The sequence below is a fragment of the Shewanella violacea DSS12 genome, from assembly GCF_000091325.1.
Classification (GTDB): Bacteria; Pseudomonadota; Gammaproteobacteria; order Enterobacterales; family Shewanellaceae; genus Shewanella; species Shewanella violacea.
In genome coordinates this window covers 1-115,343 of sequence record NC_014012.1, presented here as the reverse complement: position 1 = coordinate 115,343, position 115,343 = coordinate 1, and the positions used below count along the sequence as shown (strand labels likewise).

Here is a 115,343-nt window from a genome sequence, read left to right as displayed (position 1 = left end):
CCCTGAGTTCGAGAAAACCCTCACTTGGGACGATGACACTCTTGCCATAGACTGGCCCCTTCGGGGACAATTACCCATATTATCAAGCAAAGATAAAATAGGGCTTTCCTTCGATGACATAACCCAGGGCTTGTGATTATGGATCACATAGTAATAAAATAATTTTAGTCACTGGCTTTATCGGTTCGGCATTAATACGCTTCCTGATAAATGAGACGTCTGATGCAGTCATCAACTTAAATAAGCTAACATATACAGGTAACATTGAGTCAATGACTAGTATCGAGGCCGACTGGCGCTACCAGTTTATCCATGGGGATCTCTGCAATAGTGAGCTTGTCGATAGCGTATTGACCCGATATAGTCCAGCTATCGTCATGTATCTGGCAGCCTGAGAAAATGTCAAATCTAGCTTAGACTGCGACCTTAAACTCTATATCAATAACCCAGAATGGGGCCAACATATTATAAATTTAGAAAAGCCTGATGGTCAGTCACTATGACGTCGATAGCGCGCACCCTAATCATAGGTAAGCATGGTCAACTAGCCCAAGCCTTAATCGCCAGTAAGCCAAGATATATAAATGCTACGGCCATTGGCCGAGATGATGTAGATATCGGCTCATTAGACTCAATTTTAGCTGCGATTGAACAGACCCACGCTGACCTCATTATCAATACAGCCGCCTATACCCAAGTGGACATGGCAGAATCACGGCGAGACCTGGCATTTTCAGTCAATCGAGATGGCGCAGGCAATATCGCATTGGCGGCAAAACTGACCCAAACTCGCTTGATTCACCTTTCAACTGATTACGTATTTAACGGCCAGAAAAATAAGGCCTATTGCGTCGATGATGAATCTAGTGCGATCAATGTATATGGCACCTCTAAACAAGCCGGAGAACAAGCCGTCATAGCCGCTAACTATGAGAAGGCCTGTATAGTACGCAGTTCTTGGCTCTACTCCCAATTTGGCTCTAATTTCGTCAAGACTATGCTAAAGCTCATAACAGAACAGCCAGAACTATCGGTTATTAATGACCAGATATCTTGCCCTACCTCAGCATCTGAACTAGGCCTGTTTATCTGGAATCTGAGTCAAGAAGAAAACTTAGCTCCTATCTATCACTGGAGTGATGCCGGTACCGCTAGTTGGTATGAATTCGCCCTAGAAATTCAAGGTATAGCACTAAGCTTAGGTAAACTTGATACTCGTATTCCAATTAAGCCCATCTCATCAAGTCAATTTCCTAGTGCCGCCTCACGCCCTAAATTTAGCTTGCTCGATATAACGGCATCCAGGCAAATAATGACGGCTAAACCTTGGCAAGAGAATCTGGCTGCAGTGCTGAAACAGCTATAATTTCTTCGAATCATACAACTTGATGTAGAATGAGCTGAGCCCTAAGGCTTCACTTTATTTTTAACCACTTAAGCCAGACTTTATGCCAGCTAACGTTCAAGCAGACCAACCCAAGATGACCATGCAGATAAAACAGACCAGCCAAGGCGCCATTGCATATTGCGTCACCGCCGCACAAGCAATCACCACAGAATGGTTCGATGTTAGTTTTTGGCAACAGCTAGGTGCCGTCACAGGCTCATCTAAGGGGCGCTATACTACCTGGTTTGTGAAACCGGCTCTAAATAAAGCGGATACAGAAAGTGAATGGGTGTTACGCCATTACTATCGCGGTGGACTGATAGAGAAACTAAGCAAGGACAAATACCTGTTTACAGGATTACACCGGACGCGAGCGGTGGCAGAGCTAGCTCTGCTTACTCAGCTATTTAATGAAGGTTTCTCGGTACCCAGACCCATAGCCGCCAATGTTGAACGCAGCGGTCTGCACTACCGCGCCGATATCATTATCGAACGGGTTGAAGGGGCACAAGATCTTGTAGCCAGGCTGAGCAAAGAAGTCATGACTGACCAGCAGTGGCGACAATTAGGAAGCTGCATAGCTAAGTTCCACCAGCGCGGTGTATATCACGCCGATCTCAACGCCAAAAATATCCTAATCACAGATGATGAATTCTATCTTATCGACTTCGATAGAGGCGAGATCCGAGCGCCGAAGACTAAGTGGCAAACTGCCAACCTTAGCCGCTTGTTACGCTCATTCAACAAGGAAAAGGGCAAACTGCCAGCCTTGGCATTCACCGAATCTAACTGGCAAGAGTTACTAAAAGGTTACTCGAAACCTTAGGTCGAAATATTCATTAGTATTAGCTCATTAATTCTTTGGCAGAGCCAAGCGCTGCCAAAGCTGCACTTGGATCAACCAAATCACTAATGAGTTTTTGACCCTTATTTTAAGTCGTTCAATTGTTTCGCGAGCTCAAACTGTTGCTTCAGCGCGCCTCTATTAGCGCTGACAACCTTAAGTCCAGCCTCACTGGCCGCTTCATAGGCCGCTTGGTCATTGAACTTACTTATCAATTCACCTGCAAGCTCACTCTCCGAAGCAATCACCTTCAATGCGCCGGCATCTTCTAGCAAACCTGTTATCTCAGCAAAATCCCAATGCTGGGGGCCGACGAATACCGGTAATCCCAATGCGGCTGGCTCCAGTGGATTATGGCCACCGTTGTCTATCAGGGTGCCACCGACAAAGGCTTGATCTGCGGCGCCATAGAAGGTGAGTAGCTCCCCCATGGTATCGCCTAATAATACTTGAGTATTTGGCTGCAGCGATTCATTTAAGCTGCGGCGAGATAAGTTAAATCCCGCACCATCAATCTTATTGGCGGCGGCATTAAACTGCTCAGGATGACGGGGAACCATGATAAGCAAGGCATCAGGCTTATCCGCTAATAGCTGGCGATGTGCATTCAAGATGGCCTCAAACTCTCCCGGATGCACACTACCGGCCACCCAAATAGGACAGTCGCTCTTATGCCACTCCAGGCGTAACGTCTTGGCTTGCTCTATTTTTTCTGCCGATATGCTGAGATCGAACTTGAGACTGCCACAGACACTGATATTTTCAGGCTTTACCCCAAGATCGATAAAACGTTCCGCCGCTTGCTCAGATTGCGCCGCTATCAGATCTAAGCTCTGTAACATGGGCAAGGTTAGTTTGGCTTGTTTTCGATATTTTTCCGCCGACTTTTCGGATAAGCGAGCATTCGCCAGCATTAGTTTGATCCCAGATTTCGATGCCTGATGAACCAAGTTAGGCCAGAGCTCTGTCTCCATGATAATGCAAGATTTAGGCGCGACCTGCTTGAGGAAACGTCTAACACAGATTGAGATATCGAAGGGTAAGTAACAATGCTGCACACTAGAACCAAAGGCTTTTACCACCTCGGCGGAACCGGTAGGACTTGTGGTAGTCACAGTAATTGTCAGCTGGGGAAATGCTGCTTGAATCGCTTTAATTAAAGGGATTGCCGCCAACGTCTCCCCCATGGACACACAATGAATGAGCAGATCGCTTTGCTTGAGTGATGTCAGGCCAAACCTCTCCCCCCAACGTCCACGATAGTCAGCGCTCTTAATTGCACGTATGGCTAAATATAACACCAATAACGGCAGTAAAAGGTAGAGCAAGACAGAGTAGAAAAAACGATTCATATGTTCCGGTACTTAAAATATTTGGCAGGCGAATGTGTAATGCTATCACAGCACCATAGTCAGAGATAATGTCTCACCTCGAGTTTCGGGTGCTTATTCAGGCACAGTCAGGCCGTCAGCCTAACTAACAGGATTCTGCAAAGATGAAATCATTACTGGTCGGTTCAGCATTTCTGACCATCTCACCTAATATCCCTCACTCGTTACAAGCAATATTAAAGTATCTGACAAATGAGTTTTGCCTGATGAATTCCGTCGGTGCTAGTATGTTTGTCAACCAAGTGAATAAGCTCGCTACCCTTTCTAGGGAAGCAAGCCAAATTATTTAGTAAAATGCCATTAGGACGAAGATGAAAACCCGCGATAAAATTATACATGCCAGCCTGGAGCTGTTTAACGAGCATGGTGAAAGGACCATCACCACCAATCATATCGCCGCACACTTGGGCATTAGCCCAGGTAACCTCTATTATCATTTTCGTAATAAAGAGGACATAATTCGCTCTATTTTCTCTCTTTACGAGAGTCACCTTGAGAAGAGCTTTCACCCCTATGAAGGCGAACCCGTCAATGTCGAACTCTTGATAGGTTACTTCGATGCCATCTTCTATGCCATGTGGGAATTTAGGTTTATGTATGCCAATCTCACCGATATATTGAGTCGAGATGATGAGCTTAAGAAGCAATATTTGCAGGTGCAGCAGCAAGTACTCACTCGCAGCTGCCATGTTCTGATTAAACTAGAACAAGATGGTGTGATAGCTATCGAACCAGATGAGATCCCCCCACTGGCGGAAACCATCAGAATGATCGTCTGCTTCTGGATAAGCTATAAGCAAACCCACTCCCCAGATATTAAGATCACCAAATCATCCCTCTATGAAGGACTGCTACGGATCTTAATGTTATCTAAGGCCTATGCAACGCCAAATTCGCGTTCGACATTTGTCCGACTCGAGCAGTATTATCAAGAATTAGCCGAAGAACCAAGCGAAGAGCTAGCCTAATATACATATCGCCAACTAGATGTTGGCGATATTCCCCCTCCTGGGTACTCACCCCATTACAAGCATCTGCGCCTTTAATTCCTTCTGCAATCAAGGCTTATCTCAACAATATTCGTGGCAGGTAGCCTTTGTTACAGATTAGTTTTTTTGATGTGAAAACCCCAATAGCCCTAAACTAATTCATCTTGCAATCACAGATGAAAAAAAGGCTGTAGAGCAAGCTAATTTAGGGTTAAAATGCCGCCACTCCAATACTCAAAATAAAGCTAATTAAGGAGAATTCAGGTGGCAACGACCTCATTCTATAACCAGATCAATCAACAACTTGCTGAAGTGAAAGCCGAAGGCTTATATAAGAGCGAGCGCATAATCGTTTCTCCTCAGCAGACCGAAATCCGAGTTAATAACGCCGAAGTAATCAATTTTTGTGCGAATAACTACCTTGGTTTAGCGAATCACCCTGAACTCATCAAGGCGGCACAAGACGGTTTAAACGCTCATGGTTTCGGTATGGCCTCGGTCAGATTCATCTGTGGAACTCAAGACATACACAAGCAATTGGAATCTAGTCTCAGCGAATTCCTTGGCATGGAAGACACGATTCTTTACTCATCTTGTTTCGATGCCAACGCAGGTCTATTCGAAACCTTGCTTAGCGCAGAAGATGCCATCATCTCCGACGCCCTCAACCATGCATCTATTATTGATGGTGTCCGCCTTTGTAAGGCGAAGCGTTTCCGTTACGCCAACAATGACATGGCCGCTCTCGAAGAGCAGCTTAAGGCTGCCAAAGAAGCTGGGGCACGTAACATATTGATTGCCACCGATGGCGTATTCTCTATGGACGGTGTTATCGCCAACCTCAAGGGTGTGTGTGACCTTGCCGACCAATATGGCGCCCTAGTCATGGTCGACGATTCTCATGCAGTAGGCTTTATCGGTCAAGATGGCCGAGGTACTCACGAATATTGTGAAGTGATGGGTCGCGTCGACATCATCACAGGAACTTTAGGTAAGGCACTAGGTGGAGCTTCCGGTGGATTCACCGCGGCGAAGAAAGAGGTAGTTGACTGGTTACGTCAGCGTTCACGCCCTTATCTTTTCTCTAATTCTTTAGCACCTTCGATTGTCACGGCCTCTATCCATGTGCTCGAGATGCTAAAAACAGGCCAGGCACTGCGTCAAGCCGTCTGGGACAACAGCCGCTACTTCCGTGAAAAAATGACAGCGGCCGGCTTTACTTTAGGTGGAGCAGATCACGCCATCATTCCTGTGATGATTGGCGATGCAAAACTGGCTGGGGACTTCTCTAACCGTCTACTCGAAGAGAACATCTATGTAGTTGGTTTCTCTTTCCCTGTCGTTCCTAAGGGGCAAGCGCGTATTCGTACTCAGATGTCAGCCGCTCATACTAAAGAGCAGCTAGATAAGGCTATCGAGTCATTTACTCGCATCGCCAAAGAGATGGGTATTATTTAACGACTTAGCCCCATGTTCAGCCGATATACGGTTGAACTAAAGCTGATACCAGCCTGTTTATGAATATCTAGGCTGGTATGCCGTTAACATCTATAGTTACAAGATGAAGCGCTGGATCAGAAATGCATATCCTCATAGGGACATATCAGAGGACATCAGCATAGTCGGCGCCTCTAAGACTCTTGAAAGGTCACAAAATGAAAGCATTAAGCAAATTAAAGCCTGAACAAGGTATCTGGATGGTCGATGCACCTAAGCCAGAGCTAGGCCATAACGATCTATTGATCAAGATCCGCAAGACAGCCATCTGCGGTACCGATGTACATATATATAACTGGGATACCTGGGCACAAAATACGATTCCGGTACCTATGGTTGTCGGCCATGAATATGTAGGCGAAGTGGTCGAAATAGGCCAGGAAGTCCGTGGCTTTAGCATTGGCGACCGAGTATCAGGCGAAGGACACATCACCTGTGGCCACTGCCGTAACTGCCGTGCAGGCCGTACTCATCTATGCCGTAACACCTCAGGTGTCGGCGTTAATCGTGACGGTGCTTTCGCAGAATATCTAGTTATTCCAGCGTTTAACGCTTTTAAAATTCCAGATGATATCTCAGACGATCTTGCCTCTATCTTCGATCCTTTCGGTAATGCCGTACATACCGCACTCTCTTTCGACTTAGTCGGTGAAGATGTATTGATCACCGGAGCCGGTCCTATCGGTATTATGGCGGCAGCAGTATGTCGTCATGTTGGTGCTCGTCACGTAGTGATCACCGACGTCAACGAATACAGGCTCGAACTGGCAAAGAAAATGGGCGCGACTCGTACGGTCAATGTTGCTAAAGAGAAGTTGGAAGATGTCATGACTGAAATTGGCATGACAGAAGGCTTCGATGTCGGATTGGAGATGTCTGGAGTACCCAGTGCATTCCACTCTATGCTAGATACCATTAATCACGGCGGTAAAATTGCCATGCTAGGTATTCCTGGCGATGACATGGCCATCGACTGGAGCAAGGTTATCTTTAAAGGATTGATCATTAAGGGTATCTATGGCCGTGAGATGTTCGAAACCTGGTACAAGATGGCCAGCCTGATCCAATCGGGTTTAGATATCTCACCAATTATCACTCATCACTACAAGATCGATGACTTCCAGCAAGGCTTCGATGCCATGCGTTCGGGTCAATCGGGTAAAGTTATCCTTAGCTGGGATTAACTTTTATCACTGTGCTAAGGGGCTGTACTATTGCGGCCCCTTATCGCACAATTAATCTAAGCCCTCATTTTTGCAGTAAGGTTCTATGTCTAACTTCCAACATTTTAGTGTCAATCAATTGATTCAGCTCGCACAGACTAACTCAGATATTCAGATCGTAGATATTCGCGATGCTACCAGCTTTGCATCGGGTCATGTGCAAGGTGCGGTTAATCTCAATAACGAAAACCTTGCTAATTACGTAGCAGAAGCCGATATGGATAAGCCTATTATTGTTATCTGTTATCATGGCATCAGCAGCCAAGGCGCGGCACAATACTTAGTCGAGCAGGGATTCGATGATGTCTATAGCCTTGACGGTGGCTACCAGGCTTGGCACGAAGCAAACGCATAAATTAATAAATCCCATAAAGGATATCCTATGGTAGAGATAGGCAGGCTCCCCAATGAGCGAGCGGCTCAAGCGCTAATCGATTACCTTAAAGGCGAAAAAATTGAGTGTAAAATCTTACCTGCCGAACAGGGGGTCAGTATTTGTGTACTCAATGACCATCATAGTATTCGTGCCAGACAAGAATTTGACCTGTTTATCCACAACCCTCATGATCCTAAGTATCTGCAGGCTTCTTGGGATAATGGTGATAGTAAGCTTAAGCTAGACTACGGCTCCCCCTCCCTGCAATTGGTCACACAATTTATTACCGGAGCAGGCCCGCTGACCTTAGGTGTTATCTTCATCTGCATCTTAGTGTATGCAGGATTTAATCTGGGTTTTGCCGAGCCTATATACCAGCAGCTATCATTTTTTAATGCCGTTCCCGGATCTAGCCTGAGTGAATTTTGGCGACTGTTCACCCCAAGCCTACTGCACTTCTCCGCCCTGCATATTATTTTTAACTTGCTCTGGTGGTGGTATCTGGGAGGAAAAATAGAGAATAAATTAGGCCTAACTCCACTGCTCACCTTACTGCTAGTAGCTGGAACCTTACCTAATATAGTCCAGTACTTTGTCGGCGGGCCACATTTTGGCGGTCTATCCGGTGTTGTCTATGCCGTCGTTGGTTATACCTGGATCATGGGTAACAAGCGCCCCGAATTAGGCATAGGCCTGCCACCAGCCTACATGGGCTTTATGCTAATCTGGTTAATATTTGGCTTCACAGATATGTTTGGACTATCTATCGCCAATGGCGCCCACATAGGTGGATTACTCGTCGGCCTAGGACAAGGCCTGATTGATAGTAAAAGAATTAAGAGATAGTCCGCAGCAGAGCTGCTTCGAAGAAGTGACTTTGTCACTTTAAGGACGACTAAAGAACGCCTTCGAGAGCCTCGCTACACGAAAACGAGAACACGAGTTCAAGCTTTGCTCTCTCCTCGTAGCCAACTTGTTGGCGTTCTCCAAGCGCAGCGTTCTCGAAGGCACGCAGTGCCGTACTAGAAGCGCTCATCTCTCACCCTATCATCTCAACCACTTTCTTCACTAGCTTCTCGATACCCACACTCGCTTCAGCGATATTAGCCGCCAACATATATGCCGGGGTACTCACTACCTTGTTTATCTCATCTACTATTATGTCCTGAACCACAGCCGCCTGGTGCTTGCCTCCCATCAAGTTAAAGGCTTGAGCAGTCTCGCTGTCATTACCTATAGTGCCTATAACCCCCTCACCATACAGAAGGGGGATCATTACCGGCGCGATACAGATAAATCCAACTGGCTTGCAACTATCGGCAAACTGGCCGATAAAACTTGCGACTTCTGGTGCAATTACGCAATCACTACCATTAGTGGCAAAGTTACATAAGTTTTTCGCGGCCCCGAAACCACCAGGAATGATCAAGGCATCAAATTCATCGAGTTCAAGCTCTTCGGTCGCCTTTATTTCGCCTCTGGCAATACGAGCCGATTCAACTAAAACATTTCTACTTTGCAGCGATTCCACCTCACCAGTTAGGTGATTAACTACATGCATCTGTAAAATATTGGGTGCAAAACATTGGTAATCCACGCCCAGCTTTGAAAGCGCTAACATAGATAAAACAGATTCATGTATCTCACTACCATCGAATACACCGGAGCCACTCAATAAGACTGCTATTTTTTTCATTAAAACTAATCTCCATATATCTTTTAAATTAACAATATGACAACAAAAGCCTTGATCCGATTATTTTTCGTGCTAAGTTAGTGCATCAACTTTACCAAGCGCTGAATATTTAGCCAGCACTAGAGTCTAGAAAGCCAGTAGAATAATTAAGTCCACAAATTAAGATGATTTTCAAGAAACTAATGTCTAGCTCACGCTTTTTTCAGTTACCACTTTAAATCAATGACTTACAAGTAAACCCTTTCTGTCATATAACTCACTTCCCCAACGAATTACAAGTTTAACTCACAGACTTATCCACAGGCAGTGTGTTATTTGACGTGGCTGAAATTTCCCTTCTGTGGCATGCTAGCGTCAATATCAAAAATGCACTCAAAATCAGAGTTATTCACAGCTCTTGAAACCTAAATCGAAACCTAAATTATGCCTAAAATTGCCGAAAATCCATTAGTTCTAGTAGATGGCTCCTCCTACCTTTATCGTGCCTATTATTCACCACCACATCTAACCAATTCTAAGGGTGAAGCCACCGGCGCAGTTTATGGCGTAATTAACATGTTACGCAGTCTTCTCAAGCAGTATGAACCGACTCAGATGGCGGTAGTTTTCGATGCGAAAGGTAAAACCTTCCGTAACGACATGTATGAAGATTACAAGGCCCAAAGGCCGCCTATGCCCGATGACCTTCGCACTCAGATAGAACCACTTCATAGAATTATACGCGCTATGGGACTGCCTCTAGTATGTATCTCTGGAGTCGAAGCCGATGATGTCATAGGCACTATCTCAACCCAAGCGAGTAAAAGCGGCAGAGCCGTGCTTATCAGTACTGGCGATAAGGATATGGCTCAGCTCGTCGATGAGAATGTCACACTGATCAACACCATGACCAATACCATCATGGGTCCGGCTGAGGTCACCGAGAAATTTGGTGTTGGACCCGAACTTATTATCGACTTATTGGCTCTTCAGGGAGACAAGTCCGATAATATTCCAGGACTTCCTGGTGTAGGCGAGAAAACTGCCGTGGCAATGTTAACCGGTGCCGGCGGCATAGATAAGATCCTTGCAGCTCCAGAGAAAATGCCGGAGCTAGGCTTTAGAGGCTCTAAAACCATGCCGGCCAAGCTTGCCGAGCACAGTGAGATACTCAAGCTATCCTATGCGTTGGCGACTATTAAGTTAGATGTTGAACTGGAACAAGACTGGCAAGATCTCACTATCAAGCCGGCTGACCGGGATGAATTGATTGAGTGTTTCGGCGAAATGGAATTTAAACGTTGGTTAGCCGATGTACTCGATAATAAGACGGACTCGGGTAAAAGCGAAAAAAATACCGATGAAGAGGTGATCAAACAAGATATTCAAACCGAATACACCACTATATACACCCATGAGGAGTTAGATCTCTGGATAGATAAGCTAGCTAATGCAGACCTTATCGCCATAGATACAGAGACTACCAGTCTCAACTATATGGATGCTAAGCTAGTCGGTATCTCCTTCGCTATAGAAGCGGGTAAGGCAGCCTACCTTCCATTAGGCCACGACTATCTTGATGCACCAGAGCAACTGGATCAGGCTGAAGCCCTAGCAAAACTCAAACCTCTACTGGAAAATCCCGAGCTGAAGAAGGTAGGCCAAAACCTTAAATACGACATCAGTATTTTTGCCAATGTAGGCATTAAACTACAAGGCATAGCCTTCGATACTATGCTCGAGTCTTATGTCTTCAATTCAGTCGCGACTAAGCACAACATGGATGATCTGGCACTTAAATATCTAGGTCACAAGAATATCAGCTTCGAAGAGATCGCTGGTAAAGGTGTCAAACAACTCACCTTCAATCAGATTGACCTAGAAACTGCAGCTCCTTACGCCGCAGAAGATGCAGACATCACCCTTAGGTTGCACCAGCACTTATGGCCAAGGCTAGAGAAAGAACCTGAACTGGCTTCGGTATTTACCGATATTGAACTGCCACTCATCCAAGTACTATCTGATATTGAGCGTGGCGGCGTTTTAATTGATAGCATGATGTTAGGCCAGCAAAGTGGAGAGCTAGCCAGAACCATAGATGAACTAGAGCAAAAAGCCTTCGAGATTGCCGGTGAGAAATTCAACTTAAGTTCACCTAAGCAGCTTCAGGTGCTATTTTTTGAGAAATTGGGCTATCCCATTATCAAGAAGACGCCTAAAGGTGCACCTTCGACCGCCGAAGAAGTATTAGTCGAGTTAGCCTTAGATTACCCACTGCCTAAGATCATACTGCAACACAGAAGCTTAGCTAAGCTAAAGAGTACCTACACCGACAAGTTACCCCTCATGGTCAACGCGAAAAGTGGCCGGGTACACACGAGTTATCACCAGGCCAATGCGGCAACCGGACGCCTGTCTTCCAGCGAGCCAAACCTGCAAAATATCCCTATTCGTACCGAAGAGGGTCGCAGAATACGTCACGCCTTCATTGCACGTGAAGGCAAGAAGGTACTCGCGGCGGATTACTCACAAATAGAGTTACGCATCATGGCTCACCTCTCTCAAGACGAGGGACTACTCACGGCTTTCGCCGCTGGAAAAGACATTCATAGGGCAACCGCAGCCGAAGTGTTCGATGTAGACTTCGGTGAAGTCACCACTGAACAACGCCGCCGCGCTAAAGCGGTAAACTTCGGACTCATTTATGGCATGTCAGCTTTTGGGCTTGCTAAGCAGTTAGACATTCCTCGCCCTGAGGCGCAAAAGTATATCGACACCTATTTCAAACGTTACCCAGGTGTACTCAAATATATGGAAGAGACTCGTGCCGAAGCCGCAGATCTTGGTTATGTCTCTACGCTCTACGGTCGTCGACTTTACCTTCCAGCCATTAAAGATAGAAATGCCATGAGACGCCAAGCTGCAGAACGAGCTGCGATTAACGCGCCTATGCAGGGCACTGCTGCGGATATCATCAAGAAGGCCATGATCAACATAGCCCATTGGATAGCTACCGAAACTCATGGTGAGATAGACATGATCATGCAAGTTCACGATGAACTCGTGTTCGAGGTCGACAGCGATAGGGCTGAAGAGATGCAGGCGAAGGTTTGCCAGCTGATGGCGGATGCGGTCAGCCTGGATGTGGAGCTTCTTGCGGAAGCAGGCATAGGTGACAACTGGGAACAAGCTCATTAAGCACCAATAGACTCATTAGGAGCCAGCCGAAGAGCCTCTGATACTTATCAGGGGCTTTTATATTTTATCTTTAATTCATTAGTTTCATAATATCTATTAGCTACATCTGAATACGAGACAGGTGTTCTCCTGCTGAAACAGTAAAAGCCAAAAACTTATTAGAATAAAAACACTAAATAGCAAAAAAGAACAGTAAGCGATGATTTTTCAAGCTTAACAAGCTAAGCGATTCAAATTCCACCAGTATAATGGTAATTACCCATCAAAAAACAACATTTACCCTACCAAAACGTTAGATACATCTCACAATGTTGACGCATTTAATGAAAAACAGTTTTCCAAATAACGTCCAATGGGGTATTATTCTCGGCGTAGGGTACAGAGGTTAAGATGTTCTATCTTTCAAACCTTTTTATTTCACTTAGTATATAAGTGAACAGCCAAATTATGGCGCCTCAGCAATTTATTTTGCTGGGGCTTTTTTTCGCCCTAAATAAATTTTAGAGTAATTACTTTAAATGTGATTTGATTCGCGCTATGCTGTCTTCATTGAGGGTCATTTAGTCAATCTTGATGACGCTTGAGTCTTGTTGAATTTAGCTTCTCCCCAAAAGAGCTAATTGGGCCGATGGTTATTCCGTCGGCTATTTTTTTGCCTGTAATTCCTCTCTTCCAAAGTTAATTTCCACCAAGATCAAAATATAAGCCAAAAAAAACGCCTTCCAAAAAATGGAAAGCGCTATTTTATTTATAGTTTGTTACTAAATTAAGTAACCATTATCCCTTAGCTTCAGAATGACTAGCAGAGTTTTTTTCCTCTGCAGCTTCCTCTGCCTCAGCTTCCGCTAATGCGTCGATCAACCATTGCGGATGGCACCAGGTATTTAAAATATCTAAAACTTTAGCCTTACCTATACCTTTAAGTGAAGAGAAAGGCTCTACTTTAACCCGGTCATCAAAATCAGCCAGATGCTTTCTGACTTCATTGACCATCTTCATGCGTTCGCTCTGCTTCATTTTGTCAGCTTTTGTTAACAAAGCTAGCACAGGAATATCGCTCTCAACCGCCCATTCGATCATCTGCATATCGAGATCTTTCAATGGATGTCTTATGTCCATCAAGACCACCATGCCACCTAGACACTTACGTTCCTGTAGGTATTCACCCAGAGCTTTCTGCCATTTTTTCTTCAATGCCAGTGGTACTTGAGCGAAACCATAACCAGGAAGATCCACCAATCTACGATGCTCATCCAGTTCGAACACATTGATTAATTGGGTTCTTCCTGGAGTCTTACTGGTTCGTGCCAGACTTTTTTGATCTGTAATAAGGTTCAAGGCGCTAGACTTACCAGCATTCGAACGGCCAGCGAAAGCAATTTCGATTCCGGCGTCTCCAGGCAGGTACTCATCTAAATGTGCTATATCGGGGGCACTGATTAAAAACTTGGCTTTACGAAAATCAATACGAGATTCAGTCACTGCTGACTCCAAAAATGTTATGTTTGTACTATAAATATCGAAGAGTTGCTTACATTTTCACAATTTCGTGTAAAATATTACCCCGATCACATAAGTAGCATTTTATCACGCTTGCGGGCTCAGCTAGTAAGCTCAGGACAAAAAATTTAACAAATAAGTTGGAACGCCATGAAAAAGTTAGCTCTTGCACTATCAGTGTTAGCCTGTATCTCTTCGCCTGCAATGGCTGAAGGCAATGCAGAAGTGGGAAAAACTAAAGCAATTGTTTGTTCTGCCTGTCACGGTGTAGATGGTAACAGCGTAATAGACATGTATCCAAAGCTTGCCGGACAACAAGCTAGCTACCTGATGAAGCAGCTACATGATTTCCGTAGTGCTGCTAAAACAGGCGGTAAAGAGGGCCGTAACGATCCAATAATGGGTGGTATGGCTATGATGCTTAGCGATCAAGATATCGAAGATGTCGCTGCATACTATTCTTCACAAACTAAATCTGCGGTTGAAGTAAAAGATATACCAGCTTTAGGTGAGCAGCTATACAAGGGTGGCGACATGACTCGCGGCATTACCGCTTGTATCGCTTGTCACGGTCCTGAAGGGGCGGGAGTTGAGTTAGCAGGCTTTCCGGCTATCGGTGGTCAACATGCCAATTACCTAAAAATACAGCTTAATAAGTTTAGCGATACAAATCGTAACAACGACTTAAATGGCATGATGCAAGATATTGCCAAGAAGCTTACCAGCGACGATATCGAAGCATTATCTAAATATATATCAAGCCTTAAGTAAGTTTACGGCATGTTAAAAAAGGTGGTTTGACCACCTTTTTTAACAACACGGAGCTTACCTTTACGTAAACTACCCAAGAAAACTTACTTGACAGAGATCACAGTTTTAGGTTTAATTGACACGTACCGGGATGAACCCATCTGTTTGTATAAAATATCAAATAATAACTTACAGTTTTCGGTATCGATTACATTTAAGATATAAGAATAAATAAATTCAATAACAATAATATAATTAAGACCACTCAATAAAAATAATAAGAGTCGTGATTTCAGTTGAAATCCAGGTCAGAAGAATTTTTGTAAGGAATATGGTTAAAAGCCATTTAGCTTTAATAGCACTGCCTTACATGTTCAGAGAAAAGCGTTTAGCGGATACTCAGTTATCAGTTTAGAACCTTAACTCGCTGAACGAACGAAAACCTAACAAGGATGGTTATATTAGGCGTCATAGATGACGATAGGATTGTGATGTGTCATGAAGACCATCTACGGAAGCTGTGGTCAGGATGACTCAGGACTATTAAGAAAGCGTCTGGAAGACCGAAAACTAAAAATGCATGCATGGAAAGCAGACTAAAATAAGATGGAAATTGACCGGGAAAGTCGCATAGCAAGTACGGATACTTGAAATAAGAATTGGTGTCTCTGACACTTTTTGAAGGCGACAGTCGTACTGTCGCCTTTTTTTATGGCAAAATATTACGATTCCTATCGATAGTGAGCAAAACTGTACCTATATGCTTAGATGTCCTCTTTGTCACAACGAAAACACCTCACTATTTAATCAAGATAGAAAACGCAGTTGCTACATCTGCCATCACTGTCAGCTGGTATTCTCCGATGCCAACTCACATCTCCCCCCCCAGGTAGAAAAAAAGCGATATCAACTGAGTGCCAGCAAATACCAAAAGCCCCTTAAACAGTTTTTACTCAGCCTGATACAGCAGATCGCACAGGAAACGGAGCATCCTTTAACTGGGCTTAATTTCGGCCGCTTAGCCGATACTCAGACGCTGGATACAATAAGCGCACAAGGGCATGAATTACGTCAATACGATCCTTATTTTTGTCCTGACCGTAGTCTACTGAAGCAAGAATATGATTTTATTTGCTGTTATCGGGTATTCGAGCATTTCCGCTTCCCATTCAAAGAATGGTCACTGCTATGTAAGCTCCTGAAACCCGGTGCCTGGCTAGCAATAAACACTAAGTTACTCACCGAGATCCACGCTTTCGAAAGGTGGCATCACAAGAACAACCTTACTCATGTCAGCTTTTATCAGACAGATACCTTCGAGTTCCTAGCCGAACAGGCAGGTTTTAAGCTATTATTCGCAGCAAATGATCTCATCTTGGTGCAAAAACCATCAGGATCTGATATAAAACGCGGCCAAAGTTCGCTTATTGATCTGTAATCAGCGCATTTATATCTAAATTTGTATTACCAGTTATTGAGAAAAACCATGTCACACTCTAAGAAAACCCGTAAAGCCAATGAAAATGCGCCTAAGCTAGCCCCAAGAACCAAGAAGAGTGATCGTGGTCTTGAAGGCAAGAAGAAAAAATCAGGAAACAAGGCAGGAAGCCGTCACAATGCCAATATGGTCGGTGGAAGTGATGGTTCGACTTCCAGCAGAAAAGATCCACGACATGGTAGCAAGAAGGCAATAAAACTTGATCTTCCAAGCCAAGTCCAAGTGATCGCCCCTAAGAAAGACCAAGGTCCAAAACTGACCGATGAGCAGAAACTATTTAAGCTCGAAGAAGATCCAAGACTAAACCAACTACTCGATATGCTCGAAGAGGGTAAAGAACTAGGCCAAGACGATCAGAAGTGGCTCAACAAGACACTTAATCAGATCGAAGCACTCATGGATCGCTTAGGCATCACTGAGGAAGAGGATCTAGGCCAGATTGTTCAGTCTACACCTACGGTTAGCGACGACGACTTATTGGATAAGTTTGAATCAGGTGCCGATCTGCTGAAAGACTACCAGAATAAAGATTAACTCTTAGTTCTATATTGAAACGGCATCTTATCGATGCCATTTTTTTAGCTCTCTATTTTCAGCAGGACAGAGCATGACAACAACGCTTATCGTCATAGGTTTTATCATCATTGCCGCCCTTACGGGCTATGCCATAGCCTTGTTACTTAAACTGCGTAAGCAAAGCAGTCAAAAAAAGAAACATCAACAAGAGTTGGCTGACATCAATCAGGCACGCCAAGACGAACACTTAAATAGCATCCGCTATATTGCCACCGCTATGTTAGAAGATCGCTGTGAGCTTTCAGAAGGCGTCATGAGAATAGCCAAACTGTTCAGTATTTTATCTATGTCTGAGCAAGTAGAAGCTCGATATCCGGCTATTTTCAAACATTTTGCGATTATCCAAGATCATCCCATAATGGATAAACGTAAAACATTAGAGAAGCAACAGCGCATGAAGTTGGATTTTTCCCGTATGCGCTCCGAAGCAGAACTCGAAACAGAGATCCTTGAAGAAGCTAAACAACTCATCAGTTTTACACCGAGTCAGCTCCATTAACTTGATTAAGCCCTTCTATTCAGTAAGCTCTAGATAAGCCCTAATTTTCCCACCCCATAAGCCTGCTTATAAAGTCTGCATAAGAGCCCAAGTGAGTGCTCTTGTTTGCCAGGTATTCCCCCAGCTGAAACCGTCGAATTAATGATTCAGCTTCAATTTATACAACTTAGATCAAGGTTATTGAACCCATAAGCATGCATACTTTATATATTGCTAAACTATCATTCCAGAGGACACGCCTTGAAACAGCCCACCCAAATTAGTTGGGATCAGTCAATGGTCGAAAAATACAATTACAGCGGTCCCCGTTATACCTCTTATCCTACGGCGCTTGAGTTCGATGACTCCTTCACCGAAGAGAAATTGCTGACTTCAATTAAAAATAGCAAGAGTGATAAGCTTTCTTTATATATCCATATTCCATACTGCGCCAAGATTTGTTATTACTGCGGCTGTAATAAGGTCATCACTCGCCACCAACATAAAGCCGACCAATATCTAGAGTATCTGGCGACGGAAATTATCAAACGTGCACCTCTGTTTAAGGACTATCTCGTCACCCAGATCCATTGGGGCGGTGGAACACCCACCTTCCTGCGTCCTGATCAGATCCTTAACCTATCTGAGCTAATCAAGGCCAACTTTAATGTAGCCGAAGTCGGCGAGTACTCCATTGAAGTGGATCCCCGTGAAATCGAACTAACCATGTTAGATACGCTTAAAGAAGCTGGCTTTAATCGCATATCTATCGGCGTTCAAGACTTCAACAAGAAGGTTCAGATTGCGGTTAACCGCGAGCAAGATGAACAGTTCATCTTCGATCTTATGGCTAAGGCTAAAGAACTAGGTTTCGTCTCAACCAACATAGACCTCATCTATGGTCTGCCTCACCAGACACCAGCAACCTTTGCAGAAACCATGCAGCGAGTCTTAGACCTGGACCCTGATCGTCTTTCAGTCTTTAACTATGCCCATCTGCCTTCACGCTTCGCGGCCCAACGTAAGATTAAAGATGAAGATCTGGCTTCACCACAACAGAAACTTGAGATGTTGCACCAGACAATCGAAACCTTAACCGGTGCAGGTTATCAGTATATTGGCATGGATCACTTCGCCAAGCCCGATGATGAGCTAGCTATCTTGCAAAATGAAGGACGACTACACAGAAACTTCCAGGGCTATACCACCCAGGAAGAATGTGATCTATTAGGCCTGGGCGTCTCTTCAATCAGCCAGATTGGCGATTGTTATGCCCAGAACCAGAAAGATATCCGTCCTTACTTCGAGTCTATCGATGCTAATGGACATGCGTTATGGAAAGGTTGTGATCTAAACCGTGACGATGAAATTCGTCGTGTGGTCATTAAACAGCTTATCTGCCACTTCGAATTAGATATGGCACAAATTGACGACAAGCTAGACATACAATTCGAAGACTACTTCCATGAAGATCTAAAGCTGCTACAAACCTTTATCGATGACAAGCTAGTCAATATTGCAGATAGGAAGATCACCATCAGCCCAACGGGTAGACTATTAATCCGTAATATCTGTATATGCTTCGATATCTACTACCGTGAAAAAGCACGTCAACAGCAGTTCTCTAGAGTGATCTAATTAATATCTTTTAGCTGACGCCTAGTTAATCTTAAGCCGACAATATGTCGGCTTTTTTGCGTCTAATTAACTATTTTGTATCAAGTTACTAACTAACACTGACAAAGACCTTAACCCTAGGGCATAATCGGGGACAAAATAACCAATAACAATAATAAAGGCCGCCGTTATGCGTAAGATTTTTGCCCCCAGCCTATTAGTAATAGCCCTGAGCGCCTGCCAAATAAATCCAGCCTCAACCGAATCGGCTCTAGTTTTCGCAAGCACCGAGAATAGCATCACCTACAATCCAGTGACTGTAGGAGTTAGCGATCCAAGACTCAAGGCGATAATTGAGACAGATTGGCAGATTAAACTCGATAGCGACCCATCACAGGCTTTCTCTGAGGGTGATGCCAGTGCAGCCGGTAAATTGCCCGATCTATCTCCGGAAAACTTGGCTAACCTCAATCAAAGAAAGCAAACACTAGTCACCACGCTCAAGGCTTTAGACAAGGATAGCCTCTCAAAAGAGGACAAGATAAATGCTCAAATTCTACAGGGACAACTGCAAAACAGTGTCGACCTCTATCGATACAAGGATCATTATCTTCCTATCACAGCCGAGAGCGGCTTTCATGCTTATATAGCCTCTATTGCCAAGGCAAGATTCGCTACAGTGCAAGATTATGACAACTATATTGCCAAGCTATCAAACCTGGCTAGTTACTTCGCTCAGCAAACCTACTGGTTGAAACAGGGCTTAAAGTCTGGGATAACTCCGCCAAGAGTCACCCTCAATGGCTTCGAAGACAGCATTAGCGCCTTTATGGTTCCAGTAAAAGACAGTGGCTACTTCGAACCTTTCACCCAGTATCCCAAACATTTTACTCAGGTTCAGAAAGATGCCCTGACGGCTCAAGGGAAAATAATCATAGAGCAGAAGGTACTGCCACTCTATCAGGCATTTTATGACTTCATGACCAAGGAATATATTCCCGGCGCCCGCACAGATATCGCTTGTGCCAGCCTACCCGATGGTGCCGCCTTCTACGAGAACCGAGTCCGCTATTACACTACCTTAGACATGACTTCAGATGAGGTCCATCAACTGGGATTGAAAGAGGTTAAACGCATCAGGGGAGAGATGCAGGCCATAATAGATTCCCTTGGCTTCAAAGGTTCCTTCGCCGAGTTCCTGCATTTTTTAAGAACAGACCCTAGATTCTATCCCAAAACAGCCGAAGAACTATTGAAAGAAGCAGCATTTATAGCCAAGAAGGCCGATGCCATGCTACCTAAATACTTTGGCAAGTTACCCAGAACCCCATATGGCATTCAAGCCGTACCAGCCGAGATAGCACCTAAGTACACCACAGGGCGTTACTCAGGCTCTAACAGAGACGATGAGGCAGGTTATTACTGGGTTAACACCTATGCCTTAGATAAACGGCCTCTGTATGAACTGGAGGCTCTGACGTTGCACGAGGCCGTACCAGGCCATCATCTACAGATCTCACTCAATAAGGAACTCACCAAGCTGCCAAACTTCCGCCGTTATAGTTATATCTCGGCCTTTGGCGAAGGCTGGGGGCTCTACTCCGAGTATCTAGGCTTAGAAGCCGGCTTCTATCAAGACCCCTACAGTAACTTTGGCCGTCTAACCTATGAGATGTGGCGCGCGGCTCGCCTAGTCGTCGACACAGGCATGCACGCTAAGAGCTGGAGTCGACAGCGGGCGCTGGACTTTATGGCCGGTAACACGGCTCTATCCATGCACAATGTCACCACAGAGATAGATAGGTATATCTCATGGCCGGGCCAAGCCTTGTCATACAAGATAGGTGAGCTCACCATTAAGCGTCTGCGAAATCAGACTGAAGCGGAACTCGGTGACAAGTTTGATATCAGAGCCTTCCATGATGCCATCTTAGAAAATGGTTCGGTACCTATGTCTGTGTTAGAGCAACAGATAACAGACTTTATCTCCTATCAGAAACAACAAAAATAGATGCTAAGCCCCAGAGATACTCGTTACTCGCTGGGGCTTTTTACTCTGTGTTACACTGGCAAACAGCATACATCACCCCAGTAGAGATCATGTCTATAGCCGTCGAATCACAAATGAATGATCGAGTTAATATCCAAACTAAACCACTATCTTCTGAGCTAATGCTCAATACCCAAGAGCAGCAGGCATTCTGGGACAGAGTGACTGAGTCAGAAATAAAAACATCTGACAATATCTCTCTCGCTTACATGTATATTGAACACCCAGGCAGTGAAAGAGCCATAGTCATCAGCAACGGTCGCATCGAGTCTTACCTTAAATATAAAGAGCTTATCTTCGATCTCTATAATCAGGGCTACAGTGTCTTCGCTGTAGATCATCGTGGTCAAGGGCTGTCGACTCGCACCACAAGCAATCCCCATCATGGTTATATTGATAAATTTAGTAGCTATATTGATGATTTAGCTTTCTTTATCGACGCAGTGGTTACACCAAAACAGTATCGTTCACTTTTTCTAGTAGGCCATTCTATGGGTGGTGCCATCGGCACTCTCTACATGGACAAGTACCCGAACACCTTCACCGCAGCCGTTTTCTCTGCACCTATGTACGGAATCAAGCTGCCGCTCTGTAGCCGATTCATCCGCTGGCTAGCAAATCTACTCGACACAAAAGATAATGCTGAGCCTAACTACGTATTGGGCGGTAAGGATTATCACGCTGATGACTTCCCTAAGAATGATCTAACTAGCAGCCAGGCTCGTTATGAGGATTACAGACACCTTTACCAGCTACGCCCGGAATTACAGCTAGGCTCTCCCACCAACCATTGGCTGGTCGAGTCTATAGATGTCGGCCCTAAGCTAGTAGAAGCTGCTAGGCATAGCACCACTTCAATACTTATTCTTCAGGCTGAGATGGACACTGTGGTCGATAACTTGGCTCAAAATCATGCCGTCGGCGGTCAATGCCAACTAGTCAAAATTCCTAATGCCCGTCATGAGATCTTTATGGAGAAAGATGATATTCGCAACTTCGCCGTCGAGGCGCTGCTGAAGTTTCTGGCGATTCATCAAGCTTAATATCAGCAAGGTCTCATCCACGACTGAGGTGCTGAACGTTTAATTCTTATGAAAAAGTCCGGCACCTCATCTAATCCTCTATAAAAAATGGAAACGACACCCGCATTCAGGCATTTCCCCAAGTTTTACCCCCCCCTCTTTCCTACACCATCTTTCCTACACCATCTTTGACACTCAAGGATAAGTACTTTCAGTACAAAGAAATCATCCCCTAGCAATGACCAACTAGATCCACGCAGTGGAGACATAGGGCGGTCGACATCTGAAGTACGCGCTTAAGTAGCTAAGCCACCTACCTACATTGCCGTTGGATATGGGTACTGGTAAGTTCGAGCTAAACAGCCAACACTTTATTAAATCCCAGACGTAAAAAAGCCCGCTACATCGTAGCGGACTTAAATACTAATTAGGTGCCTGGAAATGAGCAACTCTCGTAGTCCACGAAGTGGACACATGGGGGTGAAATTACGGCGCTTTGAATACGCAGTATTCAGCCATAATTGAACGCGGAGAAACTTGGTTTCGTAGCGGGAGAGCCCGCTCAGCGGCGGATCGACATCGGGGGTAGGCATTCATGCCTTCCTAAGTGGATAAGTCACCTGCCTACATTGACGTGGATATGGGTACCGATAAGTTCGAGCTAAACAGCCAAAATATTATTAAATCCCAGACGCAAAAAAGCCACCTTAATAAGGTGGCTTAGTCACTGTAAAATCAGGAGTGCGCCTGGGAAACAACAAATTCCAGACGTAAAAAAGCCCGCTACATCGTAGCGGGCTTAAATACTAATTAGGCGCCTGGAAATGACCTACTCTCACATGGGGAGACCCCACACTACCATCGGCGCGATTGCGTTTCACTTCTGAGTTCGAGATGGGTTCAGGTGGTGCCACAATGCTATGGTTTCCAGACTAATTTGGTAAATTTGAAAAGCTGCCTATTCAGAATCTTTTAAAATATTCTAAATAGCTTTAAATAAAGTAATAATTGGTTCGACTTAAATCAAGTTCGTATTCTTTTGTGCTTGTAAAGTAATCATCATTAACGCTACAAACCCATCTGGGTTGTATGGTTAAGCCTCACGAGTCATTAGTACAGGTTAGCTCAACGCCTCACAACGCTTACACACCCTGCCTATCAACGTCCTAGTCTCGAACGGCTCTTTAGAGGAATTAAATTCCTAGGGATGACTCATCTTAGGACTCGCTTCCCGCTTAGATGCTTTCAGCGGTTATCGATTCCGAACGTAGCTACCGGGCAATGCTATTGGCATAACAACCCGAACACCAGCGGTTCGTCCACTCCGGTCCTCTCGTACTAGGAGCAGCTTCCTTCAATCATCCAACGCCCACGGCAGATAGGGACCGAACTGTCTCACGACGTTCTGAACCCAGCTCGCGTACCACTTTAAATGGCGAACAGCCATACCCTTGGGACCGACTTCAGCCCCAGGATGTGATGAGCCGACATCGAGGTGCCAAACACCGCCGTCGATATGAACTCTTGGGCGGTATCAGCCTGTTATCCCCGGCGTACCTTTTATCCGTTGAGCGATGGCCCTTCCATACAGAACCACCGGATCACTATGACCTACTTTCGTACCTGCTCGACGTGTATGTCTCGCAGTTAAGCTGGCTTATGCCATTGCACTAACCGTACGATGTCCGACCGTACTTAGCCAACCTTCGTGCTCCTCCGTTACTCTTTGGGAGGAGACCGCCCCAGTCAAACTACCCACCAGACACTGTCCTCAACCCCGATTCAGGGGCCTAAGTTAGAACATCAAAACTACAAGGGTGGTATTTCAAGGTTGACTCCACAAAAACTAGCGTCTCTGCTTCAAAGTCTCCCACCTATCCTACACATGTAGGTTCAATGTTCAGTGCCAAGCTATAGTAAAGGTGCACGGGGTCTTTCCGTCTAGCCGCGGGTATACGGCATCTTCACCGCAATTTCAACTTCACTGAGTCTCGGCTGGAGACAGCGTGGCCATCATTACGCCATTCGTGCAGGTCGGAACTTACCCGACAAGGAATTTCGCTACCTTAGGACCGTTATAGTTACGGCCGCCGTTTACCGGGGCTTCGATCATGAGCTTCTCCGAAGATAACCCAATCAATTAACCTTCCGGCACCGGGCAGGCGTCATACCGTATACTTCCTCTTGCGAGTTTGCACAGTACTGTGTTTTTGATAAACAGTTGCAGCCACCTGGTATCTGCGACTCCCGGCAGCTTAGAGAGCAAGTCTCATCACCGCTGGGAGCGTACCTTCTCCCGAAGTTACGGTACCATTTTGCCTAGTTCCTTCAGCCGAGTTCTCTCAAGCGCCTTGGTATTCTCTACCCAACCACCTGTGTCGGTTTGGGGTACGATTCCTACTAACCTGAAGCTTAGAAGATTTTCCTGGAAGCATGGCATCAACTACTTCATCACCTTAGTGACTCGTCATCAGTCCTCAGTCTTGCAATTTAATGCGTATTCCCGGATTTGCCTAAGAATACAACCTACAACCTTAAACGCGGACAACCAACGCCGCGCTAGCCTAGCCTTCTCCGTCTCTCCATCGCAGTTAGTAGAAGTACAGGAATATTAACCTGTTTCCCATCGATTACGCCTTTCGGCCTCACCTTAGGGGTCGACTTACCCTGCCCTGATTAACATTGGACAGGAAACCTTGGTCTTTCGGCGAGGGAGTTTTTCACTCCCTTTATCGTTACTCATGTCAGCATTCGCACTTCTGATACCTCCAGGATGGGTTACCCCTTTCCCTTCAACGGCTTACAGAACGCTCCTCTACCGCTTGCTAGTAAACTAGCAAACCCATAGCTTCGGTGTATTGCTTAGCCCCGTTAAATCTTCCGCGCAGGCCGACTCGACTAGTGAGCTATTACGCTTTCTTTAAAAGATGGCTGCTTCTAAGCCAACTTCCTAGCTGTCTAAGCCTTCCCACATCGTTTCCCACTTAGCAATAACTTTGGGACCTTAGCTGATGGTCTGGGTTGTTTCCCTTTTCACGACGGACGTTAGCACCCGCCGTGTGTCTCCCGAGTAGTACTCATTGGTATTCGGAGTTTGCAAAGGGTTGGTAAGTCGGGATGACCCCCTAGCCTTAACAGTGCTCTACCCCCAATGGTATTCGCTCGAGGCGCTACCTAAATAGCTTTCGAGGAGAACCAGATATCTCCCGGTTTGATTGGCCTTTCACCCCCATCCACAAGTCATCCGCTCATTTTTCAACATAAGTCGGTTCGGTCCTCCAGTTGATGTTACTCAACCTTCAACCTGCCCATGGATAGATCACCGGGTTTCGGGTCTACACCTTGCAACTAAACGCGCAGTTAACACTCGGTTTCCCTACGGCTCCGCTATTCGCTTAACCTCGCTACAAAATGTAAGTCGCTGACCCATTATACAAAAGGTACGCAGTCACGGTCTCAAGAACCGCTCCCACTGCTTGTACGTATACGGTTTCAGGTTCTATTTCACTCCCCTCACAGGGGTTCTTTTCGCCTTTCCCTCACGGTACTGGTTCACTATCGGTCAGTCAGGAGTATTTAGCCTTGGAGGATGGTCCCCCCATGTTCAGACAAGATGTCACGTGTCCCGTCCTACTCGTTTTCATCTATGGTTAGTTTTCATGTACGGGGCTATCACCCTGTGCCGCTGAGCTTTCCAACTCATTCCACTAACACCCCATAGACTTAAGGGCTAATCCCCGTTCGCTCGCCGCTACTAGGGGAATCTCGGTTGATTTCTTTTCCTCCGGGTACTTAGATGTTTCAGTTCCCCGGGTTTGCCTCACATACCTATGTATTCAGTATGTGATACTCACTTATGTGAGTGGGTTTCCCCATTCGGATATCGTTAGCTCAAATGCTTGTTACTAGCTCGCCAACGCTTTTCGCAAGTTACTACGTCCTTCATCGCCTCTGACTGCCAAGGCATCCACCGTATACGCTTAGTCACTTAACCATACAACCCACATAAGTTTGTTGTATCGCAACTAATGGTGTTTACTTTCGCCAAAAGAATACTCTTGAAGCATATTGCTATGCTTCGGCACTTGATTTAAGTGTTTGAGAACTCAATTATTTATTTATTTTTCGCGCTAATGCTATTAATAACAACTTACAAGTAAGTCATTATCCCTTTCGCATTAACACTATCAGTTTTCCAAATTTTTAAAGAACAAACAACACCGTAAAGGTGCGTTTCTCGCTCTAACAAGAACAAGTTATCTGTGTGAACACTCAGCAAATATTGAGTTAGTCGTATAGGTAAGGAGGTGATCCAGCCCCAGGTTCCCCTAGGGCTACCTTGTTACGACTTCACCCCAGTCATGAACCACACCGTGGTAAACGCCCTCCCCGAAGGGTTAAGCTATCTACTTCTGGTGCAGCCCACTCCCATGGTGTGACGGGCGGTGTGTACAAGGCCCGGGAACGTATTCACCGTGACATTCTGATTCACGATTACTAGCGATTCCGACTTCACGGAGTCGAGTTGCAGACTCCGATCCGGACTACGACCGGCTTTGTGGGATTAGCTTGACCTCGCGGCGTTGCGACCCTCTGTACCGACCATTGTAGCACGTGTGTAGCCCTACTCGTAAGGGCCATGATGACTTGACGTCGTCCCCACCTTCCTCCGGTTTATCACCGGCAGTCTCCCTAAAGTTCCCACCATTACGTGCTGGCAAATAAGGATAAGGGTTGCGCTCGTTGCGGGACTTAACCCAACATTTCACAACACGAGCTGACGACAGCCATGCAGCACCTGTCTCATAGTTCCCGAAGGCACCAAGCTATCTCTAGCGAGTTCTATGGATGTCAAGAGTAGGTAAGGTTCTTCGCGTTGCATCGAATTAAACCACATGCTCCACCGCTTGTGCGGGCCCCCGTCAATTCATTTGAGTTTTAACCTTGCGGCCGTACTCCCCAGGCGGTCTACTTAATGCGTTAGCTTGGGAACCCAGTGTTCAAGACACCAAATTCCGAGTAGACATCGTTTACGGCGTGGACTACCAGGGTATCTAATCCTGTTTGCTCCCCACGCTTTCGTACCTGAGCGTCAGTCTTTGTCCAGGGGGCCGCCTTCGCCACCGGTATTCCTTCAGATCTCTACGCATTTCACCGCTACACCTGAAATTCTACCCCCCTCTACAAGACTCTAGTTTGCCAGTTCAAAATGCAATTCCCAGGTTGAGCCCGGGGCTTTCACATCTTGCTTAACAAACCGCCTGCGTACGCTTTACGCCCAGTAATTCCGATTAACGCTTGCACCCCTCGTATTACCGCGGCTGCTGGCACGAAGTTAGCCGGTGCTTCTTCTGCGAGTAACGTCACAGTAAGCAGTTATTAACTACCTACCTTTCCTCCTCGCTGAAAGTGCTTTACAACCCGAAGGCCTTCTTCACACACGCGGCATGGCTGCATCAGGCTTTCGCCCATTGTGCAATATTCCCCACTGCTGCCTCCCGTAGGAGTCTGGACCGTGTCTCAGTTCCAGTGTGGCTGATCATCCTCTCAGACCAGCTAGGGATCGTCGCCTTGGTAAGCCATTACCTTACCAACTAGCTAATCCCACCTAGGTACATCCAATCGCGAAAGGCCCGAAGGTCCCCTCCTTTCCCCCGTAGGGCGTATGCGGTATTAGCAGTCGTTTCCAACTGTTATCCCCCTCGACTGGGCAGTTCCCTAGGCATTACTCACCCGTCCGCCGCTCGACAGCAAAGTAGCAAGCTACTTTCTGTTTCCGCTCGACTTGCATGTGTTAGGCCTGCCGCCAGCGTTCAATCTGAGCCATGATCAAACTCTTCAATTAAAGTTCTTTTGATGCATCCTCTTTCGAAGATGACATCGGCTCAATGAATTATACTGTTTTTCAAAAGCCCGAAGGCTTTCGAAGTTTACATATTGCTATGGTCACTCAGTGGTTCATCGAGTTAAATTTTGATTGCTCATCCTTTACTAGAAAGAGTGAAGCAATTTCGAATAACTCAACACCTGTGAGTGTCCACACAGATTTCTTGTTTTGTATTGTTAAAGAGCGTGGTGCTAAGTAGCACCGCCGTTGACGCTAGGTCGTTGGCTTGAGGAGGCGTATTCTACACTCTCCGTGGTTGGCGTCAAGGGCTTTTAAAAAATTAATTTTAACCGCTTACTTATTGCCCTGACTGGGTTTCAGCTTCGTTTAAGAAGACTGGTTTGCCGTGTCAGTGGATGCGCATTATAGGGGATTTCGATGTGAGCGCAAGAGGGAGAAACCATTAAATCCGTCATACCTGCTTGAGCGCATAATTATCAAGCTAAACGTTTATTTATACAGCGCTAGCATTTGATATTTAGCTAATATTTCAAGCTAGAAGCCATAATGCCCCCTAGTAACGTCTACTTTGGTTTACCTCCTGGATAAGATCCATCATACCTAGGCCGTTAGAGTAATACTTGTACCTTCTATATATCTATATGAATAACCGAGACGATTATCATATATAAGTATATAAAGCACAGACGCATGACTGGATGCGCCACTAAATACTCTCTATTTGGGGTAACGTGTCGGAACTAGCGTGCAGGGTTACTAAGCTGTATGTATTTTATTGCTCACCTTACTCGAATCGTTTAGGAGTCTTTATTCGTTCAAGCACTTTTGATGGTACTTAGCCTATAGGAAAGTGTAAGGCTAAAACCTACACTCGCTTTACAGAGCTCTGGTTAATAAATATCTCATACTCGCCCTACCCATACTGCTTTAGGCCCTAGAATTGATGACTAGGTATAGTGGAGCCATGCAAACTTTCGATGCAAAGCAGGACTATGTTGACCCATACTTGTCAGTCAAGCCTTCGAAATGTGATTAGCTTCACTTTTCACAATGGACATCTTGAATTAAGCTCTCATAAACCCATAGAGTTATGACGTTCTGTGCTCTATAGATAGAGTATTTATATAAAAGACCACAGACTTTACTAGATAGACACGCCTAGTGAGATTTACACCTCCAAGATAAACCTAATATTAACTCTGTGTTATTGGTGAGCCATCTAATGTCGAGGCACTTTTGATAGTAAATGAAAACAAAGCACATCAGTCTCTTTCCTTGCACAAAGGCTGGAATACACTCCTTGAAGCTGCATCTATATCACTAGGGCTGAATGATTCCTTGGAGACTAGTAATAAACCCGCAGCACATCAAGATCGCTACCACTTGTTTGATATACGAAAAAAACTGTATCGATTATTCGAACACAGTCAAGATCGTTATTTGCCCATCAAAATTGCAGAAAGAGTTAATCCACTCACATTTGGAAGTTATTCGCTAACACTTTGGACGGCTCCCGATCTTGAAACCTTATTGAAACTTGCGGCCAAGTATTCTGCCGTCATCAGCGCCCCAATCCGTCTCCGTTATCATACGACCCCGCAAGGAGATGCCGAACTTTGGGTAGTCAACAATGAGCCTCTATATAAAGAGACCCATATTAGCTACATGGGCGCCACCTTATTTATAGTGACCTTTTCGAAGATTCTTAAGGAAATCACTGCCAACGACAAACTTAAAATACAGATACAAATGGTGCTAAATTACTTCGATGACTCGGCTCAAAAGGAGTATGAGCTACGCACGAAAATAAAAATAACCACAGGACACCCCATTCGTAAAATTTGTATTCCCAAGCGCCATTTGTACCAAAGTTTGCCGTCCTCCGAGCCTGATATCCATTTTACAGCTTTATCCTTACTACGAAAAGAAGCTGAAAAAATAGAAAAAGATGATCTAATTCTGAAAATATACAATGTATTGGGTGAAACCGATTGTCTATTCAATTTAACGGGTAAAGGATTAGCAGCCAAGTTGAATATGAACATCAGAACTCTCAACCGCCACCTTTCTAACTACCACACAAGTTACCGCGGCGTGGTCGAGAAATACAAGATGGAACGTGCACTCTACCTGCTAGAAAACACCGATGAAAATATGACTGAAATCACTTATCAGTTAGGTTTTACCGATCTAAGTACTTTTTCACGAGCCTTCAAGCGCTGGACAGGACAAAGCCCTACCAACATAAGAACAAATAAGACATTCAAGCTGGAAATTTAATCTAAACTCTAACGAGGTAAGATGTACTCCTTATCAGTAAATGCTGGTCGGTTTCAAAAATACTGTCCTTGTTGAGTCCAACCCCAGTTACTTGTTACCTCTTAGCCTTGGAGATTGAGAGGTAACAAGGTTAGTACCTGCTCTAACAAATCATTATAGAAGCAACAATCACAAACATTCCTGCCATTGTGTTTAGACACATGAAAATTCAAATAAATGATACCTGTACGCTTCAATTAAAATCGAAGATAATTAAGTAAAGAGCAATAATCATACGAAATTTGGTTTTCTTTTCTCAAAAAATGCTGTGATTGCTTCTTTCGCTTCAGACTTTGTAACCAGATCCAGTAAAGCTTTATTTTCAATTTCAATGGCGTCTACGAATAACGGGCATTGTGAAGTTAGCAATTCTTTGGTCTTTTGCATTGCATTAGGCGCCATTAGCGCTAGCTCTGCTGCTTTATCAAATGCCACTTCATCAGGATTTTCTACCATCTTTGTTGAAAACCCTAAGGCTACTGACTCCTCGGCAGCCATGGTTTCTCCACTCAGCAACATTGCTCGTGCTTTGCGCATACCAATAATTTGCTCCAGTCTAATACTGGATGCAAATTCAGGACATAATCCTAAAGGTACAAAAGGAGTTTGAAACATGGCTGTCGGCGATACATAAAGAAAATCTACAAACTGCAGCATTGTTGTACCAATACCAATGGCAAAACCAGACACTGATGCAACTACTGGTTTATAACAAGTTATCAAGGATTTCATGAAGCCCCCAGCGTACTTATCTGGCTCTCCCCTTGCCATGGCAACAAAATCTTTCATGTCATTCCCAGCGCAAAATATCTCCGGCAATCCCTTTATTAAGATAGAACGAACTGATGCATTGGTCATCGCACTTCTTAAAGCATCATTTAGATCTCGATACATTTCCTGATTAATAGCATTCTTTGCTTCAGACCTATGAATAGAAATAATTAAAACATTCTCTTTAATACTGGTAATGATCTTAGACATCTTAGACTCATCCTTATTGACAACTAAACTATTAATAATCGCGGCAGGTATTTTGAATACGCCAGCATGTAGCTCTAAAGGCATGTTAACGAATACAGAAAAAATAGTATTACACTACAGGTCAAACACTTAACGAAAACGGACACTAGACACGCCGGATAGTTACCATATTCTAGCCATAGACACATTAGCAACGGCCGAACACATGGGCGTGAAAAAGTAGCCCTTTGTATGAGTAGTATTCAGCTATTTTGTTGCGCGTAATTACCTAGTCATGAAGCAGGTCCCCGCTCAGCGGCTGGACGACGTCGACTATTTATAAACCAAAGTGGCATTGTACCCACGTGCTTAAGGGGATAAGCCAGCTGATATCTGTGCTAATAAGTTCGAGCAAACAGCCAACACTTTATTAAATCCCAGACCCAAACCCTTTCCTACGCCATCCTAGGCATTCAAGGATAACTACTTCGGTACAAAAAGAGGAGTCGCCTGGAAAGGCGCCTAGGCTCACATGGGGGCGAAAAAGTAGCGCTTTGAATACACAGTATTCTGCTGCTTTGTAGCGCGTAATGACGTAGTAATGAAGCTGGGGACCCCGCTCAGCGGCGGGACGACATCGGGGGTAGGCATTGCACGTACGTGCTTAAGTGGATAAGCCACCTGACTACATTGACGTTGGATATGGGTAATAAAATCTATATTTTAAAAACATCCAGACGCAAAAAAGCCACCTTAATAAGGTGGCTTAGTTACTGTTAAATCAGGAGTGCGCCTGTGCGGAGGCGCCTTCCAATGGCCCAGCTTCGGATAAATCCTCCGCGCTCTACCGCAGCATCAAACTTCGTTTGCTGAACGCAGCGATATCACCCTACTATCACATGGAATGAACCTCACTGCGTGAGGGCTCTTAACATTCCCCATGTTCGTTCGGTCATTTCTAGGCTAAAAACGAAAAAAGCCCGTTGCGTTAGCAACGGGCTTTATCGTTTATTAGGCGCCTGGAAATGACCTACTCTCACATGGGGAGACCCCACACTACCATCGGCGCGATTGCGTTTCACTTCTGAGTTCGAGATGGGTTCAGGTGGTGCCACAATGCTATGGTTTCCAGACTAATTTGGTAAATTTGAAAAGCTGCCTATTCAGAATCTTTTAAAATATTCTAAATAGCTTTAAATAAAGTAATAATTGGTTCGACTTAAATCAAGTTCGTATTCTTTTGTGCTTGTAAAGTAATCATCATTAACGCTACAAACCCATCTGGGTTGTATGGTTAAGCCTCACGAGTCATTAGTACAGGTTAGCTCAACGCCTCACAACGCTTACACACCCTGCCTATCAACGTCCTAGTCTCGAACGGCTCTTTAGAGGAATTAAATTCCTAGGGATGACTCATCTTAGGACTCGCTTCCCGCTTAGATGCTTTCAGCGGTTATCGATTCCGAACGTAGCTACCGGGCAATGCTATTGGCATAACAACCCGAACACCAGCGGTTCGTCCACTCCGGTCCTCTCGTACTAGGAGCAGCTTCCTTCAATCATCCAACGCCCACGGCAGATAGGGACCGAACTGTCTCACGACGTTCTGAACCCAGCTCGCGTACCACTTTAAATGGCGAACAGCCATACCCTTGGGACCGACTTCAGCCCCAGGATGTGATGAGCCGACATCGAGGTGCCAAACACCGCCGTCGATATGAACTCTTGGGCGGTATCAGCCTGTTATCCCCGGCGTACCTTTTATCCGTTGAGCGATGGCCCTTCCATACAGAACCACCGGATCACTATGACCTACTTTCGTACCTGCTCGACGTGTATGTCTCGCAGTTAAGCTGGCTTATGCCATTGCACTAACCGTACGATGTCCGACCGTACTTAGCCAACCTTCGTGCTCCTCCGTTACTCTTTGGGAGGAGACCGCCCCAGTCAAACTACCCACCAGACACTGTCCTCAACCCCGATTCAGGGGCCTAAGTTAGAACATCAAAACTACAAGGGTGGTATTTCAAGGTTGACTCCACAAAAACTAGCGTCTCTGCTTCAAAGTCTCCCACCTATCCTACACATGTAGGTTCAATGTTCAGTGCCAAGCTATAGTAAAGGTGCACGGGGTCTTTCCGTCTAGCCGCGGGTATACGGCATCTTCACCGCAATTTCAACTTCACTGAGTCTCGGCTGGAGACAGCGTGGCCATCATTACGCCATTCGTGCAGGTCGGAACTTACCCGACAAGGAATTTCGCTACCTTAGGACCGTTATAGTTACGGCCGCCGTTTACCGGGGCTTCGATCATGAGCTTCTCCGAAGATAACCCAATCAATTAACCTTCCGGCACCGGGCAGGCGTCATACCGTATACTTCCTCTTGCGAGTTTGCACAGTACTGTGTTTTTGATAAACAGTTGCAGCCACCTGGTATCTGCGACTCCCGGCAGCTTAGAGAGCAAGTCTCATCACCGCTGGGAGCGTACCTTCTCCCGAAGTTACGGTACCATTTTGCCTAGTTCCTTCAGCCGAGTTCTCTCAAGCGCCTTGGTATTCTCTACCCAACCACCTGTGTCGGTTTGGGGTACGATTCCTACTAACCTGAAGCTTAGAAGATTTTCCTGGAAGCATGGCATCAACTACTTCATCACCTTAGTGACTCGTCATCAGTCCTCAGTCTTGCAATTTAATGCGTATTCCCGGATTTGCCTAAGAATACAACCTACAACCTTAAACGCGGACAACCAACGCCGCGCTAGCCTAGCCTTCTCCGTCTCTCCATCGCAGTTAGCAGAAGTACAGGAATATTAACCTGTTTCCCATCGATTACGCCTTTCGGCCTCACCTTAGGGGTCGACTTACCCTGCCCTGATTAACATTGGACAGGAAACCTTGGTCTTTCGGCGAGGGAGTTTTTCACTCCCTTTATCGTTACTCATGTCAGCATTCGCACTTCTGATACCTCCAGGATGGGTTACCCCTTTCCCTTCAACGGCTTACAGAACGCTCCTCTACCGCTTGCTAGTAAACTAGCAAACCCATAGCTTCGGTGTATTGCTTAGCCCCGTTAAATCTTCCGCGCAGGCCGACTCGACTAGTGAGCTATTACGCTTTCTTTAAAAGATGGCTGCTTCTAAGCCAACTTCCTAGCTGTCTAAGCCTTCCCACATCGTTTCCCACTTAGCAATAACTTTGGGACCTTAGCTGATGGTCTGGGTTGTTTCCCTTTTCACGACGGACGTTAGCACCCGCCGTGTGTCTCCCGAGTAGTACTCATTGGTATTCGGAGTTTGCAAAGGGTTGGTAAGTCGGGATGACCCCCTAGCCTTAACAGTGCTCTACCCCCAATGGTATTCGCTCGAGGCGCTACCTAAATAGCTTTCGAGGAGAACCAGATATCTCCCGGTTTGATTGGCCTTTCACCCCCATCCACAAGTCATCCGCTCATTTTTCAACATAAGTCGGTTCGGTCCTCCAGTTGATGTTACTCAACCTTCAACCTGCCCATGGATAGATCACCGGGTTTCGGGTCTACACCTTGCAACTAAACGCGCAGTTAACACTCGGTTTCCCTACGGCTCCGCTATTCGCTTAACCTCGCTACAAAATGTAAGTCGCTGACCCATTATACAAAAGGTACGCAGTCACGGTCTCAAGAACCGCTCCCACTGCTTGTACGTATACGGTTTCAGGTTCTATTTCACTCCCCTCACAGGGGTTCTTTTCGCCTTTCCCTCACGGTACTGGTTCACTATCGGTCAGTCAGGAGTATTTAGCCTTGGAGGATGGTCCCCCCATGTTCAGACAAGATGTCACGTGTCCCGTCCTACTCGTTTTCATCTATGGTTAGTTTTCATGTACGGGGCTATCACCCTGTGCCGCTGAGCTTTCCAACTCATTCCACTAACACCCCATAGACTTAAGGGCTAATCCCCGTTCGCTCGCCGCTACTAGGGGAATCTCGGTTGATTTCTTTTCCTCCGGGTACTTAGATGTTTCAGTTCCCCGGGTTTGCCTCACATACCTATGTATTCAGTATGTGATACTCACTTATGTGAGTGGGTTTCCCCATTCGGATATCGTTAGCTCAAATGCTTGTTACTAGCTCGCCAACGCTTTTCGCAAGTTACTACGTCCTTCATCGCCTCTGACTGCCAAGGCATCCACCGTATACGCTTAGTCACTTAACCATACAACCCACATAAGTTTGTTGTATCGCAACTAATGGTGTTTACTTTCGCCAAAAGAATACTCTTGAAGCATATTGCTATGCTTCGGCACTTGATTTAAGTGTTTGAGAACTCAATTATTTATTTATTTTTCGCGCTAATGCTATTAACCACTGTAATCGCTATTTCTTACGAAACATCTTTCACAATAGTCCCTTTCGCATTAACACTATCAGCTTTCCAAATTTTTAAAGAACAAACAACACCGTAAAGGTGCGTTTCTCGCTCTAACAAGAACAAGTTATCTGTGTGAACACTCAGCAAATATTAAGTTAGTCGTATAGGTAAGGAGGTGATCCAGCCCCAGGTTCCCCTAGGGCTACCTTGTTACGACTTCACCCCAGTCATGAACCACACCGTGGTAAACGCCCTCCCCGAAGGGTTAAGCTATCTACTTCTGGTGCAGCCCACTCCCATGGTGTGACGGGCGGTGTGTACAAGGCCCGGGAACGTATTCACCGTGACATTCTGATTCACGATTACTAGCGATTCCGACTTCACGGAGTCGAGTTGCAGACTCCGATCCGGACTACGACCGGCTTTGTGGGATTAGCTTGACCTCGCGGCGTTGCGACCCTCTGTACCGACCATTGTAGCACGTGTGTAGCCCTACTCGTAAGGGCCATGATGACTTGACGTCGTCCCCACCTTCCTCCGGTTTATCACCGGCAGTCTCCCTAAAGTTCCCACCATTACGTGCTGGCAAATAAGGATAAGGGTTGCGCTCGTTGCGGGACTTAACCCAACATTTCACAACACGAGCTGACGACAGCCATGCAGCACCTGTCTCATAGTTCCCGAAGGCACCAAGCTATCTCTAGCGAGTTCTATGGATGTCAAGAGTAGGTAAGGTTCTTCGCGTTGCATCGAATTAAACCACATGCTCCACCGCTTGTGCGGGCCCCCGTCAATTCATTTGAGTTTTAACCTTGCGGCCGTACTCCCCAGGCGGTCTACTTAATGCGTTAGCTTGGGAACCCAGTGTTCAAGACACCAAATTCCGAGTAGACATCGTTTACGGCGTGGACTACCAGGGTATCTAATCCTGTTTGCTCCCCACGCTTTCGTACCTGAGCGTCAGTCTTTGTCCAGGGGGCCGCCTTCGCCACCGGTATTCCTTCAGATCTCTACGCATTTCACCGCTACACCTGAAATTCTACCCCCCTCTACAAGACTCTAGTTTGCCAGTTCAAAATGCAATTCCCAGGTTGAGCCCGGGGCTTTCACATCTTGCTTAACAAACCGCCTGCGTACGCTTTACGCCCAGTAATTCCGATTAACGCTTGCACCCCTCGTATTACCGCGGCTGCTGGCACGAAGTTAGCCGGTGCTTCTTCTGCGAGTAACGTCACAGTAAGCAGTTATTAACTACCTACCTTTCCTCCTCGCTGAAAGTGCTTTACAACCCGAAGGCCTTCTTCACACACGCGGCATGGCTGCATCAGGCTTTCGCCCATTGTGCAATATTCCCCACTGCTGCCTCCCGTAGGAGTCTGGACCGTGTCTCAGTTCCAGTGTGGCTGATCATCCTCTCAGACCAGCTAGGGATCGTCGCCTTGGTAAGCCATTACCTTACCAACTAGCTAATCCCACCTAGGTACATCCAATCGCGAAAGGCCCGAAGGTCCCCTCCTTTCCCCCGTAGGGCGTATGCGGTATTAGCAGTCGTTTCCAACTGTTATCCCCCTCGACTGGGCAGTTCCCTAGGCATTACTCACCCGTCCGCCGCTCGACAGCAAAGTAGCAAGCTACTTTCTGTTTCCGCTCGACTTGCATGTGTTAGGCCTGCCGCCAGCGTTCAATCTGAGCCATGATCAAACTCTTCAATTAAAGTTCTTTTGTTTTACTCGGTTAAGAGCAAAACGGCTCAACGAATTATACTGTTTTTCAAAAGTCCGAAGACTCTCGAAGTTTACATATTGCTATGGTCACTCAGCTTCTCTTCTAAAAGAGATTCGTCGAGTTAAATTTTTGATTGCTTCCTAAGAAGCAATTTCGAATAACTCAACACCTGTGAGTGTCCACACAGATTTCTTGTTTTGTATTGTTAAAGAGCGTGGTGCTAAGTAGCACCGCCGTTGACGCTAGGTCGTTGGCTTGAGGAGGCGTATTCTACACTCTCCGTGGTTGGCGTCAAGGGCTTTTAAAAAATTAATTTCAACCGCTTACTTATTGCCCTGACTGGGTTTCAGCTTCGTTTAAGAAGACTGGTTTGCCGTGTCAGTGGATGCGCATTATAGGGGGTTTCGATGTGGGCACAAGAGCTAATATGGAGTTAATTGCCTTTTCATGTTCGTTTGAATACAAATTAGTCTGACCTCCTACTTTTTAAGCATTATAATGCCCAGATTACGCTTAAAACCTATATTTAAGGAGTTTCCGTGCCTGTTTCATTAAGAGCCTATAAAGGGGTAAGCCCTCAATTCGATGATTCTGTATATCTAGACGATGCCTGTGTACTCGTTGGTGACATATTTTTAGATACTGATTCTAGTATTTGGCCTTTAGTCGCCGCACGCGGTGATGTGAATCATATGAGAATTGGTAAGAGGACCAATGTGCAAGACGGTGCAATTCTTCATGTCACACGTAAGTCTCCCTCTAACCCAGATGGTAACCCTCTATTAATAGGAGATGATGTCACCATAGGGCATAAAGCTATGCTTCATGGTTGCACAGTAGGTAATCGAATCTTAGTCGGTATGGGAGCCATCATACTGGACGGTGCTATATTGGAGGATGATGTGATCTTAGGAGCTGGCTCCTTAGTTCCTCCGGGGAAGGTACTTAAGAGTGGTCACTTATATGTAGGTAGTCCGGCAAAACAGGTCCGAACCTTGACCGAGGCAGAACTTAGGTTTCTACCACAGTCAGCCGATAATTATGTTCGACTCAAAAATGAATATTTAAATGAAGAGATTGTCACCCCAGTTTAGTTAAAGACCAGTCTTCAGTGATAAAAATATTAGGCCTTTAGCAAGCCCGGGAAAAGTGAGGCGAGTTAACACCAGCTCACTCCCCCATCCTCATCGAACATCTCCTGTTCGATGAGCTCTTCAAAATAATCTTCTATATCGAAACGGCATACTTCGAAAGCTGCAAGCACCTCGACTTCCCCAGTCAGCTCCTCACCATGCAACTTAGTTAATCTTGGCAGGCTTATTCGACACTGTATATTAGCTCCCTGAACCTGAGCCGGAAAAACAACCTCTTGCTTAGTATCATTCCAATCTTGTAAGTCCGGAAATAAAACACTCTGATTCATTCTGCATCCAACTTTATTCTTAATGCATCTAAAGCAGTTAACACCTCAGGCTTAACACCACGCCACAATTCAAAACTCTTAGCAGCCTGACCTACTAACATGCCTAATCCATCGACTACACTAGTTGCTCCCAAGGATGAGGCCCACGTATTAAACGCAGTTTTTTGCTTGCTATACATCATGTCATAACAATTCGTGTCTCTATCTATGACGGACTCGGGGATCTGTGGTACATCACCAGATAAGCTTGATGAAGTAGAGTTGATGATTATATCGAATGAAGCAGTAAGCTCATTGGTCGCTATGTGGCTAATGTTTCCGTATTCGGCGAATAGCTCCGCCAGTACTTCGGCCTTCTTGTGAGTTCTATTGTGGATACATAGTTCTGCTACCTCAGCATTTAACAAAGGTAGAATACATCCCCTTGCCGCACCACCAGCCCCCAAGAGCAGCACTCGCTTACCAGCAAGACTGCCAAAGTTGCGCTCTAGATCCGCAACCAGACCTAAACCATCGGTATTGTCACCACGAACACGACCGTTCTCCAATAAGGTTAAGGTATTTACCGCTCCTGCCAACTGAGCCAATTCACTCAACTCATCACATAAATTAAATGCCTGCTCTTTAAAGGGTACGGTAACATTGGCTCCCTTACCCTTATTAAGCCAAAACTCCGACAAGCTTTTTTCGAAACCATCGATTGGAGCCAGTAAGGCCTCATACTTGAGTACTTGATCTGTCTCTTCGGCAAATAAACCATGGATGAATGGAGATTTACTGTGTGCTATCGGGTTTCCAAAAACGGCATATCTGTCAGTCATAATTTATCTCAAGAATAGAATGCTAGCTGATTAAGCCTTAGTCTCGCCCAGTGTGTAACCTGGTGCAATTGATAATTCATATCTTGTTATACTCTGGCTCTCCAATATCGACTAGATATTGAGATTTAAGATCCACAGTATAGGGAAGCTATTTATCAGGCTATAAGTGTATTAGCCGACAATATTAGTAACCAATAATCTTAAAAAATGCTAATTGGTTACGCCTAATTAACTACTTATTCAAACCCAGCCAGTCTCTCGGCTTAAGGAAATCTGTATAAAGCAAAGCTTCCGGTGATCCAGCTTCTAGTGTGTACATATATTCCCAACGGACCTGATTGCGGGGCAAAGTGGCATAAGCATATGTTTCAGTTAATGCCTGCGCCACCTGCTATTCAATCAAGACTAACGCTACTTATTTAAACCCAGCCAGTCTCTTGGCTTAAGAAAATCTGTATAAAGCAAAGCTTCCGGTGATCCAGCTTCTGGTGTGTACATATATTCCCAACGGACCTGATTGCGGGGCGAAGTGGCATAAGCATATGTTTCAGTTAATGCCTGCGCCACTATCAATACACCTGAGTGCTACTAATTCAAACCCAACCAATCTCTCGGCTTAAGAAAATCTGTATAAAGCAAAGCTTCAGGTGATCCAGCTTCTGGTGTGTACATATATTCCCACCGGACTAAGGGTGGCATAGACATCAGAATAGACTCGGTTCTACCACCAGTTTGTAATCCGAATAAGGTACCTCTGTCATACACTAGATTAAATTCGACATAGCGCCCACGGCGGTAAAGTTGGAAATCACGTTCCTTCTCACCATATTCAGTATCTTTACGGCGCTTAACGATTGGGGCATATGCGGTTAAGAAGCCAGTACCTACCGCTTGCATAAATTCGAAGCTAGTATCGAAACCTTCTTGGTTAAGATCATCGAAAAAGAGCCCACCGACACCGCGAGTCTCATCTCTATGGGGCAAATAGAAGTATTCATCACACCACTTCTTATATTTTGGGTAAACCTCATCACCGAATGGGTCACAGAAAGACTTCGAATGTTGGTGCCATTCAATGACATCTTGCTCGAATGGGTAATAAGGAGTCAGATCGAATCCCCCGCCAAACCACCAAACCGGATCAGCTCCCTCTTTAGATGCAATAAAGAAACGCACGTTTGCATGTGTCGTAGGGATATAGGGATTATTAGGATGAATTACCAATGACACTCCCATAGCCTCGAAGCTGCGGCCTGCAAGCTCCGGACGATGGGCAGTTGCTGAAGCAGGCATAGCTGCACCTGTCACATGGGAAAAATTAACACCGGCTTGCTCGAATACGGCACCTTTGGTTAATACCCGACTCGTACCACCGCCACCTTCTTCGCGCTCCCAGGAGTCAGCCTTAAACACTCCCTTACCATCGAGCTGTTCCAGGCCTTCACAGATTTGCTGCTGCAGAGCGAGTAAAAATGATTTTACTGCACTGATGTCAGGTACAGGCATATTGATTCCTTTTCTTTTATATTTATAAGCAGGCACATTTATCGCGTCTTCTAGCTAAGAGGATTTATCGAACTGCTTTTATTTAAGTGCTTTTATTTAAGTGCTTAACGTAAGACCTTGCCACTGAGGGCGTCGATAATTGTCGAAGGGTTAGCCTCACAGCCTAACTTCCCGGTGACAACCCCAGCGATCACACCTTCAAATTGCATGGTCACTTCATCCACACTCATCGCAGGTTGTTGGCCAGTAATATTAGCACTGGTAGACACCAGTGGTTTACCCAGCTTGTTACAGATAGCTTGTATTCCAGGATGAGCCGAGACCCTAACCGCCAATGAATTAAAGTTGCCACAGAGCAACTTAGAAATATCGGATCTTATAGGCATGATGAATGTGAAGGGGCCGGGCCATTTGGAAAAAGCAAATGCTAACTGCTTTTCAGTCAACTGAGTGTCATCAAGGTAGGGCGCAATTTGAGAGTAATCACTGGCGACTAAGATCAAACCCTTCTGCCAAGGGCGCTGTTTTAACGCGAGTAACTTCTCTATCGCCACATCATTATCAGGATCGCAGCCCAGGCCATACACGGCTTCGGTTGGATAGGCGATCACACCTCCGTTTTCAATCACCTCAGAAGTTTCTGATGGATCTAACTGCAACATGTATAGCTACCTTCAATAATATTTAATAAGGTTTAAATTTAGCCATGAAAGAACTTACCCCACCACTAAGTAGAGTTCACTGGCGGGATTATACAGAGAGCTTAGATTGCTCTTTTATATTTACATGTCTTCTTCGGACACTCCAAGCGAGATCCTGCCGCCCCTTTCCTCTCGACTAGAATACCAAAATCACACTCGGGACAGGCTTCGGCTACAGGTGGGTAGTTAACTAAAAACTTACATTTAGGATAACCACTACATGCATAAAAGCCTTTACCAAATCTATTGGTTCTATGCTCTATTTTTCCGGTATTACAACTTGGACAAGCAATCTGATCTTCCGGCTCTTCCTGATCATGCTTTTCGATATGCTTACAATCGGGGTAATTTGTACAGCCAATGAATATACCAAACCGTCCAGATTTTACCGCCAGTTCATGGCCACACTCGGGGCACTCTGAACCTGGAATAACTTGAGTCTCAATTGACTCATGTTGCACTAGCGGCCGGGTGTAATCACATACTGGATAGCTATTACACCCAATGAACCCACCATGTTTACTATGCCGAACCGATAGCTCGCTGCCACACTTAGGGCAGAGTTCATACTCTTTCTCTAATGCGTGTTCATGGGAACTAAACAGTTGATCATCTATTTTAGACATGGGGTTCTCAGTTAAATCGGGTATTAGTCATTTTACCAAGCAAAGCCAGTACAGGGAAATAATTAACACTAGGTTTATATAAACAATGTAAGTATATTGTATGCAAAAATACAATAGGATGAATCTTATGTTGCGCAAGTCAGTTTTGGCTCTTGCGATAGCCCTCCCAGCTCTTGTAGGACTATCGGCCTGTAGTACCTCACCTCAAATCATCACAGACACGAGTCTATTACAGAAAATTACTCAAGCATCAGACGAAAGTCTATTCGACGCCAGTAGCCCGCTACTCACTCAAAGTGCCTTCGAACAAGTTGCAGCCAGATTAAATACCACAGCCAGTTTGTCTGAAGCCAATAGCCTACTCTACTATTTAAGAGCTTTTAGCTACTTCGGCCCAGTAGATGAATTAGATGACAATAGCTTTACCTTGCTAACATCTGGATTAAGCAATTTAGCATCTAGTGAGATTTTTGTTTCATCTGCCCGACTTCAAGAGCAGTTTGCCGTCACTCTATATCGCTACTACGCCAATAACGAGCAAGCGAGTGCACTAGCAAGATTAATTCCTCTTCTCGATAATCAATTCATCCAACTCGCTAAGAGTCCCAGTGATCAAGAAAATGATTATGCCCTATGGGAAACACTAAGGGCTTACGGATTACTGCTCAATGTCGCGAGAAAAGATAGTGAGGGTGAGCTTAACAAGCTACTACTAGGTCTAGAGTTGGATAAGACCTTATTGGCTTTTTCTGGCTCAGATAACAGCATACGTAATGATAAAGACTGGCCTAAGCGTAATGCTTACTGGGCACTAGGCCTATATCGCTTAGCGCTACCTGCCAGTGAAGATGCTAACGCCACTGAAGATGAAGCAACTTTAGATAAGGCCGTAGCCGATATAGCGAGGCAAGATATAAGCGTCAGAGGCGATGCTGCAAAGGACGCCTATACCTTAGGTTATCACGTGAACTCATTTGCAGGATTAGAAGAGTGTGAGAAAAATAGTGATATCTGCCGCATCCCTGAGCTAAGCGAAGTACTGCCTATCGAGCATCATTGTACTGATGGCCTATTTATTCTGGCACAGGATTTAAACGAGCAGGAACTGGCCATCAGCTGTACTAAGCTCACCTCTCAGGAATCTAATTTTCATACTTTATTAGAAACCAATAATCAGCCAACGGCTAACGATTTTAATGATGCACTCAGAGTTATAGCCTTCAAAAATTGGAGTCAATATAACGCTTACGGCCAGTTGTTATTCGATATCAGCACTGACAACGGTGGCATGTATATAGAAGGCACACCATCTAAGCCTGGCAACCAGGCGACTTTCTTTGCCTACCGCCAGTTCTGGATACAACCTGAATTCGCCATCTGGAACCTCAATCACGAGTACGTGCACTATCTAGACGGACACTTCATCAAGTATGGCGGCTTCGGTCACTTCCCGGAAAAGATGGTGTGGTGGTCAGAAGGATTAGCCGAATACATCTCTAAGGGTGATGACAACGCCAAAACCTTGAGCATTGTGAAAAAGAAACTCGATGAGGCGCCAAGCCTGGAAGAGATCTTCGCCACTGAATATAAAGACGGCCTGGAGCGAACTTATAGCTGGAGCTATATGGCAATTCGATTCTTGGCCGAGAACTACCACAAAGACTTCGTTCAGCTGAGTCAGTATCTTAAAACTGACTACTTCGAGGGCTATGAAGAGTTACTTGCAGAATTGACTCAACATCAAGATGAATTTAGCAGCTGGCTAGGGGCTCGAGCAGAGCAATTTGATGATAGCGAAGATCAAGCTAAGCCTAGACTGCACAAACAGAACCGCTACAGCTATCGTGATTACTTAGCTCCGCTTCACCTGATAAAAGATGGTGCTCACAAGCATTATTAATAAGTCAGGGATCTAAGCTCATTTATGGGCTTAGGTCCGAGTTACACCAGCGGGAAATGCCAAGAACATTTACGGCCGGACACAACGAACATTTATATCCATCCATGGTAAATTTTCATAAGTGTTCCGGACACAAATCCCCTCTAACGCTATCCCTGCGCTCGGGGATAACTCTTATGAATCAAAGAGGTCCATGTACAAAGTCTATTTATTTCCATCCATGGCAAATAGACATAAGTGTTCCGGACACAAAAAAGGAGGCCTAGCCTCCTTTCTTTTTGTCACATGAAGTGAAGAGATAATTATGAATGTAATCGACCATCTGGCTGCTCAAAGATAAGATCTTCCATCTTTTCATAGGCAGACTCATTACCTGGTACATTAAATAGCACCATAAGCACTACCCACTTGAGGTCTTCCAATATTAACATTGGCTCATCAAGCTCCATAACACGATCGATAACCATCTCACGAGTTATAACGCTTAGCACTTTTATCTGCTCTAGAAACAGAAGAAAACCTCTACACTCGACATCAAGCTTATCCATCTCATTCTGAGTATAAATTCTGAAAGAGTGTTGAGCATGATCACACAGGTAAGGCGTATCCCCTTCCTGTAGCTCGGCTAGATGTTCAAGCCAAGAGATAGCTTTAATTATCTCGGACTGATGAAAACCAGCGCGGGTGAGCTCTTGTGTAAGCTCATCTTCATCCACTAGAAACTCTACTTCACTGTGAACATAGTTTTCAAATAGATACATGAGGATATCAAACATGGCTAGCTCCTCTTTAGTCTTATATAACCACCGGGTACTACAGCGACCCAACCTTGTAATTCAAGTTCAAGCATTTGCTCTAATACTAAATCTATGGCCTTTCCACTATGCTCAACCACATCATCTATTGTTGTGGTCTCATATCCTACACTAGCTAACAGTGAGGCAAATGGCAAATCAATGGCCTTAACCTCCTCTATATGGTGACGCTTTCTCAGTTCTTCAAGGTGAAATTCAGATAAAGCTGTAACTTCTTCTATTATATCGGCCGCATTCTCTACAAGCTTTGCCCCATCTTTAAGAAGATCATGGCAACCTTGACTCTGACCAGCCAAAATATTGCCCGGAACCGCGAATACCTCACGCCCTTGGTCCAGAGCCAATTTAGCGGTAATAAGTGAACCGCTTTTTCTGCAAGCCTCTACCACTAAGGTTCCTAAAGATAGACCGCTGATTATCCTGTTTCGTTTCGGAAAATTACCGGCAAAAGCTTGAGTACCGGGCCAAAACTCACTGACTATAGCCCCATGGTGCTGAATTTCTTCATAGATTGTCCTGTGCCTGCGAGGATAGATAACATCGACTCCCGAGCCTAAAACTGCCAAGCTTCTGCCATCATTATCGATACAGCCTTGGTGAGCCGAGCCATCGATACCCACGGCCATACCACTCACTACCGCAAAGCCCAGACTCGTTATCTCTGAAGCAAGCCGATAGGCTACCTGCAGCCCAGTCTGTGACGCAGCCCTGCTTCCCACTATCGCAATGCCTGGAAATTTCAACCCATGGAGATCTCCTTTGACGAATATGATAGTTGGCGGATCGATTATCTGCTTGAGCAGATGAGGATAGTCGGGATCGTCTAGAGTCAGTATATAATGGTTATCGGCAGCTTGTTGCCACAACAGGGCTGACTCTACGCGAGCAAAGTCGGGAGTGAGTGAACGCTTAAGCAGACTCTCAGGTAGAGGAAGAGCATCGGGTTCATGCTCTAGCATCTGCCTGAGTTCTTCTACATCCATGTAGTTAAGCAGTTGTCGAATACGGGCGGGTCCTAGCCCAGGTACAGCATTAACAACTAGCCAATCGACCAGTTTATCGGTAATTCCTTCACCTCAAATTTATCATTAGTAAAATTAGAACCAGAATCAACAGATAATCCTTCACCTGCCAAGCCGTTAATTAGTCCAAAGATAGTGCTTTATTCACTTACTCTTTATTCACTGATTAGGAGTGAATCCGGTGTTACTAACTTATCTGCAACTCTCACGGGTCTCTCATTGATCATGATGAGCCCCATGCTGGTCTTGTCGAACACCTTAAATACCATCAACTTGCCTCGATAGATATCCGGCATTTTGATCGAGTTAGTCGAAGATACGCTCGAAAACATAGCCTCATATGAACTACGCTCTTGGGGCAGTACAGGCTGGCCATCCCCATTAATAACTATATCTTCTCCATCTCTGAAGATAGAGAAGACATGACCGGTTTCGACGCCATCTTCACGGCCTTTATCCAAATACAAAACATCGAGTTTGCCCATCTCACGATAATGTTTCTCTGAGGCTAACACAGATGCTGGAGATGAAATTTTGGCTGCTCTAGGCACAAAGTAAGCAGACATTAATGAGTCTTCTTCGATCAGCAGCACTCGGCTGCCAGCGACCGTTTCACGGAAATTACTCAGTAACTTAACTTTGGAGATAGGACCGGATTCTATAACGCGACCACTGGCGGTTAATATTACCTCGACGCCAAGAGAGTCCCCCTCCTCGCTGTTAAATTCACGACCTTGTTTATAGACACCAAATTTATCCCCCATGGTAAGTTCAGCTTGAATATAGATCACATCACCAACCACATGGAGTCTGGAGTCACTCTCACCACCTAACACCATAGGCTGGGTTTCGAACCAGTCGCTGTCCACGACCCTATTCTGAACCAGATATGGTCTGATTAACGCGAGATCAATGGCTGGGATGGCAGAATCTTTAGCCATGATTCTGCCTTGAGGAGACTTACGAATATGAGGTTTAACCACAAGCCTAGGTTCACCATCAATAAAGACCAAGGTTAGCCTGTCACCTGGATAGATGAGATGGGGATTAGCGATTTGAGGGTTAACTCCCCAAAGTTTAGGCCAGCGCCAAGGATCTTTAAGAAAGTGGGCAGATATATCCCAAAGGGTATCTCCCTTCTTTACCACATAGGAGTCGGGATGCCCTGATTTCAATGTCAGGGTATCGGCGAACACAAAAGAGCAATTTAATAAAATTAAACCGAGTAAAATTAATCGTTTCATCGGGGTTCCCACGCTGTTTGTTCTCTATATGACAAACTCTTCCTTACAGGAAGCACTCGAAAGATAAAACTAGTTTGGTGATATAGAGAGCTTTTGCTGTTATTGATTGCCACTAAGGATTAAAATTGACCCATTAGCTAAAGTCAGTATAACTAACTGATAAAGATTTGACAGACTTGTTAAGAGTTTAAGTATGAGTTTACTAAAAGTTTTACGTTTTCCCGATGAAAGATTACGCACGTTTGCAAAGCCTGTTACAGAGTTTAACACTGGCCTGCAGACTCAAATCGATAATATGTTCGAAACCATGTACGAAGAGAAGGGGATTGGCCTAGCCGCTACCCAGGTCGATTACCATAGGCAATTGATTATAATGGATCTTCAAGATGAAGAAGAAAGACCCAAAGTCTTCATTAACTTGGAAATTGTTGCCAGCAGTGGTCACTTTTCCAACGAAGAAGGCTGTCTTTCGGTACCCGGGATCTATGCCGACATAGAGCGTGCCGAACATGTCACCATTAAAGCTCTGGATCGAGATGGTAATGAGTTCACTCTCGAAGCCGATGGCTTATTAGCCATCTGTTTACAGCATGAGCTAGACCACCTCAAAGGCAAGTTATTTGTCGATTACCTGTCGCCCTTAAAGCGTCAGCGAATCAAACAAAAGCTGGAAAAAGCCGCACGACTAGAAGCAAAACAGGGATAGCCTTATCTTGAAACCATTAAATATCGTTTTTGCCGGTACTCCGGACTTCGCTGCTCGCCACCTGCAAGCACTAATAGACTCTGAACATAATGTTATTGGTGTCTATTCTCAGCCTGATCGCCCAGCAGGAAGAGGAAAAAAATTACAAGCGAGTCCAGTAAAAATCTTAGCGCTGGAACATGACATTCCTGTTTATCAGCCTAAGTCCTTACGTGATGAAGCGGCCCAGCAGGAACTCAGCGGCTTAAATGCTGACCTTATGGTTGTCGTCGCCTACGGTTTAATCTTGCCACAAGTAGTTTTGGATACCCCAAGACTCGGCTGTATCAATGTCCATGGCTCAATTCTTCCTCGCTGGCGCGGCGCCGCGCCGATACAAAGAGCACTCTGGGCCGGCGATAAAGAAACAGGTATCACCATAATGCAGATGGACATAGGTCTGGATACCGGTGACATGCTACTCAAGACTCAGCTTACTATCCAAGATGATGACACCTCTGGGAGCCTCTATGACAAATTGGCACTACAAGGACCAGATGCGCTAATTCAAGCATTAACTGGTCTGGCAAAGGGTGAACTCCAAGCCGAGAAGCAAGATGAAACTCTGGCGAACTACGCCAAGAAGCTAAGTAAAGAGGAAGCAGAGCTGGATTGGAATAAACCTGCACTGCAACTTTGGCGCGAAATACGCGCCTTTAATCCTTGGCCTATTAGCCACTTCAGTCACAATGACGCCAGTATCAAGATCAGACAAGCTAAAGTCAGTGAATCTATTAGCGATGCACCGGCAGGCACCATCATCTCAGCCGACAAGAACGGCATAGAGATAGCAACAGGTGAAGGCGTGCTGAGTTTGCAAAATATGCAGTTACCGGGTAAGAAACCCTTGAGTGTCGGTGACATTCTCAATTCTCGCGGTGATTGGTTTACCCCAGGCACACGCTTAAAAAACAAAGAGGCTAGTTAATGAACTTGCGCGCACTGGCGGCAAAAGTCGCATTTCAGGTTCTTGAGAAAGGAATCTCGTTATCCGTTGCCCTTCCAGATCAACAGAAACACCTAGAGAGTGGTAAAGATAAGGCCCTACTTGCAGAGCTTAGCTACGGCGTGATGCGCCACCTGCCCCAGCTGGATAAGCTGGTCAGCGACTGCATGAGTAAGCCATTAAAAGGCAAGCAGAGAATCGTTCACCAACTGCTGCTTATAGGTTGCTATCAACTCTACTTTACCCGAATTCCTAGTCATGCCGCGATTTCAGAAACAGCTGAAGCCTGCCGACAGCTTAAATTTGAAGGTCTGGTGAAAGTCGTTAATGGTGTACTGCGTAACATTCAGCGTCAGGAAAAACCACTACCCACAGATAACGATACCTTAGCCTTCAACACTCCAAGCTGGATTGTTAAGCGCCTTAAAGCCGCTTACCCTGAAAACTGGCAAGAGGTTATCGAACAGAGTCACCAACGTCCACCAATGTGGCTACGTAATAATAAACGCTCACAGACTCGAGATGAGTATCTTGCCGCCTTAGCCGAAATAGACATACCTGCATCCGCCGGCAAGAGTAGCGATGCTATCTTACTCGAGAGCCCGAGAGATGTAGCACAGCTGCCAGGTTTTGACCAAGGCGCAGCCTCGGTTCAAGATGGTGCCGCTCAATGGGCTGCCACGTTACTGGCACCTAAAGATGGTGAGCTAGTACTCGATGCTTGTGCCGCGCCCGGTGGTAAGACTTGCCATCTATTAGAGCTGGCAAACATCCAATTGGTCGCCGTAGATTTCGATGAAAAGCGTCTCGAGCGTGTGCAACAGAACTTAGATCGTCTATCACTCGATGCCAAGCTAGTTCATGGCGACGCTGCCGATATAGATTCCTGGTGGCAAGGTGACAAGTTCGATCGCATTTTACTCGACGCCCCTTGTTCGGCAACGGGTGTAATACGTCGTCATCCAGATATAAAGTGGCTAAGAAAACAATCCGATATTGATGAGCTTGCCGCACTTCAAAGCAAAATTTTAGATCATTGCTGGCAGTGGCTTAAGCCAGGTGGCACACTCCTGTATGCAACTTGTTCGATTCTCCCCCAAGAGAATGAACAGCAGATCCGCTCATTTTTAGAAAGAGCCGATGACGCCACACTCATTCCTATCAGTGAACAGCCCCATCCAGACGATATTGGCTGGCAGATCACACCGGGAACAGAGAATATGGACGGCTTCTATTACGCTCGGCTAGTAAAGGGATAAAGCAAGGCCATGAAGATTATCATTTTGGGTGCCGGTCAGGTGGGCGGAACACTGGCTGAAAACTTAGTCGGTGAGAACAACGACATTACTATCGTGGATAACGATAAGAATCGATTACGCTCATTACAGGATAAGTATGATCTACGAGTCGTAGTCGGCCATGGTGCACACCCAGATGTACTCAAGGAAGCGGGTGCCGAGGATGCCGATATGCTGATCGCTGTGACCAACAGCGATGAGTGTAATATGGCGGCCTGTCAGATCGCTTATACCCTGTTTGGCACACCGACTAAGATTGCCCGGATCCGCTCTGAGCAATACTTAGCGCTTAAAGATAAGTTGTTTCTCAGCAGTGAAACCAAACAGAGTGATAATCGAACCCGAGGTGGATTCATTATTGATGAACTAATTGCTCCAGAGCAATTAGTTACCTCCTATATTCGCCGTCTGGTGGAATACCCTGGCGCCTTGCAGGTATTAGAATTTGCCGAGGGCCGTCTAAGCTTAGTCGCGGTGAAAGCCTATTACGGTGGTCCCTTGGTGGGTAATGCCCTCGCCACTCTGCGCGAACATATGCCTAATATCGATACTCGAGTTGCAGCTATCTTCAGGCAAGGCCGCCCAATCATGCCACGCGGAACCACTATCATAGAAGCCGATGACGAAGTCTTCTTTCTTGCCGATAGTCGTCATGTACGTGCTGTGATGAGTGAAATGCAAAAACTGGATAACTCCTACCGTAATATCATGATTGCCGGTGGTGGTAATATCGGCATGGGACTCGCCAAACAGCTACAGCGCAACCACTCGGTTAAGCTTATCGAGCATAGACAAGAGCGTGCCGAGGAGCTTTCCGAGCGATTGGAAAATACTACAGTATTTTGTGGTGATGCCTCAGATCAAGAACTCCTGCTCGAAGAAAATATCGATCAGACCGATGTATTTATTGCCGTCACCAACGATGATGAAGCCAATATTATGGCCGCACTGCTCGCTAAGCGCATGGGTGCCAAGAAGGTAATGGTGCTGATCCAGCGTGAGGCTTATGTGGATATCGTGCAGGAAGCCAATATCGATATCGCCATATCCCCACAGCAAGCCACCATCTCAGCTCTTCTGACCCATATCCGTCAGGGCGACATCTGTAACGTCTACTCCCTACGCCGTGGAGCCGCCGAGGCCATTGAAGCAATCGCACACGGTGATTCCAAGACCTCTAAGGTAGTAGGTAAGAAGATAGGCGATATTAAACTGCCGCCGGGTACCACTATCGGTGCCATAGTCCGAGATGAAGAGGTGCTGATGGCTCATGACAAGACAGTCATAGAGCAAGGCGACCATGTCATCCTCTTCTTGGTAAACAAGAAATTTATCGGTGAAGTAGAGAAACTCTTCCAACCGAGTGCATTCTTCTTTTAAGGTCTTCCAACCTGTTTATTTATTGCGGCTTACTCTAATGGTTAGCCGCTAATCTGTTTTCAAAGGATTGAGTTACTATGCTGAACTTTCGGCCACTACTCTTTATTTTAGGCATATTTCTGTCGACCCTGACGGTATTTATGTTTATCCCCTTAATCTTCGCGCTAATCTATGGCGAAGAAACCGTTGGCGCCTTCATGATCTCATCTCTGGTCACGGCCACGGTAGCCACAGCTTGTATGCACCAAGGAAAAAGCAAACAGCTTAACCTTAATATTCGTGACATGTTCCTACTGACCAGCCTCACTTGGCTGATAGTCAGTGTGTTTGCGGCAATGCCCTTCACCCTCTATCACGGCATCAATTATACCGATGCCTTCTTCGAGACCATGTCGGGAATTACCACCACAGGCTCTACTGTCTTATCAGGCTTAGACAGTATGGATCACAGCATATTGATCTGGCGTTCCCTATTACAATGGCTGGGCGGTATTGGTTTTATCGTGATGGCAGTAGCTGTACTACCGTTTCTTAATGTCGGTGGTATGCGGCTGTTTAGAACCGAATCATCCGACTGGAGTGATAAGGCGATTCCCCGCACCCAAGACATGGCCAAGAACCTATTCTATATCTATATCTTACTCACGGTACTCTGTGGTTTTGCTTACCATATGGCAGGCATGGACTGGTTTCAGGCGATCAATCACGCCATGACGACCCTCTCCACTGGTGGCTACTCCACTTCCGATAGCTCCATGGCAGCCTTCTCAAATAATGCCCATTGGGTCGGCATCTTTTTCATGGCAGCCGGCGGCTTACCTATGCTGATGTTCGTCAACTGTATCCAGCAGAGATCTCTGCTGGTATGGAACGATGCCCAGGTTAAAGGCTTCCTGCTATTCATCTTTACAGTGTCATCTTGCCTAGCGTTCTGGCTCTGGAGTAGTCGCGAGATAGAACCCATAGATGCCATGCGTCTCGCCAGTTTTAACGTAGTCTCAGTGGTCACCACTACAGGTTATGGACTGACTGATTACACCGCCTGGGGCGCACTTGCCAACGTTACCTTCCTATTCTTAATGTTCGCCGGTAGCTGCTCAGGCTCGACCTCAGGTGGCATCAAGATCTTCCGTTTTCAGATTGCTATCGCCATCATGCGTGAGCAACTTAAACAGCAATTCCACCCTAACGGCGTGTTTAGGCAAAGATATAATAACCGGCCCATAGGTGATGATATAGTTCGATCCCTAGTGACCTTTATCCTCTTGTTCATGTTCGTGATAATCGCACTTTCGGTCATATTAGTCATGACGGGACTCGATCCCACCACTAGTTTTACCGGCGCAATAACTGCGGTAACTAACGTAGGTCCAGGACTAGGTGACATCATAGGCCCAGCAGGTAATTTCTCTAGTTTACCCGACGTGGCTAAGTGGGCACTGGCAATTGGTATGTTGTTGGGACGTTTGGAAATACTGACGGTAGCCGTACTGTTCCATCCAGGCTTCTGGAAGTATTAGCTGGAAATACTAAGTCGAAGTATTTTGGGTCGATGTTTATTTGGCTCACTTGCCTGATAGCCAGTTTCAAATATCTTTTGGGATTGGGTTCATTAGGCAGGTTTTGGAGTTTGGTTGGTTTACTGGTTACCATGATTTAGCTGTTATCTAACGCCTCTCCGGCGAGGGATGTGCACTCTTTATTTTGAGAAGGTTCTGTGACACGGTGAATTTGGCGTAGCCATATGCTTATGAACGAGAGTCAAGGATGCGAACTGGCTTTTAGATAGGATATCATTCAAGCACTATCCCTGTGAGCTCTGCCGTGACATCCATGTCACGGCAGCGCTTGTACCTAATATTATTTCGAGAAAGTTATCTCTTCGATTAGACATTTCTTACTCGCTAGACAAAAATTTTTTACTCTCGTCAAATGTAAAAAGTTTACAAATGCCACTGCGATATTGACGTTATAGCGCGCTCTTGAAACCCAAGTCACCAGCCGCGCTTGTGCCTGCCACTATTTCGAGAAAGTTATCTCTTCGATTAAACACTTTTACTAGCTAGGCAGAAGTCTTGTACTCCTCATCAGATGTGAAAAAACACCTTACATATGAGCAGCTCTAGAACAGGTGTGCCCTAGTCTATTCACTCCCTAGCGATTAAGTAACTTATGATGAATTTTACTTAAGTTAACCATAAATCAATTAACTTTCTAAAAGCACTGCAGGATAATTCAATTTGATTAACTTAAACCAGATATGGAAATCTAGTAGGCGTATATGAAGATTGGAGCTTTCCAACATTAATTAGGTTCACTCAATCCATAATTGAATAACAACTAATAAAGTGAATTGTAGGTTTAATGAAATATGAGCAATAAATGGCTATTTTGTGGATACGCTGCAAGTGCGCTATTCGGCGTTTGGATATCTGGTATAAGAGGGGCTGCAGGCATACATATGCTTCAATCTGCAATACTAGTTATCTCCGTAATCGCGTTATTCTTTTTAATAAATAACAAAAAATAACAAAAAATAACAAAAACAGTATCTACAAGCCGCATGATTCAATTGCGGCTTTAACGTTATCCTAAATAGCTATCGCACCAGACTAACCAGATCCTCGACATAATGTTAAATGTCATCCTTGTCGCTCTAGTCTATGATTGATTTGGGATCCCTTGTGTCATCTGTCGTTGTCGTCTTCATGAACACTTGAATAGCGAGTCTATACCTACTCTGTGGAAGCTGGTGTGAATACTATTAAGGCTTATTGCATTCAAAGATTTCAACTGCTGCCGAATGAACAAATATTTAATTAAACTGGTTTTAATATCATTGTCTTAGCTGAACGGCTCAAGTTAGAATAAACTAATCGAAAGTGAAGTGAGAGAGTGAGTACAGATATGCAAAAAGATATCGATGTAGATGCTATGGTGACCAACGCCGAGAATGCGGCTAAGTGGTTGAAGGCAATCGCCAACCCTAATCGATTGATGATCTTGTGCCTGCTACTGGATAATGAACTTAGTGTGACTCAGCTAAATGATACCGTTCCCCTCAGCCAATCGGCTCTGTCTCAGCATCTTGCTGTTTTAAGAACTCAAGACCTTGTATCTACTCGCAAGAGCTCCCAGATGGTGTATTACACACTAAAGAATTCACAGGTCACTGAAATCATATCGATCATGCATAAGCAGTTTTGCGCCTAATTCTTTTCGATAACTTTATGCAGCAAAATGCCAGTCTCTCGACTGGCATTTTTAGTTTTCATCACAGCTAGAGCTATCTACCGACGAAGCCTTAGCGAACTCTTCGACTCGCTGCCAATCGGTGAAATCATAAGTACCTGAGGTATCCATTGATACCCCTTGGTCATCCACTACACATTCTTAACTAATGAATTATCTGCCGGCAAAAGCCTTGGCGAACTCTTCGACTCGTTACCAATCGGTGATTTCATAGGCGCCAGAGGTATCCATTGACACCCCTTGGTCATCCACTACATATTCTTAACTAATGAATTATCTGCCAGCGAAAGCTTTAGCGAACTCTTCGACTCGTTGCCAATCGGTGAAATCATAGGTGCCAGAGGTATCCGTCGGCCCTTTGGTCATCCACATGATGAAACGTATCATGGTCTTATCTAAGAAGCGGTACTTAGGGTAATCAATCTTTCCGGCAAAAACGCCTAGCTGCTGAGGTTGCCATAAAGAAAGCGATAGAAACTTCTTCATATAAGGGTTGGTTTCCGGGGTGTTCTTCTCCGGCTTTCTGGCAACAACATTCACAGTAAAAAAGGCATTTTTCTTGGCATTGAGCACGGCTTGGTGACGATTAATATACTGATAAAGCTCAGGCCTGTGCTTACCGTAACGAATACTGGCACCAATCATGATCTTATCGAAGTAAGAGAGGTTTAAGCCTTGGGCCCCCTCCAATGAAGTCAAAGTCACGCTATCACCCGCACTTTCGCTGATCCCCTGCATAAGCTCACAGATTGCTTTTGTTTGGCCATCAACGGTGGAGTAGATAATTAACGTATTGCTCATCATAATTCCTGAATAATGAAGGTAGAAATGCAAGCGGCCACTTATGGGCACTCTATACTGATTAAATAAAAATGTAGCCAATAAAGCTATAAGGTAAAGGTTTAATTTACCCTTAACTCCGCCAAAAAGTAGGCGTAAACAAGACCAGAAGTGTAAAGACTTCGAGTCGACCAAATAACATAGCCAGCAAGAGTATCCATTTAGAACCATCATTGATGCTGGCATAGTTGCTGGCCACTTCACCTAAGCCTGGGCCTAAGTTATTTAAGCAAGCAGCTGTGGCACTAAAGGCACTGATATTATCCATCCCCATTGCTAATAATGCCAGCATACAGATAACAAAAACCAGGGCGTAAGCAGAGAAAAATCCCCACACAGCATCTATGACACGGTCAGGCAAAGCTTTATTACCGATCCGAATCGAGAACATGCCTCTTGGGTGTACCAGACGTTTAAGCTCGCGGGAGCCCTGCTTGAGTAACAAGATCATCCGCATCACCTTAATACCACCGGCTGTGGACCCACCACAGCCACCGATAAAGCTGGAGAAGATAAGTAACATAGGTAAAAACAGCGGCCACATGTGGAAGCTCTCGGTGCCGAATCCAGCAGTTGTCGAAATTGACACAGCCTGAAATAGGGCATAATCGAAGGTCTCTTCCGGTGAATCATAGATACCCGTGTGATACAGAGTCGCGAAGCAGATCCCTGTCAACACAAGCTGCACTATAATCAGCACCTTAAACTCGGCGTCTTTGAAATAAACCCTGAGGTTAATACCGCGGCGGGTAAAGGCAGCAAAATGCAGGCTGAAATTAAGCGCTGCAATCAAGAGGAAAACCACACAGACCATGTTAATTGCCGGGCTATCGAAGTGGCCGATACTTGCATCATAGGTAGAGAAACCGCCAATTGCGATAGTCGAGAAAGAGTGGCAGATAGCATCGAAGACATTCATTCCTGCCACCCAGTAAGAGAAAGCACAGGCGACGGTCAGTAAAAAATAGATATACCATAAAGCCTTAGCAGTCTCGGCTATCCTAGGGGTCATCTTACTATCTTTCACCGGCCCGGGCATTTCGGCGCGATATAACTGCATCCCTCCGATACCGAGTACAGGCAGAATAGCGACGGCCAAGACAATGATCCCCATTCCTCCTAACCATTGCAGTAGATGCCGATAAAAGAGTATGGCTTTAGGTAGATAATCTAAGCCCACGATCACAGTGGCACCTGTGGTGGTTAAGGCTGAAAAAGACTCGAAGAAGCTATCTGTAATAGATAAGTCCGGCTGGCTGGAAAAAATAAATGGTACAGCACCGATAGAACCCAGCACTCCCCAAAAAAGCACTACTAGGAGGAAGCCTTCGCGGGTGCGTAGATCTTTCTTGTGCCTTCGATTGGGGTACCAGAGTATGAAACCTAGGAATAGACTCAATACAAACGCCTGAATAAATGCAGTTCCGCCACCATCTTTATAGATCACCGCCACCAAAGCTGGCGGCAGTAGAGACAGGGAGAACAAGCCCATAAGCAAACCTGTTATTCTTATTATCGTTCTATATTGCATCAGGGCCTATTTATTATTCATTAGCAAAAGCCACTTCCCATAATATGAGAGTAAGGAAAAGTGCACAACTTTGTTATTTTCGCACATTTCGATAACTCAGCACAGGGACAAATCATCTAGCTTAATCATCGAGTAAGCATACCTAAGTCAGAGCTCACTCCAGCTCGAAATTAGCTTTTAACTTGCCCTGGCTCATGGTGGCTAAGTCAGTATTTAGTTTGTCTTGATAGCGCTTAGGAAGCTCAAAGGTCACCAGCACCTTATCGGTAAAGCATCGGTCTGATATCACACCGTCACACAAATTAAGCAGATACTCTACATCCTGAAGCTGGCTATACTCACACTCCAATAGACCCGGGTAACGGATCTGTTTCAGCTGAGTTTGTAACTGGATAAGTCCTTGTCTGACACCTGAACTATAGGCCCTGACTAAACCACCGACTCCGAGTTTAGTCCCGCCGAAGTAGCGCACCACTATGGCACCTATCTCACCCACATTTGAACCCTGTAGAGTGGCCAACATGGGACGCCCCGCACTTCCGGCTGGCTCTCCATCATCGCTGGAACCAATAGCCATGCTGTTACCAGGTTCAGCACTCACAAACGCATAGCAATAATGGTTAGCTCCGGGATATTCCGCCCTAACCTTAGTGAGTACACACTTCAGCTCATCGGTAGACTGGCAGTGAAAAAGAAAAGAGATAAAGCGGCTATGCTTTATCTCTTCTTCTACGACTAAGTCGACAGATGGGATCTGATAACTATCAATCAATAGGAGTTTCCCTAAGCGAGTTAAATACAATTGTGTAAATTATAAATTATCCTTACTTCTATTACCGATAAATAAATATCCGGTGGTGATCTATCAGGCTAAACCACAATCGCGAGTCATATTCTCGTTTCTATCACCATGAACGATGACATTATCTTCGATGCGAATGCCGCCAAATGGACGTAACTCATCTATGGTGTTCCAGTTAATCTGTGCCTGACGTTTGTCTTGCTTCAAGCCGTCGAGTAGAGAGTCGATAATGTAGATCCCTGGCTCGATAGTCAGTACCTGATTTACGGCTAAGGTACGAGTGCAGCGCAGGAAGGGATGCGCATCTGGTGCGGCAATATGAGTGCCGCGTTCATCATGAAGGTAGCCTCCCATATCATGAACTTGTAGGCCTAACATATGACCTAGGCCATGGGGGAAAAAGACAGCTGTGATCCCCTGCTCGACTAAGCCTTCTACATCTCCACTCGCCATATTAAAATCTAACATGATCTGGGCAATTTTTTTATGGGTCTCAATATGTAAATCAACATATTTTAGACCCGGCCTCATCATATCTACCAGCTCAAGCTGCGCCTTGTTCATCGCCTCAATCAAGTCACTGAAGATATTTTTCTCGAAGGCATAGGTACGGGTAATATCCGACGCATAGCCAAAAAAATTCGCCCCAGCATCGATAAGAAAGGACTTTCTCGGGTGAGGACTGGCATGTTCCAGCTTAGTGTAATGTAGAATCGAAGCATTCTGGTTAAGCGCTATGATATTGCCGTAGGGAACCTCATTCTCGCCCTGGCAAGAAGCCTTCAGATATTCCTGCTGGATCCCAAATTCACTGCCGCCGTTATAGAAGGCATTTTTAGCAGCCACATGACCCTGTACAGCGATCTCGTTAGAACGGCGCATACATTCGAGCTCATACTGGGTCTTAGTCGCTCTATGATAGTGAAGGTAACTCATCACAGCATCTGGATTTCTGGTCTTAAATCCAAGCACCTCGGCAACATCTAAATGCTCACCTATATAGGCCCATTTGCTGATGTCCCTTGGCAACAACTCGGCAACCTTGTCGGCTTTGGTTAGCAGTTTAATCTCCACATGCTCACTCCAAAATGCATCGGGAACATCGGCAACTTTATGCCAAAAATCTACCGGACGATAGAAGATTAATTGCGGCTTATCCCGACCATTAACTAGCAACCAGCAGTGGGGATTATCCAAGATGGGTAACCAGGCCTTAAAGTGTGGATTGACCTTAAAGGGATAATCGATATCGTCTAAAAACTGGCGATGAGGCTGACCAGAATGGATCACTAGGCCAGATAAATTCCCTCGGGTAACGATATCCGTCACACGACGGTTCAATTCTGCGATGTGAGCAAGGTAATGGCTAGCGAGCTTATCCATGAGCTATGTCCTGTTGTTAATTGTACTTATTACTAAATAAGGTATAAATAAGTGTCTGACTCGCTTTTTAGTACCACTTAACTAGACTATTTATGCCTGTTTAGTATCTAAAAACAGTCTAACATAAAGCTTAAAAATACCGCCACCCAAGAGGCAGTCAAACAAGCGTTTAAATTGGGTGTTGTAATTTGTTTAAATTCGTCGCACACTGAGTAACAAGTGGTCAGATGATGACCTGCGCTGAGATAGAAAAACCACGACGGGTATCACGCAAAAGGAAGCAAGCAATGATCTACCAAAGTCCTACGATTCAGGTTGAGTTACTTGAAGATAATATCGCTCGGCTATGCTTTAACGCACCGGGTTCAGTCAACAAGTTAGATAGAGAAACGATTAACTCTCTTAACGCTGCACTCGATGCAATCCAGCAAAATTCAGACATCCAAGCTCTAGTCCTGACTTCAGGTAAAGGCGCCTTCATCGTTGGCGCCGACATCACTGAATTCTTAGGCTTGTTCGCCCAAGACGATAGTGTGCTACTCCCTTGGATAGCTGAAGCGAATGTCGTATTTAATAAGTTAGAAGATCTTCCCTTTCCAACTATCTCAGCCATCAACGGCTTTGCACTAGGTGGCGGTTTCGAAACCGTACTAGCTACCGACTTCCGTATTGCCGATACCACAGCAAGAGTGGGATTACCTGAGTCTAAGCTAGGACTGGTTCCAGGTTTTGGAGGCACGGTTCGCTTGCCACGTCTAATCGGTGCGGATAACGCGCTCGAGTGGATCACTAGCGGTAAAGACCAACGTCCGGAAGCGGCGCTTAAAGTCGGCGCTATCGACGCAATCGTTGCCCCAGAAAATTTACAAGCTTCAGCCATTCAGATGCTCAAGGATGCAGTCGCAGAAAAACTCGATTGGCAGACTCGCCGCGCTCGAAAGCAGGCTCCACTGACACTGCCTAAGCTAGAAGCCATGATGTCATTCGCCACTGCCAAAGGCATGGTTTTCAAGATAGCGGGCAAGCATTACCCGGCACCTATGACAGCCATCAGCGTCATAGAAAAAGCCGCTAACCTTGGGCGAGATGAAGCCCTTAAGATAGAACATCAGGCCTTTGTTAAGCTGGCCAAGACAGATGTGACTCAGGCATTGATCGGTATCTTCCTCAATGATCAGCTAGTAAAAGGTAAGGCTAAGAAGGCCGGTAAACTGGCTAAGAAAGTCGACACGGCTGCCGTACTAGGTGCAGGCATCATGGGTGGCGGTATCGCCTACCAGAGTGCCAGTAAAGGCACTCCTATCGTCATGAAAGATATTGCACAGCCAGCTCTGGACTTAGGTCTGGGTGAAGCATCTAAGCTGCTTGCAGCGCAAATTAAACGTGGTCGCTCTACACCAGAGAAGATGGCTAAGGTACTTAACAACATCACAGCGACTCTGGACTATGCTCCGGTCAAAGATGTCGACCTTGTCGTCGAAGCCGTTGTCGAGCACCCTAAAGTCAAATCTATGGTACTGGCCGAAGTTGAGCAGCATGTTGCCGACGACGCCATCATCACCTCTAATACATCTACCATCTCGATAAACCTGCTAGCTAAGGCGCTAAACAAGCCTGAGCGTTTCTGTGGCATGCACTTCTTCAACCCGGTACATAAGATGCCACTGGTTGAAATTATTCGTGGTGAGAACAGCTCGGAAGAGACGATTGCGACTGTAGTCGCTTACGCCAGCAAGATGGGTAAGACACCTATCGTAGTTAATGATTGTCCTGGCTTCTTCATTAACCGTGTGCTGTTCCCTTACTTTGCAGGTTTTTGTGGCCTACTCGCCGATGGCGGTGATTTCGCCGCTATCGATAAGGTAATGGAAAAACAGTTTGGTTGGCCTATGGGCCCAGCATACCTACTGGATGTTGTCGGTTTAGACACGGGTCATCACGCACAGGCCGTTATGGCTGAAGGCTTCCCGGATCGCATGGCGAAAGATGGCAAAGATGCTATCGATATCATGTTCGGAGCTGAACGCTTCGGTCAGAAGAACAGCAAAGGTTTCTATGCTTACTCTGTCGACCGTCGTGGCAAGCCGAAGAAAGATGTCGATGCCGTTAGCTATGAACTGCTAGGTGCCGAATTTGGCGAACTTAAGCAATTCGAGTCCGATGAGATCATCGCCCGCACTATGATCCCTATGATCATAGAAACCGTGCGTTGTCTCGAAGAAGGCATTATCGCTTCACCTGCTGAAGCGGATATGGGTCTGGTTTACGGTCTAGGTTTCCCACCATTCCGAGGCGGTGTATTCCGCTATATAGATACCATGGGCGTCGCAAACTTCGTCGCTCTCGCCGATAAATATGCTCACTTAGGTGGCCTATATCAAGTAACAGATGCCATGCGTGAACTTGCCGCAAACAATGGCAGCTACTACCAGTCTAAATAAGTGGGAAGGAATAAAACAATGAAACAAGCAGTTATCGTAGATTGCATCCGTACTCCCATGGGCCGTTCTAAGGCTGGAGTATTTAGAAATGTACGTGCAGAGACCCTCTCAGCTGAACTAATGAAGGCTCTGATTAAGCGTAATCCTAAACTGGATCCTAACACCATAGAAGACGTGATTTGGGGCTGTGTACAGCAGACTCTGGAGCAAGGCTTCAATATCGCCCGTAACGCATCACTGCTTGCGGGTCTGCCTAAGCAGATTGGCGGCGTGACCGTTAACCGCCTGTGTGGTTCATCTATGGATGCTCTCCATCAAGCCGCACGCGCCATCATGACAGGCCAAGGTGATACCTTCATCGTTGGTGGTGTCGAGCACATGGGTCATGTGCCTATGAATCATGGTGTCGACTTCCATCCGGGTCTTGCCAGTAATGTCGCTAAGGCATCGGGCATGATGGGTCTTACGGCTGAGATGCTAGGTAAGATGCACGGCATCACACGTGAGCAGCAAGATGAATTTGCGGTACGTTCACATAAACGTGCTCATGCAGCCACTGTCGAAGGTCGCTTCGCCAATGAGATCCACCCAATCGAAGGTCATGATACCAATGGTGCCTTAATCACGGTTGAGCATGATGAAGTTATCCGTCCTGAAACGACCATGGAGTCTCTGTCCGGACTTAGACCAGCTTTCGACCCTGCTAATGGCACAGTTACAGCGGGTACATCTTCAGCCCTGTCAGATGGTGCATCTGCCATGCTAGTTATGGAAGAAGAGAAAGCCAAGGCCTTAGGCTTACCAATCCGTGCTCGCATCCTCTCAATGGCCGTCGCCGGTTGTGATGCCGCCATCATGGGTTATGGTCCTGTTCCGGCAACTAAGAAAGCACTGGAACGCGCAGGTCTTACCATCGAAGATCTCGATGTTATCGAGCTCAACGAAGCCTTCGCAGCCCAATCTATACCATGTATGAAAGACTTAGGTCTGATGGATGTGGTTGATGAGAAGGTTAACCTCAATGGCGGAGCTATCGCCCTAGGTCATCCATTAGGATGCTCTGGTACTCGTATCTCTACAACACTTATCAACTTGATGGAAAGCAAAGATGCAAAATATGGTTTGGCGACCATGTGTATCGGTTTAGGTCAAGGTATAGCAACGATATTCGAAAGACCTTAATAAGTTTCATAAACTAGCCGTCTCATAATAAAAAGGCCAGCATATGCTGGCCTTTTTATTCAGGAATAATAATTAATACCGCTTAATTCCCTTCAATTCTTTAACATCTGCTTCAAAGCTATTTATTTCTTCAGTTGAGACATACTTTACTAGTTGCTTCATTGAGCCTTGGTAAAACTTGGTCATTGCATTAGCATAAGCTTTTTCTACGTTATCAACCAAAACATCAGGCTTACTAGCGTGCTTTATTGCTCCACCAATAGCTCCGGATATTAACCCTCCACCACTAGCTTTAGTTTCCCATTGCGTAATATAGGGCTCTGCAATATTAAGGCTGCTTAAATCCACACGCTTCTGAGCCATGACTTGCCCCGTTAATGGCTCAATAAATTTAAGTACAAAAGAGCCATCTATTTTTATGAATCCCTTCTCCTGCGCATAAGAAGAAAAAGACTTTCTTTTCACATCTGCCTTACCGACTTTTATATCAAATTTAGGTACAATCGCCAAATAACTATTCTTTTTATCACCATAGGTGATCTCATCAAAAGTCTCATAAGGGCCGGTATATGTAAAACCCTTTCGAGTAATCAAAATTTCAACTCCGTTTTGAAATGCTTTTCTTACCTCTTGATTATAATGATCTCTGACCTGAACAAATGAGTCTTTTCTTTCTTGACGTACCCCAAGGTTAACAAGCATTGAATTTTGATTTGAAACCATCTGTTGATACACAGTAAATACACCTGTTGGTTTTACGATGGCAATTTTCTTATCCACTGACGCACTTTGTGCACCAAAATCAAAATTTGTATCCACTCTTCCAGACTCCTTCTTTACTGGAATAGCAGAGCATGCACATAATGAGATAGAGATAAGTAGAGCAAGGGATTGCTTCATTTAATAATCCTTTATTTAATAGCTAACAATTTTGAGTGATTTTACTCTTCTCCTCCCCCTAAACAACCCTTACCAACCAATAAAGATTAACAAACCAGAAACAAGCGAGCAACACAACAGCTATGGCTGTGGGATCTAAATTTTCAGCATATAATACTTAGAAAACATTAGTATCCACACAAAATAAGACATTGTTGTTTATGTTCCACGTGGAACATTTTTATAAAAACACACAGATATTATATCAAGTCTAGCGTTACTCCTTCTTAAAAAAATGACTCTTGACCAAAAGTGAGTAACCTGTCAAAACTAGGACTCGCAGATTTTTTGGAGCCGAGAGATGGAACTGGTATTACTGGCAGATAAACCCGAGGCGATTCCGCAAATAGCCAAATGGTATAATGATGAATGGGGTACTCCTACTTTGAACCAGGGGGCCAATGACTCTAGTCGCTCGACTTTAACCTTGGAAAGTAAACTAAAGGATTACCTTAATCGCGACAAATTACCCCAGATACTCTTAGCAACACATCAAGATGAAGGTTGCGGCACCCAAGTCATAGCGTCAGCTCAGCTAAGATTTCAGGAGATGACCACTTACCCTGAAACATCGCATTGGCTCGGCGGCGTTTACGTCGATAAGGCTCACAGAGGAAAAGCCATTGGTCAGTGCCTGATTAATGGCATCTTAGATTTAGCCAGACAACATCAGGTAAGCGAACTTTATCTACAAACAGAAGATCATTCAGGTGGCCTGTATAAGAAGATGGGCTGGAAGGCCGTCGAACAGGTGACCTATCACGGAGTGAAAGTACTGGTGATGAAGTTAAAGCTAAATGACTTTTATTGCGAGCAGCAGAGGCAAGCATGACTCCAGCAATCAATGCACTAAAGAAAGCCAAAATAGAATTCGTCATACATGAATATCACCATCAGCCTGGTTGTGACTCTTATGGGCTAGAAGCGGCAGAAAAATTAGGTTTGCAGCTTGAACAAGTGTTTAAGACATTAGTCGTTCAGCTCGATGGCAAACAGCTTGTGGTTGCCATTATTCCCGTCGACTCCAAACTCAATATGAAACTCATAGCCAAGGCAGCGCAAGCTAAGAAAGCCGCCATGGCCAATGCCGATGATGTGCAAAGATCTACTGGCTATAAATTGGGAGGTGTCAGTCCAATAGCACAGAAGAAAACCCTAAAGACCTACATAGATATTAGTGCAGAGAATCACTTACAAATATATGTCAGCGGCGGTCAGCGAGGATTAGACATTGAACTGGCGCCTGAGCAGCTACAACTAATAACCAAGGCACGACTCGCTGCCCTCACGAATTAATCTAGTCTCACAAAATCCCCCTCAGAGCTTGGATAAAGCTTTTTGCTGGAGTAATATTAGTCACTCTTTACAAGCACGCCTCACCTCTGAATTGCAGTAGGTTCGATGGCAGATATATGGTTGAGGAATTATGAGCGACCGAGTGAGTGATACGATTATCGATGGCATGAATCAAGCCGACCATCACCTTGATGCTATTGGACTCAGATGTCCGGAGCCTGTGATGATGGTGCGTAAATCAGTACGTAAAATGGAAGCCGGCGAGACCCTGCTGATCATTGCAGACGATCCAGCCACTACACGAGATATTCCCAGCTTCTGTGAATTCATGGATCATAAACTAATCTCAAGCAGCACAGATAAAACGCCTTATCAGTATCTAATACAGAAAGGACTCTGAAGTTAACTGACATAAACATATAAAGGAATCATCTATGTCGACACTTATTGCCATCGGATTTAAACCCATTAAGCAACAGCCTATGACACTCGTTACTAAGGCAAATGTCACCTGCTCCCATGGTGTCGAACAAGATTTTTTCGGCCGACCAGGTAAGCGACAAGTCACTGTCATGTCTAAAGAGCAATGGCTGAACGTCTGTTGTGAGCTTGATACCATGCTACCTTGGACAACTCGTAGAGCTAACTTACTGGTTGAAGGCCTGAGTTTTACTCCAGCACATGTAGGCAAGATACTAGAGATAGGTGACCTCAAGTTGGAGATCACCGGCGAGACAGATCCGTGTAAGAAGATGGAAATTTCCCATGCCGGACTCGAAGCTGCACTAACACCAGATTGGCGCGGTGGTGTCACCTGTCGGGTATTGAACGATGGGGTTATCCGTGAAGGTGATGCGGTTCTGCTGATAAGCTAACCGATAAAATCCAGACTCGATGACAGGCTTAGCTCTGTTTATCGAGTTAGCTCTACTCTGCTATTCTTATTGTTTCTATGCCTCTAGCTTCATAATCACTGCATCACTAACGCCAGCCCTCAAACCTAAATCATATAACAGCTGTAAAAAATCATCTTAAGACTCCCTCCAATTTATACCCATAAACTCTAGATAGAGTAAGCCTTGAACCTAGTCTAGATTACAATTTACTACACAATATTAGTTTTACCCGCCGCTAAAATATGCGATAAAAGACCAGCAAGCACACAAGCTAAATACAGCATAAAAAACATAACAATTACAAATGACAACTCAGCTCGCTTTAAGAAAAATCTGGCACAATCAATAAATAATAATTAGCGCCAGTAATGACTCAATTAAAATAAGAACACCAGGGATTCAAATGATAAAACATAAGTTCACACCACTAGGTGCTGCAATCGCACTTAGTTTAAGTTTGCCAATAATGGCAAGCGAATCGACTTCAGATAAAGCAGCTAAGTGGCAAGTAAACGCGCCGACTAATGCCCCTTTTGAACAGGTTAAGATTGATGTATCCGAAGGCACCTGGATGAACATCAGTGTCAGCCCAAATGGTAAGACTATCGTGTTCGATATGCTGGGTGATATCTATCAAATCCCCATGCAAGGTGGTGAGGCCAAAGTATTAGCTAAAGGCATAGCCTGGCAGATGCAGCCGACATACAGCCCGGATGGTAAGTATATCGCCTTCACCTCGGATGAAAACGGTGGCGACAATATCTGGATCATGGATGCCGATGGCAGCAATCCAAGAGCCGTTACCGACGAAACATTCCGTCTGCTCAATAGCCCAGCCTGGAGTCCGGATTCACAATACCTGGTCGCACGTAAGCATTACACAGGCTCACGTAGTCTAGGTGCCGGAGAAGTCTGGCTATATCATATTGCTGGCGGCGAAGGCATTAAGCTCACCGAGCGCCCTAACGAACAGAAAGACTTAGGCGAACCCGCCTACTCTCCAGATGGCCGCTATATCTACTTTAGCCAAGATGCCACTCCGGGTAAGACATTCCATTACTCGAAAAATTCGGTCAAGGGCATCTATAAGATAAAGCGCTACGATACCGAGACCGGGGATATAGAAGTATTAGTCCAAGGCACAGGTGGTGCCATAAGACCGACCCCGAGTCCGGACGGAACTAAGCTAGCCTATATCAAACGTGATGGATTTCAGTCTTCCCTTTACCTGCTCGACCTTAAATCTGGCAAGAAAGAGAAGCTATACGGCAAGCTAGACAGAGACATGCAGGAGACCTGGGCCATTCATGGTGTCTACCCGACCATGAGCTGGACCAGTGATAACCAAGAGATAGTCTTCTGGGCTGGCGGTAAGATTAACAAAATCGATGTCGAGTCAAAATCAGTTAAACAGATCCCCTTCTCGGTGAAGACAGAGCTAGCTGTTCAACCTGCGGTACGATTCAAGCAAGACCTTGATAAGGATGTATTCGACGTCAATATGCTGCGTATGGCTCAGGTATCACCCGATGGTAAGAAAGTCGTTTATGAAGCCCTAGGTAAATTATGGATTAAGAGCTTATCTAATAAATCAGACAAGCATAGCCGGCTCACTAAACTAGATTCAGAGCTGAGAGAGCTGTATCCCCAGTGGTCCCGTGACAGCAGAAGTGTGGTGTTTACCACCTGGGATGATCAGCAGCAAGGTACAGTTAAAGTCGTCAGTGTCAGGAACAAACGCAGTAAAACATTGACCAAGGAGCCGGGTAAATATGTAGAACCCACCTTCTCACCCGATGGTTCCTTCGTAGTTTACCGTAAAGCTAAAGGCGGTTATATCACACCGAAAACCTGGTCCCAGAATACAGGTCTGTATAAGGTAGATATTCAAGGCAAACAAAATACCCGCATCACGCCAGACGGTTATCAACCACAGTTTGGTGCCGATTCAGAACGAGTCTACTTTATGGATCAGGGTGAGACTCCAGAGTTCGCCTCAATAAACCTAGATGGCTTCCAGAAACGAGTTCACTACACCAGCAAGCTAGGTACAGAATTTCGCATATCTCCCGATGGCAAGCAGCTCGCTTTCGCTGAACGTTTCAAGGTCTGGGTCACTCCATTCGCTAAACACGGCGAGACTATAGAGATAGGCCCTAAGGCGAGTAACTTACCTGTCAGCCAATTGAGTGTGCGTGCCGGTGAGAGTATCAGTTGGAACGGTAACAGCGATCAACTCTACTGGACCTTGGGCCCAGAGCTATATCAGATGTCTGTAGATATAGAGTATAAAGACCAAAGAAAAACCAACAATGATGAGCAAACTAACTCAGATATCGCTAAGGTCGAACCTAAGATAACCGACCTGGGATTCACTCAGAAAGCCGATGTTCCACGTGGAACAATTGCCTTTGTCGGTGGCAAGATAATCACCATGGAAGATGACAAGGTGATTGAGAATGGTGTTGTCATCATCAAGGATAACAAGATTATCTCTGTCGGTGACTCATCGACGCAAATCCCAAGTGAGGCCACTGTCATAGACATCAAGGGCAAAACCTTGATGCCGGGTCTATTCGATGCTCATGCACATGGCGCACAAGGTGAAGAGGAAATTATCCCCCAGCAAAACTGGGAACTCTACTCAAACTTGTCTCTAGGTGTCACGGCTATCCATGATCCGTCTAACGATACCACAGAGATATTCGCCGCTTCCGAACAACAGAAAGCGGGAAATATTGCCGGTCCACGCATCTTCTCCACTGGTACCATTCTCTATGGAGCCAATGGTCCAGGCTACACATCTCACATAGATTCACTGGATGATGCCAAATTCCACCTGGAACGTTTGAAGAAAGTCGGCGCATTCAGTGTGAAGAGTTATAACCAGCCGCGTCGTAATCAGCGTCAACAAGTCATAGCGGCCGCTCGTGAACTCGAGATGATGGTTGTACCTGAAGGTGGCAGTTTGCTACAACATAACCTCACCATGATTGTCGATGGTCATACGGGTATCGAACATTCACTGCCAGCGGCATCTATCTACAATGATATAAAGCAGCTATGGAGTCAGACTGAAGTCGGTTACACCCCGACTCTAGTCGTCGCCTATGGCGGTATATCGGGTGAGAACTATTGGTACGATAAGACAGATGTTTGGGCACACCCGAGACTGTCCATGTATGTACCGAGTGATCTACTAGACGCCAGATCCATGAGACGCCCAACCGCACCGGATGAACATTACAACCATTTCAATGTTGCCCGTGTCGCCAATGAGATGAATGATCTGGGCGTTAAACCCAATATTGGGGCCCATGGTCAACGTGAAGGTTTAGCAGCTCATTGGGAGATGTGGATGTTTGCCCAAGGTGGCATGAGTAATCTCGAAGTGCTAAAAACAGCTACCATAAATCCGGCTAAACACTTCGCCATGGATCATCAACTAGGTTCTATCAAGCAAGGTAAACTCGCCGACTTGATCGTTATCGATGGTGACCCACTAGAAGATATTCGAGTCACAGATCGAGTTACTTATACCATGGTCAACGGCAAACTCTACAACGCCGAAACTATGAACCAGTTAAACGGTGGATCAAAAAATAGAGGTAAAGAGAGAAAGCCTTTCTTTTTTGAACATTAATAGCTGTTTTTAATTTTAAAATCTGGCTAACTTTGGACGAGGATTTTAATTTGAGGAAAATTATTTTTTGACTAGATAATCTAAAAATATCTCTTCCCGATGCAGACCTAAATGTAAATCCTAAAATAAAGTCTGAAATAAAGTCTGAAAATAAAAAGAGTGTTCCACGTGGAACACTCTTTTTTTTAGTTCCTAGGAAACTAGGACCTAGGCTTCTAGTTCCCAGAGACTTTTCTTTTACCAGAAAGAGCAACGAACATCTAACAGGTGCAGCCGTTATCTTGGCTTTACTTCCTTCTAAGCACTACGACTTGCTCTTCCTTCTTCTAAAACCTAGCCCCTGGAAATAAGCCCCTTATTTATTTCACTTATCATAACAAAAACAATATGTTGCATGGTCGTTAACCATACCTACAGCCTGCATAAATGCATAACAGATTGTCGGTCCGACGAAGTTAAAACCCATTTTTTTCAAAGCCTTAGACATGGCTTCAGACTCTGGGGTCTTCACGGGGATCTCTTCCATAGAGTTGAAGTGGTTCACAATCGGACTGCCACCAACGAAGCTCCAGAGAAATTCGGAGAAATCATTGCCCTGCTCGCTCTTAGTATCAGAAAAGTTGGCCATGTAACCGCGCGCATTCTTGATGATGGAGTTAACCTTTAGACGGTTTCTGACGATGCCTTTATCCTGGAGTAACTCCTCGACCTTAACAGCATCAAATTTAGCAATTATCGCGGGTTCGAAATTAGCAAATGCCGCTTCATAGTTTTTTTGCTTCTTGAGAATGGTGATCCATGAGAGTCCCGCTTGCTGGCCATCGAGGCAGAGCTTGGCGAAAAGCTCCTTACTGTCGTACACGGGTCGACCCCAAACATAATCATGATAATCCAGATAAATTTGATCATCCCCAACCCAGCCGCAGCGCTTCTTATCCATGGACTTACTTCCTAAATATTATTTTTATGTTTATTTCCTTTAGGAGATAAAAAATAACCTACATATGCCTATTTCTACAAGGTATAATCGAAACCATTTTTATATTTCCAAGCTAGCTCTAGCTGCTAAATAAGCATCTAGACAAGGTGTTGGTATCATCCTGACGGCGTAGACAGTAGACATGACGACGAAACATGACGTAAAGACATTCCAGGGTTTCATTATGACCCTGCAGGAGTACTGGGCGCAGCAAGGTTGCGCCATCGTTCAACCTCTAGATATCGAGGTTGGTGCCGGTACATTCCACCCACAAACTTTCCTACGTTCATTAGGCCCAGAGCCAATGAGCAGTGCCTATGTGCAGCCATGTCGCCGCCCAACAGATGGCCGTTATGGTGATAACCCTAACCGTCTACAGCACTATTATCAGTTTCAGGTTGTATTGAAGCCATCTCCAAGCAACATTCAGGAGTTATACCTAGGCTCATTAGAAGCTGTCGGTGTAGACATGAGCGTTCATGATGTACGTTTCGTAGAAGACAACTGGGAATCACCTACTTTAGGTGCCTGGGGTCTAGGTTGGGAAATCTGGTTAAATGGCATGGAAGTGTCTCAGTTCACTTATTTCCAACAGGTTGGCGGTATCGAGTGTAGTCCAGTAACCGGTGAGATCACTTACGGTCTGGAACGTCTGGCCATGTATATCCAAGAAGTTGACAGCGTCTATGACCTAGTCTGGACCGATGGCCCCATGGGTAAGATCATGTATGGTGATATCTTCCATCAGAACGAAGTCGAGCAATCTACCTATAACTTCGAACATGCCGATGTTGATGTACTTTTCAGATTATTCGATGATTGTGAAAAAGCCTGTGAGCGTCTCTTGGCTCTCGAAAAGCCGCTACCACTTCCGGCCTACGAGCAAGTAATGAAGGCCTCTCATGCGTTTAACATGCTTGATGCCCGCCATGCTATCTCGGTAACCGAACGTCAGCGTTATATTTTACGCGTTCGCACCTTAGCTAAAGGTGTCGCACAATCCTATTATCAAGCCCGTGAAGCCCTCGGCTTCCCGATGTGTAAGTAGAGGTAATAAATATGAATTTCGAAAACTTACTCATTGAAATCGGCACCGAAGAGCTGCCTCCGAAATCCCTGCGTAAACTCGCAGAGTCTTTCCTGAGCAACTTTACCGATGAGCTGAAAAAAGCGGAGCTTAGCTTCGAATCCGCCGTTTGGCATGCCGCCCCACGTCGCTTAGCTCTTAGCGTCAACCAACTCGCCACTGCTCAAGCCGACAAAGTCGTCGAAAAGCGTGGCCCAGCAGTGGCTCAAGCCTTCGATGCTGATGGTAATCCGACTAAAGCCGCCATGGGCTGGGCCCGTGGTAACGGTATCACAGTCGAAGAAGCCGGCCGTCTGAAAACAGATAAAGGCGAATGGTTACTGCATCAGGCAAAAGTTGTCGGTGTAGAAACAAAGAGCCTAATCTCGGCTATGGCGCAACGTGCATTAGATAAGCTACCTATCCCTAAGCCAATGCGCTGGGGCAGTAACAAGACGCAATTTATCCGTCCTGTTCATACAGTAACTATGCTATTTGGCAGTGAAATCGTTGCAGGTGAGCTACTAGGCATAAAGTCAGATCGTGTCATTCGTGGCCACCGCTTTATGGGCCAAGCCAGCTTCGAGTTGGATCACGCCGATAACTATTTGTCGGCACTGAAAGAAAAAGGCAAGGTACTAGCCGATTACGAAGTCCGTAAGACTATTATCAAAACCGATGCAGAAGCTGCTGCGGCTAAGATTGGCGGTATTGCCGATCTTGAAGATGAGCTGCTGGAAGAGGTCTGTTCTCTGGTCGAATGGCCTGTGGTATTAACCGCCAGCTTCGAAGAGAAGTTCCTCGATGTACCTGCTGAAGCTTTGGTTTACACCATGAAAGGCGATCAGAAGTACTTCCCTGTATTCGACAAAACAGGTCAACTGCTACCTAACTTCATCTTCGTCACTAACATAGTGTCTAAAGATCCTCAGGTGATCATCTCGGGTAACGAGAAAGTGGTTCGTCCACGCCTTGCAGATGCCGAGTTCTTCTTCGAAAACGATAAGAAACAGACATTGGAAGACCGCTTGGTCAGCCTGGAAACCGTCGTATTTCAGAAGCAGCTTGGTACTATCAAGCAGCGCGTCGAACGCATCTCAGAAATGGCAGGCTTTATCGCTAGCAGCATAGATGCTAATGCCGAAGATGCATCACGTGCAGGCCTACTTTCTAAGTCAGATCTGATGACAAACATGGTTATGGAGTTCACCGATCTTCAGGGCACCATGGGCATGCATTACGCACGCCTCAACGGTGAAACTGAAGCTGTGGCTCTGGCTCTGCAAGAGCAATACAAGCCTAAGTTCTCCGGTGACACGGTTCCTACAGCAAGCATATCTATCTGTGTCGCGCTGGCTGAGAAACTGGATACCCTGGTTGGTATCTTCGGTATCGGTCAGGCACCTAAGGGCGCTGCCGATCCATTCGCACTACGCCGCGCCGCCATAGGTATTCTGCGTATCTGCGTCGAGAATAACCTGCCTCTAGATCTGGTTAACCTTATCGCTAAGGCGCAGGAACTGCATGGCAGCAACCTCAGCAATGAGACAACTGCCGAGCAGGTGCTCGAATTCTTCATGGGTCGTTTCCGTGCCTGGTATCAAGATCAAGGCGTTAGCGTCGACGTGATCTTAGCCGTACTGGCTCGTCGTCCAACGGCACCTGCCGACTTCGATAGTCGTATCAAGGCCGTAGCTCACTTTAGAACACTGGATCAAGCATCGGCTTTAGCCGCGGCTAACAAGCGCGTGTCTAATATCCTAGCTAAGATTGAAGGTGATATTCCAGCAAGCATAGATGCGAGTTTATTGACTGAAAACGCAGAGAAAGCACTGGCAGAGAAGCTCAATGAGCTTCAACCTAAGCTGGCTCCTCTGTTTGCTGCGGCAAACTATCAGGAAGCACTGGCACTTCTGGCTGATCTACGCGAAAGCGTTGATACCTTCTTCGAAGATGTCATGGTTATGGCTGATGACGAAGCCTTGAAGAACAACCGTTTAGCCTTGCTTTCAAGCCTACGCGAGCAGTTCCTCCATGCAGCAGATATATCTTTACTGCAGTAAGAAGGCTTTAGTTCCTAACTCTTAAATGCTAAGAATAGGGAACTAGGAATTCGTACCGGTTAAAAAACAAGCCTCAGAGAAATCTGGGGCTTTTTCTTTTAAATCTCTTTCAGCTTCTTATGTAAAACCTCAAACTCATCTCGGCTTAGATCAGCATCGATTAACAAGCGTGCCAAACAAGGCTCATCTAACTTTTTACCATGATAAAGCATGGAACACTCGCTGATCAGATTAGCACGCCATACCAGAGCTGCTAACGTCTCTGTTGGCTTAGAATCTAGATTGGCTAATTGGCTCAAAGATGATTCGAAGCATCTAGGTAAATTCCAGCATTGAGCCAGCAAGGCACTCAAACTGAGGGATTTAGAGGTCATCACTTGCCTGAATAGCCAGGAGCTGGGCTGCTCTCCAGGTTCTGCTAATTGAAACTCATCCAATAGCATCTTGAAGATGGCAATTTTTCCAACGTCATGGAGTAGGCCCAAGAGAAATGCCGTATCGGGATCCTGATCGGAAAGCTCAGTGGCCAACTCGGATGCCAGGTAAGCGACTTGCATTGAATGACGCCATATTTGCAGACCGAAGCGGCGATAATAAATAGGTTTAATCACTATCATCTCACGCACCATGCAGGTGGTAACCAGGCGCCTAAGTTGATCTCTGCCCAACTGAACGAAGGCCTGCTGTAGGCTAGTTACCTCTCTGTCTCCTCGCTTAAATACCGGAGAGTTACATAATTTCATCACTTCGACACTCAAGACAGGATCGTCATGAATCTCTTCCACCAACACCTTTATATCGACACTCTCATCCTTGAGACGTCTACCTAACTCGGCTAGTTTACTTGGTAGTTTAAGGACCTTATCGGCGACATCTTGAGGTGACATCAGAGCATGCTCTACGTCACCCATCACAGCTTTCTCTAAATTATTAGCGACTCCCCCAGTGTCATTAGATCTGGTAGGAAAAAGTAGACTATAAAACAAGGCGGCAAGATCGACTGAATCAGAAATAAGCTCTTCCTCTGCACCGGCTTGATCTTGTGCTTGAGCCGATGCACAGGCTAATTTATCTTGGACACAGGTGTCCTGCCTAAAGCTTTTCGGCTCGGCAAGAAAGGTTTTATCTCTGATATTAAACAGCTTATTAAAAAGTGTTCTAACCAATTTATATGACCGGGTAAGTAAACAGCGCCAAGATAGAAACTTAATCATAGCGCCTGTAAAAATAATCAGAGATGTTTATCGGGTTACAAACTAGATTTTAAGTATTATCCTAATCCTTTAGCTTAAGACGTGAAGCACGCATCACATGAATCAGGATCTGCTACCTAAATTATTCAGACTCGGCGAAAAAGCCCTAGTACTGGATTGCGCCAGCCTATCAAGCTCGAGCAGCAAGCTAGAGATACAGAGAAAAATATGGCACGTAGCAGATATATGCAGAACCAGTGGTGACTTTGAAGATATTGTCCCAGGTAATAATAATCTGACGCTTTTTTTCAAAGACGGTAAGAAAATCCCATTGTGGATCAATCAAGTTAACCAAGTTTGGCCCCGTAAACTAGTCCAAGAAAAACCTGGAAGACTGATCAAGATCCCGGTCCAATATGGTGGCGAGTATGGGCCAGACCTTAACTTTGTTGCCCAGTACAACAAGCTCGAGCCCCAAGAGGTGATAGCAATACATACCTCGACTCAATATAGCGTGCTATTCCTGGGTTTTCAGCCTGGTTTCCCCTATCTGGATGGACTAGATAAACGACTCTTTACCCCAAGATTAGCGACTCCCAGATTATCAATTCCAGCAGGCTCTGTCGGTATAGGTGGCGAGCAGACTGGCATATACCCGGCTCAGTCTCCCGGCGGCTGGCAACTTATAGGTCGCAGTACAGTCAATTTATTCGATAACGATAGAACTAAACCCTCTCTGCTTTCACCTGGCGATACAGTGCAATTCATTGACATAGAGTCTTTGGACGAAGTTGAAGAAGCTAAATCAGAGGTACCAAGATGATAGAGGTACTCACTCCGGGCTTTCACACCACAGTTCAAGATCTTGGACGCACAGGCTATCGCCACTTAGGTGTATCAGTCTCGGGGGCATTAGATCGACAAGCCTTGATGCTGGCTAATCGTTTAGTTGGCAATCCAGATAATGCGGCTGGTCTAGAGCTCACGGCGGGAACATTTGAGCTCAAGTTTCATCGTGATGCCTGGTTTACCCTGACAGGCGCAAAGTATGAGATCAAGATTGGCGCTAGAGAGATATGGCATGGCTGGCGCAACAAGATTCAGGCCGGAGAAACCTTAAGTCTGAGAGGCCCTAAATCTGGCATGCGTGCTTATTTAGCCATAGATGGCGGCGTAGATGTGTCTATATGTCTGGGCTCTAGATCCACCTTAGTGACCGCCGCACTTGGCGGTCACTTAGGTAGAGCCCTCAAAATAGGGGACCGAATCCCCTTAGGAGAAAAACTATCCCTTTCTAAGCCTATTGGTGCAGTGCAGAGAGGTTATTCTAGTGAGATACGCGCCCTACCTGGGCCCGAGATGGCGCTATTTACCCAGGAGTCACGTAAAGTATTCTGGAGTAGCCAGTGGCAGGTCTCAAACGAGAGTAACCGCATGGGCGCACGCTTATCCGGCCAAGCATTAAGCTTAGAGCAAGAGCAAAGCTTAAACTCGCATGCTGTCATGCCTGGTACCATTCAGGTGCCGCCATCGGGCCAGCCCATAGTTCTACTAGCCGATGGGCAGACCACTGGCGGCTATCCTAAGATTGCCACAGTGATTGAAGCGGATCTGTGGAAGCTGGCGCAGACAAGGCCAGGAGATAAACTGCAATTTACTCATGTGAGTCCAAACCAGGCGGAAGACGCAAACTACGAATGGCAACAATATTTTTATCGTCTCCAAAAGGCAATTGATAGCTGTAGTTGATAAAAGCAATCACGGAGGACGCCTGTAAACGACAAGTGGCAACAGCAAGATTCTTGATAGCTCTTGCTTACAACTGATCACTTACAGCTTATAACTGAACAATAGGAAGAGAGGTCTATCATGTTATCAAATTCGAAAGGCTACCCTATCGACCTTAATGCCGACTTAGGTGAAGGAGGAGCCAATGACGCAGCCCTGCTGCAATTGATCACTTCGGCTAATATTGCCTGCGGAGGTCATAGTGGTGATCAATCGAGTATGCACACAGCTGTTAGGCTAGCATTAGCCTCGGGTGTTAATATTGGCGCCCATCCCAGCTTTCCCGACCGCAAACATTTTGGTCGTCAGCCCATGATAATTTCAGACCAAGAGCTATTAGCCTCGATCTATCAGCAAATTAACTCATTAAAAGCCGTCTGTGACTCTCTGGGCGCTAAAATGTTCCACGTGAAACCTCATGGTGCTCTTTATAACCTGGCGGCGTTCAACGAGCGTTTAGGGCTACTACTAATTGAAACCATAAAACGCATAGACCCAAGTTTAAAACTGATGATCCTTGCCGCCAGCCCACTGGTGCAACTAGCAAGACAACAGGGACTCGATGTTATCGAAGAGGCCTTTGCCGATCGGCGATATTTGCACAACGCCAGCCTGGCACCTAGGCAGATGCAAGGCGCTGTGATAGAAAACGATACTCAAGCCTTGGAGCAGGTTGAGTTATTACTAGGGAATAAGCCGCTACCGACACTCGATGGAGCCTTACTGCGACTCAAGGCCGATAGCATCTGTATACACGGGGATAGTGAGCATGCACTCAGCTTTGCTAAACAGATCAGTGCAAGGCTCACGGCATAAGCAGCTAAGCCTTATGGGCCCATATTTCGATGCTAGATTTTCTGAAGTTTATTGAATTGGCAATATTTTTGTCGAAGTTAATCGTGAAGCTGGCAATACTCTTGTTACTCTCCTTCACCATAGCCCCCTGACTAAAACTCCCCTTTCGCAACAGGCCAAACATCTGATGGCTAGTCGCTCCATCGTCTCCCTTCATGATAACGTAGAGATCTCTTATTCTCATGTTCTCTTTCATGGGTTTAAGCTTAATCATATCGAAACGCTTTTCGCGAAAATTATTATCGATATTAATGTTATTGATGCCACTCTTAAGCTCGGTATCGGCAACCTTAACCCAATCCTTTCCTGGCGATGAACTTCCCGCCACAGATGAGAAGCTCAACAGACTGACTAAGGTTATTACACCTAACTTGGCAAAGTTTTTCATAGAATTTATCTCCTTGTTATTGATAACTAGCTTATCAAGGAATGATCGATTAATTGATTAGCTCGATAAATAGTGCAAAGCAGCCGAAGGAATAAAGCAGGAAGGTGACATCCACAAGAGAATATTTATCCCCAGACATAAACCCCCTTTTAGTACCTCCTGTACTCCGGGGATAAGCACTCTGACTATCATGGATGATAGGAATGCACAGAAATATAGGAACATCTCCTGCCATGTGCAACGTTTATTTGTATACATCCCTGTCCCTCTTATTTAATAAAGAATGACATAAATGTTCCAGACATTAACCCCCTCCTAGTACCTCCTGTACTCCGGGGATAACTACTCTGACTATCACGGATGATAGGAATGCACAGAGATGTAGGAACATCTCCTGCCATGTACAAAAAAGCCCCGGATTTCTCCAGGGCTTTTGTTTTACTTATCGCTTATAACTTACAGCTTAAGACTGCTGTTAAACATCCAAGTTAGCTACGTTCAGTGCGTTCTCTTCGATAAATTGACGACGCGGTTCAACTTGATCACCCATCAAACAGGTGAACAACTGATCGGCACCGATAGCATCTTCGATGGTCACTACCAGCATACGGCGTGTCTCAGGATCCATGGTGGTTTCCCAAAGCTGCTCAGGGTTCATCTCACCCAGTCCCTTATATCGTTGAATATAAAGTCCACGTCTAGAGTCGTTCATCAGCCAGTTAAGTGCCTCGACGAAGGTAGAAATCTCCTTCATGCGTTCACCGCGCTTGATATAGCCGCCTTCAACTATGAGTCCTTCAAGAGCAGCTGCAAGCTTAGCCATACGCTCGTAGTCACTTGAATTGAGGAAGTCATAGGTAAACAGATAGCTGGTATCGATACCATGCTTACGTATGTGCACATTTGGCAAATATACTTTACGCTCAGGGTCCATAACTGGATCAGCGCTATACATAACCCCGCCAGACTCTTTCTCTGTTAGATCAGCGACAAATTCATCACACCACTGCTTAACCTTAGCTTCATCGGCTAACATCTCAGCATCCAGAGCTGGATGATAAAGCATACGTTCGGTCAACAGAGTCGGATAGCGCATGTTCAAACGATCAAAGATGGTTTCCACTTCGCGATACTGATAAACCAATTTCTCTAACGGTGCACCTGAGATAGCTGGCGCATCGGCTGAAGAATGCAGCTCACCACCGTCTAGGGCTAAGTTAGTCAGAAACTCAGTCAAGGCCAGCTCATCTTTCAGATACTGTTCCTGTCTGCCTTTCTTCACCTTATAGAGAGGTGGCTGGGCGATATAAATATAGCCACGTTCGATAAGCTCAGGCATCTGACGGAAGAAGAAGGTCAGTAGCAGAGTTCGAATATGAGATCCATCGACGTCCGCATCTGTCATGATGACGATGTTATGGTAACGAGTCTTATCGGGATCATATTCATCACGACCGATACCACAACCTAGTGCGGTGATCAGAGTCGCGACTTCCTGAGAAGAAAGCATCTTATCGAATCTAGCCTTCTCAACGTTTAGAATCTTACCTTTTAGCGGTAAAATTGCTTGGTTCTTACGGTTACGCCCCTGCTTGGCGCTACCGCCAGCAGAGTCACCTTCCACTATGTATATTTCAGAAAGCGCTGGGTCTTTTTCCTGACAATCAGCCAGTTTACCCGGTAGACCACCTAAATCTAAGGCACCTTTACGACGCGTCATCTCACGGGCTTTACGCGCCGCTTCACGAGCACGAGACGCATCGATAATCTTACCGACGATCAATCTAGCTTCGTTTGGATGTTCCATCAGGTAGTCACCCAACTTCTCACCCATGGTCTGCTCAACCGCAGACTTAACTTCGCTTGAAACCAACTTATCTTTAGTCTGAGAACTGAACTTAGGGTCCGGAACCTTAACCGAAATAACCGCAGTCAGGCCTTCACGGGCATCATCGCCGGTAGCATTGGTCTTGCCCTTCTTGTTATAACCCTCACGCTCCATGTAGGCGTTAAGGTTACGGGTCAAGGCACCACGGAAACCAGCAAGGTGAGTACCACCATCACGCTGAGGAATGTTGTTGGTGAAACAGAAGATGTTCTCCTGGAAACCATCGTTCCACTGCATAGCCACTTCGACAGTGATACCGTCATCGCGCTCTTGAATGAAGTGAAACACGTCTTTATTGACCGCTGTCTTGTTGACGTTCAAGTAATCAACGAAGGCGCTGATGCCGCCTTGATACTGGAAAAACTCATCACGGTTATCACGCTCATCGATCAAGCGGATACCCACACCCGAGTTTAGGAATGACAGTTCACGAACTCGTTTAACCAGAATATCGAAATGAAATTTGATATTAGTAGTGAAGGTTTCATGGCTTGGCCAAAATCTTAGCTCGGTACCCGTACTAGTCGCATCGCCAATCTCTTTGATCGGCGCATCGGGCACACCCATGGTATAGAACTGCTCGTAGAGTTTACCGTTACGGCGAATAGTCAGCTGTAACTTCTCAGACAGAGCGTTTACAACCGAAACACCCACCCCATGTAGGCCACCAGATACTTTATAAGAGTTATCATCGAACTTACCGCCCGCATGGAGTACAGTCATGATCACTTCTGCGGCCGATATACCCTCTTCCGGGTGAATATCAACTGGAATACCACGACCATCATCTTTCACCGATACCGAATTATCGGCATGGATAGTGATGATAACCTCGCTACAATGGCCCGCTAAAGCTTCATCGATAGAGTTATCGACCACTTCGAATACCATGTGATGTAAACCTGAACCGTCGTCGGTATCACCGATATACATCCCTGGTCTCTTCCGTACTGCATCAAGGCCTTTTAGTACCTTAATACTCGAAGAATCGTAACTATTCTCTGACATATTATTCTCTCGTCGGTTGTTCAATTACCGTTACACGCCCCTGTTCCACATGGAACACCTTACTCGGTGGCGTGTTTAACGAATCTAGTATCGCTGCAGGCTCGATGGCGGTGACAAAAACTTGTGCGCCGGTATCGGTTAACTGCTGCAGCAACAATTGCCTGTGCTTTGCATCCAATTCCGATGGAAGATCATCCACCAGATAAATACTATTCTTATCTATTTGCTGCTTGAGTAATTTTCCCTGTGCAATACGCAGTGCACAGACTAACAATTTCAGCTGTCCCCGGGATAAAGCATCCTGAACAGGCAAGGTGCCTACACGTAATCTCAAATCGGCTTTATGGGGACCACTAGCGGTATTGCCGCTGGATACATCTCTGGGATATTGCGTCTCTAAAAGCTGCGCATAATCTGTTTTACTGTCCCAACCTCGGGTAAAAGAAACCTTCACATCGACCTGAGGTAAAAACTCCCCGATTATACCCTTAAGTTGCTCATTTAACGAGTTTACATATTGGGTTCTGATATCTGTTACGACTTCAGAATAACGCACCAACTCTGTATCCCAATATTGAATCTGAGAGTAGCCAGCCTCATTTTTAAGCAATTGATTTCTTTGCTTTAAAATCCGTTTTACATTGACCCAGGCCGAATGGAAACTTTTATCACAATGGAACGCTCCCCAGTCGATAAACTGACGTCTCGATTTTGGCCCATCAAACAGTAAGGCAAAACTCTCGGGAGTGATCACTTGTATCGGCAAAGACTCGGCCAGAGTAGATAGACGCTTGATCTTATCACCATCAATCTTGACCTCGGTCTCGCCGCTGCGAAATCGCCTTAGGCCTATCTTGCTCTCTTTATTCTGCACATTTAACTTAGCGAATAAGGTTAACTTATCATCTGAGTGTTGAATCACACGTTGGGAAAGATGGCTGCGAAAGGAACGGCCCATACCAAGAAAATAGATAGCTTCTAAAATACTGGTTTTGCCACTGCCATTCAGACCATAAATGAGATTAATCCCTTCGGCCGGAAGCAGTTGAGCAGAAGCGATATTCCGAAAAGTTTCAATATGAAGACGCGTCAGACTCATTTATGGCTCATTAATCACTTATTCGGGCAAGCTAACAAGATGCACGTAATTTAACGAATAAAAACGTCGCAAATTATTAGGTGGAAAAATTCAAATAGCCAAGAAGATTAGCATATCCACAGACCACATCAAAGCGCGGATTTCATCCAAAATAAGGCGGTAAAATCACTACAAGCTAACAGCACAAGAAAAAGCTAATTTACCTGTCACTTATGGACCATAAACAGCCAAAACAAAGCCGCTTGTTAGCCATCCATGGCCAAGTGGCATAAGTGTTCCCGACACAAACCCGCTTGTTAACAGCCCATCGCCATCCAATCTTAAGTTACCGGACACAAAAAAGGCTGCGTTAGCAGCCTGTTCAATATTAATTTGGGTTTATCTTGTCGAATTAAGACTAGAGCCTCATCGGCATAACCACATACATAGAATCTTCTTCGATATGATTCTCGATCAGCGCACTTGAGTTGCCATCGATAAGCGTGATACGCACATCGTCTGAAGGTAAGTTATTCAACACATCCAACAGGTAACTGACGTTGAAGCCTATTTCCAATGGAGTGTTATCATATTCCACATCTATGATCTCCTCGGCTTCTTCCTGCTCAGGATTATTAGCAGTTATCTTAAGTAAATTATTTTCCAGCTGTACTCGCACACCACGGAACTTCTCATTTGAGAGGATAGAGGCACGTAGCAGAGCCTGCTTAAGTTGGTTTCTACTGGCAATGACAACTTTGTCGCCACCCTTAGGCAAGACTCGACGATAATCAGGAAAACGCCCATCGACTAGCTTACTGGTCAACACGGCACTGGATGTTGTCGCACGTATGGCATTATCACCTATAGCGATAGTCACATCTAAGTCTTCACCTTCGAACAGACGTTGCAGCTCAACGACACCCTTACGGGGCACGATCACTTGCTTCTCAGGCAGAGTCGCCTCAATTTGACGGTGACTCAAGGCTAAGCGATGGCCATCGGTTGCTATGGCACGCAGTACATTGCCATCGGTTTCCAGTAGTAGACCGTTAAGATAATAACGTACATCCTGGTTAGCCATGGAGAACTGAGTCGCATCGATAAGCGACTTAAGCGTGCCTTGCTTGATGGTAAATTCGATATCGGACTGAAAGGCCTCGACATTGGGATACTCTTCCGCCGGCAATGTCGCTAACGTAAAACGACTGCGACCAGATCTGAGTAACAGGCGATTTTCCTGTTGTTCAATCTTTAGCTCGACCTGATCGGGAAGTGATTTAACGATATCGAGAAATTTCTTCGCCGGTACGGTAATACGCCCCTCTACAACATCACCCTCTAACTGAACCTGACCGACTAATTCGACCTCAAGGTCGGTACCCGTCATCTTAAGTGAGTGTCCACTCACTTCAACTAAGAGGTTTGCCAGAATAGGCAAGTTATGACGTCTCTCCACCGCTCCATTAACTAATTGCAGCGGCTTTAATAGGGCATCCCTATCAATTGAAAATTTCATCAGTTTCAATTTCCCAGGTTTATGAAGATAACGTACGGATCAAGTTAGCATAATCTTCTTTAATGTCATGACTTTCTTCACGTAACTGTGCAATTTTACGACATGCGTGTAAGACAGTTGTATGGTCACGACCACCAAAAGCATCCCCTATCTCAGGTAAGCTCTGGTTGGTTAATTCTTTCGATAGTGCCATAGCGACCTGACGAGGTCTGGCGACACTGCGTGAACGACGCTTAGACAGCATATCGGCCATCTTAATCTTATAATATTCGGCTACTGTCTTCTGGATATTATCTATGGTGACTAATTTTTCCTGCAGTGCTAGCAAATCTCGCAAGGCTTCGCGGACGAAATCGATAGTGATTGGTCGACCGGTAAAGTTAGCGTTAGCTATCACTCGGTTCAAGGCCCCTTCGAGTTCACGAACGTTAGAACGTAATCGCTTAGCAATGAAGAAAGCCACTTCATCGGGTAGATTGACACCACTCTCTTGTGCCTTACGCATCAAGATGGCCACACGAGTCTCTAACTCAGGAGGCTCGATAGCTACGGTTAAGCCCCAGCCGAAACGAGACTTGAGGCGATCTTCTACGCCGTCGATCTCTTTCGGGTATTTATCTGAGGTCAAGATCACCTGATGATTGCCTTCCAATAACGCATTGAAGGTATGGAAGAACTCTTCCTGGGATCTGTCTTTATTGGCAAAAAATTGAATATCATCGATAAATAATGCATCTACGCTACGGTAATAACGTTTGAACTCTTCGATGGCATTATTCTGCAAGGCTTTCACCATATCCTGAACGAAACGCTCAGAATGCATGTAAACCACTTTAGCGTTGGGATTATTCTTGATGATGGCATTGCCCACGGCGTGTAACAGGTGGGTTTTACCCAGGCCAGTTCCACCGTAGAGGAATAAGGGGTTGTAAGCGCCACCAGGATTCTCGGCAACTTGCAGTGCCGCAGCCTTGCCTAATTGGTTCGATTTACCTTCGACAAAGTTTTCAAACTGATAAGCCGGATTAATATTACTTCTGTGATTCGCCATGATTGCCGGTTCGGGCATATTCATGTTAAATGTAGTTTTAGCCGGCCTGGTATTCATCTGAACGCGCGGTGGGGCCATTGCAGGCGTCGCCTGAATCGGACGTGGAGCCGCAGGTTTACTGCCTATATCGAAGCGTAACTTAGGTGCATCACTACCCATCTGCTCAGTAAAAAACTGATTAATGATGTTAATATACTTGTCTCTGACCCAGTCGAGAACGAAGCGATTTGGCGCGTAGAGAACCAGTGTGTTCCCATCCATTTCTGCTTGTAACGGCCTGATCCACATACTGAATTGTTGAGCCGAGAGCTCGTCTTGTAGTCGCCCGAGACATTGCTGCCAAAGTGTAACCGCCACGTACTTATCCCCAAAAGATCATACAAAGATGGGTATTCTATCGTGAGATCACTAGGATCGCTATCCTTATAATATAATTATCCCCAGATAGATCACCTTTGGCAGATGATACAGATCCAAAAGGATCTACCGCGATCTAGTTATTTGTAAAAAGCTGCAAATCCAGCTTTATAAAGCGATCCAGATCGATCTATAATTAGCGGCCTAGTTTTTATGAATGATCACAAGATCCACAAGATGTAGTGGTCATGCACAGAGTTATCCACAATTTCTGGTGGCTTTGACTAGGTAGGCTAGAAAATAAATGGCTAGAATTTTGTCACTTAATGCTTTTGCTTGTTGACGGGCATAGTTAAAGTGATTACAATTCGGCCTCTTTTTTGCCCCTATTCTTCAATTTAGAGAATTTGGGTTTTTTTCAACTAACATAAAGACGGATTGCCACAATGAGTAAACGTACTTTTCAACCAAGCAACCTCAAGCGCAAGCGTTCTCACGGATTCCGCGCTCGTATGGCTACAGTTGGAGGCCGCAAGGTCCTAGCTCGTCGTCGTGCTAAAGGTCGCGCTCGTCTTTCTGCTTAACAGTAGAAATGCAAGTGACTAGCTATACCTTTACGCGGGAGTTACGTTTGTTAACTCCCGCGCAATTCAAATCTGTATTTGCAAAACCTATCAAAGCTTCTTCCGCTGAAATAACTTTACTAGCTATTCCAAATTCTGAGCAGCATCCACGTATTGGATTAACTGTTGCTAAGCGTTTTGTTAAGAAAGCCCACCAGCGAAACAGAATTAAACGTATCATCCGAGATAATTTTCGTTTGCATCAGCACGAATTGCCTCCGGTCGATATAGTTGTTTTGGTCAGAAATGGCGTCGTAGAGATGGAGAATGCAGAGCTCCATAAATTGGTAGAAAAGCTATGGCGAAAACTCACTCGCCGCTACAATGGCTAGCAACCACGATTATTCGTGGCTACCAAATCTTAATCAGTCCCCTACTGGGGACTAATAAGTGCCGCTTTCATCCAACTTGCTCATATTATGCTATCGAAGCCATTCATTTGCATGGATTTGTAAAAGGCAGTTGGCTTACAGCAAAACGCGTATTAAAATGTCACCCTTTGCATCCGGGCGGTATTGACCCCGTCCCCTCAAAAAAACACAGGTGTAATAAATAGGCTATGGAATCTCAACGCAATATATTTCTTATCGGTCTGCTTTTTGTCAGTTTTTTACTTTGGCAACAGTGGCAGACGGACCAAGCTCCACAACCAGTGACTACTGAATTAACTTCGGTATCGACTGCCTCAAATACTACTGACGCACACAGTTCAGATGTTCCGGATGCAGACTCTGCGCTTCCAGCTGCAACTGTCGCTTCGAAAGAATTAATCACGATTCATACTGACCAATTAGTCATCAAGATTAATCCAGTTGGTGGCGATATCGTCTACTCGGCCCTAGTTGAACATAAACTAGAGCAAGAAAGTGACGAACCATTCGTACTCCTGGAACAGACTAAAGATATTAACTACATAGCTCAAAGTGGTCTTATCGGTCGTAATGGTATCGACAGCAGTGTTAAAGGCCGTGCTCACTTCGACAGTGCATCACAGGACTACACTATGGCAGCCGATCAAGAGACTCTAGAAGTCCCCTTGACCTATGTTGCTGAAAACGGTGCTAAGTACACTAAGATGTTTATCTTCCACCGTGGTCAATTCAAGATTGATGTCGACTATCTTGTAGACAACACCACAGATAAGCCGCTTCAAGTACAAATGTACGGTCAGATTAAGCACAGTATCAAGAAAAGTAGCAGCAGCATGATTATGCCAACTTATCTTGGTGCCGCCTTCTCTACTTCAGACATTCGTTACGAGAAGTACAAGTTCGATGATATGGCTGATAAAGACCTTGATAAGAAGACGCTAGGTGGTTGGGCAGCTATGCTGCAACATTACTTCGTTTCTGCCTGGATACCACCTGAAAATGACCAAAACACCATTTTCTCTAGCATCAGTGCTGGCGGTCAGGCAAATATCGGCTTCCGTGGTGCCATCTATGATATTGCACCTGGTGCGACTCAGACTATCAGCTCTCAGTTCTATGTAGGTCCTAAGGATCAGGAAGCACTTTCTGAGATATCTGACTCACTTAACTTAGTGGTAGATTATGGCTTCCTTTGGTGGTTAGCAGTACCTATCAACAAGCTACTTATGTTCTTCCAGTCGATTGTGTCTAACTGGGGTCTGGCGATTATTCTTATTACGCTAACTGTGCGTGGTATGTTATTCCCACTGACTAAAGCTCAGTACACCTCAATGGCTAAGATGCGTAACCTGCAGCCTAAGCTTGCCGAAATGAAAGAACGTTTTGGTGATGACCGTCAGAAGATGGGTCAGGCTATGATGGAGCTGTACAAGAAAGAGAAAGTTAACCCTATGGGTGGCTGTCTACCAATCTTGCTACAGATGCCTATCTTCATCTCGCTATACTGGGTACTGATGGAGAGTGTTGAACTACGTCATGCACCATTCATGTTATGGATCACCGATTTATCGGTACAAGATCCTTACTACGTGATGCCAATCCTGATGGGTATCTCCATGTTCGTCATGCAGAAGATGCAGCCAATGGCACCGACCATGGATCCTATGCAACAGAAGATGATGCAGTGGATGCCTGTGGTATTTACCGTGTTCTTCCTTTGGTTCCCTGCAGGTCTGGTACTTTACTGGTTGGTTGGTAACTTAGTTGCTATCACGCAGCAGAAAATCATCTACGCAGGTCTGGCGAAGAAAGGCTTAAAATAAGTCTGACACCAAATAAGCGTTAACTGAAAAGCGGTTGATACTCAGGTATTAGCCGCTTTTTCTTTTTATGAGAGACTGAGTCTTTCAGTTTTACCCCCATATTTAGCTTAGGAATCACAGTAATGACAGAAGATACTATCGTGGCACAAGCCACCGCTCCAGGCCGTGGCGGTGTGGGTATCATACGTATCTCCGGCGATCAGGCCAGCGAAGTTGCTATGGCTATGCTTGGGCACATACCCAAGACTCGTTATGCTGATTACTGTGATTTTAAAACTGCCGATGGCGTAGTGATCGACCAAGGTATCGCCCTCTATTTCAAGGGGCCTAACTCCTTTACCGGTGAAGATGTACTGGAACTACAAGGTCATGGCGGCCAGATAGTCTTAGATATGCTGATCAAGCGCGTGCTGGAAACCAAAGACATTCGTATCGCCAGACCTGGTGAATTCAGTGAACAGGCCTTCATGAATGACAAGTTAGATCTCACCCAGGCCGAAGCCATTGCCGATCTTATCGATGCCACCAGCGAGCAAGCCGCTAAGAGCGCCTTAAACTCACTCCAGGGCGAATTTTCAACAGAAGTACATGCATTGGTCGAAAAGGTCACTAACTTGCGCTTATACGTCGAGGCAGCCATAGATTTCCCCGATGAAGAAGTAGACTTCCTCTCCGACGGTAAGATAGCCGGCTCACTCAACAAGATCATCACCAGACTAGACTCAGTTAAGGCCAGCGCTAAGCAAGGTTCGATAATTCGTGAAGGCATGAAGGTGGTAATTGCCGGTCGGCCAAATGCTGGTAAATCTAGTCTGCTTAACGCATTAGCTGGTAAAGAGTCTGCCATAGTTACTGAAGTAGCTGGCACCACCCGCGATGTACTGCGCGAACACATACATATCGATGGCATGCCACTGCATATTATCGACACAGCAGGTCTACGAGACACCTCTGATACCGTCGAGAAGATAGGTATCGAACGTGCTTGGGCCGAAATAGAAACTGCCGATCAGGTGTTATTTATGGTCGATGGCACTACCACAGACGCCGTTGACCCACATGAGATCTGGCCTGACTTTATCGACCGTCTACCGAGTAAGCTAGGTATCACAGTGGTGCGTAACAAGGCTGATCTCACAGGCGAGTCATTAGAACTCACCCAAGATCACGGCCATCCTGTTTACCGCATCTCGGCTAAGACAGGTTTAGGTATAGACTCTGTCAAACAACACCTTAAATCCCTTATGGGCTATCAAAGTAATCTTGAAGGCGGCTTTATCGCACGTCGTCGTCACTTAGAGGCACTGGATCTAGCCAGCAGTCACCTGATGTTAGGCAAAGAGCAGTTAGAAGTTTATCTGGCCGGAGAGCTATTAGCCGAAGAGTTACGTATGAGCCAGATGGCCTTATCTGAGATCACAGGTAAATTCACCTCAGACGATCTACTCGGTAAGATCTTCAGTTCTTTCTGTATAGGAAAATAGCCCGTCTTTCCGGTACGCTTCTGGCCGGAATCCAGATGCTAGGAAAAGAAGGACGCTACGCTAAATAAAGTTCCTAGGTTCTAGGAACTAGATCCTATCTCCCCCCAGCGTAATTCCGGCATGCTCAGATAAGGTCATTCCGGCACTCTTTTGGCCTGAATCTAGCTTCTAGTAAATTATCCCTCAGCCACTTTAGTCTTTCCGGTACGCTTCTGGCCGGAATCTAGCGCTCTAGTAACTAATCTCTGTCTCACCCGCTTCGTCTTTCCGGCATGCTCTTGGCCGGAATCCAGATCTTAAGAAAAGAAGGTCACTGCGCTAATTAAAGATCTTAGTTTCTAGTCACTAATCTCGATCTCACCCACTTTAGTCATTCCGGCATGCTCTTGGCCGGAATCCAGATCTTAAGAAAAGAAGGTCACTATGCTAATTAAAGATCTTAGTTTCTAGTCACTAATTCCGATCTCATCCACTTTAGTCATTCCGGCACTCTCTTGGCCGGAATCTAGCACTCCAGCACCAAGATCTTAGGAAAAACACTAGGCTATGCTAATTAAAGATCTTAGCTGCTAGTCACTAATCCCGATCTCATCCACCTCTCGTCATTCCGGCATGCTCTTGGCCAGAATCAAGCGTTCCAGAAACTAGATCCTAGGAAAAATCTGACCCTGAGTGAATCGGCAAGATCCAAATTAAGCAGATCCTTAGGTGAAGCTAAATAAAAGCGAATCTGATACTCACTGTATATTATGCTTTTTGTTGCTAATTTAACCGATACTGCTGCTATTTTAGGTGATCAAAATAGCAGATCCAACCCTGTACATTTTTCAAGCTCGATCAAAATCATCAACAGACATATCAACAAGCAATGTAAATATAGATCTTTTACTCAAAGAGCCAGCAGATCAAAACCTAACTGCATGATATAAAAGGATTCTGTTTGTGGATAAAAATTTCTATTTTACTTGTTAATTGCAAAAAATCAGATCTCGCTGAAAAGTTATACGCAAAACGAATTTTAATTCTATTGTTGAAAATCGATCTGATCGTGCAAAGATCAAAAACAATTTTTATAACTTGGATGCTTTTAAATTTATACTCAGTTTTTCTCTCGAAATTAAAGTTAGAAAATAAAACAAAATACAAAAAAGTGGTCGCTAAACCACTCGATTACCAGGTCAATAAGCTAATAAACATGGCTCATTTTACATCGACGACTCGGCTGGCCTTCTTGTATTGAATCTTCCAACCTTGCCATCGAGGTAACTCCCAGCGCTTAGGGCCGGTTTTACGCGAACCATTGGCATAAACTAATGTCACTAACTTGCGTTTTGGCAGGTATTCCACATTCAGCTTAAGGTCGGCCAATATCAACTTAGTCGGGTACAAGGTATCGAACTCTTCGCGCTGCCAATCAGGTATCCCCTCGAATAAGAGATCATCCGCCTCTATCAGTTGCAGATCATCAAAGCTTTCTACCCCTAGCTCATTCAGTCTCTCCATAAGATAGACATCGAATACCAATGGCTCCTCACCTAAGCTATTCACCAGACCAGACTCGGTAAATTGCTCCTTAGCCTTTCCCAGAGCTAACCAGATATTCCAGGCGGCAATATCATTTTTCAAACGCTGGGATAAGCCCTTAAATTGACGACCGACACTTATGCTACGCACAATAGCCTCAATCGCTTGTTCCCCCTCGACCTGCTTCAGACGCGAGCCTATCACTCTACCGGCGTAAAACGTGTCGACCACCAGCTTATGACTCTGCCCCTTCTCTTTACTGTCTCCCAGACGCTCCTCACCTAACTTAGCCTCTAACAACAAATCAAATGAAATAGGTGCCATACAAGAGGCCAGATTAAGTGTTTGTTTCGCCCCTTTACCTGCTATTGAGTGCAGATCGAATATCACCGCCGCTAACGCACTCTCCTTACCATCGACTGTCTTAATCTCGCTACAGAAACGACTGACACGGCCGATTTGAGCCTCGCTAAAACCATTGCCAAGGGCCGTTATACGCTTTTCACGCCTAACGTAAGCCAGTTCAGGTGCAGCCTTGATAACGGCTAACAGCCAACGCTGGCGCAGCTCAATGTCTTTACTGGCTAACGCATCTGATTGCTCTATGGTCTGCAAACCCAATGCCGAGCGAATCTGCGCCGCTAGCATACGCGCCTCTTTACGGGCTCCCTTATGGACATAGCCAGCATCGGCGTCGGCAAGAAAATCGGGCAGTTTATCTCTAACTATTTTTATTAGCGTGAATGCATCACAGCCCAGAGGCTCCCATTCACTCAGCAGTTTAAGATCAAACTCACTGGTGGGTAACTTGAACAAGCCGTGCGGCACGCTCAAGGCCGCGGCGAGATCTACCATCAAGCCACGACATGTATCGTCGGGCATGGCGCTAATAAGGTGAGCAAACTGAGTATCTATCGGTAACGGAGAAAGCTTCTTGCCATGAGGCGTTATCTGCCCGTCAGCATCGATAGCGCCCATAGCCAGTAACTTCTGCTCGGCGATAGCCAATGATTTAACTGGCAAGTCATCGACGAACTCAAGCTCAGACAGCTTATAACCACAACAAGCCGCCGCTAGCATAGGTTCCACTAACTCCTCACGTTGAAGTTCTGGCGGTGTCATGGCTTCCATAGGGGCACTCTGGCCCCATAAACGAATACAGATACCGTTTTGCGTACGGCCGGCACGTCCCATTCTCTGAGCACAGCTGGCTTTAGATATTCTCGCAAGTGAAAGTACGGTACGGCCGTTGCGCTGGTGAGTTCGACGCTCAAGGCCAGAATCAACCACAGCTGTGACCCCAGGGATAGTCAATGAGGTTTCAGCCACATTAGTGGCGAAGATAATTCGCTGATGCTCGGCTTGCTGGAGGATTTTTTTCTGCTCAACCGGACTTATCCCACCATGGAGTGCTAATAGCTCCAATGGCTTACCACTAGCTAACACCAACGGCTGACAGATTTGAATAGCGCCTTGAATCTCACGCTTTCCAGGAAGGAAAACCAATATATCTCCGTCAGTCTGTTGCAACAGACCTGACACTGCGGTTTTTACCCCTTGTTCCACACCCCGAATGTCTGGCAGGTGGTGACTTTCACTAGCCTGATATTTTAGTTCCACGTGGAACCTTTTCCCTTCCGCCACTAAACGACCGGCTGTTTTACCTAAATAACGGGTCAAACGTTCACCATCTATGGTGGCCGAAGTCAGTATCAGCCTAAACTCGGGTGAAGACAGAGCCTTTAGCTTTAACATGGCCAGCAATAAGTCAGTGTCCCAACGACGCTCGTGAAACTCATCGATAATCACAGTAGTAAAACTGGCTAAGCCGGTTTCCTGCAGCCAACGCAAGGCGATACCAGGTGTCACGAAGGCTACCTGAGTATCATCAGTCACAGTAGAGTCGAAACGTATGGAATGGCCCACTTTTAACTCAGTTTGGGTACTGACAAATGAAGACAGAGCCAAACAGGCTACCCGGCGCGGCTCCACCACTAACACTCGCTTGGGCCTATCACCTTCCTTCGGCTCTACATTGCCAGCTTCTACACACCCGGCTTCAACACACCAAAGTGGCAAGCGGGTGGACTTACCCGAACCTGTATCAGACTCTACTACTAAGTGATTGTCTTTTATCGCTAATTTAAATTCATCATAAAGCTTATCTATGGGTAATGAATTGATAGATGAGGTGATTTTATTAGATGGTTCAGATACATAGGATTTAGGTGTTGTAGGCTGCATATAATACCATTCCATATAAGTATATGGTCAGTTCAGAGGCTCTCAGATTTTTCAATTCAAGGCACATTGGTGAGGAAATGGTTATTCCCTTTTAAGTCAATGTAACACAGAAGTGGAAACACTGAGAGCCTCACGCAGTGCGGGTTTCAAAGCCCTTTATGCTACGTTGAATGTTCTCGATATACGACTGCATGGATGCAGGAGGTAGAGCAACGCAGGAGCTTGTTGCCGAGAATAACTATTAGCTTCAAACATTCGCCTTGCCTACAGCGCTTTGAACTCCCGCTGAATGTTCAGATACTTACTCGGAATGGTATAACAAATAGTATGAAATGTTCGCATAAGTCTAACGGGCAAGGGGATGAGAAGAAACATTAACAAGATATCCTTGATACATTTAGTGCTCAAGGAAGAGCAGCTTGGATAGTGAATCGCCTCACTATCCAATATTATGCAAACCCAATATCCGCTTATCGCTTTAGCCAAGTAATCGGTATGTCTGAATTAACCGTTTGAAATTCAAGGCTAAACAATTCATCGTTATCACTGACATAATTTATGATCCCAGTCAGATTATCTAAGCCACATGTATCTTCCAGAGTCTTATCGGCCAGTTCGAACATTAGCACTTGTCCATCAAGCTCATAAGATAACGAACCATTCGCTTCGCAGCCTGCACTTAAGATCGTGAACTTATTATCTGCAGCTATGACCAGGCCATATGAATCTGACCCTAATTGAGCACTGTAACTACCGAGAACAAGATCTATGCTTACCGCTTCAGGTGTAACCTTAGCGAGAGTGAAGCTCTCAACTGCTGAGGAGCAGAGCCACAGATTATTATCCGGGATACACTCATACTTCTCATTAGCAAAGGTCAGCTTATTTGAATCCTGATGATAAATCCCTGAGTAACTTATCTGTTGATCCCTCTCATCCCAAAGGGTGACGATTGTTGTAAAAGCAGTTTGATCCGAGCCGGCTAGATTGATTGCCGTAGCAGTCACCTTCAACGGCGCTCCCGCTTCGCTATAGGTCACACCAGAGAAAATACCCGACACTTGAGGGACTTTATTACTATCATCACTGCTACAAGCGGCCAAAAACGCCAGGCTAACTAGGCCTATAAAACACTTCTTCATATTCTAGTCCTTAGCTTATAAGCCAGATAGACGCTGCTGAGTGAGAGCTCGCTTAGCTCTGGTCGCCTGCACACTTGCGTCTATAGTACTGATGGTAATGTAGCCATTCTTCACCGCGACACCTTCAGAGTTTTCATTGCTGTCATTCACGTCACTTAAAGCGAAGCCAACACCTTGCTTGCCTTGTAACATTCCCTTAGCCATAGCTAATGCCTGCTCCATAGACTCGGCGGCTCCCTGGGCTAACAAGATCTGTGCGAAATAACCAACGATCATCTCGTTGTCACTGAAATCTTCGACAAACTTAAGCGCTATGCCACCACCATTCCAACCCACATCGGTAAAGCGATAACCTAAGCTGGCATCGATATCTTCAGGCGTATTGATGTTTAGCCCCATGTAAGCCGGCAGCAGAGGTTGATTGTCAGCGCGGCTAGCTTCCAGCTTATCGATCACATTAACCACCACACTGGCTATCTTAGGCCCCTGAGTGGCATCTGACAGAGAGTTCTCACTAGCACTGACTGCGATAGCTGGAATACCGCGACTTAGGGCTATCATGGTGGCTCCTAAGGTTCCTGAGTTATTATTCATATAACCTAAGTTATTGCCTTCATTGGGACCGGAAACCACCAGATCCGGCGCCTTGCCCCACTTTTTCTGCGCTGCCACATCTATGCCGTACAAGACAGACATAACCGGCGTGCCTTCGACATAATCTTCGAAGGATTGCGAGGTATCTAGATCGCCAATACAAAACTCATACTGCTCGGCCTTAGTCTCATCCACCTTCACCGATTTAAAGAAACCAAATGAACCGCCCTTACCACTCTGCCCCGTACAAGGCGCCGCCATAATCACATCGTGTCCTTTAGCAACCAGCGCCTCTTTCATCGCCTTGATGTTATGGGTATTCCAGCTATCGTCGTTAGTTAGCACAATATTCAACGCCGCCGCAGGTGCGGAAACCAATAGAGCTTGAGCTATCAGTGCAGACAAGAGACCAGTTTTAATTTTCATTTTATTCCCTAATTTGTATGTCTAATACCAGACGGTTTGCCATTAAAAACTATTTAGAAACAAGAAACTGCTTACTAAAAGCCACCAAGCATAGAGGAGATAAATGAAGGCAATGTGACAGTGAAAGTGGATAAACCATTAAGTTACAAATTGATTCACTTGTCGGCGAACAAGTGTGGCAAATAGCTTTGGAAATTAGGTTTTCGTTTTATTGGGCTGGATTTTTGTTTGGTGGGGGTTTAGTGGTTCATAACATTGCTGATGGTAATCGCCTCCAACGGGGGCAGTTACTTGTCGGTTAACAAGTTGAGCAAATAACTTGTTGGTTAGTCTGTTGGGTTCATTTGGCTGTATTTTTGCTTGGTAGGGTATTTGGCAGCATGGCTATATTTGTGTTTATTGCTTGCAGCAGGCTTTAGTGCAGACACTTCTGCAAGACGCCGCAAGCACTTCCATGTGGGCTCTACCAAAACATCCATGTTTTGGAAGCTCGCAGCTGTATCTACACCTGTAGGTAAAGCAGAGCTCACCTCTTCGATTTAGTTTGTTTTTTTCTCCGTGATCTCTGTGTACTCCGTGGTGATAGCTTTGATTTTGTCGCTTTAGATTCACGCTTTAAAAATAAGAGCATTCTCACCACGGAGCGCTTCGCTACACGGAGTTAACTTACTTGTCGGTTAACAAGTTTGGCAAATAGCCTTTTGGTTAGTCTGTTGGTTTCATTGGGCTATATTGTTATTTGATGGTTTTTAGTGGTTCATAACATTGCTGATATTAATCGCCTCCAGCGGGGTATGTGCAGGTAAGCTCTCGGGACGCTGGCTCTTGATTTCATGAGAGTCCATCCATGGCCGCTTCACGAAAACATCCGTGTTTTCGAGACCCTCTTGCCTACCTACACCTCATCTCTAAAAAGCAGTGTATCTCTTCGATTAGTGGCTTAACTAGGCTGGTTCCATAATTAGGTAGTGTTGGGAGACTGTGTTTTTCAAGGAATTGCGTTAGCGCTTTGGGATCTTCAGATTCAAATAGGGTGACACTTTCTTCATCATGGCCTATTTCAATATCCCATTCAGAAGCGCTGTAACGAGTAGCAGTGGCGGAAAATACAGTTTATCTATTTAGCCTCATCATAAGAGGTTAATTACCCATACTCTCTAGATATTCAACGAAAGGGGCGAAGTCGCCCTTATCAGCTTCTTTAAGACGTTCGTATCAATTTAAGCATACACGACCACACCAAGCGTATCGAATTTTGAATACAAAAAAACAAAAGAGTATCTAATTATAGATACAAAAAATGAATACTGCAGGCAAGAGCCAAGATACATAGACTCGATGCTGTGACTTGTCAGCTAACAAGTGTGGCAAATAGCCTTGTTGGTTAGTCTGTTGGCTTCGTTGGGCTGGTTTTTTGCTTGGTAGGGTATTTGGCAGCATGGCTATATTGGTGTTTATTGCTTGCAGCAGGTGCTGTATATGGTCTTGCATGTTCCCTGCATGCATAAGACATTTCCTCCATCCGTGGAGGTCAGATATACGAATGTCGTGATCACATGGATGTGAAAGAACGACCTTATGTGCACCTTTTCTTTAACAAGGATCTGCGAGTCGCCGGCTGTTGATTTTATAAGAGTCATCCCTATGGGCTCTGCCAAAACATCCATTTTTTGGAAGCTCGCAGCCGCAACTACACTGGTTGATAAAAAACAGCGGATTTCTTCGACTTTTAATGACTAAAAACCGATTTGAGGCAATTATAAGGGCTATTTGCCTCACTATGTGAGGCGATTAAACTTGTTATTCGCCTCACGTAGTGAGTAGAATAAGAGTGTTATTTGACTCATAGCTACTCATAGAGGTTCTATATGTGGATTTGGCAACAAGCTAACTGGCCTGACTTTCGCTGGGAAACCGATAATATAGCCTTGTTATTGCGTCAGGTTAGATTCAACCAAGGCCTGCTGCTTGGTAAATTAGATAGCGAGCCATCAGCTCAAATGACACTTGATACCTTGCTGGCAAATATCATTCATTCCAGTGCCATTGAAGGCGAAAAACTCAATGCCTTCTCGGTACGCTCATCTCTGGCCAACAAGCTAGGTATCAGCGATGAAAAGCCCTATCCCACCACGGTTCAAACTGATGGCTTAGCTGAGATGACACTGGATGCCCTGCAGAACTGGCAAACAGAGTTAAGTTTACAGCGGATCATGGATTGGCATAAATTACTGTTTCCCGAAGGTTATACCCTGTTTAATCCCGTTCAAGGTGGCGTGTTACGGGGTAGCGAGCCTATGCAAGTCATCTCAGGACGCATAGATAAACCTAAAGTTCATTTTGAAGCCCCACCTCGCTCAGGGCTCGAAGATGAACTCACAAGGTTTATAGATTGGTTCAACAGATCACAGCAAGATGTGGCAATGGATCCCTTGATCCGTGCAGCCATCACTCACTTATGGTTTGTGACTCTGCACCCACTCGATGATGGTAATGGCAGAATAACCCGCTTACTCACAGATTTAGCACTCGCACAGGCAGAAAGCCGCTCTATTCATTTTTATGCCATGTCAGTGAGTATCCTGGAGCGCAGACAAGCCTATTACGATATTTTGGAGAGCACTCAAAAAGGCGAGTTAGATATTACCTCCTGGTTAGTCTGGTTTTTAGATACGCTCAATAGCAGTTTGCAGAAATCACTCGATGATATAGCCCAGACAGTAGCTAAAACTAACTATTGGCAGCGTGTCGATCAGACATTATTGAGCGGTGAACAAGTGAAAGTGCTTAACCGCTTATTGAACGGCGAATTTGAGCTGGGCATAAGCAGTAGCCAATACCAGAAGGTCGCTAAAGTCAGTCGTGCAACGGCTACTCGTCATTTGGCTCAACTTGTTGAGCAAAGCTTTTTAGTGAAAGCGGGAGCTGGTGGGCGAAGTACAAGATACTTGCTAGCTAGCAAGTAACGCAAATAACTTTTTTGGCTAGTCTGTTGGCTTCATTGGGCTAGTTTTTTATGTGCTAGGGGTTTAGCAAACCATAGCTACATTGGTGTTTATTGCTTGCAGCAGGTGCTGTATATGGTCTTGCATGTTCCCTGCATGCATAAGACATTTCCTCCATCCGTGGAGGTCAGACATACGAATGTCGTGATCACATGGATGTGAAAGAACGACCTTATGTGCACTATTTCTTTAACAAGGGTCTGCGAGTCGCCGGCTGTTGATTTTATAAGAGTATAGGCTCTGCCAAATCAAACAACGTCCATGTTTAACGGCCAGTTCGATATCCTTATCTCTCGCTCGAAGAGTTCACCTTGTGAAACCTCGCCCTGTCATCGAAGCTCGCAGCTGTATCTACACCTGCTGGTACAGCCGAAACAATCTCTCCGACTTAAGTTAATACTTGTGACTTGCAAAAAATGACTTACCTGGCATAGTTATTCTCTGTCAGAGATAATTTGAGTTTTATAATGCAAACAGGTATTTATGAGCAACTTATAACGAAAGTTATCAGTAATAAGCTGGATAAAGATAAGTTCTTTATTTCAGAAAGAAATATGGATACAACTGAGCAAACTCTATGGTTAACTCGTGCATTAGTTCATGTTTTTCACCTTGCTATATCTGAATCAAAAAATACGAAAGACTCACCATTAGCCCAAATAGAGCTAGCTAATGAGCTTATTTATTGGCTTCAGGAAAGAATAGAAAACCTCGATTTATCTGATTACACCATAGCCCAACCAGCAAAACTACTTACTGCTATTTTTGATAAACAAGATCCTGTTTCGGCTAAATTATCCGCACATATCGATAAAATAACCCCTCTTACAGGCCTCACACAAAGCGAGTTATTTTGCGGTAGTAATCAAGGCATTTCACTGGAGAGTGAAATTAAACGTGAAATACTATCTTCCAATAAAATCTGTTGGATAATTTCATTTATTAAATGGACGGGTCTCAGAATTTTCATGGATGAACTTCGGACTTTCACGAGTAATAACAAGCATAAGCTTCAAATTATTACGACATCTTATATGGGGGCTACGGATCTTAAAGCCGTTCAATGGCTAGCCAAGCTACCTAACACCGAAGTCAAATTAAGCTATAACCATAACCAAGAACGTCTTCATGCCAAATCTTATCTATTCATGCGAGATTCAGGATTTCATACCGCCTACATAGGCTCATCAAATCTCTCTCGTTCAGCACTAACCAATGGATTAGAGTGGAACTTGAAGATAACCAATCAAGAAATCCCACACATCATAGACAAGACATTCAGTACATTCGAGACTTACTGGCAGCAACCTGAATTTGATTTTTTTGATGGTTCAGAGAAAGCGAGTAGTAAACTTAATCGTTCACTTAACCTTGGTCGTGGTGATAAAAATAACTCAAATACAGTGTTTTTTGATTTAGCACCACATCAGCATCAAATTGAGATATTAGAAAGATTAGATGCTGAACGTAATCTACATGGCCGCAACAGGAATCTAATCGTCGCCGCTACGGGGACAGGAAAAACTCTAATATCAGCTTTCGACTTCAAACGTTTCTATCAAGAAAACCCTACAGCAAAAATTCTATTTATAGCTCATAGAGAAGAGATATTAAAACAAGCAATCGAGAGTTTTAGAGCAGTACTAAAACAGCCAAACTTTGGCGAGTTATGGGTAGGCCAACATAAACCAGACTCATACGACCAACTTTTCGCATCAATACAAACATTTAACAATCAACTAGATAACATGAATCTCAGTTCAGATTATTATGACTTCATTGTCATCGATGAAGTCCATCATGTATCAGCTGAAAGTTATAGAAAGTTCATAAGCTACTTTTCACCTAAAATATTACTAGGACTCACCGCTACACCCGAACGTCATGACGGTAAAAACATATTGGATGATTTTGGCGGTGTTATAGCTGCTGAACTTAGATTACCAGAGGCTATAAATCTAAGGTATTTATGCCCTTTTCAATATTTCGGCATAGATGATAATACCGATCTAAGACAGGTAAAGTGGGAAAATGGCCGTTATAACCCGAGTGAGTTGACCCAAGTCTATACCCAGAATGATCAACGACTGCAGAAAATACTTCAAAATATAGAAGAGCTTGTAACTAATCCATTAGAAATGCGCGCATTAGCTTTTTGTGTCAACCAAGATCATGCTCGGTACATGGCTGAAAAGTTTTGCCTTAAAGGAATACCAAGTGCGGTACTTACCAGTAAAAATGCTTCTGAAAGACACTCTGTAAGGCAAGATTTGCAACTAGGAAATATTAATATTCTTTGTGTTGTCGATATATTCAATGAAGGTGTCGATATCCCAGAAATAGATACACTACTCTTCTTACGACCGACAGAGAGTTTAACCATATTTTTGCAGCAATTAGGGCGAGGTTTACGTCATAACGATGGCAAAGAGTGTGTCACAGTTTTGGATTTTGTCGGTAATGCTAGAACCGAATATGACTTCTCTCAAAAGTTTAGAGCATTGATAGGAAAAACTCATACCGCTATAAGTAAAGAAATTGAGCACGGCTTTCCGCACCTTCCTCTTGGCTGTCACATTGAACTGCAGAAAAAAACTAAAGAAATAATCTTAAACAACATTAAGCAAGCCATATTAAATCAGCAAAAGCTAAAATCACATATTCAAAATTTTCAACACCATACAGTTCAAAAGCTAACCTTGAGTAATTTTTTAAACTTCTACCCTAATATCCGACTAATTGATATTTATAAGAAAAAACCTAAAGATGGTGGTGGATGGACTCGCTTATTAAGCGATCTACTGTTAATCCCTAGAGTAAACGAAACCACCATTGCCGAAAATTATCACAGAGCTATTTTTAATAGCATAATTAAATGTGACGCTCGGACTTATCTAAAATTTATTCGCTCATTAGCAATAAATCACTTTAAGTGGGTGGATAATGGCGATGCAATAGAGCAAAGAATGGCTTTAATGTGTCACTATGACTTTTGGAGTTGTTCAGGAGATAAGCTAGGTTTCACCTCTCTATCTGAAAGCTTAGCAGCACTTACTCATCCTGAATATCAAAATGAATTAATAGAAGTTATCAATTACTTACTTGATAATAACGATACTCAAGTTCAAAGACTTCAAACAGACTTTCCTTGCCCACTTCAACTCAATGCTCGCTATACACGAGAGCAAATTATCGCAGGGTTAGGAGGCTCAAGTTTTGAAAAACAAGCAGTAAGCCGTGAAGGAGTATTTAACTTAAGAGAGCTCAACGTAGAGCTATTGTTTGTTACATTACAAAAATCAGATCAACACTTTTCTCCTACGACGCTTTATCACGACTATGCAATGAGCCCTACTCACTTCCATTGGCAGACTCAGAATTCAGCACGACCAGATAGCGGTAAGGGCTTAGCCTATATCCAGCATAAAGATATTGGTAAAAAACTTATGTTATGGGTGCGAGAATCCAATAAAGATGAAAATGGAAATACGATGGGATTTGTGAACCTAGGTTGGGTTAACTTAGCAGAAACTAGCGGCTCCCAACCTATGAATATAACTTGGGAATTACATGAACCTATGCCTAGCTACCTATGGAAAGATGCAGCAAAATTAGCAAACAGTTAAATCTATTAGTCCAAGAAACACTGCTTTTTAGAGACAAGGTGTAGGTAGGCAAGAGGGTCTCGAAAACAAGGATGTTTTCGCGAAGCGGCCATGGATGGCTTTACCGCGTCCCGAGAGCTTACCTACACATACCCCGCTGGGAGGCGATTAACACAAGTAAGGCTATGGCTTCCCATAATCAAACCAAACACCCACACCGCCAAATGAAACCAAAGCCTAACCAAAAAAGTTCCTTCAACCTTGTGAACCGACAAAGGACCAAATTTGTGAACCGACAAGGCCCAAATTTGTGTGCAAACAAGTGTTCTCTGTTTCAGGATACTTGTACTTAATCTTGTACATCTATCACTTTCGAACTAAACTGTACTCATTAACGTACATGTAGAGGTGTTTATGAGTGTTTATAGTTTTACTGAGGTAAGAAGTAATTTTAAATCTGTTTGTGACAGCGTGGTCAACGACTGCGAACCTGCTGTAATACATCGTCGTGGCGCTGAAAATGTCGTCATGTTCTCTGAGTCAGAGTTCAATAGCTGGAAAGAAACTATCTACTTACTTTCAAACCCAGTAAATGCAAAGCATCTGTTAGATTCTATAAAGCAGATTGATGATGGCCAAGCTCAAGAGCGAGAGTTACTGGATTAATGAAAACTAATACAACTACCCTTTTCTCGACCTTTTATTCAGAGCAGGCCTGGAACGATTACCTTTATTGGCAACAACAAGATAAAAAGACGTTAAAGCGAATTAACCTGCTTATTAAAGATTGCCAAAGAACACCTTTTGAGGGTATTGGCAAACCAGAAAGGTTAAAAGAGAACCTTTCTGGTTACTGGTCTAGACGGATCTCCGATGAACATCGCTTAGTTTATAGGGCAAACCAGGATCAATTAACAATTGTTGCCCTACGCTTCCATTACTCTTCCTAAAGTACACAGCCTAATTCAAACAGCACTTCTTGTATTTCTTACCGCTACCACAAGGGCAAGGGTCATTGCGGCCGACTTGGATATCCGCGATAAAAGGTTGCTGATAATCCAGGGCCTCAAAATATCTTTCATCGAGTTCGCTGGGGGTATTCATCAAGTCATCAAAGACGGCCATGAGATCCTCATCATTCATCTCAGATTCAGCGTTGAAACCCGCCCAATGGCTAAGTGAATCTATCACATCATAATTGCCACTTATTAGGCCACTTTCCCACTCTGAATAACCGATAGACTGATTATCCCAATCTATGATGCACTGGTTCTCAGCTGGACCTTCATCAATAACTTTACTCTGTACATAAGCAACTAACTGGCTGTGATACTGATTAAACTGATTAGAAATTAACAGATTAATCAGCTCAAATAGGGCTATGGAGTGATTATTTTTGACTAGACTATCGATAAAACTTGGAATGCTGTGATTAAGTGTGTCTCTATCAATTTGGCCAGTATGCAGTTGCGAGAATAGTGCACTCAAGGCAGCCATCTTAACCAGTTCGCCGGCTTGTTGTGAGTTAACCAAGCGACTGAGTTGCTCTGGTTTTCCTTGAGCCAAAATATAGTAAGCCGTCGAGAGATCTGAGCCAATAAAATCACCCAGTAGACGCTCTAATGGACTATCACAGTCTTCTTTATTGGTTAGGTCTATTAGAGAGTCAAAGCTACTAAATTGCTTACGATCGATAATCAGACAGATACCGAAGAAAAGGAGATTGGACTCAGGATCGGTCAAGGCCTCTTTAACGATAAATTTTTGCATCAAGGCTTCTATAACAGGCAGTAACTCAGACCACTGCAGTCTCGCTGCTAACAAGGCATCAACCGGAAGTTCTTTTAGGTCGCCACGACTCAGGGTGGTAACTATCTCATCTAATTTCATATTACATTTACGGCTAAGAGGTGATTTAGCCTTATAGAGTAGCAAAAGAGCAGGCTAAAGCCCCAGTTATTAAGACAGAAAGCCGAAGAAACACACTTCTTTTATAATTGCTTCACCGCGTCCCGAGAGCTTACCTACACATACGTCGTTCACTGGCATCCTGCCATCACGACATTGGTATATCCCTATACAGCACCCGCTGGGAGGCGATAAATACAAATAAGCCTATGGTTTCCCATAACCCAATCAAACACCCAAGCTGCTAAATGAAACAAAAGCCTAACCAAGAAGTTCTTTCAACCTTGTGAACCTACAAGGTACTTACTCACTGTTACATTCTGAATTGCTATCACAGCTCATCTCTTCGATTAAATTGTAGTGCTTAACCTTAGCTAATTGGCCACCTGACTGACTGTCTCGCTGATGCTCTTGGTTAGCCAGCAGCTGAATTTCAGATGCTACGGGTTCATCAAGATAAGAGGAAATATCTTGGTAAGTTAACCAGAATGCGTAAAGGATTATGGCTGATAAAATATAACGAAACATAAGGACTCTTTATTCACTGATTTAGTGAAGTGGTTTGTGAACTTGTTCCCGAAACTATTCATGAAGTGACTCGAGAAACTTTTCACTAGTGTCATGGCTAAAAACAAACAGTAAACCTGATGATTTAATAGCGGTGACGAGATAATTAAAACCATTTTAGAGTATTTTTCGTACAGCAGATACTGTCAAGATCTTGTCTGTTTTATCAGTATTTTTTTAGTTTTGACTCGTCTATATTTGCGTCAAACATCCCACTCAGCGCCATTTTATTGAACACTTAATAGACGCTGAGTAAATGTGAGTTCAACAGAAATGAACTAATTCGTAGCGAGACAATTTATAGGTGATCTAGGCTAGTAACTAACGAGTTATAACGTTTTAAACTGAATTAAGAAGGAATAAATGTAAACAGAAGAGACTAATAATTAATCAAGGCAAATAGCCAGTTAGCAGTTTTCCATAAAACGAGTCTCAAATAATTCATACCATGATGCTCATTAGTTTGCTTACTGGTAGCCTATCCTAACTGCTAGTAAACAAAGCTGTAAAAATCAAATTAACTAACCAATAAATCTTAACTATGAATCCAGTTCCATTTTTATTGGCAGCTGAAAAATGGAAAAATCTATAACAAAAAATATAATTGATGAATAATAAATTATAAAAAAAACCCAATCTAGCCTCATACAAGCCAGTGTTTAAGCCATTTCGACAAATATATGACGCTATCAAGCACTGTGCTTTACAAGAAATCTCACTCAGGCGGAACCCTGACCCAAGTATAAATATCTCAGTAATTTTCCGTTTTAATAACTAAGTGTTCTCAAAAAAATTAAGAAAATACTGCCGATGGATCCTGATAGAGGTAGAATGCCGCCGTCTATTCCAACTTATGCATTTATGATGATCGATCTCGCTGTACTGCCACTGTATTTGACCACAGTTATCGCCCTACTCCTTATACCAGGCCCAGACATGCTACTTATAGCGAGTTCTAGCTTAAGTTATGGCAAAAAAGTAGGTGTATTTGCCAGCTTGGGCAATGCCACCTCTGGGCTAATACTGACATTGTTAGCTGCTATGGGGGTATCGGCATTAATAGCCATGAATCCTATGGCTCTGCAGGTGCTACGCATCTTAGGCGGAGCATATCTGATGAAGATGGGTTGGGATTGTATGCGCAGTGGCCCTGCTGATGCCCCAGAGATAGAGCAGCAATCTGGCCTAGCTAAGATGCTGTACCGCCGCGCGGTATTTAGTAACCTGCTAAACCCTAAGGCCCTACTCTTCTTCGTGCTGTTCCTGCCGCAGTTTGTTTCGCCGCAGCTAACGGCAACATCGGGCGAGCAGATGCTGGCTCTTGGCCTGCTACTCAACGTGATGGGATTATTGTTTAACTTATTACTGGTGTTAATGGTGGGAACCTTGGGCAAGTCACTACTGAAAAATGACAAGTTCAGGGCTAATCAGAACAAGTTTATGGGCATGATATTCTTCGCCTTAGCCATCTGGTTACTAGGCTCTCAAGTGCAGGCAATGAGCTAACTAAAACCCAAAGAGACTAACCTGAGCGGGATTATCCATTATCTAATTAACAGAGATAATGCCTATCCCGCCCCGCGTGTTCTATTTATCGTTTTTGACTGTAATCTATGATGGTCTGACGATAAAGAGACAACAAACGCTCATCTTCTACCGAAATCCCCACTCTTTGTGACTCATGGCTCTGCCATTCATCATGCATATATTTACGTTTATCGAATTTTTGTATTGTCATGCCTTCTGCCGGACCATCTGTGACTACACGCACGGGGCCTTCACGCAGGGTAAACAGTGATGGGTCAATCACATAAGCGATAGCAGATGGATCATGCACATGACAACCTTCCAACCCCACCTTCTCGGAATAGAACTTTAAGTAGTAGCGGCTTATATCCCAGATAAATTGCCCAACCTCACCGGCATCATCCCTGAGTCGATCTAGATAATCTTTGGTGAAGAAGCTCTGCTCGGTCACATCCAGACCTATAATGACTACAGGCCAAGACGCCCCAAAGACCATATCGGCGGCGTGAGGATCGTCATGAATATTGGCCTCGGCATAGGGAGTCACATTGCCTCGGTGATCGTTGACGCCAAATGCACCGCCCATCACCACGACTTCTTTCACCAGAGTCACTATTTCGGGAGCAGCCTCTAATGCCAAAGCCAGATTGGTCAAGGGTCCCACTGCCACCAGAGTAATTTCACCCGGTTCGGCCCTAAGTGCATCGATAATATATTGATAGGCCGGACGTGGATCAGCCGCTACAGATAATTCATCTGGAGCCTGAAAATCACCTAAGCCTGACTCGCCATGTACCACAACAGTAGCCCCTACAGACGGACGAACCATAGGTTTAGCGGCCCCCTTGACTACATCGGCCTGCAAGCCATATTTTTGCTTAAGAAAAAGGGCATTATGAGTGGCATTGTCTATGGTGGCATTACCATACACACAGGTTATGGCCTTAAGCTCTATCTCCGAGTGCGCCTCGGCAAAGATGATAGCCATGGCATCATCGATACCTGGATCTGTATCTAAAATTATTTTTGTTGTCATAAATACTGCCGTTTAAGTTGAATTAATGCTGCATATATCAGCTTAATATACCTGCCTCATGCAGGCATAGATGTGATAACAAGCTAACAGCATCATAATTTACAATAGCCTAAGTTTTATTACAAAACTGGATTAGTCACTGCATAGTGAAGCGATTGGCATTCTTGCGGATCAAAACATAGTCATGATAAATATCATCTTTAGTGAAATGACGATTGCCGAAGGGATCGACACTGGGCTCAAATACGGCGTGAAGCCGACCTTGAGGATCTAACAGATAGATGGCAAGCCCGTGGCCGACCTGATAACTGCCTTCGTCCCCCTCTGGTCTACTAATTTTTACTCTTATTCCCAACTCTTGTTCAAACTGCTTAGCTATTCCAGCTAACACCTCAGTATCTACAGGCTTTAAGCCAATGATATCTTCGCCGAAAAACGCCACATACTCGGCCAATTTTTCTGTCGAGTCTCTGTCTGGATCTATGGTGTAAAAAAGTAATTGAACATCTGCAAATTGATTATCTTTTTGCAGGCTAAACATCAGACTATTCAACAGGAGTAGAGTTGCCGGGCACACATCCGGACAATTTAGATATCCATAGGCCAACAGGTGCCACTGACCGCGCAAGTCAGCTTGAGTAAAGTATTGCTTGTGATGATTAACTAAGGTGAAATCAGAGAGTGTTATTGGCTCTTGCAGCAGACTCGCACTTTGTAGCGATAAATTCACCGAGGGACTGGCCTTGACCAGCATGAACGAGATACTAACTAGCACTAAGGTGACCATTAGCAGTATGCCGGCACCCAACCAGAGTTTCGCCCTCACCTGGCGCAGCATGTTAGCGATAATTTGAACTTGGCACTAATCTAGCCCTAACCCTAAATATAAGAATAAGAATAGGAATAAGCATAAGTTTATACCGAGATGAAAGAGAATAAGCGATTAACAAAGGTGTAGTCTCCTTCTATGGCCATCAAGCTAATAAACACCACTATTGCCAGAGGTGGCAAGAACAACACCAGTTTTAATGCCAGCCGCTCCCACCTGACATGCATAAATATAGTGATGATAAGCCCGGCCTTCAATGACATAAATAACAAGATAAGTGTCCACCTCAATAGGCCCTGAACTTCGAAGTAGTCCACCATATAGGACATGGTACTGAGCACAAACAAGAGCGCCCATATCTTCAGGTAGAGACTGATTGGATGAAGTTTTGGCTGGGTTTGTTCCACTTCGCCTGGCACCACATCTTTATTTGTTATCTGACTCATACATCACCTCAATCACTTATCACTTATCACTTATCACTTATCAAGAATAAACACCCAGACTAAGTCGACCATAGCAGCGTCCAATGGAGCTTTTATCAATTACCACAAGTAACTCTTTACCAAAGATAAAAGAGTGCAAAGATAAACACCCAGACTAAGTCTACAAAGTGCCAGTAGAGACCTGTTATCTCGACTATGTGATAGCCTTTTCCTTCGTAGTGTCCCCTAGCCACCCGCCTTGCAATAACCAAGAGAAAAATAACCCCGGCGGTGACATGTAAGCCGTGAAAGCCGGTGATCATGAAGAAGGTAGCACCAAATTGTGCCGAGCCCATGGGATTTCCCCAGGGACGCACTCCCTCCTCTACAATCAACTTGGTCCACTCAAACGCCTGCATACCGACGAAAGATGCTCCCAATAAAGCAGTCGCTGTCATAAACAGCACTGTTTTGCGTCTATCACCGCGATAAGCAAAATTCACCGCCATCGCCATAGTGCCGCTACTGGTGATCAAGATGAAGGTCATTATTGCAATAAGCACTAGGGGGATATGATGCCCGGCTATGGTAAGTGCGAACACTTCACTGGTGAGCGGCCAACTGTCCATGCTGGACATGCGCACATTCATGTAACCGATCAAAAATACGCTGAAGACGAAGGTATCACTGAGCAGAAACAGCCACATCATCAACTTGCCCCAAGGCATATTGAAAACCTGCTTGTCGGATCCCCAATCACTCACGGCCCCCTGCCAATCATCGGTGGCTATGGGCGCTGCTGCTTTTTCTTGTTTATCATCTGTGCTCATGTATCACTCACTCCTTACACAAGTCCACTAAGTCACACCAAGCTGTTTCTACATGTTTATCATCTATGTCCTACAAGCCGCACCAGGATGCGATTGTGTTATAGGTACTGGGGGAAGCGGTCAGTAAAGCGAAGATAAATATCCACAGCAGCCAGAGGTAATGCCAATACCAGGCGCATAAGACTAAACTTCGCTGCAATATATCCAGCTTCACTTTGCGGCTAAAAATAACCAATACCCGAGCCAAAGCAAATAAGCCGCCCAGTAAATGCAGACCATGAATGGCGGTTAGCATATAGAAGTAGCTGTTGGCCGGATTAGAGTTAATAGCAAAACCTTGCAGACTCAGCTGTTGCCACACACTCCACTGACCGAATATGAACAAGAGGGAGAAGATAACGCTGAGTATCAGCAGACCCAGTAATCTATTGAGCTTATCTTCACTCACCTGGCCAAGGGAAAAATGCAGACATAAACTAGCCAACAACAAGCAGCCCGTATTAACCCATAGCCAAAGAGGTTGATACAGAGGTGACCAGGGATCACCAGCCAGAGCCTGAAAGTCGGCATATTGAGAACGCGACAGATAAGTAACGCTAAACAGGAAGAAGATAACTGTGACCACGGCGATAAAAAATTTAAGCCCAGTTTTGCCGGGATATCCAGCTTGATATTCGATTAACTCGTGCTCCAATGCTGCCTCAGACTGGGCCAACCAGGGCTTCTCAGTAAGCTTGCTATAAATGCTCGAGAAAAAGTTCATCAAGCTCCTCCCTTATCATCGCCTGGCTCTGGTGGTTTAATTTCTGTTTTAGAGTCAGTAGATGCAGATATTGGCTCATCCATCATCTCGACCTCTTCCGGAGAAACATTCTGCGGAATAAAATCGGCCTTCACGCCGGGTACGCTGTAATCATAGGCCCAACGATAAACCACAGGGATCTTTTCCCCCCAGTTGCCGTGTCTTGGCGGTGTATATTCGGTTTGCCACTCCAAGGTGGTGGCATTCCAGGGATTAGGCCCAGACTTCTTGCCCTTAAAGGTGCTCCATATGATGTTTAACAGAAATATCAGCTGCACCAGGCCGACAATCAGCGCAGATATGGTGATGCTGGCATTGAGGGATTGAGCCGACTCGGGAATAAACTCGGTAGGCCCCATGGCGAAGTATCGCCGCGGTACACCGAGAAACCCCAGGTAGTGCATAGGGAGATAAATAGAGTAAGTGCCGATAAAGGTCATCCAGAAATGAAACTTACCCAGACCCGTATGGAGAAAACGGCCTGTGACCTTAGGGAACCAATGATAGATGGCGGCGAACAGCACCATGATTGGTGAAACACCCATCACCATATGAAAATGAGCCACCACAAAATAGGTATCCGACAGGGGTAAGTCGACCACCACATTACCGAGAAATAGTCCGGTTAATCCGCCGTGAGTAAAGGTGAAGATAAAGCCGATGGCAAACATCATGGGCACAGTCATATGTATATTGCCCCGCCACAGAGTTAACGACCAGTTGTAGACCTTAAGTGCCGTGGGAATGGCGATAATCAAGGTGGTGGTGGCAAAGAAGAAACCAAAATAGGGATTCATGCCGCTGACATACATGTGGTGAGCCCAGACAACAAAACTCAGCCCGCCAATAGCGACTATGGCCCACACCATCATACGATAGCCGAAGATATTTTTCCTAGCATGGGTCGCTATCACATCGGACACCATGCCAAAGGCTGGCAACGCCACAATATAAACTTCAGGATGACCGAAAAACCAAAATAGATGCTGAAACAAGACAGGACTGCCGCCGGTGTAATTAAGAGGCTCACCCAGTGACAAGATGGCCGGCATAAAGAAGCTGGTTCCCACTAACTTATCTAACATCATCATGATGGCACTCACCAAGAGTGCTGGAAATGCCAACAGGCCTAAGACGGTGGCGGTGAAGATCCCCCATATTGTTAGCGGCATGCGCATCAGGGTCATGCCTCTGGCACGAGCCTGCAATATGGTGGTGACATAGTTGAGTCCACCCATGGTGAAGGCGACAATAAATATCGCCAGAGACACCAACATCAAGATGATGCCAGCATCATTCCCTGGGGTGCCAGGTAAGATTGTTTGCGGTGGATACAGGGTCCAGCCAGCGCCAGTGGGGCCTCCGGGAACGAAGAAACTTGCCAGCAGGACTATAACTGCGAGTAAATAGGTCCAGTAACTGAGCATATTAAGGTAGGGGAAAACCATGTCTCTGGCCCCCACCATCAAGGGGATCAAATAATTACCGAAGCCGCCGAGAAGTAAGGCTGTGAGCAGATAGATCACCATGATCATGCCATGCATGGTGACAAACTGCAGGTAACTGCTGGGCTCAATAAAGGAGAAACTATCGGGAAAGCCTAGCTGCAAACGCATCATAGCCGACAATGCCAAAGCGACTAAGCCAACGAAGAGAGCCGTAATGGAATACTGAATGGCGATAACCTTATGATCTTGGCTCCATATATACTTGGTCATAAAGCTGGTGGGATGATGGGACTTGTCGGCTTGATCGACAATGGCGGTATAATTCATCGGCTCACCTCCTGTGTAACATGGCTCTGGCCTGTAATGCTGGGAGATTCAGTTGCTTTAACCTCTCTACTCACCGATTGATGATACCCGGCATCAAAAATCGGCTTTAATCTGGTGATATAGGCAACTACATCGTCTATGGCCTGCTCATTCTGCAGTAAACGCGACATCATAATCATCTGAGTGCCATAGAGATCTTCACGATGAGCACCGCGAATGCTGGCTCGATAATTTTGTAGCTGACGCTTAAGGTACCAGGCATGTTGTCCCGCTAATCTGGGAGCATTGAGAGCAAACTTACCTTCGGCTTTGTCACCATGACAGTATGCGCAGTTGGTAAACAGACGTTGACCGCTAGTTATGGATCTTGCCAGAGGGCCGTTATTCACCGCCGCTGGAGAGATAGCCAGAGCCGGCAAAGATGCTATATAAGCAGTGACATCTTTTATCGCTTTAGCATCGACTAAGGTATTGGCCATAGCTGCCATCTGCTGTCCGTAAATATCTTGCTGGTGGCTGCCACGAACCTGACTCTTATAATAGTTAAGCTGGCGCGTTAAATACCAGGCAGGTTGACCCGCTAGCATAGGTGCATTGAGCGTTTCATTGCCTTGACCATTATTGCCATGGCAGGCGGCACAGCTGACATATAAATTTTTACCTAGATGCAGATCCCCAGCTGGGGCATCCAGCGTCTCTTTGAAGGTTAACTGCTTATCCAGCCAAATTTGGTAATCTTGGGCCGTATCCACCACGATCTGACCTCGCATGGTGTAGTGAGCCATGCCGCATAACTCCTCGCACAACATCTCGAAACGACCGAGTCTGGTAGGCGTAAACCAGAGATAAGTCTCTATGCCTGGCACCAGATCCATCTTGACCCTAAATTGCGGCACCGCGAAGTTATGTAACACGTCTTTAGAGCGCATCAACACCTTTACAGGCTGATCCAGCAAGATGTGCATTATGTTACTGGAAATCAAAAGGTCATCTTGAGCGTTGATATCATTGGGATTGAGGCCGAAAGGGTTTTTCTCATCCATTAAGTCGACGGCACTTTGGCCTAAAATACCGTCTTTACCGGGTAATCGATAACTCCAATGCCACTGCTGACCCACGACCTCGAATGTTTCGGCATTATCGGGAACCGTGACAAACTCACTCCAAACCACCAAGCCAGGGGCAAGCATGGCTGCCACCCCTATGGTAGTGAACACAGTTAGCCAGACTTCGAGTTTCTTATTCTCAGGTTCATAATCGGCACGTTTATTTTTATCGAAACGAAAGCGGAAAACACAATAAGCCAGGAAGCCATTTACCGCGATAAAGACTATGCCGGTAACCCAGAAGGTAAGCGTGATGGTATCGTCGATGGCAGTCCAATTGGACGCGATCGGGGTAAACCACCAAGGGCTTACGAAGTGAAATACCACAGATACGAGTACTAATAACAGGATAACAACCGCTATAGCCATGCCACCTATCCCTATAGAACCTAGCCTCACACGCCTATTAACAGAAGATGTGTCGTGACCAGACTAAAAATAACGAGATAATTCAATACTTATTAAGATAGACCATAATTTGCATTCTCTCCTGATCTAGGGCTAAACATAGGCAATAAAAAAGCGCCAGAAAGGCGCTTTAAAATAGGGAAAACTCTTTATCGTTTAGGGCATGGTCTTCATGAAACTGTGAAACTTATCCTGCCAGCGAACCACCCAATGTGGGGTCGCCGATCCAAGACCTGCTGGCTCTAATTTTGGATGTTCATTGATAATCTTGGCAAAGACAGGCTCCTGGTTAGGGTCAACATCGACAAATAACACATGTTTGCCCTTATGAAGTAACTCCTGAAATCGTTCGAAATGTATATTCGTCTTCTGTATACCGATAAAACCACCTTCCCATGTACAAAAACCCAGTATTACTATGGCTAGAAAGATAAACGGCAGCCAACCCGCCGCACTCTGGGTCCAACCCATCTCATAAGCAAGCATCAAGGTCGCGGCAGAGATAACAAAGCCAATCACGGCACCTATTTCAGTGGAATGAACCACGTCCAGCTTTAGCACAGGCTCAACTTCATGGAGGTGATGATTTTCGACATCGGCATCTTTCTCACTCAATATATGTATCTGGGGTTCAGTTATCCCTTCGGCCTCGAGCTCCTGCTCTACCTTCTCCAGATCGTCGAGATCGTTAGTAATAAAGTAATGTCTTAACATGCCCTTAGCCTCACAATAGATCTTTTCATGCTTGTCAAAAACGTTTGAGCAGTTATAACAAGTAATGAAAATACCCTGAGTTATTATTTCAAGTATAGCAGTGATTCATGACTCGATAATTTGTGAAATAGAGCGGATAGCTAGCTGTGATAGGACATTAATAGCAAGAGGAATACTTGGTATAATCGAAATAATGGCAATATTTATAAAATTATATTGTGTTAGATAGAGGTAAATTAACTTCCAATCATAGTTAGGGCCGGAGATGGCTAATGATCCTTTAGCCAAAGAGTGGCGCTACTTGGTAAAACCACAGGATATATAGGCCATGCTTTCGAGACAAGGTAGAGGCGATAAATTTGCTAGGCATGACGTTTACTCCATGCCCTAAACACTGATCAGTAAACCGAAATACTAAGGTTAACGAGTTACGATTTGCTAAATAGTAACCAAAACTCAGGCCATTTAGCTCGATAACCTAGCCTTAATAGGTAAAAACATAGATGTAAATCCTGCCAACTGACAAGACCCCACAGAGCTTTTCACATACTATTAAGCCAAATATGAAATCATCTTTGGCCACTTATAGACTCAAACTAGGCCATTTCAGCACTTTAAATAGGCATAAATAAGCTATTTAGCAGTAAGTATAAGGATACACCATGGCAAAAATAGACATATTAGTAGGTACGACTCTAGGTAATGCAGAGTACGTTGCCGACGAATTCGCGGCTGTTCTAAGCAAATTAGGCCATGAAAATGTCATACATATGACCCCAAAAATCACAGATCTTGACCCCAGATCATTGTGGTTAATCGTCTCTTCTACACACGGTGCAGGGGATCTTCCGGACAATATAATGCCATTTTTAGAGGAGATCTTGTCTCAAAAACCCGATCTTAAGGGTACTAAGTATGCGATTTGTGCGATCGGAGATTCGAGTTACGACACTTTCTGTCTTGGACCAGAAAAATTAGCTCAAGCATTGGAGAGCTGCGGTGCACAAGTCTATGTGGATAAGATCCAGATCGATGTACAATACGATCATGTGCCAGAAGATCCTGCTCTAGCTTGGTTAGAACAATGGCAAGATCGTCTTTAAGATCTTTTTAAAAGGATAACTTAAGGATCAACCCACAGATTAGATCTAACTTATCCACATATTACTCTCTAAAATGATAAATATGTGGATAACCTATTATTTTCTTTTGATCAACCTCTGTATGAATCTAGATCAGATCCGGTCAAGGATCGACCCTGTGGATAAGTAGCCGATCTGTCCACAAGCTTAGATTAGTTTGATCATAATAAGATCACAGGTTCTGATCGCCGCTAACTCATGAATAATAAAAGAAAAAAGCGGTTACCCACAGAAGATCGCCCCCTTAATAGTAATAATAATAAAGGATCTATATAAAGATCTTAAGATCTATTA

88 protein-coding genes, 6 rRNA genes and 2 pseudogenes (1 of these 96 running past the window's edge) are annotated in these 115,343 nt (G+C 45.0%); 50 read left to right on the top strand and 46 right to left on the bottom strand.

What is annotated here, in order from left to right:
* The 4 genes from rfbC to SVI_RS00450 form a co-directional block, all read left to right on the top strand.
* On the top strand, positions 1-136 hold the 3' portion of the coding sequence (gene rfbC / locus SVI_RS00460) for a dTDP-4-dehydrorhamnose 3,5-epimerase (RefSeq protein WP_013049385.1). The gene continues 410 nt to the left of window position 1, outside the view; only the last 136 of its 546 coding nucleotides appear in the window; the start codon falls outside the window, past its left edge; it ends in the stop codon at positions 134-136.
* Between the two features lie 22 nt (positions 137-158).
* Positions 159-395 (top strand): GDP-mannose 4,6-dehydratase, encoded by a 237-nt coding sequence (locus tag SVI_RS20955; RefSeq protein WP_083779872.1) that lies wholly within the window; start codon positions 159-161, stop codon positions 393-395.
* Positions 396-499: 104 nt separating this feature from the next.
* Positions 500-1,366 (top strand): dTDP-4-dehydrorhamnose reductase, encoded by an 867-nt coding sequence (gene rfbD / locus SVI_RS00455; RefSeq protein WP_013049384.1) that lies wholly within the window; start codon positions 500-502, stop codon positions 1,364-1,366.
* Between the two features lie 121 nt (positions 1,367-1,487).
* Positions 1,488-2,213 (top strand): 3-deoxy-D-manno-octulosonic acid kinase, encoded by a 726-nt coding sequence (locus SVI_RS00450; protein ID WP_013049383.1) that lies wholly within the window; start codon positions 1,488-1,490, stop codon positions 2,211-2,213.
* A gap of 101 nt (positions 2,214-2,314) precedes the next feature.
* On the opposite strand, the gene waaA is transcribed toward SVI_RS00450, so the two are convergent.
* The gene (waaA, locus tag SVI_RS00445) at positions 2,315-3,583 is read right to left on the bottom strand and encodes a lipid IV(A) 3-deoxy-D-manno-octulosonic acid transferase (protein WP_013049382.1); all 1,269 of its coding nucleotides are present in this window, start codon (positions 3,581-3,583) and stop codon (positions 2,315-2,317) included.
* A gap of 350 nt (positions 3,584-3,933) precedes the next feature.
* On the opposite strand from waaA, the gene SVI_RS00435 reads away from it, so the two are divergent.
* From SVI_RS00435 to glpG, 5 genes are all read left to right on the top strand, one after another.
* The gene (locus SVI_RS00435; protein ID WP_013049380.1) at positions 3,934-4,590 is read left to right on the top strand and encodes a TetR/AcrR family transcriptional regulator; all 657 of its coding nucleotides are present in this window, start codon (positions 3,934-3,936) and stop codon (positions 4,588-4,590) included.
* A 285-nt stretch (positions 4,591-4,875) separates the two neighbouring features.
* Positions 4,876-6,069, top strand: coding sequence for a glycine C-acetyltransferase (locus SVI_RS00430; protein WP_013049379.1), 1,194 nt, complete (start codon positions 4,876-4,878; stop codon positions 6,067-6,069).
* Between the two features lie 197 nt (positions 6,070-6,266).
* Positions 6,267-7,292 carry an L-threonine 3-dehydrogenase gene (gene tdh, locus SVI_RS00425; protein ID WP_013049378.1) on the top strand — a complete coding sequence of 342 codons (1,026 nt, stop codon included), beginning with the start codon at positions 6,267-6,269 and terminating at the stop codon, positions 7,290-7,292.
* Between the two features lie 85 nt (positions 7,293-7,377).
* A complete protein-coding gene (gene glpE, locus SVI_RS00420; RefSeq protein ID WP_013049377.1) occupies positions 7,378-7,686 on the top strand; it encodes a thiosulfate sulfurtransferase GlpE in 309 nt (102 codons plus the stop codon).
* Between the two features lie 27 nt (positions 7,687-7,713).
* On the top strand, positions 7,714-8,553 hold the full coding sequence (gene glpG, locus SVI_RS00415) for a rhomboid family intramembrane serine protease GlpG (RefSeq protein WP_013049376.1): 840 nt from the start codon (positions 7,714-7,716) through the stop codon (positions 8,551-8,553).
* 193 nt (positions 8,554-8,746) lie between these two features.
* On the opposite strand, the gene elbB is transcribed toward glpG, so the two are convergent.
* A complete protein-coding gene (gene elbB, locus SVI_RS00410) occupies positions 8,747-9,403 on the bottom strand; it encodes an isoprenoid biosynthesis glyoxalase ElbB (RefSeq protein ID WP_013049375.1) in 657 nt (218 codons plus the stop codon).
* 423 nt (positions 9,404-9,826) lie between these two features.
* On the opposite strand from elbB, the gene polA reads away from it, so the two are divergent.
* A complete protein-coding gene (polA, locus tag SVI_RS00405; RefSeq protein ID WP_013049374.1) occupies positions 9,827-12,580 on the top strand; it encodes a DNA polymerase I in 2,754 nt (917 codons plus the stop codon).
* Positions 12,581-13,357: 777 nt separating this feature from the next.
* On the opposite strand, the gene yihA is transcribed toward polA, so the two are convergent.
* Positions 13,358-14,062, bottom strand: coding sequence for a ribosome biogenesis GTP-binding protein YihA/YsxC (yihA, locus tag SVI_RS00400; RefSeq protein WP_013049373.1), 705 nt, complete (start codon positions 14,060-14,062; stop codon positions 13,358-13,360).
* Between the two features lie 168 nt (positions 14,063-14,230).
* On the opposite strand from yihA, the gene SVI_RS00395 reads away from it, so the two are divergent.
* From SVI_RS00395 to SVI_RS00365, 7 genes are all read left to right on the top strand, one after another.
* Entirely contained in the window at positions 14,231-14,851 is a 621-nt protein-coding gene (locus SVI_RS00395) for a c-type cytochrome (protein ID WP_013049372.1), read from the top strand.
* Positions 14,852-15,590: 739 nt separating this feature from the next.
* On the top strand, positions 15,591-16,268 hold the full coding sequence (locus SVI_RS00390; protein ID WP_013049371.1) for a methyltransferase domain-containing protein: 678 nt from the start codon (positions 15,591-15,593) through the stop codon (positions 16,266-16,268).
* 48 nt (positions 16,269-16,316) lie between these two features.
* Positions 16,317-16,862 carry a Der GTPase-activating protein YihI gene (gene yihI / locus SVI_RS00385; protein ID WP_013049370.1) on the top strand — a complete coding sequence of 182 codons (546 nt, stop codon included), beginning with the start codon at positions 16,317-16,319 and terminating at the stop codon, positions 16,860-16,862.
* 73 nt (positions 16,863-16,935) lie between these two features.
* On the top strand, positions 16,936-17,403 hold the full coding sequence (locus tag SVI_RS00380) for a DUF2489 domain-containing protein (protein WP_013049369.1): 468 nt from the start codon (positions 16,936-16,938) through the stop codon (positions 17,401-17,403).
* Between the two features lie 240 nt (positions 17,404-17,643).
* Entirely contained in the window at positions 17,644-19,020 is a 1,377-nt protein-coding gene (gene hemN, locus SVI_RS00375; RefSeq protein ID WP_013049368.1) for an oxygen-independent coproporphyrinogen III oxidase, read from the top strand.
* 169 nt (positions 19,021-19,189) lie between these two features.
* Positions 19,190-21,010, top strand: coding sequence for a DUF885 domain-containing protein (locus tag SVI_RS00370; RefSeq protein ID WP_013049367.1), 1,821 nt, complete (start codon positions 19,190-19,192; stop codon positions 21,008-21,010).
* Positions 21,011-21,099: 89 nt separating this feature from the next.
* A complete protein-coding gene (locus tag SVI_RS00365) occupies positions 21,100-22,092 on the top strand; it encodes an alpha/beta fold hydrolase (protein WP_041420150.1) in 993 nt (330 codons plus the stop codon).
* A 795-nt stretch (positions 22,093-22,887) separates the two neighbouring features.
* On the opposite strand, the gene rrf (SVI_RS00360) is transcribed toward SVI_RS00365, so the two are convergent.
* The 3 genes from rrf (SVI_RS00360) to SVI_RS00350 all read right to left on the bottom strand — a co-directional run bounded on the left by rrf (SVI_RS00360) (position 22,888) and on the right by SVI_RS00350 (position 27,916).
* Positions 22,888-23,003 (bottom strand): 5S ribosomal RNA (rrf, locus tag SVI_RS00360).
* Between the two features lie 157 nt (positions 23,004-23,160).
* Positions 23,161-26,065: ribosomal RNA gene (locus SVI_RS00355) — 23S ribosomal RNA — on the bottom strand.
* A 306-nt stretch (positions 26,066-26,371) separates the two neighbouring features.
* Positions 26,372-27,916, bottom strand: a 16S ribosomal RNA gene (locus tag SVI_RS00350).
* The 16S, 23S and 5S rRNA genes sit together here, the layout of an rRNA operon.
* A gap of 1,239 nt (positions 27,917-29,155) precedes the next feature.
* On the opposite strand from SVI_RS00350, the gene SVI_RS00340 reads away from it, so the two are divergent.
* Positions 29,156-30,199 (top strand): helix-turn-helix domain-containing protein, encoded by a 1,044-nt coding sequence (locus tag SVI_RS00340; protein ID WP_013049363.1) that lies wholly within the window; start codon positions 29,156-29,158, stop codon positions 30,197-30,199.
* 270 nt (positions 30,200-30,469) lie between these two features.
* On the opposite strand, the gene SVI_RS00335 is transcribed toward SVI_RS00340, so the two are convergent.
* From SVI_RS00335 to SVI_RS00320, 4 genes are all read right to left on the bottom strand, one after another.
* Complete coding sequence (locus SVI_RS00335; protein WP_013049362.1) at positions 30,470-31,219, bottom strand: enoyl-CoA hydratase-related protein; 750 nt, start codon at positions 31,217-31,219, stop codon at positions 30,470-30,472.
* 996 nt (positions 31,220-32,215) lie between these two features.
* Positions 32,216-32,331, bottom strand: a 5S ribosomal RNA gene (gene rrf, locus SVI_RS00330).
* Positions 32,332-32,488: 157 nt separating this feature from the next.
* A 23S ribosomal RNA gene (locus SVI_RS00325) occupies positions 32,489-35,393 on the bottom strand.
* 324 nt (positions 35,394-35,717) lie between these two features.
* Positions 35,718-37,262 (bottom strand): 16S ribosomal RNA (locus tag SVI_RS00320).
* A gap of 551 nt (positions 37,263-37,813) precedes the next feature.
* Between SVI_RS00320 and SVI_RS00315 the strand changes: the two genes are divergently transcribed.
* Positions 37,814-38,368 carry a gamma carbonic anhydrase family protein gene (locus SVI_RS00315; protein ID WP_013049361.1) on the top strand — a complete coding sequence of 185 codons (555 nt, stop codon included), beginning with the start codon at positions 37,814-37,816 and terminating at the stop codon, positions 38,366-38,368.
* A 65-nt stretch (positions 38,369-38,433) separates the two neighbouring features.
* On the opposite strand, the gene SVI_RS00310 is transcribed toward SVI_RS00315, so the two are convergent.
* From SVI_RS00310 to SVI_RS00290, 7 genes and pseudogenes are all read right to left on the bottom strand, one after another.
* On the bottom strand, positions 38,434-38,697 hold the full coding sequence (locus SVI_RS00310; RefSeq protein ID WP_013049360.1) for a DUF1488 family protein: 264 nt from the start codon (positions 38,695-38,697) through the stop codon (positions 38,434-38,436).
* Positions 38,694-39,518, bottom strand: a complete 825-nt coding sequence (gene aroE, locus SVI_RS00305; protein WP_013049359.1) for a shikimate dehydrogenase — start codon at positions 39,516-39,518, stop codon at positions 38,694-38,696. The genes SVI_RS00310 and aroE overlap by 4 nt, the downstream gene beginning before the upstream one ends.
* A 232-nt stretch (positions 39,519-39,750) precedes the next feature.
* A pseudogene (locus tag SVI_RS21770) lies at positions 39,751-39,852 on the bottom strand (coproporphyrinogen III oxidase); the annotation flags it as partial.
* 77 nt (positions 39,853-39,929) lie between these two features.
* Positions 39,930-40,037, bottom strand: a pseudogene (locus SVI_RS21730) (coproporphyrinogen III oxidase); the annotation flags it as partial.
* Positions 40,038-40,106: 69 nt separating this feature from the next.
* Positions 40,107-41,024: an oxygen-dependent coproporphyrinogen oxidase gene (gene hemF / locus SVI_RS00300; protein WP_013049356.1), complete on the bottom strand. Its 918-nt coding sequence runs from the start codon at positions 41,022-41,024 to the stop codon at positions 40,107-40,109.
* A gap of 104 nt (positions 41,025-41,128) precedes the next feature.
* Entirely contained in the window at positions 41,129-41,686 is a 558-nt protein-coding gene (locus tag SVI_RS00295) for an L-threonylcarbamoyladenylate synthase (RefSeq protein ID WP_013049355.1), read from the bottom strand.
* A 101-nt stretch (positions 41,687-41,787) separates the two neighbouring features.
* Positions 41,788-42,351, bottom strand: coding sequence for a DNA topoisomerase family protein (locus SVI_RS00290; protein ID WP_013049354.1), 564 nt, complete (start codon positions 42,349-42,351; stop codon positions 41,788-41,790).
* Between the two features lie 127 nt (positions 42,352-42,478).
* Between SVI_RS00290 and SVI_RS00285 the strand changes: the two genes are divergently transcribed.
* A complete protein-coding gene (locus SVI_RS00285; RefSeq protein WP_041419532.1) occupies positions 42,479-44,251 on the top strand; it encodes a collagenase in 1,773 nt (590 codons plus the stop codon).
* A 302-nt stretch (positions 44,252-44,553) separates the two neighbouring features.
* Here the strand turns inward: SVI_RS00285 and SVI_RS00280 are convergent, their stop codons facing one another.
* From SVI_RS00280 to SVI_RS00270, 3 genes are all read right to left on the bottom strand, one after another.
* The gene (locus SVI_RS00280) at positions 44,554-45,027 is read right to left on the bottom strand and encodes a DUF494 family protein (protein ID WP_013049352.1); all 474 of its coding nucleotides are present in this window, start codon (positions 45,025-45,027) and stop codon (positions 44,554-44,556) included.
* 2 nt (positions 45,028-45,029) lie between these two features.
* Positions 45,030-46,049 carry a DNA-processing protein DprA gene (dprA, locus tag SVI_RS00275; RefSeq protein ID WP_013049351.1) on the bottom strand — a complete coding sequence of 340 codons (1,020 nt, stop codon included), beginning with the start codon at positions 46,047-46,049 and terminating at the stop codon, positions 45,030-45,032.
* A 194-nt stretch (positions 46,050-46,243) separates the two neighbouring features.
* Positions 46,244-47,344 carry a LysM peptidoglycan-binding domain-containing protein gene (locus SVI_RS00270; protein ID WP_013049350.1) on the bottom strand — a complete coding sequence of 367 codons (1,101 nt, stop codon included), beginning with the start codon at positions 47,342-47,344 and terminating at the stop codon, positions 46,244-46,246.
* A gap of 181 nt (positions 47,345-47,525) precedes the next feature.
* Here SVI_RS00270 and def point away from each other — a divergent pair, with 181 nt between their 5' ends.
* The 6 genes from def (at position 47,526) to SVI_RS00240 (ending at position 54,914) form a co-directional block, all read left to right on the top strand.
* Positions 47,526-48,038, top strand: a complete 513-nt coding sequence (gene def / locus SVI_RS00265) for a peptide deformylase (RefSeq protein ID WP_013049349.1) — start codon at positions 47,526-47,528, stop codon at positions 48,036-48,038.
* Between the two features lie 7 nt (positions 48,039-48,045).
* A complete protein-coding gene (fmt, locus tag SVI_RS00260) occupies positions 48,046-49,005 on the top strand; it encodes a methionyl-tRNA formyltransferase (RefSeq protein WP_013049348.1) in 960 nt (319 codons plus the stop codon).
* Complete coding sequence (rsmB, locus tag SVI_RS21305; protein ID WP_013049347.1) at positions 49,005-50,282, top strand: 16S rRNA (cytosine(967)-C(5))-methyltransferase RsmB; 1,278 nt, start codon at positions 49,005-49,007, stop codon at positions 50,280-50,282. The genes fmt and rsmB overlap by 1 nt, the downstream gene beginning before the upstream one ends.
* A 9-nt stretch (positions 50,283-50,291) precedes the next feature.
* Positions 50,292-51,701: a Trk system potassium transporter TrkA gene (gene trkA / locus SVI_RS21300; protein ID WP_013049346.1), complete on the top strand. Its 1,410-nt coding sequence runs from the start codon at positions 50,292-50,294 to the stop codon at positions 51,699-51,701.
* Positions 51,702-51,778: 77 nt separating this feature from the next.
* Positions 51,779-53,221, top strand: a complete 1,443-nt coding sequence (locus tag SVI_RS00245) for a TrkH family potassium uptake protein (protein ID WP_013049345.1) — start codon at positions 51,779-51,781, stop codon at positions 53,219-53,221.
* Positions 53,222-54,608: 1,387 nt separating this feature from the next.
* Positions 54,609-54,914, top strand: a complete 306-nt coding sequence (locus SVI_RS00240) for an ArsR/SmtB family transcription factor (protein WP_041419530.1) — start codon at positions 54,609-54,611, stop codon at positions 54,912-54,914.
* A gap of 312 nt (positions 54,915-55,226) precedes the next feature.
* Here SVI_RS00240 and hemG read toward each other — a convergent pair whose 3' ends face one another.
* The 4 genes from hemG to pepQ all read right to left on the bottom strand — a co-directional run bounded on the left by hemG (position 55,227) and on the right by pepQ (position 59,509).
* Positions 55,227-55,754 carry a menaquinone-dependent protoporphyrinogen IX dehydrogenase gene (gene hemG, locus SVI_RS00235; RefSeq protein WP_013049342.1) on the bottom strand — a complete coding sequence of 176 codons (528 nt, stop codon included), beginning with the start codon at positions 55,752-55,754 and terminating at the stop codon, positions 55,227-55,229.
* Positions 55,755-55,866: 112 nt separating this feature from the next.
* Positions 55,867-57,324 carry a TrkH family potassium uptake protein gene (locus SVI_RS00230; protein WP_013049341.1) on the bottom strand — a complete coding sequence of 486 codons (1,458 nt, stop codon included), beginning with the start codon at positions 57,322-57,324 and terminating at the stop codon, positions 55,867-55,869.
* Between the two features lie 154 nt (positions 57,325-57,478).
* A complete protein-coding gene (locus SVI_RS00225) occupies positions 57,479-58,096 on the bottom strand; it encodes a YigZ family protein (protein WP_013049340.1) in 618 nt (205 codons plus the stop codon).
* A gap of 93 nt (positions 58,097-58,189) precedes the next feature.
* Positions 58,190-59,509 (bottom strand): Xaa-Pro dipeptidase, encoded by a 1,320-nt coding sequence (pepQ, locus tag SVI_RS00220; RefSeq protein ID WP_013049339.1) that lies wholly within the window; start codon positions 59,507-59,509, stop codon positions 58,190-58,192.
* Positions 59,510-59,796: 287 nt separating this feature from the next.
* Between pepQ and fadB the strand changes: the two genes are divergently transcribed.
* Positions 59,797-61,950 carry a fatty acid oxidation complex subunit alpha FadB gene (gene fadB, locus SVI_RS00215; protein ID WP_013049338.1) on the top strand — a complete coding sequence of 718 codons (2,154 nt, stop codon included), beginning with the start codon at positions 59,797-59,799 and terminating at the stop codon, positions 61,948-61,950.
* Between the two features lie 18 nt (positions 61,951-61,968).
* Complete coding sequence (gene fadA / locus SVI_RS00210) at positions 61,969-63,132, top strand: acetyl-CoA C-acyltransferase FadA (protein ID WP_013049337.1); 1,164 nt, start codon at positions 61,969-61,971, stop codon at positions 63,130-63,132.
* A 72-nt stretch (positions 63,133-63,204) separates the two neighbouring features.
* On the opposite strand, the gene SVI_RS00205 is transcribed toward fadA, so the two are convergent.
* The gene (locus SVI_RS00205) at positions 63,205-64,032 is read right to left on the bottom strand and encodes an HpaA family protein (protein ID WP_013049336.1); all 828 of its coding nucleotides are present in this window, start codon (positions 64,030-64,032) and stop codon (positions 63,205-63,207) included.
* Between the two features lie 340 nt (positions 64,033-64,372).
* Here SVI_RS00205 and SVI_RS00200 point away from each other — a divergent pair, with 340 nt between their 5' ends.
* The 5 genes from SVI_RS00200 to SVI_RS00180 all read left to right on the top strand — a co-directional run bounded on the left by SVI_RS00200 (position 64,373) and on the right by SVI_RS00180 (position 69,906).
* Entirely contained in the window at positions 64,373-64,903 is a 531-nt protein-coding gene (locus SVI_RS00200; protein WP_013049335.1) for a GNAT family N-acetyltransferase, read from the top strand.
* On the top strand, positions 64,900-65,367 hold the full coding sequence (gene ybaK / locus SVI_RS00195) for a Cys-tRNA(Pro) deacylase (RefSeq protein ID WP_013049334.1): 468 nt from the start codon (positions 64,900-64,902) through the stop codon (positions 65,365-65,367). The genes SVI_RS00200 and ybaK overlap by 4 nt, the downstream gene beginning before the upstream one ends.
* A 166-nt stretch (positions 65,368-65,533) precedes the next feature.
* Positions 65,534-65,767: a sulfurtransferase TusA gene (gene tusA, locus SVI_RS00190; protein WP_013049333.1), complete on the top strand. Its 234-nt coding sequence runs from the start codon at positions 65,534-65,536 to the stop codon at positions 65,765-65,767.
* Between the two features lie 34 nt (positions 65,768-65,801).
* Positions 65,802-66,242: an MOSC domain-containing protein gene (locus SVI_RS00185; protein ID WP_013049332.1), complete on the top strand. Its 441-nt coding sequence runs from the start codon at positions 65,802-65,804 to the stop codon at positions 66,240-66,242.
* A gap of 424 nt (positions 66,243-66,666) precedes the next feature.
* Positions 66,667-69,906: an amidohydrolase family protein gene (locus SVI_RS00180; RefSeq protein WP_013049330.1), complete on the top strand. Its 3,240-nt coding sequence runs from the start codon at positions 66,667-66,669 to the stop codon at positions 69,904-69,906.
* Between the two features lie 364 nt (positions 69,907-70,270).
* Here the strand turns inward: SVI_RS00180 and SVI_RS00175 are convergent, their stop codons facing one another.
* The gene (locus tag SVI_RS00175) at positions 70,271-70,846 is read right to left on the bottom strand and encodes a DNA-3-methyladenine glycosylase I (protein ID WP_013049329.1); all 576 of its coding nucleotides are present in this window, start codon (positions 70,844-70,846) and stop codon (positions 70,271-70,273) included.
* Positions 70,847-71,027: 181 nt separating this feature from the next.
* On the opposite strand from SVI_RS00175, the gene glyQ reads away from it, so the two are divergent.
* Positions 71,028-71,933 (top strand): glycine--tRNA ligase subunit alpha, encoded by a 906-nt coding sequence (gene glyQ / locus SVI_RS00170; protein ID WP_013049328.1) that lies wholly within the window; start codon positions 71,028-71,030, stop codon positions 71,931-71,933.
* 11 nt (positions 71,934-71,944) lie between these two features.
* Complete coding sequence (glyS, locus tag SVI_RS00165) at positions 71,945-74,014, top strand: glycine--tRNA ligase subunit beta (RefSeq protein ID WP_013049327.1); 2,070 nt, start codon at positions 71,945-71,947, stop codon at positions 74,012-74,014.
* A gap of 98 nt (positions 74,015-74,112) precedes the next feature.
* On the opposite strand, the gene SVI_RS00160 is transcribed toward glyS, so the two are convergent.
* Positions 74,113-75,180, bottom strand: a complete 1,068-nt coding sequence (locus SVI_RS00160) for an HDOD domain-containing protein (RefSeq protein WP_041420147.1) — start codon at positions 75,178-75,180, stop codon at positions 74,113-74,115.
* Between the two features lie 145 nt (positions 75,181-75,325).
* On the opposite strand from SVI_RS00160, the gene pxpB reads away from it, so the two are divergent.
* The 3 genes from pxpB to pxpA all read left to right on the top strand — a co-directional run bounded on the left by pxpB (position 75,326) and on the right by pxpA (position 77,811).
* Positions 75,326-76,030: a 5-oxoprolinase subunit PxpB gene (pxpB, locus tag SVI_RS00155; RefSeq protein WP_013049325.1), complete on the top strand. Its 705-nt coding sequence runs from the start codon at positions 75,326-75,328 to the stop codon at positions 76,028-76,030.
* Positions 76,027-76,956 carry a 5-oxoprolinase subunit C family protein gene (locus SVI_RS00150; protein WP_013049324.1) on the top strand — a complete coding sequence of 310 codons (930 nt, stop codon included), beginning with the start codon at positions 76,027-76,029 and terminating at the stop codon, positions 76,954-76,956. Before pxpB ends, SVI_RS00150 begins: the two co-directional genes overlap by 4 nt.
* A gap of 120 nt (positions 76,957-77,076) precedes the next feature.
* Complete coding sequence (gene pxpA, locus SVI_RS00145) at positions 77,077-77,811, top strand: 5-oxoprolinase subunit PxpA (RefSeq protein WP_013049323.1); 735 nt, start codon at positions 77,077-77,079, stop codon at positions 77,809-77,811.
* Positions 77,812-77,815: 4 nt separating this feature from the next.
* On the opposite strand, the gene SVI_RS00140 is transcribed toward pxpA, so the two are convergent.
* The 5 genes from SVI_RS00140 to dnaA form a co-directional block, all read right to left on the bottom strand.
* The gene (locus SVI_RS00140) at positions 77,816-78,238 is read right to left on the bottom strand and encodes a hypothetical protein (protein ID WP_041419529.1); all 423 of its coding nucleotides are present in this window, start codon (positions 78,236-78,238) and stop codon (positions 77,816-77,818) included.
* Positions 78,239-78,713: 475 nt separating this feature from the next.
* The gene (gene gyrB / locus SVI_RS00135; RefSeq protein WP_013049320.1) at positions 78,714-81,134 is read right to left on the bottom strand and encodes a DNA topoisomerase (ATP-hydrolyzing) subunit B; all 2,421 of its coding nucleotides are present in this window, start codon (positions 81,132-81,134) and stop codon (positions 78,714-78,716) included.
* Between the two features lies 1 nt (position 81,135).
* A complete protein-coding gene (gene recF, locus SVI_RS00130) occupies positions 81,136-82,233 on the bottom strand; it encodes a DNA replication/repair protein RecF (protein ID WP_013049319.1) in 1,098 nt (365 codons plus the stop codon).
* 397 nt (positions 82,234-82,630) lie between these two features.
* Complete coding sequence (dnaN, locus tag SVI_RS00125) at positions 82,631-83,731, bottom strand: DNA polymerase III subunit beta (RefSeq protein ID WP_013049318.1); 1,101 nt, start codon at positions 83,729-83,731, stop codon at positions 82,631-82,633.
* 19 nt (positions 83,732-83,750) lie between these two features.
* Positions 83,751-85,139, bottom strand: coding sequence for a chromosomal replication initiator protein DnaA (gene dnaA / locus SVI_RS00120; RefSeq protein ID WP_013049317.1), 1,389 nt, complete (start codon positions 85,137-85,139; stop codon positions 83,751-83,753).
* Positions 85,140-85,585: 446 nt separating this feature from the next.
* Between dnaA and rpmH the strand changes: the two genes are divergently transcribed.
* The 5 genes from rpmH (at position 85,586) to mnmE (ending at position 89,440) form a co-directional block, all read left to right on the top strand.
* Complete coding sequence (gene rpmH, locus SVI_RS20945; protein WP_006083827.1) at positions 85,586-85,723, top strand: 50S ribosomal protein L34; 138 nt, start codon at positions 85,586-85,588, stop codon at positions 85,721-85,723.
* Between the two features lie 14 nt (positions 85,724-85,737).
* Complete coding sequence (rnpA, locus tag SVI_RS00115; protein ID WP_013049316.1) at positions 85,738-86,094, top strand: ribonuclease P protein component; 357 nt, start codon at positions 85,738-85,740, stop codon at positions 86,092-86,094.
* Positions 86,061-86,318, top strand: coding sequence for a membrane protein insertion efficiency factor YidD (gene yidD / locus SVI_RS20940; RefSeq protein WP_013049315.1), 258 nt, complete (start codon positions 86,061-86,063; stop codon positions 86,316-86,318). Before rnpA ends, yidD begins: the two co-directional genes overlap by 34 nt.
* A 3-nt stretch (positions 86,319-86,321) precedes the next feature.
* On the top strand, positions 86,322-87,956 hold the full coding sequence (yidC, locus tag SVI_RS00110) for a membrane protein insertase YidC (RefSeq protein WP_013049314.1): 1,635 nt from the start codon (positions 86,322-86,324) through the stop codon (positions 87,954-87,956).
* Between the two features lie 122 nt (positions 87,957-88,078).
* Entirely contained in the window at positions 88,079-89,440 is a 1,362-nt protein-coding gene (gene mnmE / locus SVI_RS00105) for a tRNA uridine-5-carboxymethylaminomethyl(34) synthesis GTPase MnmE (RefSeq protein ID WP_013049313.1), read from the top strand.
* Between the two features lie 1,200 nt (positions 89,441-90,640).
* Here mnmE and SVI_RS00100 read toward each other — a convergent pair.
* The 3 genes from SVI_RS00100 to SVI_RS00090 form a co-directional block, all read right to left on the bottom strand.
* Positions 90,641-93,208 carry a helicase-related protein gene (locus tag SVI_RS00100; RefSeq protein WP_049791009.1) on the bottom strand — a complete coding sequence of 856 codons (2,568 nt, stop codon included), beginning with the start codon at positions 93,206-93,208 and terminating at the stop codon, positions 90,641-90,643.
* Positions 93,209-93,678: 470 nt separating this feature from the next.
* Complete coding sequence (locus tag SVI_RS00095) at positions 93,679-94,350, bottom strand: putative periplasmic lipoprotein (protein WP_013049310.1); 672 nt, start codon at positions 94,348-94,350, stop codon at positions 93,679-93,681.
* Positions 94,351-94,365: 15 nt separating this feature from the next.
* Positions 94,366-95,370, bottom strand: a complete 1,005-nt coding sequence (locus SVI_RS00090; protein ID WP_013049309.1) for a 5'/3'-nucleotidase SurE — start codon at positions 95,368-95,370, stop codon at positions 94,366-94,368.
* Between the two features lie 372 nt (positions 95,371-95,742).
* Between SVI_RS00090 and SVI_RS21295 the strand changes: the two genes are divergently transcribed.
* A complete protein-coding gene (locus tag SVI_RS21295) occupies positions 95,743-95,913 on the top strand; it encodes a hypothetical protein (protein WP_157608638.1) in 171 nt (56 codons plus the stop codon).
* 738 nt (positions 95,914-96,651) lie between these two features.
* On the opposite strand, the gene SVI_RS00085 is transcribed toward SVI_RS21295, so the two are convergent.
* Complete coding sequence (locus SVI_RS00085; RefSeq protein WP_013049306.1) at positions 96,652-96,876, bottom strand: hypothetical protein; 225 nt, start codon at positions 96,874-96,876, stop codon at positions 96,652-96,654.
* Between the two features lie 362 nt (positions 96,877-97,238).
* On the opposite strand from SVI_RS00085, the gene SVI_RS00080 reads away from it, so the two are divergent.
* From SVI_RS00080 to SVI_RS00065, 4 genes are all read left to right on the top strand, one after another.
* Positions 97,239-98,336 (top strand): Fic family protein, encoded by a 1,098-nt coding sequence (locus SVI_RS00080; RefSeq protein WP_013049305.1) that lies wholly within the window; start codon positions 97,239-97,241, stop codon positions 98,334-98,336.
* Between the two features lie 506 nt (positions 98,337-98,842).
* Complete coding sequence (locus SVI_RS00075; RefSeq protein ID WP_408005157.1) at positions 98,843-102,001, top strand: DUF3427 domain-containing protein; 3,159 nt, start codon at positions 98,843-98,845, stop codon at positions 101,999-102,001.
* 393 nt (positions 102,002-102,394) lie between these two features.
* The gene (locus tag SVI_RS00070) at positions 102,395-102,646 is read left to right on the top strand and encodes a type II toxin-antitoxin system Phd/YefM family antitoxin (protein WP_013049302.1); all 252 of its coding nucleotides are present in this window, start codon (positions 102,395-102,397) and stop codon (positions 102,644-102,646) included.
* Entirely contained in the window at positions 102,646-102,930 is a 285-nt protein-coding gene (locus SVI_RS00065) for a Txe/YoeB family addiction module toxin (RefSeq protein WP_013049301.1), read from the top strand. Before SVI_RS00070 ends, SVI_RS00065 begins: the two co-directional genes overlap by 1 nt.
* A 10-nt stretch (positions 102,931-102,940) precedes the next feature.
* Here the strand turns inward: SVI_RS00065 and SVI_RS21955 are convergent, their stop codons facing one another.
* A complete protein-coding gene (locus SVI_RS21955; protein ID WP_041419527.1) occupies positions 102,941-103,870 on the bottom strand; it encodes a DUF1186 domain-containing protein in 930 nt (309 codons plus the stop codon).
* Positions 103,871-104,191: 321 nt separating this feature from the next.
* Positions 104,192-104,416, bottom strand: a complete 225-nt coding sequence (locus SVI_RS00055; RefSeq protein ID WP_013049299.1) for a hypothetical protein — start codon at positions 104,414-104,416, stop codon at positions 104,192-104,194.
* A 903-nt stretch (positions 104,417-105,319) separates the two neighbouring features.
* Here SVI_RS00055 and SVI_RS00050 point away from each other — a divergent pair.
* The gene (locus SVI_RS00050; RefSeq protein WP_013049298.1) at positions 105,320-105,961 is read left to right on the top strand and encodes a LysE family translocator; all 642 of its coding nucleotides are present in this window, start codon (positions 105,320-105,322) and stop codon (positions 105,959-105,961) included.
* A gap of 85 nt (positions 105,962-106,046) precedes the next feature.
* Here the strand turns inward: SVI_RS00050 and SVI_RS00045 are convergent, their stop codons facing one another.
* The 8 genes from SVI_RS00045 to SVI_RS00010 form a co-directional block, all read right to left on the bottom strand.
* The gene (locus SVI_RS00045; RefSeq protein ID WP_013049297.1) at positions 106,047-107,018 is read right to left on the bottom strand and encodes a nucleoside hydrolase; all 972 of its coding nucleotides are present in this window, start codon (positions 107,016-107,018) and stop codon (positions 106,047-106,049) included.
* A 136-nt stretch (positions 107,019-107,154) separates the two neighbouring features.
* Positions 107,155-107,856 carry an SCO family protein gene (locus tag SVI_RS00040; protein ID WP_013049296.1) on the bottom strand — a complete coding sequence of 234 codons (702 nt, stop codon included), beginning with the start codon at positions 107,854-107,856 and terminating at the stop codon, positions 107,155-107,157.
* A gap of 77 nt (positions 107,857-107,933) precedes the next feature.
* Entirely contained in the window at positions 107,934-108,293 is a 360-nt protein-coding gene (locus SVI_RS00035) for a cytochrome C oxidase subunit IV family protein (protein ID WP_049791008.1), read from the bottom strand.
* A gap of 116 nt (positions 108,294-108,409) precedes the next feature.
* Positions 108,410-109,102: a heme-copper oxidase subunit III family protein gene (locus tag SVI_RS00030; RefSeq protein ID WP_013049294.1), complete on the bottom strand. Its 693-nt coding sequence runs from the start codon at positions 109,100-109,102 to the stop codon at positions 108,410-108,412.
* 70 nt (positions 109,103-109,172) lie between these two features.
* On the bottom strand, positions 109,173-109,865 hold the full coding sequence (locus tag SVI_RS00025) for a cytochrome c oxidase subunit 3 (RefSeq protein WP_041419526.1): 693 nt from the start codon (positions 109,863-109,865) through the stop codon (positions 109,173-109,175).
* Positions 109,865-111,679 (bottom strand): cytochrome c oxidase subunit I, encoded by a 1,815-nt coding sequence (locus SVI_RS00020; RefSeq protein WP_013049292.1) that lies wholly within the window; start codon positions 111,677-111,679, stop codon positions 109,865-109,867. Before SVI_RS00020 ends, SVI_RS00025 begins: the two co-directional genes overlap by 1 nt.
* The gene (locus SVI_RS00015; RefSeq protein ID WP_013049291.1) at positions 111,676-113,154 is read right to left on the bottom strand and encodes a c-type cytochrome; all 1,479 of its coding nucleotides are present in this window, start codon (positions 113,152-113,154) and stop codon (positions 111,676-111,678) included. The genes SVI_RS00020 and SVI_RS00015 overlap by 4 nt, the downstream gene beginning before the upstream one ends.
* A gap of 195 nt (positions 113,155-113,349) precedes the next feature.
* A complete protein-coding gene (locus tag SVI_RS00010; protein WP_013049290.1) occupies positions 113,350-113,907 on the bottom strand; it encodes a hypothetical protein in 558 nt (185 codons plus the stop codon).
* Between the two features lie 662 nt (positions 113,908-114,569).
* On the opposite strand from SVI_RS00010, the gene mioC reads away from it, so the two are divergent.
* Complete coding sequence (gene mioC / locus SVI_RS00005; protein WP_013049288.1) at positions 114,570-115,010, top strand: FMN-binding protein MioC; 441 nt, start codon at positions 114,570-114,572, stop codon at positions 115,008-115,010.
* The last annotated feature ends 333 nt before the right edge of the window (positions 115,011-115,343 follow it).

What these genes read in the sequence shown, in the direction of transcription:
- rfbD (WP_013049384.1), top strand. Translation starts at nt 500, where the DNA reads ATGACGTCGATAGCGCGCACCCTAATCATAGGTAAGCATGGTCAACTA.
- SVI_RS00450 (WP_013049383.1), top strand. Translation starts at nt 1,488, where the DNA reads ATGCAGATAAAACAGACCAGCCAAGGCGCCATTGCATATTGCGTCACC.
- waaA (WP_013049382.1), bottom strand. Translation starts at nt 3,583, where the DNA reads ATGAATCGTTTTTTCTACTCTGTCTTGCTCTACCTTTTACTGCCGTTA.
- SVI_RS00435 (WP_013049380.1), top strand. Translation starts at nt 3,934, where the DNA reads ATGAAAACCCGCGATAAAATTATACATGCCAGCCTGGAGCTGTTTAAC.
- tdh (WP_013049378.1), top strand. Translation starts at nt 6,267, where the DNA reads ATGAAAGCATTAAGCAAATTAAAGCCTGAACAAGGTATCTGGATGGTC.
- glpE (WP_013049377.1), top strand. Translation starts at nt 7,378, where the DNA reads ATGTCTAACTTCCAACATTTTAGTGTCAATCAATTGATTCAGCTCGCA.
- glpG (WP_013049376.1), top strand. Translation starts at nt 7,714, where the DNA reads ATGGTAGAGATAGGCAGGCTCCCCAATGAGCGAGCGGCTCAAGCGCTA.
- elbB (WP_013049375.1), bottom strand. Translation starts at nt 9,403, where the DNA reads ATGAAAAAAATAGCAGTCTTATTGAGTGGCTCCGGTGTATTCGATGGT.
- polA (WP_013049374.1), top strand. Translation starts at nt 9,827, where the DNA reads ATGCCTAAAATTGCCGAAAATCCATTAGTTCTAGTAGATGGCTCCTCC.
- SVI_RS00395 (WP_013049372.1), top strand. Translation starts at nt 14,231, where the DNA reads ATGAAAAAGTTAGCTCTTGCACTATCAGTGTTAGCCTGTATCTCTTCG.
- SVI_RS00390 (WP_013049371.1), top strand. Translation starts at nt 15,591, where the DNA reads ATGCTTAGATGTCCTCTTTGTCACAACGAAAACACCTCACTATTTAAT.
- yihI (WP_013049370.1), top strand. Translation starts at nt 16,317, where the DNA reads ATGTCACACTCTAAGAAAACCCGTAAAGCCAATGAAAATGCGCCTAAG.
- SVI_RS00380 (WP_013049369.1), top strand. Translation starts at nt 16,936, where the DNA reads ATGACAACAACGCTTATCGTCATAGGTTTTATCATCATTGCCGCCCTT.
- SVI_RS00370 (WP_013049367.1), top strand. Translation starts at nt 19,190, where the DNA reads ATGCGTAAGATTTTTGCCCCCAGCCTATTAGTAATAGCCCTGAGCGCC.
- SVI_RS00365 (WP_041420150.1), top strand. Translation starts at nt 21,100, where the DNA reads ATGTCTATAGCCGTCGAATCACAAATGAATGATCGAGTTAATATCCAA.
- SVI_RS00335 (WP_013049362.1), bottom strand. Translation starts at nt 31,219, where the DNA reads ATGTCTAAGATCATTACCAGTATTAAAGAGAATGTTTTAATTATTTCT.
- SVI_RS00310 (WP_013049360.1), bottom strand. Translation starts at nt 38,697, where the DNA reads ATGAATCAGAGTGTTTTATTTCCGGACTTACAAGATTGGAATGATACT.
- aroE (WP_013049359.1), bottom strand. Translation starts at nt 39,518, where the DNA reads ATGACTGACAGATATGCCGTTTTTGGAAACCCGATAGCACACAGTAAA.
- hemF (WP_013049356.1), bottom strand. Translation starts at nt 41,024, where the DNA reads ATGCCTGTACCTGACATCAGTGCAGTAAAATCATTTTTACTCGCTCTG.
- SVI_RS00295 (WP_013049355.1), bottom strand. Translation starts at nt 41,686, where the DNA reads ATGTTGCAGTTAGATCCATCAGAAACTTCTGAGGTGATTGAAAACGGA.
- SVI_RS00290 (WP_013049354.1), bottom strand. Translation starts at nt 42,351, where the DNA reads ATGTCTAAAATAGATGATCAACTGTTTAGTTCCCATGAACACGCATTA.
- SVI_RS00285 (WP_041419532.1), top strand. Translation starts at nt 42,479, where the DNA reads ATGTTGCGCAAGTCAGTTTTGGCTCTTGCGATAGCCCTCCCAGCTCTT.
- SVI_RS00280 (WP_013049352.1), bottom strand. Translation starts at nt 45,027, where the DNA reads ATGTTTGATATCCTCATGTATCTATTTGAAAACTATGTTCACAGTGAA.
- dprA (WP_013049351.1), bottom strand. Translation starts at nt 46,049, where the DNA reads ATGGATGTAGAAGAACTCAGGCAGATGCTAGAGCATGAACCCGATGCT.
- def (WP_013049349.1), top strand. Translation starts at nt 47,526, where the DNA reads ATGAGTTTACTAAAAGTTTTACGTTTTCCCGATGAAAGATTACGCACG.
- rsmB (WP_013049347.1), top strand. Translation starts at nt 49,005, where the DNA reads ATGAACTTGCGCGCACTGGCGGCAAAAGTCGCATTTCAGGTTCTTGAG.
- trkA (WP_013049346.1), top strand. Translation starts at nt 50,292, where the DNA reads ATGAAGATTATCATTTTGGGTGCCGGTCAGGTGGGCGGAACACTGGCT.
- SVI_RS00245 (WP_013049345.1), top strand. Translation starts at nt 51,779, where the DNA reads ATGCTGAACTTTCGGCCACTACTCTTTATTTTAGGCATATTTCTGTCG.
- SVI_RS00240 (WP_041419530.1), top strand. Translation starts at nt 54,609, where the DNA reads ATGCAAAAAGATATCGATGTAGATGCTATGGTGACCAACGCCGAGAAT.
- hemG (WP_013049342.1), bottom strand. Translation starts at nt 55,754, where the DNA reads ATGAGCAATACGTTAATTATCTACTCCACCGTTGATGGCCAAACAAAA.
- SVI_RS00230 (WP_013049341.1), bottom strand. Translation starts at nt 57,324, where the DNA reads ATGCAATATAGAACGATAATAAGAATAACAGGTTTGCTTATGGGCTTG.
- pepQ (WP_013049339.1), bottom strand. Translation starts at nt 59,509, where the DNA reads ATGGATAAGCTCGCTAGCCATTACCTTGCTCACATCGCAGAATTGAAC.
- fadB (WP_013049338.1), top strand. Translation starts at nt 59,797, where the DNA reads ATGATCTACCAAAGTCCTACGATTCAGGTTGAGTTACTTGAAGATAAT.
- fadA (WP_013049337.1), top strand. Translation starts at nt 61,969, where the DNA reads ATGAAACAAGCAGTTATCGTAGATTGCATCCGTACTCCCATGGGCCGT.
- SVI_RS00205 (WP_013049336.1), bottom strand. Translation starts at nt 64,032, where the DNA reads ATGAAGCAATCCCTTGCTCTACTTATCTCTATCTCATTATGTGCATGC.
- SVI_RS00200 (WP_013049335.1), top strand. Translation starts at nt 64,373, where the DNA reads ATGGAACTGGTATTACTGGCAGATAAACCCGAGGCGATTCCGCAAATA.
- ybaK (WP_013049334.1), top strand. Translation starts at nt 64,900, where the DNA reads ATGACTCCAGCAATCAATGCACTAAAGAAAGCCAAAATAGAATTCGTC.
- tusA (WP_013049333.1), top strand. Translation starts at nt 65,534, where the DNA reads ATGAATCAAGCCGACCATCACCTTGATGCTATTGGACTCAGATGTCCG.
- SVI_RS00185 (WP_013049332.1), top strand. Translation starts at nt 65,802, where the DNA reads ATGTCGACACTTATTGCCATCGGATTTAAACCCATTAAGCAACAGCCT.
- SVI_RS00180 (WP_013049330.1), top strand. Translation starts at nt 66,667, where the DNA reads ATGATAAAACATAAGTTCACACCACTAGGTGCTGCAATCGCACTTAGT.
- SVI_RS00175 (WP_013049329.1), bottom strand. Translation starts at nt 70,846, where the DNA reads ATGGATAAGAAGCGCTGCGGCTGGGTTGGGGATGATCAAATTTATCTG.
- glyQ (WP_013049328.1), top strand. Translation starts at nt 71,028, where the DNA reads ATGACGACGAAACATGACGTAAAGACATTCCAGGGTTTCATTATGACC.
- glyS (WP_013049327.1), top strand. Translation starts at nt 71,945, where the DNA reads ATGAATTTCGAAAACTTACTCATTGAAATCGGCACCGAAGAGCTGCCT.
- pxpB (WP_013049325.1), top strand. Translation starts at nt 75,326, where the DNA reads ATGAATCAGGATCTGCTACCTAAATTATTCAGACTCGGCGAAAAAGCC.
- SVI_RS00150 (WP_013049324.1), top strand. Translation starts at nt 76,027, where the DNA reads ATGATAGAGGTACTCACTCCGGGCTTTCACACCACAGTTCAAGATCTT.
- pxpA (WP_013049323.1), top strand. Translation starts at nt 77,077, where the DNA reads ATGTTATCAAATTCGAAAGGCTACCCTATCGACCTTAATGCCGACTTA.
- SVI_RS00140 (WP_041419529.1), bottom strand. Translation starts at nt 78,238, where the DNA reads ATGAAAAACTTTGCCAAGTTAGGTGTAATAACCTTAGTCAGTCTGTTG.
- gyrB (WP_013049320.1), bottom strand. Translation starts at nt 81,134, where the DNA reads ATGTCAGAGAATAGTTACGATTCTTCGAGTATTAAGGTACTAAAAGGC.
- recF (WP_013049319.1), bottom strand. Translation starts at nt 82,233, where the DNA reads ATGAGTCTGACGCGTCTTCATATTGAAACTTTTCGGAATATCGCTTCT.
- dnaN (WP_013049318.1), bottom strand. Translation starts at nt 83,731, where the DNA reads ATGAAATTTTCAATTGATAGGGATGCCCTATTAAAGCCGCTGCAATTA.
- rpmH (WP_006083827.1), top strand. Translation starts at nt 85,586, where the DNA reads ATGAGTAAACGTACTTTTCAACCAAGCAACCTCAAGCGCAAGCGTTCT.
- yidD (WP_013049315.1), top strand. Translation starts at nt 86,061, where the DNA reads ATGGCGAAAACTCACTCGCCGCTACAATGGCTAGCAACCACGATTATT.
- yidC (WP_013049314.1), top strand. Translation starts at nt 86,322, where the DNA reads ATGGAATCTCAACGCAATATATTTCTTATCGGTCTGCTTTTTGTCAGT.
- mnmE (WP_013049313.1), top strand. Translation starts at nt 88,079, where the DNA reads ATGACAGAAGATACTATCGTGGCACAAGCCACCGCTCCAGGCCGTGGC.
- SVI_RS00100 (WP_049791009.1), bottom strand. Translation starts at nt 93,208, where the DNA reads ATGCAGCCTACAACACCTAAATCCTATGTATCTGAACCATCTAATAAA.
- SVI_RS00095 (WP_013049310.1), bottom strand. Translation starts at nt 94,350, where the DNA reads ATGAAGAAGTGTTTTATAGGCCTAGTTAGCCTGGCGTTTTTGGCCGCT.
- SVI_RS00090 (WP_013049309.1), bottom strand. Translation starts at nt 95,370, where the DNA reads ATGAAAATTAAAACTGGTCTCTTGTCTGCACTGATAGCTCAAGCTCTA.
- SVI_RS00085 (WP_013049306.1), bottom strand. Translation starts at nt 96,876, where the DNA reads ATGCATGCAGGGAACATGCAAGACCATATACAGCACCTGCTGCAAGCA.
- SVI_RS00080 (WP_013049305.1), top strand. Translation starts at nt 97,239, where the DNA reads ATGTGGATTTGGCAACAAGCTAACTGGCCTGACTTTCGCTGGGAAACC.
- SVI_RS00075 (WP_408005157.1), top strand. Translation starts at nt 98,843, where the DNA reads ATGCAAACAGGTATTTATGAGCAACTTATAACGAAAGTTATCAGTAAT.
- SVI_RS00070 (WP_013049302.1), top strand. Translation starts at nt 102,395, where the DNA reads ATGAGTGTTTATAGTTTTACTGAGGTAAGAAGTAATTTTAAATCTGTT.
- SVI_RS00065 (WP_013049301.1), top strand. Translation starts at nt 102,646, where the DNA reads ATGAAAACTAATACAACTACCCTTTTCTCGACCTTTTATTCAGAGCAG.
- SVI_RS21955 (WP_041419527.1), bottom strand. Translation starts at nt 103,870, where the DNA reads ATGAAATTAGATGAGATAGTTACCACCCTGAGTCGTGGCGACCTAAAA.
- SVI_RS00055 (WP_013049299.1), bottom strand. Translation starts at nt 104,416, where the DNA reads ATGTTTCGTTATATTTTATCAGCCATAATCCTTTACGCATTCTGGTTA.
- SVI_RS00050 (WP_013049298.1), top strand. Translation starts at nt 105,320, where the DNA reads ATGATCGATCTCGCTGTACTGCCACTGTATTTGACCACAGTTATCGCC.
- SVI_RS00045 (WP_013049297.1), bottom strand. Translation starts at nt 107,018, where the DNA reads ATGACAACAAAAATAATTTTAGATACAGATCCAGGTATCGATGATGCC.
- SVI_RS00040 (WP_013049296.1), bottom strand. Translation starts at nt 107,856, where the DNA reads ATGCTGCGCCAGGTGAGGGCGAAACTCTGGTTGGGTGCCGGCATACTG.
- SVI_RS00035 (WP_049791008.1), bottom strand. Translation starts at nt 108,293, where the DNA reads ATGAGTCAGATAACAAATAAAGATGTGGTGCCAGGCGAAGTGGAACAA.
- SVI_RS00030 (WP_013049294.1), bottom strand. Translation starts at nt 109,102, where the DNA reads ATGAGCACAGATGATAAACAAGAAAAAGCAGCAGCGCCCATAGCCACC.
- SVI_RS00025 (WP_041419526.1), bottom strand. Translation starts at nt 109,865, where the DNA reads ATGAACTTTTTCTCGAGCATTTATAGCAAGCTTACTGAGAAGCCCTGG.
- SVI_RS00020 (WP_013049292.1), bottom strand. Translation starts at nt 111,679, where the DNA reads ATGAATTATACCGCCATTGTCGATCAAGCCGACAAGTCCCATCATCCC.
- SVI_RS00015 (WP_013049291.1), bottom strand. Translation starts at nt 113,154, where the DNA reads ATGGCTATAGCGGTTGTTATCCTGTTATTAGTACTCGTATCTGTGGTA.
- SVI_RS00010 (WP_013049290.1), bottom strand. Translation starts at nt 113,907, where the DNA reads ATGTTAAGACATTACTTTATTACTAACGATCTCGACGATCTGGAGAAG.
- mioC (WP_013049288.1), top strand. Translation starts at nt 114,570, where the DNA reads ATGGCAAAAATAGACATATTAGTAGGTACGACTCTAGGTAATGCAGAG.